The sequence below is a fragment of the Plantibacter cousiniae (nom. nud.) genome, assembly GCF_977070315.1.
The window spans coordinates 115,344-227,106 of sequence record NZ_CDRVEU010000011.1; the positions used below are offsets into that span (position 1 = coordinate 115,344).

Annotated in this window: 121 protein-coding genes (2 of these 121 only partly in view); 60 read left to right on the top strand and 61 right to left on the bottom strand. The window is 59.2% G+C overall.

The window, feature by feature from the left end; genetic code table 11:
• The 8 genes from prmA to ACW55A_RS20310 all read left to right on the top strand — a co-directional run.
• Positions 1-2, top strand: a 2-nt sliver of a protein-coding gene (gene prmA, locus ACW55A_RS20275; protein ID WP_122265466.1) for a 50S ribosomal protein L11 methyltransferase. It extends 877 nt beyond the left edge of the window; a 2-nt sliver of its 879-nt coding sequence is all that appears in the window; its start codon lies beyond the left edge, outside the window; its stop codon straddles the left edge of the window (only 2 of its three bases are visible, at positions 1-2).
• A gap of 24 nt (positions 3-26) precedes the next feature.
• Positions 27-1,337, top strand: a complete 1,311-nt coding sequence (locus ACW55A_RS20280; protein WP_498811533.1) for a DUF3426 domain-containing protein — start codon at positions 27-29, stop codon at positions 1,335-1,337.
• Positions 1,338-1,654: 317 nt separating this feature from the next.
• Complete coding sequence (gene dusB, locus ACW55A_RS20285) at positions 1,655-2,668, top strand: tRNA dihydrouridine synthase DusB (protein WP_003368840.1); 1,014 nt, start codon at positions 1,655-1,657, stop codon at positions 2,666-2,668.
• Positions 2,665-2,985, top strand: a complete 321-nt coding sequence (fis, locus tag ACW55A_RS20290; protein WP_002555375.1) for a DNA-binding transcriptional regulator Fis — start codon at positions 2,665-2,667, stop codon at positions 2,983-2,985. Before dusB ends, fis begins: the two co-directional genes overlap by 4 nt.
• A gap of 80 nt (positions 2,986-3,065) precedes the next feature.
• The gene (gene purH, locus ACW55A_RS20295) at positions 3,066-4,670 is read left to right on the top strand and encodes a bifunctional phosphoribosylaminoimidazolecarboxamide formyltransferase/IMP cyclohydrolase (RefSeq protein ID WP_498811532.1); all 1,605 of its coding nucleotides are present in this window, start codon (positions 3,066-3,068) and stop codon (positions 4,668-4,670) included.
• 118 nt (positions 4,671-4,788) lie between these two features.
• A complete protein-coding gene (purD, locus tag ACW55A_RS20300) occupies positions 4,789-6,084 on the top strand; it encodes a phosphoribosylamine--glycine ligase (RefSeq protein WP_003431732.1) in 1,296 nt (431 codons plus the stop codon).
• Positions 6,085-6,174: 90 nt separating this feature from the next.
• Complete coding sequence (retS, locus tag ACW55A_RS20305; protein ID WP_003431733.1) at positions 6,175-8,964, top strand: hybrid sensor histidine kinase/response regulator RetS; 2,790 nt, start codon at positions 6,175-6,177, stop codon at positions 8,962-8,964.
• Positions 8,965-9,033: 69 nt separating this feature from the next.
• The gene (locus ACW55A_RS20310) at positions 9,034-9,681 is read left to right on the top strand and encodes a MarC family protein (protein WP_498811531.1); all 648 of its coding nucleotides are present in this window, start codon (positions 9,034-9,036) and stop codon (positions 9,679-9,681) included.
• On the opposite strand, the gene ACW55A_RS20315 is transcribed toward ACW55A_RS20310, so the two are convergent.
• From ACW55A_RS20315 to cobG, 8 genes are all read right to left on the bottom strand, one after another.
• A complete protein-coding gene (locus ACW55A_RS20315; protein WP_046718949.1) occupies positions 9,633-10,268 on the bottom strand; it encodes a hypothetical protein in 636 nt (211 codons plus the stop codon). The genes ACW55A_RS20310 and ACW55A_RS20315 overlap by 49 nt on opposite strands.
• Entirely contained in the window at positions 10,249-10,938 is a 690-nt protein-coding gene (locus ACW55A_RS20320; RefSeq protein WP_455809300.1) for a hypothetical protein, read from the bottom strand. Before ACW55A_RS20320 ends, ACW55A_RS20315 begins: the two co-directional genes overlap by 20 nt.
• Positions 10,931-11,629, bottom strand: coding sequence for a hypothetical protein (locus ACW55A_RS20325; protein ID WP_024662968.1), 699 nt, complete (start codon positions 11,627-11,629; stop codon positions 10,931-10,933). The genes ACW55A_RS20320 and ACW55A_RS20325 overlap by 8 nt, the downstream gene beginning before the upstream one ends.
• A 58-nt stretch (positions 11,630-11,687) precedes the next feature.
• On the bottom strand, positions 11,688-12,485 hold the full coding sequence (locus tag ACW55A_RS20330; RefSeq protein ID WP_498811530.1) for a hypothetical protein: 798 nt from the start codon (positions 12,483-12,485) through the stop codon (positions 11,688-11,690).
• 365 nt (positions 12,486-12,850) lie between these two features.
• Positions 12,851-14,554 carry a precorrin-3B C(17)-methyltransferase gene (cobJ, locus tag ACW55A_RS20335; RefSeq protein ID WP_054081941.1) on the bottom strand — a complete coding sequence of 568 codons (1,704 nt, stop codon included), beginning with the start codon at positions 14,552-14,554 and terminating at the stop codon, positions 12,851-12,853.
• Positions 14,554-15,288 carry a precorrin-2 C(20)-methyltransferase gene (locus tag ACW55A_RS20340; protein ID WP_498811529.1) on the bottom strand — a complete coding sequence of 245 codons (735 nt, stop codon included), beginning with the start codon at positions 15,286-15,288 and terminating at the stop codon, positions 14,554-14,556. The genes cobJ and ACW55A_RS20340 overlap by 1 nt, the downstream gene beginning before the upstream one ends.
• Positions 15,285-15,911 carry a precorrin-8X methylmutase gene (locus ACW55A_RS20345; RefSeq protein WP_003368856.1) on the bottom strand — a complete coding sequence of 209 codons (627 nt, stop codon included), beginning with the start codon at positions 15,909-15,911 and terminating at the stop codon, positions 15,285-15,287. Before ACW55A_RS20345 ends, ACW55A_RS20340 begins: the two co-directional genes overlap by 4 nt.
• The gene (gene cobG / locus ACW55A_RS20350) at positions 15,904-17,247 is read right to left on the bottom strand and encodes a precorrin-3B synthase (RefSeq protein WP_074805292.1); all 1,344 of its coding nucleotides are present in this window, start codon (positions 17,245-17,247) and stop codon (positions 15,904-15,906) included. Before cobG ends, ACW55A_RS20345 begins: the two co-directional genes overlap by 8 nt.
• Before the next feature lie 135 nt (positions 17,248-17,382).
• On the opposite strand from cobG, the gene ACW55A_RS20355 reads away from it, so the two are divergent.
• Genes ACW55A_RS20355 through ACW55A_RS20365 form a run of 3 tightly spaced genes read left to right on the top strand, consistent with a single transcriptional unit; the run spans position 17,383 to position 20,413 of the window.
• Positions 17,383-18,585, top strand: a complete 1,203-nt coding sequence (locus ACW55A_RS20355) for a bifunctional cobalt-precorrin-7 (C(5))-methyltransferase/cobalt-precorrin-6B (C(15))-methyltransferase (protein ID WP_003431745.1) — start codon at positions 17,383-17,385, stop codon at positions 18,583-18,585.
• Positions 18,585-19,697, top strand: a complete 1,113-nt coding sequence (locus ACW55A_RS20360; RefSeq protein WP_498811528.1) for a cobalt-precorrin-5B (C(1))-methyltransferase — start codon at positions 18,585-18,587, stop codon at positions 19,695-19,697. The genes ACW55A_RS20355 and ACW55A_RS20360 overlap by 1 nt, the downstream gene beginning before the upstream one ends.
• Positions 19,694-20,413: a cobalt-precorrin-6A reductase gene (locus tag ACW55A_RS20365; protein WP_003368866.1), complete on the top strand. Its 720-nt coding sequence runs from the start codon at positions 19,694-19,696 to the stop codon at positions 20,411-20,413. The genes ACW55A_RS20360 and ACW55A_RS20365 overlap by 4 nt, the downstream gene beginning before the upstream one ends.
• A gap of 1,195 nt (positions 20,414-21,608) precedes the next feature.
• Here ACW55A_RS20365 and ACW55A_RS20370 read toward each other — a convergent pair.
• The gene (locus tag ACW55A_RS20370) at positions 21,609-22,067 is read right to left on the bottom strand and encodes an REP-associated tyrosine transposase (protein ID WP_096104896.1); all 459 of its coding nucleotides are present in this window, start codon (positions 22,065-22,067) and stop codon (positions 21,609-21,611) included.
• A gap of 140 nt (positions 22,068-22,207) precedes the next feature.
• Between ACW55A_RS20370 and ACW55A_RS20375 the strand changes: the two genes are divergently transcribed.
• The 14 genes from ACW55A_RS20375 to ACW55A_RS20440 all read left to right on the top strand — a co-directional run bounded on the left by ACW55A_RS20375 (position 22,208) and on the right by ACW55A_RS20440 (position 38,990).
• Positions 22,208-22,669, top strand: coding sequence for a copper chaperone PCu(A)C (locus tag ACW55A_RS20375; RefSeq protein ID WP_498811527.1), 462 nt, complete (start codon positions 22,208-22,210; stop codon positions 22,667-22,669).
• A gap of 395 nt (positions 22,670-23,064) precedes the next feature.
• Entirely contained in the window at positions 23,065-26,544 is a 3,480-nt protein-coding gene (locus ACW55A_RS20380; protein ID WP_498811526.1) for a hypothetical protein, read from the top strand.
• Between the two features lie 255 nt (positions 26,545-26,799).
• The gene (gene urtA, locus ACW55A_RS20385) at positions 26,800-28,065 is read left to right on the top strand and encodes an urea ABC transporter substrate-binding protein (protein WP_058397068.1); all 1,266 of its coding nucleotides are present in this window, start codon (positions 26,800-26,802) and stop codon (positions 28,063-28,065) included.
• Positions 28,066-28,279: 214 nt separating this feature from the next.
• Positions 28,280-29,869, top strand: coding sequence for an urea ABC transporter permease subunit UrtB (gene urtB, locus ACW55A_RS20390; protein WP_096136641.1), 1,590 nt, complete (start codon positions 28,280-28,282; stop codon positions 29,867-29,869).
• A complete protein-coding gene (gene urtC / locus ACW55A_RS20395; protein ID WP_058416270.1) occupies positions 29,869-30,948 on the top strand; it encodes an urea ABC transporter permease subunit UrtC in 1,080 nt (359 codons plus the stop codon). Before urtB ends, urtC begins: the two co-directional genes overlap by 1 nt.
• Positions 30,945-31,805 (top strand): urea ABC transporter ATP-binding protein UrtD, encoded by an 861-nt coding sequence (urtD, locus tag ACW55A_RS20400; protein ID WP_498811525.1) that lies wholly within the window; start codon positions 30,945-30,947, stop codon positions 31,803-31,805. Before urtC ends, urtD begins: the two co-directional genes overlap by 4 nt.
• 101 nt (positions 31,806-31,906) lie before the next feature.
• Complete coding sequence (gene urtE, locus ACW55A_RS20405; RefSeq protein WP_003368879.1) at positions 31,907-32,605, top strand: urea ABC transporter ATP-binding subunit UrtE; 699 nt, start codon at positions 31,907-31,909, stop codon at positions 32,603-32,605.
• Between the two features lie 48 nt (positions 32,606-32,653).
• Positions 32,654-33,499, top strand: a complete 846-nt coding sequence (locus ACW55A_RS20410) for an urease accessory protein UreD (RefSeq protein ID WP_498811524.1) — start codon at positions 32,654-32,656, stop codon at positions 33,497-33,499.
• 302 nt (positions 33,500-33,801) lie between these two features.
• Positions 33,802-34,104 carry an urease subunit gamma gene (gene ureA / locus ACW55A_RS20415; RefSeq protein WP_003317023.1) on the top strand — a complete coding sequence of 101 codons (303 nt, stop codon included), beginning with the start codon at positions 33,802-33,804 and terminating at the stop codon, positions 34,102-34,104.
• Between the two features lie 10 nt (positions 34,105-34,114).
• Complete coding sequence (locus ACW55A_RS20420) at positions 34,115-34,657, top strand: GNAT family N-acetyltransferase (RefSeq protein WP_065350649.1); 543 nt, start codon at positions 34,115-34,117, stop codon at positions 34,655-34,657.
• A gap of 10 nt (positions 34,658-34,667) precedes the next feature.
• Positions 34,668-35,201, top strand: a complete 534-nt coding sequence (locus ACW55A_RS20425) for a GNAT family N-acetyltransferase (RefSeq protein ID WP_003431756.1) — start codon at positions 34,668-34,670, stop codon at positions 35,199-35,201.
• A complete protein-coding gene (locus ACW55A_RS20430; RefSeq protein WP_002555403.1) occupies positions 35,198-35,506 on the top strand; it encodes an urease subunit beta in 309 nt (102 codons plus the stop codon). Before ACW55A_RS20425 ends, ACW55A_RS20430 begins: the two co-directional genes overlap by 4 nt.
• 331 nt (positions 35,507-35,837) lie before the next feature.
• Entirely contained in the window at positions 35,838-37,538 is a 1,701-nt protein-coding gene (gene ureC, locus ACW55A_RS20435; RefSeq protein WP_003368889.1) for an urease subunit alpha, read from the top strand.
• Between the two features lie 321 nt (positions 37,539-37,859).
• Positions 37,860-38,990, top strand: a complete 1,131-nt coding sequence (locus ACW55A_RS20440; protein ID WP_044310241.1) for a sensor histidine kinase — start codon at positions 37,860-37,862, stop codon at positions 38,988-38,990.
• Between the two features lie 75 nt (positions 38,991-39,065).
• On the opposite strand, the gene cbpA is transcribed toward ACW55A_RS20440, so the two are convergent.
• On the bottom strand, positions 39,066-40,025 hold the full coding sequence (gene cbpA / locus ACW55A_RS20445) for a curved DNA-binding protein (protein WP_499140627.1): 960 nt from the start codon (positions 40,023-40,025) through the stop codon (positions 39,066-39,068).
• 312 nt (positions 40,026-40,337) lie between these two features.
• Between cbpA and ACW55A_RS20450 the strand changes: the two genes are divergently transcribed.
• Positions 40,338-41,603: an Hsp70 family protein gene (locus ACW55A_RS20450; protein WP_044310240.1), complete on the top strand. Its 1,266-nt coding sequence runs from the start codon at positions 40,338-40,340 to the stop codon at positions 41,601-41,603.
• A 311-nt stretch (positions 41,604-41,914) separates the two neighbouring features.
• Here the strand turns inward: ACW55A_RS20450 and ACW55A_RS20455 are convergent, their stop codons facing one another.
• A complete protein-coding gene (locus ACW55A_RS20455) occupies positions 41,915-42,925 on the bottom strand; it encodes an AI-2E family transporter (RefSeq protein ID WP_003368896.1) in 1,011 nt (336 codons plus the stop codon).
• A 188-nt stretch (positions 42,926-43,113) separates the two neighbouring features.
• Positions 43,114-43,404 carry a PsiF family protein gene (locus ACW55A_RS20460; protein WP_003368898.1) on the bottom strand — a complete coding sequence of 97 codons (291 nt, stop codon included), beginning with the start codon at positions 43,402-43,404 and terminating at the stop codon, positions 43,114-43,116.
• Positions 43,405-43,556: 152 nt separating this feature from the next.
• On the opposite strand from ACW55A_RS20460, the gene ACW55A_RS20465 reads away from it, so the two are divergent.
• Positions 43,557-44,438 (top strand): DMT family transporter, encoded by an 882-nt coding sequence (locus tag ACW55A_RS20465; protein ID WP_498811523.1) that lies wholly within the window; start codon positions 43,557-43,559, stop codon positions 44,436-44,438.
• Here ACW55A_RS20465 and ACW55A_RS20470 read toward each other — a convergent pair.
• Positions 44,435-44,668 carry a hypothetical protein gene (locus ACW55A_RS20470; protein ID WP_003368905.1) on the bottom strand — a complete coding sequence of 78 codons (234 nt, stop codon included), beginning with the start codon at positions 44,666-44,668 and terminating at the stop codon, positions 44,435-44,437. The two genes, ACW55A_RS20465 and ACW55A_RS20470, sit on opposite strands and share 4 nt — an antisense overlap.
• Before the next feature lie 311 nt (positions 44,669-44,979).
• Between ACW55A_RS20470 and osmE the strand changes: the two genes are divergently transcribed.
• The 3 genes from osmE (at position 44,980) to ACW55A_RS20485 (ending at position 46,221) form a co-directional block, all read left to right on the top strand.
• On the top strand, positions 44,980-45,318 hold the full coding sequence (osmE, locus tag ACW55A_RS20475) for an osmotically-inducible lipoprotein OsmE (protein ID WP_003431761.1): 339 nt from the start codon (positions 44,980-44,982) through the stop codon (positions 45,316-45,318).
• Positions 45,319-45,351: 33 nt separating this feature from the next.
• Positions 45,352-45,573 carry a hypothetical protein gene (locus ACW55A_RS20480; RefSeq protein WP_176556675.1) on the top strand — a complete coding sequence of 74 codons (222 nt, stop codon included), beginning with the start codon at positions 45,352-45,354 and terminating at the stop codon, positions 45,571-45,573.
• A gap of 105 nt (positions 45,574-45,678) precedes the next feature.
• A complete protein-coding gene (locus ACW55A_RS20485) occupies positions 45,679-46,221 on the top strand; it encodes a ferritin-like domain-containing protein (protein ID WP_003352632.1) in 543 nt (180 codons plus the stop codon).
• A gap of 178 nt (positions 46,222-46,399) precedes the next feature.
• Here the strand turns inward: ACW55A_RS20485 and ACW55A_RS20490 are convergent, their stop codons facing one another.
• On the bottom strand, positions 46,400-48,466 hold the full coding sequence (locus ACW55A_RS20490; RefSeq protein WP_003368911.1) for an AsmA family protein: 2,067 nt from the start codon (positions 48,464-48,466) through the stop codon (positions 46,400-46,402).
• Between the two features lie 223 nt (positions 48,467-48,689).
• Here ACW55A_RS20490 and ACW55A_RS20495 point away from each other — a divergent pair, with 223 nt between their 5' ends.
• The 5 genes from ACW55A_RS20495 to ACW55A_RS20515 all read left to right on the top strand — a co-directional run bounded on the left by ACW55A_RS20495 (position 48,690) and on the right by ACW55A_RS20515 (position 51,966).
• Positions 48,690-49,322 (top strand): TetR family transcriptional regulator, encoded by a 633-nt coding sequence (locus ACW55A_RS20495; protein ID WP_002555418.1) that lies wholly within the window; start codon positions 48,690-48,692, stop codon positions 49,320-49,322.
• 235 nt (positions 49,323-49,557) lie between these two features.
• On the top strand, positions 49,558-50,058 hold the full coding sequence (gene ureE / locus ACW55A_RS20500; protein WP_455809313.1) for an urease accessory protein UreE: 501 nt from the start codon (positions 49,558-49,560) through the stop codon (positions 50,056-50,058).
• Entirely contained in the window at positions 50,055-50,729 is a 675-nt protein-coding gene (locus ACW55A_RS20505) for an urease accessory protein UreF (RefSeq protein ID WP_003431765.1), read from the top strand. Before ureE ends, ACW55A_RS20505 begins: the two co-directional genes overlap by 4 nt.
• A 21-nt stretch (positions 50,730-50,750) precedes the next feature.
• Positions 50,751-51,368 carry an urease accessory protein UreG gene (gene ureG / locus ACW55A_RS20510; RefSeq protein ID WP_003368915.1) on the top strand — a complete coding sequence of 206 codons (618 nt, stop codon included), beginning with the start codon at positions 50,751-50,753 and terminating at the stop codon, positions 51,366-51,368.
• Between the two features lie 25 nt (positions 51,369-51,393).
• Entirely contained in the window at positions 51,394-51,966 is a 573-nt protein-coding gene (locus tag ACW55A_RS20515; protein WP_003368916.1) for a HupE/UreJ family protein, read from the top strand.
• 44 nt (positions 51,967-52,010) lie between these two features.
• On the opposite strand, the gene ACW55A_RS20520 is transcribed toward ACW55A_RS20515, so the two are convergent.
• The 9 genes from ACW55A_RS20520 to nrdR form a co-directional block, all read right to left on the bottom strand.
• The gene (locus ACW55A_RS20520) at positions 52,011-52,430 is read right to left on the bottom strand and encodes a hypothetical protein (protein ID WP_054081934.1); all 420 of its coding nucleotides are present in this window, start codon (positions 52,428-52,430) and stop codon (positions 52,011-52,013) included.
• Positions 52,427-53,044, bottom strand: a complete 618-nt coding sequence (gene ribA / locus ACW55A_RS20525) for a GTP cyclohydrolase II (RefSeq protein WP_003368920.1) — start codon at positions 53,042-53,044, stop codon at positions 52,427-52,429. Before ribA ends, ACW55A_RS20520 begins: the two co-directional genes overlap by 4 nt.
• Before the next feature lie 133 nt (positions 53,045-53,177).
• Complete coding sequence (gene thiL, locus ACW55A_RS20530) at positions 53,178-54,143, bottom strand: thiamine-phosphate kinase (RefSeq protein ID WP_024663238.1); 966 nt, start codon at positions 54,141-54,143, stop codon at positions 53,178-53,180.
• A 16-nt stretch (positions 54,144-54,159) separates the two neighbouring features.
• Positions 54,160-54,657: a transcription antitermination factor NusB gene (nusB, locus tag ACW55A_RS20535; RefSeq protein WP_003368925.1), complete on the bottom strand. Its 498-nt coding sequence runs from the start codon at positions 54,655-54,657 to the stop codon at positions 54,160-54,162.
• Positions 54,654-55,130: a 6,7-dimethyl-8-ribityllumazine synthase gene (ribH, locus tag ACW55A_RS20540; protein ID WP_002555427.1), complete on the bottom strand. Its 477-nt coding sequence runs from the start codon at positions 55,128-55,130 to the stop codon at positions 54,654-54,656. Before ribH ends, nusB begins: the two co-directional genes overlap by 4 nt.
• Positions 55,131-55,260: 130 nt before the next feature.
• Positions 55,261-56,352, bottom strand: a complete 1,092-nt coding sequence (ribBA, locus tag ACW55A_RS20545; RefSeq protein WP_003368927.1) for a bifunctional 3,4-dihydroxy-2-butanone-4-phosphate synthase/GTP cyclohydrolase II — start codon at positions 56,350-56,352, stop codon at positions 55,261-55,263.
• Positions 56,353-56,373: 21 nt separating this feature from the next.
• On the bottom strand, positions 56,374-57,036 hold the full coding sequence (locus ACW55A_RS20550) for a riboflavin synthase (RefSeq protein ID WP_498811522.1): 663 nt from the start codon (positions 57,034-57,036) through the stop codon (positions 56,374-56,376).
• A gap of 47 nt (positions 57,037-57,083) precedes the next feature.
• Entirely contained in the window at positions 57,084-58,220 is a 1,137-nt protein-coding gene (gene ribD, locus ACW55A_RS20555; RefSeq protein WP_058397062.1) for a bifunctional diaminohydroxyphosphoribosylaminopyrimidine deaminase/5-amino-6-(5-phosphoribosylamino)uracil reductase RibD, read from the bottom strand.
• A gap of 5 nt (positions 58,221-58,225) precedes the next feature.
• Complete coding sequence (nrdR, locus tag ACW55A_RS20560) at positions 58,226-58,723, bottom strand: transcriptional regulator NrdR (RefSeq protein ID WP_003419539.1); 498 nt, start codon at positions 58,721-58,723, stop codon at positions 58,226-58,228.
• 143 nt (positions 58,724-58,866) lie between these two features.
• On the opposite strand from nrdR, the gene ACW55A_RS20565 reads away from it, so the two are divergent.
• The 3 genes from ACW55A_RS20565 (at position 58,867) to trxA (ending at position 61,086) form a co-directional block, all read left to right on the top strand.
• Complete coding sequence (locus ACW55A_RS20565; protein ID WP_003368930.1) at positions 58,867-59,316, top strand: hypothetical protein; 450 nt, start codon at positions 58,867-58,869, stop codon at positions 59,314-59,316.
• The gene (locus ACW55A_RS20570; protein WP_003368932.1) at positions 59,313-59,966 is read left to right on the top strand and encodes a class I SAM-dependent methyltransferase; all 654 of its coding nucleotides are present in this window, start codon (positions 59,313-59,315) and stop codon (positions 59,964-59,966) included. Before ACW55A_RS20565 ends, ACW55A_RS20570 begins: the two co-directional genes overlap by 4 nt.
• A gap of 247 nt (positions 59,967-60,213) precedes the next feature.
• Positions 60,214-61,086 (top strand): thioredoxin, encoded by an 873-nt coding sequence (trxA, locus tag ACW55A_RS20575; protein ID WP_046718939.1) that lies wholly within the window; start codon positions 60,214-60,216, stop codon positions 61,084-61,086.
• A 54-nt stretch (positions 61,087-61,140) separates the two neighbouring features.
• Here the strand turns inward: trxA and ACW55A_RS20580 are convergent, their stop codons facing one another.
• Positions 61,141-61,494 carry a hypothetical protein gene (locus tag ACW55A_RS20580; protein ID WP_054081931.1) on the bottom strand — a complete coding sequence of 118 codons (354 nt, stop codon included), beginning with the start codon at positions 61,492-61,494 and terminating at the stop codon, positions 61,141-61,143.
• A gap of 61 nt (positions 61,495-61,555) precedes the next feature.
• Complete coding sequence (locus ACW55A_RS20585; protein ID WP_099266512.1) at positions 61,556-61,978, bottom strand: nuclear transport factor 2 family protein; 423 nt, start codon at positions 61,976-61,978, stop codon at positions 61,556-61,558.
• A gap of 299 nt (positions 61,979-62,277) precedes the next feature.
• On the opposite strand from ACW55A_RS20585, the gene ACW55A_RS20590 reads away from it, so the two are divergent.
• From ACW55A_RS20590 to ACW55A_RS20610, 5 genes are all read left to right on the top strand, one after another.
• Positions 62,278-62,865 carry a DUF2796 domain-containing protein gene (locus tag ACW55A_RS20590; RefSeq protein ID WP_003368941.1) on the top strand — a complete coding sequence of 196 codons (588 nt, stop codon included), beginning with the start codon at positions 62,278-62,280 and terminating at the stop codon, positions 62,863-62,865.
• Between the two features lie 69 nt (positions 62,866-62,934).
• Complete coding sequence (locus tag ACW55A_RS20595) at positions 62,935-63,645, top strand: ABC transporter ATP-binding protein (RefSeq protein WP_003368944.1); 711 nt, start codon at positions 62,935-62,937, stop codon at positions 63,643-63,645.
• A gap of 1 nt (position 63,646) precedes the next feature.
• Positions 63,647-64,912 carry an ABC transporter permease gene (locus ACW55A_RS20600; RefSeq protein ID WP_003368946.1) on the top strand — a complete coding sequence of 422 codons (1,266 nt, stop codon included), beginning with the start codon at positions 63,647-63,649 and terminating at the stop codon, positions 64,910-64,912.
• Between the two features lie 20 nt (positions 64,913-64,932).
• Positions 64,933-65,445 (top strand): DUF3299 domain-containing protein, encoded by a 513-nt coding sequence (locus ACW55A_RS20605; RefSeq protein WP_192872438.1) that lies wholly within the window; start codon positions 64,933-64,935, stop codon positions 65,443-65,445.
• A 103-nt stretch (positions 65,446-65,548) separates the two neighbouring features.
• Positions 65,549-66,235: an OmpW/AlkL family protein gene (locus ACW55A_RS20610; protein WP_003368950.1), complete on the top strand. Its 687-nt coding sequence runs from the start codon at positions 65,549-65,551 to the stop codon at positions 66,233-66,235.
• A 276-nt stretch (positions 66,236-66,511) separates the two neighbouring features.
• On the opposite strand, the gene ACW55A_RS20615 is transcribed toward ACW55A_RS20610, so the two are convergent.
• From ACW55A_RS20615 to ACW55A_RS20630, 4 genes are all read right to left on the bottom strand, one after another.
• Complete coding sequence (locus tag ACW55A_RS20615) at positions 66,512-67,006, bottom strand: hypothetical protein (RefSeq protein WP_455809315.1); 495 nt, start codon at positions 67,004-67,006, stop codon at positions 66,512-66,514.
• A gap of 354 nt (positions 67,007-67,360) precedes the next feature.
• Positions 67,361-68,290 carry an NAD-dependent epimerase/dehydratase family protein gene (locus ACW55A_RS20620; protein WP_455809316.1) on the bottom strand — a complete coding sequence of 310 codons (930 nt, stop codon included), beginning with the start codon at positions 68,288-68,290 and terminating at the stop codon, positions 67,361-67,363.
• Positions 68,283-69,161: a sugar nucleotide-binding protein gene (locus ACW55A_RS20625; RefSeq protein ID WP_499140628.1), complete on the bottom strand. Its 879-nt coding sequence runs from the start codon at positions 69,159-69,161 to the stop codon at positions 68,283-68,285. Before ACW55A_RS20625 ends, ACW55A_RS20620 begins: the two co-directional genes overlap by 8 nt.
• Positions 69,162-69,320: 159 nt before the next feature.
• Positions 69,321-71,639, bottom strand: coding sequence for a mechanosensitive ion channel family protein (locus ACW55A_RS20630; protein ID WP_455809317.1), 2,319 nt, complete (start codon positions 71,637-71,639; stop codon positions 69,321-69,323).
• Positions 71,640-71,930: 291 nt separating this feature from the next.
• Here ACW55A_RS20630 and ACW55A_RS20635 point away from each other — a divergent pair, with 291 nt between their 5' ends.
• Positions 71,931-72,749 (top strand): alpha/beta fold hydrolase, encoded by an 819-nt coding sequence (locus ACW55A_RS20635; RefSeq protein ID WP_065350670.1) that lies wholly within the window; start codon positions 71,931-71,933, stop codon positions 72,747-72,749.
• Positions 72,750-72,794: 45 nt separating this feature from the next.
• Here ACW55A_RS20635 and ACW55A_RS20640 read toward each other — a convergent pair whose 3' ends face one another.
• Positions 72,795-73,643 carry an ureidoglycolate lyase gene (locus ACW55A_RS20640; protein WP_498811521.1) on the bottom strand — a complete coding sequence of 283 codons (849 nt, stop codon included), beginning with the start codon at positions 73,641-73,643 and terminating at the stop codon, positions 72,795-72,797.
• A 320-nt stretch (positions 73,644-73,963) separates the two neighbouring features.
• Here ACW55A_RS20640 and ACW55A_RS20645 point away from each other — a divergent pair, with 320 nt between their 5' ends.
• From ACW55A_RS20645 to ACW55A_RS20675, 7 genes are all read left to right on the top strand, one after another.
• On the top strand, positions 73,964-74,800 hold the full coding sequence (locus ACW55A_RS20645; protein ID WP_226439053.1) for an energy transducer TonB: 837 nt from the start codon (positions 73,964-73,966) through the stop codon (positions 74,798-74,800).
• Between the two features lie 10 nt (positions 74,801-74,810).
• Positions 74,811-75,503 (top strand): MotA/TolQ/ExbB proton channel family protein, encoded by a 693-nt coding sequence (locus ACW55A_RS20650; RefSeq protein ID WP_003431782.1) that lies wholly within the window; start codon positions 74,811-74,813, stop codon positions 75,501-75,503.
• 1 nt (position 75,504) lies between these two features.
• Positions 75,505-75,909: an ExbD/TolR family protein gene (locus ACW55A_RS20655; RefSeq protein WP_498811520.1), complete on the top strand. Its 405-nt coding sequence runs from the start codon at positions 75,505-75,507 to the stop codon at positions 75,907-75,909.
• Positions 75,910-75,981: 72 nt separating this feature from the next.
• Entirely contained in the window at positions 75,982-78,288 is a 2,307-nt protein-coding gene (locus ACW55A_RS20660) for a TonB-dependent receptor (protein ID WP_455809321.1), read from the top strand.
• Between the two features lie 264 nt (positions 78,289-78,552).
• Positions 78,553-78,792: a hypothetical protein gene (locus ACW55A_RS20665; RefSeq protein ID WP_003317071.1), complete on the top strand. Its 240-nt coding sequence runs from the start codon at positions 78,553-78,555 to the stop codon at positions 78,790-78,792.
• Positions 78,793-78,998: 206 nt separating this feature from the next.
• On the top strand, positions 78,999-79,571 hold the full coding sequence (locus ACW55A_RS20670; RefSeq protein WP_183131718.1) for a hypothetical protein: 573 nt from the start codon (positions 78,999-79,001) through the stop codon (positions 79,569-79,571).
• 98 nt (positions 79,572-79,669) lie between these two features.
• Positions 79,670-80,221: a hypothetical protein gene (locus tag ACW55A_RS20675; protein WP_032609190.1), complete on the top strand. Its 552-nt coding sequence runs from the start codon at positions 79,670-79,672 to the stop codon at positions 80,219-80,221.
• 40 nt (positions 80,222-80,261) lie between these two features.
• Here the strand turns inward: ACW55A_RS20675 and ACW55A_RS20680 are convergent, their stop codons facing one another.
• The 4 genes from ACW55A_RS20680 to ACW55A_RS20695 form a co-directional block, all read right to left on the bottom strand.
• Entirely contained in the window at positions 80,262-80,900 is a 639-nt protein-coding gene (locus tag ACW55A_RS20680; protein ID WP_187599035.1) for a hypothetical protein, read from the bottom strand.
• 442 nt (positions 80,901-81,342) lie between these two features.
• On the bottom strand, positions 81,343-83,505 hold the full coding sequence (locus tag ACW55A_RS20685; RefSeq protein WP_499140629.1) for a putative bifunctional diguanylate cyclase/phosphodiesterase: 2,163 nt from the start codon (positions 83,503-83,505) through the stop codon (positions 81,343-81,345).
• A complete protein-coding gene (locus ACW55A_RS20690) occupies positions 83,450-84,253 on the bottom strand; it encodes a hypothetical protein (protein ID WP_498811519.1) in 804 nt (267 codons plus the stop codon). Before ACW55A_RS20690 ends, ACW55A_RS20685 begins: the two co-directional genes overlap by 56 nt.
• A gap of 31 nt (positions 84,254-84,284) precedes the next feature.
• Positions 84,285-85,136, bottom strand: a complete 852-nt coding sequence (locus ACW55A_RS20695; RefSeq protein ID WP_074805328.1) for a phosphate/phosphite/phosphonate ABC transporter substrate-binding protein — start codon at positions 85,134-85,136, stop codon at positions 84,285-84,287.
• A gap of 204 nt (positions 85,137-85,340) precedes the next feature.
• Here ACW55A_RS20695 and ACW55A_RS20700 point away from each other — a divergent pair, with 204 nt between their 5' ends.
• Positions 85,341-85,643, top strand: a complete 303-nt coding sequence (locus tag ACW55A_RS20700) for a hypothetical protein (protein ID WP_498811518.1) — start codon at positions 85,341-85,343, stop codon at positions 85,641-85,643.
• A gap of 149 nt (positions 85,644-85,792) precedes the next feature.
• On the opposite strand, the gene ACW55A_RS20705 is transcribed toward ACW55A_RS20700, so the two are convergent.
• Positions 85,793-86,923, bottom strand: coding sequence for an ROK family transcriptional regulator (locus ACW55A_RS20705; RefSeq protein ID WP_003368980.1), 1,131 nt, complete (start codon positions 86,921-86,923; stop codon positions 85,793-85,795).
• A 165-nt stretch (positions 86,924-87,088) separates the two neighbouring features.
• Between ACW55A_RS20705 and ACW55A_RS20710 the strand changes: the two genes are divergently transcribed.
• From ACW55A_RS20710 to ACW55A_RS20740, 7 genes are all read left to right on the top strand, one after another.
• On the top strand, positions 87,089-88,405 hold the full coding sequence (locus tag ACW55A_RS20710; protein ID WP_498811517.1) for an extracellular solute-binding protein: 1,317 nt from the start codon (positions 87,089-87,091) through the stop codon (positions 88,403-88,405).
• A complete protein-coding gene (locus ACW55A_RS20715; RefSeq protein WP_058416281.1) occupies positions 88,402-89,295 on the top strand; it encodes a carbohydrate ABC transporter permease in 894 nt (297 codons plus the stop codon). Before ACW55A_RS20710 ends, ACW55A_RS20715 begins: the two co-directional genes overlap by 4 nt.
• Positions 89,292-90,185 carry an ABC transporter permease subunit gene (locus ACW55A_RS20720; protein WP_044310365.1) on the top strand — a complete coding sequence of 298 codons (894 nt, stop codon included), beginning with the start codon at positions 89,292-89,294 and terminating at the stop codon, positions 90,183-90,185. The genes ACW55A_RS20715 and ACW55A_RS20720 overlap by 4 nt, the downstream gene beginning before the upstream one ends.
• On the top strand, positions 90,182-91,288 hold the full coding sequence (locus tag ACW55A_RS20725; RefSeq protein WP_072366264.1) for an ABC transporter ATP-binding protein: 1,107 nt from the start codon (positions 90,182-90,184) through the stop codon (positions 91,286-91,288). Before ACW55A_RS20720 ends, ACW55A_RS20725 begins: the two co-directional genes overlap by 4 nt.
• 6 nt (positions 91,289-91,294) lie before the next feature.
• Positions 91,295-92,056, top strand: a complete 762-nt coding sequence (locus ACW55A_RS20730; RefSeq protein WP_003368990.1) for a glycerophosphoryl diester phosphodiesterase — start codon at positions 91,295-91,297, stop codon at positions 92,054-92,056.
• Positions 92,053-92,796 (top strand): inositol monophosphatase family protein, encoded by a 744-nt coding sequence (locus ACW55A_RS20735; protein WP_003317091.1) that lies wholly within the window; start codon positions 92,053-92,055, stop codon positions 92,794-92,796. The genes ACW55A_RS20730 and ACW55A_RS20735 overlap by 4 nt, the downstream gene beginning before the upstream one ends.
• Positions 92,797-92,900: 104 nt before the next feature.
• Entirely contained in the window at positions 92,901-93,908 is a 1,008-nt protein-coding gene (locus ACW55A_RS20740) for an endo-1,4-beta-xylanase (protein WP_498811516.1), read from the top strand.
• Positions 93,909-94,026: 118 nt separating this feature from the next.
• Here ACW55A_RS20740 and ACW55A_RS20745 read toward each other — a convergent pair whose 3' ends face one another.
• Together ACW55A_RS20745 and ACW55A_RS20750 are read right to left on the bottom strand one after the other, a co-directional pair.
• The gene (locus tag ACW55A_RS20745; protein ID WP_002555458.1) at positions 94,027-94,590 is read right to left on the bottom strand and encodes a single-stranded DNA-binding protein; all 564 of its coding nucleotides are present in this window, start codon (positions 94,588-94,590) and stop codon (positions 94,027-94,029) included.
• Positions 94,591-94,599: 9 nt separating this feature from the next.
• Positions 94,600-95,994, bottom strand: coding sequence for an MFS transporter (locus ACW55A_RS20750; RefSeq protein WP_455809328.1), 1,395 nt, complete (start codon positions 95,992-95,994; stop codon positions 94,600-94,602).
• Between the two features lie 129 nt (positions 95,995-96,123).
• Between ACW55A_RS20750 and uvrA the strand changes: the two genes are divergently transcribed.
• Positions 96,124-98,958, top strand: a complete 2,835-nt coding sequence (gene uvrA, locus ACW55A_RS20755; protein ID WP_024663199.1) for an excinuclease ABC subunit UvrA — start codon at positions 96,124-96,126, stop codon at positions 98,956-98,958.
• 94 nt (positions 98,959-99,052) lie between these two features.
• Here uvrA and bfr read toward each other — a convergent pair whose 3' ends face one another.
• The 24 genes from bfr to rplV all read right to left on the bottom strand — a co-directional run.
• Entirely contained in the window at positions 99,053-99,517 is a 465-nt protein-coding gene (bfr, locus tag ACW55A_RS20760) for a bacterioferritin (RefSeq protein ID WP_003317095.1), read from the bottom strand.
• A gap of 154 nt (positions 99,518-99,671) precedes the next feature.
• Positions 99,672-101,117 (bottom strand): catalase, encoded by a 1,446-nt coding sequence (locus tag ACW55A_RS20765; protein ID WP_096104919.1) that lies wholly within the window; start codon positions 101,115-101,117, stop codon positions 99,672-99,674.
• Between the two features lie 167 nt (positions 101,118-101,284).
• A complete protein-coding gene (rplQ, locus tag ACW55A_RS20770) occupies positions 101,285-101,671 on the bottom strand; it encodes a 50S ribosomal protein L17 (RefSeq protein ID WP_002555463.1) in 387 nt (128 codons plus the stop codon).
• Positions 101,672-101,712: 41 nt separating this feature from the next.
• Positions 101,713-102,714: a DNA-directed RNA polymerase subunit alpha gene (locus ACW55A_RS20775; protein WP_002555464.1), complete on the bottom strand. Its 1,002-nt coding sequence runs from the start codon at positions 102,712-102,714 to the stop codon at positions 101,713-101,715.
• A gap of 22 nt (positions 102,715-102,736) precedes the next feature.
• Positions 102,737-103,357 carry a 30S ribosomal protein S4 gene (rpsD, locus tag ACW55A_RS20780; protein ID WP_498811515.1) on the bottom strand — a complete coding sequence of 207 codons (621 nt, stop codon included), beginning with the start codon at positions 103,355-103,357 and terminating at the stop codon, positions 102,737-102,739.
• A gap of 18 nt (positions 103,358-103,375) precedes the next feature.
• Positions 103,376-103,765 (bottom strand): 30S ribosomal protein S11, encoded by a 390-nt coding sequence (gene rpsK, locus ACW55A_RS20785; protein WP_002555466.1) that lies wholly within the window; start codon positions 103,763-103,765, stop codon positions 103,376-103,378.
• Positions 103,766-103,795: 30 nt separating this feature from the next.
• Positions 103,796-104,152, bottom strand: coding sequence for a 30S ribosomal protein S13 (gene rpsM / locus ACW55A_RS20790; protein WP_002555467.1), 357 nt, complete (start codon positions 104,150-104,152; stop codon positions 103,796-103,798).
• Positions 104,153-104,282: 130 nt separating this feature from the next.
• Complete coding sequence (rpmJ, locus tag ACW55A_RS20795; protein WP_002555468.1) at positions 104,283-104,399, bottom strand: 50S ribosomal protein L36; 117 nt, start codon at positions 104,397-104,399, stop codon at positions 104,283-104,285.
• A gap of 28 nt (positions 104,400-104,427) precedes the next feature.
• Positions 104,428-105,720, bottom strand: coding sequence for a preprotein translocase subunit SecY (gene secY, locus ACW55A_RS20800; RefSeq protein WP_499097078.1), 1,293 nt, complete (start codon positions 105,718-105,720; stop codon positions 104,428-104,430).
• A gap of 42 nt (positions 105,721-105,762) precedes the next feature.
• Complete coding sequence (gene rplO, locus ACW55A_RS20805; RefSeq protein WP_002555470.1) at positions 105,763-106,197, bottom strand: 50S ribosomal protein L15; 435 nt, start codon at positions 106,195-106,197, stop codon at positions 105,763-105,765.
• 3 nt (positions 106,198-106,200) lie between these two features.
• On the bottom strand, positions 106,201-106,377 hold the full coding sequence (gene rpmD, locus ACW55A_RS20810; RefSeq protein WP_002555471.1) for a 50S ribosomal protein L30: 177 nt from the start codon (positions 106,375-106,377) through the stop codon (positions 106,201-106,203).
• A 2-nt stretch (positions 106,378-106,379) separates the two neighbouring features.
• Positions 106,380-106,880: a 30S ribosomal protein S5 gene (gene rpsE, locus ACW55A_RS20815; RefSeq protein WP_005614279.1), complete on the bottom strand. Its 501-nt coding sequence runs from the start codon at positions 106,878-106,880 to the stop codon at positions 106,380-106,382.
• A gap of 3 nt (positions 106,881-106,883) precedes the next feature.
• Positions 106,884-107,234 carry a 50S ribosomal protein L18 gene (rplR, locus tag ACW55A_RS20820; protein ID WP_002555473.1) on the bottom strand — a complete coding sequence of 117 codons (351 nt, stop codon included), beginning with the start codon at positions 107,232-107,234 and terminating at the stop codon, positions 106,884-106,886.
• 10 nt (positions 107,235-107,244) lie between these two features.
• A complete protein-coding gene (gene rplF / locus ACW55A_RS20825; RefSeq protein WP_003369019.1) occupies positions 107,245-107,778 on the bottom strand; it encodes a 50S ribosomal protein L6 in 534 nt (177 codons plus the stop codon).
• 13 nt (positions 107,779-107,791) lie between these two features.
• A complete protein-coding gene (gene rpsH / locus ACW55A_RS20830) occupies positions 107,792-108,184 on the bottom strand; it encodes a 30S ribosomal protein S8 (RefSeq protein ID WP_002555475.1) in 393 nt (130 codons plus the stop codon).
• A 214-nt stretch (positions 108,185-108,398) separates the two neighbouring features.
• The gene (gene rpsN / locus ACW55A_RS20835) at positions 108,399-108,704 is read right to left on the bottom strand and encodes a 30S ribosomal protein S14 (protein WP_002555476.1); all 306 of its coding nucleotides are present in this window, start codon (positions 108,702-108,704) and stop codon (positions 108,399-108,401) included.
• A gap of 13 nt (positions 108,705-108,717) precedes the next feature.
• Entirely contained in the window at positions 108,718-109,257 is a 540-nt protein-coding gene (rplE, locus tag ACW55A_RS20840; RefSeq protein WP_002555477.1) for a 50S ribosomal protein L5, read from the bottom strand.
• A gap of 20 nt (positions 109,258-109,277) precedes the next feature.
• The gene (gene rplX / locus ACW55A_RS20845; RefSeq protein ID WP_003317102.1) at positions 109,278-109,592 is read right to left on the bottom strand and encodes a 50S ribosomal protein L24; all 315 of its coding nucleotides are present in this window, start codon (positions 109,590-109,592) and stop codon (positions 109,278-109,280) included.
• Positions 109,593-109,603: 11 nt separating this feature from the next.
• Positions 109,604-109,972 (bottom strand): 50S ribosomal protein L14, encoded by a 369-nt coding sequence (gene rplN / locus ACW55A_RS20850; RefSeq protein ID WP_002555479.1) that lies wholly within the window; start codon positions 109,970-109,972, stop codon positions 109,604-109,606.
• A gap of 23 nt (positions 109,973-109,995) precedes the next feature.
• Complete coding sequence (gene rpsQ, locus ACW55A_RS20855; RefSeq protein WP_002555480.1) at positions 109,996-110,262, bottom strand: 30S ribosomal protein S17; 267 nt, start codon at positions 110,260-110,262, stop codon at positions 109,996-109,998.
• Positions 110,263-110,264: 2 nt separating this feature from the next.
• On the bottom strand, positions 110,265-110,456 hold the full coding sequence (gene rpmC, locus ACW55A_RS20860; RefSeq protein WP_002555481.1) for a 50S ribosomal protein L29: 192 nt from the start codon (positions 110,454-110,456) through the stop codon (positions 110,265-110,267).
• Positions 110,456-110,869, bottom strand: a complete 414-nt coding sequence (gene rplP / locus ACW55A_RS20865) for a 50S ribosomal protein L16 (RefSeq protein WP_002555482.1) — start codon at positions 110,867-110,869, stop codon at positions 110,456-110,458. Before rplP ends, rpmC begins: the two co-directional genes overlap by 1 nt.
• Positions 110,870-110,881: 12 nt before the next feature.
• Positions 110,882-111,568, bottom strand: a complete 687-nt coding sequence (gene rpsC, locus ACW55A_RS20870; protein WP_003176422.1) for a 30S ribosomal protein S3 — start codon at positions 111,566-111,568, stop codon at positions 110,882-110,884.
• A 13-nt stretch (positions 111,569-111,581) separates the two neighbouring features.
• On the bottom strand, positions 111,582-111,763 hold the 3' portion of the coding sequence (rplV, locus tag ACW55A_RS20875) for a 50S ribosomal protein L22 (protein ID WP_002555485.1). Its footprint extends 151 nt past the window's final position; the window shows 182 of its 333 coding nt (coding positions 152-333); the start codon falls outside the window, past its right edge; the stop codon is at positions 111,582-111,584.

A 111,763-nucleotide genomic window follows, 5' to 3' on the forward strand; every position in this document is an offset into this window, starting at 1 on the left:
AATCGCCGCTTCAACCGGACAGCCGCATGACCGACAGTTTCGTCACCCAGTGCCCGCACTGCCAGACCAGTTTCAGAGTCAGTCACGCTCAGCTGAGCGTGGCCCGTGGCGTGGTGCGGTGCGGAGCCTGCCTGCAGGTGTTCAACGCAGCGCGGCAGTTGCTCGAGCAGCGCGCCAGCGATGACGCCGAAAAAGAGACCCTGCCCGCCTCGCCGGTGATCGCGGCCCTGCCCGAACCGGAGGCCCTGCCGACGCCAGTGCCGGAGCCGGAGCCGGAGCCGGAAAAGACGCCCGAAGAGGACGATCCCTGGCAGGTCAGCGAGCTGGATCTGGACAATCTCAATTTGGACGAAGAACTGGCCCGCCTCGAACAACGCGAGATCCGCAGGCCTGACACCTTCGCCCGCCCTGTAAGCGATATCGGCAACGACGATGTGAGCATGACGGCGAAGCGTGACAGTCGGCAGAGCGACGAGGCGGCATGGGTCGATACGCTGCATAACGACGATGTCGAGCAACTGCCCGAGCTGCATGCAGAAGTCATCCCGGACACCGACTCTGTAGACGCTCCAGAGCCGCTGGAGGATGACACGCGTACCGAGCCGTCGCTGTCACTGGACAAGCATCTGGACGATGACGAGCCCCCGATGCCCGTCATCATCCAGCGCAAAGCTCCGCCCGCCGAAAAAGTCGAGCGCTGGTCTGCGGTGGATGACGATGATGAAGACGACGACCATGAGCCGGAGCCAGAACCGCGGGGCAAGCGCAGCCGCAACGAACCGGCAGTGCGCGACCAGACACTTCTTGACCTGACCGACGACCCTTTGCAACTGGACTGGCAACGGCCCAAACCACGCTGGGGGCGACGCCTGGCCTGGGGTCTGTTGATCGTACTGGCGCTGGCAGGTCTTGCAGGACAATACGTCTGGTACCACTTCGATCAGCTGGCACGCCAGGACCAGTATCGCCCGTGGTTTCAACAGATTTGCCCGCAGGTCGGCTGCAAGGTGCCGAGCAAGGTCGACATTTCCCAGCTCAAGAGCAGCAACCTGGTAGTGCGCAGCCACCCGGAGTTTCAGGGGGCTCTGGTGGTGGACGCGATCATCTACAACCGCGCCTCGTTTTCCCAGCCGTTTCCCCTGCTGGAACTGCGTTTTTCCGATACCGGCGGTCAGTTGATTGCCAGTCGTCGGTTCAAGCCCAGTGAATACCTGAGCGGCGAAATGGCCGGCAAGGAAGAGATGCCACCCCAGACGCCGATCCATATCGCGCTGGATATCCTTGATCCAGGTGCCAAGGCCGTGAACTACAGCCTGAACTTCCGCTCGCCGGAATGACTCGTCCGGCGCGACAGCGTCGGCCGAGACTGCTTTTTTACACGCTACTTTCACCAAAGAACGCTGCATGATCGCAGAAATTCAGCAACAAAATACCCTCTGACCGGACTCATCGAACTCAGGCAAGAGCTGTTCAGATTTTATCCAATTCAGCCTTTATCCAGTCATCGAGAGCGGGTATCATGCCAACCCTTTTTCAAACTCTCGGTTCGATCTGACGGTGGTGCATGCGGCTGGCGGGATGAGCCGTTGCAGACCGGGTGAAACGGTTTTTTACACGGCCTGCGGATGATTTGGCCTCCACAACAGGTAAGGCTATGTCGGCAGTACGCATCGGCCCATATACAGTGCAAAACGGCTTGATCCTCGCCCCGATGGCGGGCGTCACCGACCAGCCTTTCCGTCAGCTGTGCCGAAGACTCGGTGCCGGCCTGGTGGTGTCGGAGATGGTCACCAGTGACATGAGCCTGTGGAACAGCCGCAAATCGCGTCTGCGCATGATCCACGAAGGTGATCCCGAGCCGCGCTCGGTACAGATCGCCGGTGGTGATCCGCAGATGCTGGCGGACGCAGCACGTGCCAATGTCGAACTGGGCGCCCAGATCATCGACATCAACATGGGTTGCCCGGCCAAGAAAGTCTGTAACAAGGCGGCTGGCTCGGCGCTGTTGAAGGATGAGCAACTGGTCAACGACATCCTGCAGGCCGTCGTGGCTGCAGTCGATGTACCGGTCACGCTGAAGATCCGCACCGGATGGGATCGCGACAACCGAAATGGCCTGACAGTGGCGAAAATCGCCGAGCAGGCAGGCATTCAGGCACTGGCAGTGCACGGGCGAACCCGTGCCGACCTGTACACCGGCGAGGCCGAGTACGACACCATTGCCCAGATCAAACAGGCCGTGTCGATACCGGTCTTTGCCAATGGCGACATCGATTCACCGGAAAAGGCCCGGCACGTGCTGAAGGCCACCGGAGCAGACGGATTACTGATTGGCAGGGCCGCACAGGGGCGTCCCTGGATTTTTCGCGAGATAGAACACTTCCTGCGGACCGGAGAGACACTCCCGGCGCCGCAGTCGAGTGAAGTGGAACGCATTCTGCTTGAGCATCTGGCAGCGCTCCACGTTTTCTATGGAGACGTGATGGGCGTGCGCATTGCACGCAAACACGTCAGCTGGTATCTCGCAACCCTGCCGGGCGCCAGAGAGTTTCGCGCCCACTTCAATCGTTTGGAAGATACGGAAGCACAGTGCGCCAACGTCCGGGAGTTCTTCAGCCAAGGCTGCAAGGGCCCGGATAACGAGAATGATAAAGAGGTGGCCGCATGACGATGATGACCGAGACTTTAGTGAGTGGAACAACACCCGTGAGCGACAACGTCAATTTGAAACAGCACCTCAACACGCCGAGCGAAGAGGGTCAGACCCTGCGCGGAAGTGTCGAGAAGGCGCTGCACAATTATTTCGCCCACCTCGAAGGCGCATCCGTCACTGACGTCTACAACCTGGTGTTGTCGGAAGTCGAGGCTCCGCTTCTGGAAAGCGTGATGAACTACGTCAAGGGCAACCAGACGAAGGCCTCCGAGCTGCTGGGACTGAATCGCGGCACGCTGCGCAAGAAACTCAAACAGTACGATCTGCTTTAAAGCATTCAAAACAGAAAAGGCGACCTTGCACCGCGGTCGCTTTTTTTTGCTGACTTCTTTTGCTTTTGATGGAAATCGAGATGACCGACCAGACTACCCGCCTGCCGATCCGCCGCGCCCTGATCAGCGTATCCGACAAGACAGGAATCCTTGAGTTTGCCCGCGAGCTTGAAGCGCTGGGCGTCGAGATTCTTTCCACTGGCGGTACGTTCAAGCTGCTCAAGGACAACGGCGTCGCGGCAGTCGAAGTGGCCGACTACACCGGCTTCGCTGAAATGATGGATGGCCGGGTCAAGACCCTGCACCCCATGATCCATGGCGGGATTCTGGGTCGTCGCGGCATAGACGACGCCATCATGACCGAGCACGGCATCAAGCCGATCGATCTGGTTGCGGTCAATCTGTACCCGTTTGAAGCCACTGTCTCCAAGCCAGGCTGCGACCTGCCGACCGCCATCGAAAACATCGACATTGGCGGCCCGACCATGGTCCGTTCCGCAGCGAAGAACCACAAGGACGTCGCCATCGTGGTCAATGCCAGCGATTACGGCCAGGTTCTGGAAAGCCTCAAGGCCGGTGGCCTGACCTACGCCCAGCGCTTCGACCTGATGCTCAAGGCGTTCGAGCACACCGCCGCCTACGACGGCATGATCGCCAACTACCTGGGCGGCGTCGACCAGACTGCCGAAACCCTGAGCACCGAAGGCCGCAGCCAGTTCCCGCGCACCTTCAATACCCAGTTCGTCAAGGCTCAGGAAATGCGCTACGGCGAGAACCCGCACCAGAGTGCGGCGTTCTACGTCGAAGCCAAACCTGCCGAGGTCGGCATCGCCACCGCCACCCAGCTGCAAGGCAAGGAGCTGTCGTTCAACAACGTGGCCGATACCGATGGCGCACTGGAATGCGTCAAGAGCTTCGTCAAACCGGCCTGCGTGATCGTCAAGCACGCCAACCCGTGCGGTGTCGCGGTCTGCCCGGACGATGAAGGCGGCATTCGCCAGGCTTACGAACTGGCCTATGCCACCGACTCCGAGTCGGCATTTGGCGGCATCATCGCCTTCAACCGCGAGCTGGACGCTGCAACCGCCAAGGCCATCGTCGAGCGCCAGTTCGTCGAAGTGATCATCGCCCCGAGCGTCAGCGCCGAAGCCCGCGCCATCGTCGCGAGCAAAGCCAACGTGCGCCTGCTGACCAGCGGCCAGTGGAGCGAGCGCCTGCCTGCCTGGGACTACAAACGCGTCAATGGCGGCCTGCTGGTACAGAGCCGTGACATCGGCATGATCACCGAGGCCGACCTCAAGGTCGTCACCCAGCGTGCGCCTACAGAACAGGAAATGCATGACCTGATCTTCGCCTGGAAAGTCGCCAAGTACGTCAAGTCCAACGCCATCGTCTACGCCCGCAACCGCCAGACCGTCGGCGTCGGCGCTGGCCAGATGAGCCGTGTGAACTCGGCGCGTATCGCGGCCATCAAGGCTGAGCATGCCGGGCTGCAGGTTCAGGGCGCCGTGATGGCCTCCGATGCCTTCTTCCCGTTCCGTGACGGCATCGATAACGCGGCCAAGGTCGGCATCACCGCTGTCATCCAGCCGGGCGGCTCGATGCGTGACAACGAAGTGATCGCTGCAGCAGACGAAGCCGGCATCGCGATGGTGTTCACCGGTATGCGTCACTTCCGGCACTAATCAGAAAAACGGCCGCACTGGCGCAGGCGTCTGCTGCGTCATTGCGGCCTCGTACAGCGGGTTGGGTCGCCCCAGGCACACCGCGTACTCCAGAATCAGCGTCATCGAGGTTTTTGAAATGAATGTTTTGATCATTGGCAGCGGCGGTCGTGAACACGCCCTGGCATGGAAAGTCGCTCAGGACCCACGCGTGCAGAAGGTGTTTGTCGCACCGGGCAATGCGGGCACGGCGATCGAGGCCAAATGCGAAAACGTGGCCATCGACGTTCTGGCACTGGAGCAACTGGCGGATTTCGCTGAAAAGAACGTTGCGCTGACCATCGTCGGCCCGGAAGTACCGTTGGTTGCAGGCGTCGTCGACCTGTTCCGCAGCCGAGGCCTGGACTGCTTCGGCCCGACCGCTGGCGCTGCCCAGCTTGAAGGCTCCAAGGCGTTTACCAAGGACTTCCTGGCGCGTCACAAGATTCCTACTGCCGACTACCAGAACTTTACCGAGATCGAGCCTGCCCTGGCCTATCTGCGTGAAAAAGGCGCGCCGATTGTCATCAAGGCCGACGGCCTGGCCGCGGGCAAGGGCGTGATCGTCGCCATGACCCTGGCAGAAGCCGAAGACGCCGTACGTGACATGCTGGCTGGCAACGCCTTTGGCGACGCCGGTTCGCGCGTTGTCATCGAAGAGTTTCTCGATGGCGAAGAGGCCAGCTTCATTGTCATGGTCGACGGCAAGAATGTACTGCCCATGGCCACCAGCCAGGACCACAAGCGCGTCGGCGACGGCGACAGCGGGCCGAACACCGGCGGGATGGGTGCCTACTCCCCTGCCCCGGTGGTCACCGCCGAGGTTCATCAACGTGTCATGGACCTGGTTATCTGGCCGACCGTCAGGGGTATGGCCGATGAAGGTAACGTTTACACCGGCTTCCTCTATGCTGGTTTGATGATCGATAAAGCAGGCAACCCGAAAGTCATCGAGTTCAACTGCCGCTTCGGCGACCCGGAGACCCAGCCGGTCATGCTGCGTCTGCAATCGAGCCTGGTACTGCTGGTCGAGGCTGCGCTGGCGCAAGCGCTGGACAAGATCGAAGCACAGTGGGACCCACGCCCCAGCCTGGGTATCGTGCTGGCCGCAGGCGGTTATCCTGGCGACTACGCCAAAGGCGCGGTCATCGAGGGTCTGGACGCAGCGGCACAGCTCGAAGGCAAGATATTCCATGCAGGCACGGCCTTGCAGGATGAGCGTGTCGTGACCAGCGGTGGTCGTGTACTGTGTGCCACAGCGCTGGGTGACAGCGTCGGCAACGCGCAGGAAAATGCCTATGCGCTGGCCGCAAAAGTCGACTGGCAAGGGTGTTTCTACCGCAAGGACATTGGCTACCGTGCCATTGCCCGCGAGCGTGGCGAAGACCAGGAATAATCGATCGGACCAGCCTCTTCAAGCAGAGGCTGGCCGGTTGCTCCGGTATTCGCGGTTTTACCAGGCATTCACTCACGAAGGGATTTCATTGTGCGCTGGCTCAGGATTGCCATAGCCTCAACCGTTGGACTGCTGACCCTGCTGTTCATGCTTTCGGCGCAGGCCGAGCATGGTGCAGGCTGGTCGACGCTGCTCGACGAAAAGGCCCATCTGACGCTGGATGAAATCCGCTCGGCGCGCTATCAGAATCAATTCAGCCCCACCGAGCTGGAACGGGTCGCGGCAGCGGATCGCGGCAGCGCTGTATGGCTGCATTACCGCCTGCAACCGACCCAGCACGAGCAATTGCTGCGTATCTTCGCCCCGGACCTTTCCAGCGCCGACATGTATGTCATGGACGGCGATCGACAGATTGATCATCTACGCACGGGCAACGACGTGCCGATTGAAGATCAGCGACTGCCATCCAACGATTTCCTGCTGCCGGTTCCGCAAAGCTCGGCCTCGCTGGATATCTACCTGAGACTGGTCTCTGCGCAGAAAATGCGCCCCAGCATCACCCTTGAACCGGCCATCGAAAGCGCCGCCAACGAAACCCAGCCATTGCTGTTCGGACTGCTGTTTGGCGCGCTGTCCATGCTGATCGTGCAGAATCTGACGCGTTACGGACACACCCGGTCGCGCAGCAATCTGTGGCTGGCCGCCTGCGAATCGTTACTCGGGCTCAGTGCGCTGTTGCTCCTCAACCTGCTCCGCCCGATCGACCCGTGGAATATCGCGCAAACCCCGAGCGCACACCTGGCGCTGCTGCTGGCCGCTGTCGCAGGCCTGATCTACACCTACTGTTTCTTCGTCCATCGCAATGCCCGCAAACTCGATCGTCTGTTGCTGGGCAACGCGGTGCTCATGGGGATCGGCGCCTTGCTGGTGCTGTTCGACGAAAAGCTGCCGATCAACTTCCTGACGTTCGGCCTGGTCTCGCTGACGACACTGAGCATTCTGGCGGTGTCGATGTGGCACTGGCAGAAGGGCTATCGCTCGGCGCGCCTGTTTGTCCTCGGAATGATCACCTTCAATATCGGCTACATGGTGGTCCTGCCCGGCCTGCTGTGGCTGAGCCTGGTGCCACCGCAATGGCTGCTGCTGGCGCTGCTCAGCGTGTTCTGCATCAGCGGCCTGCTGATGAGCCTGGCCCTCAGCGAACGCCATCGCAGTATCACCGAAGACCGCTTCAGCATCAGCCGCGATCAGGCGGCCAGCACCGCCGAAATCAACGCCAAAGCCGAGTTTCTGGCCAAGATCAGCCACGAGATTCGCACCCCGATGAACGGCGTGCTGGGCATGACCGAGCTGCTGCTCGGCACCCCGCTGTCGGTCAAACAGCGCGACTATGTGCAGACCATTCACAGTGCCGGTAACGAACTGCTGACGCTGATCAACGAGATTCTCGACATCACCAAGCTCGAGTCAGGACAGATCGAACTGGACGACGTGCAGTTCGACATCGGCGCGCTGGTCGAGGACTGCCTGAATATCTTCCGCGCCAAGGCCGAACAGCAACAGGTCGAGCTGATCAGCCAGATCCAGCCTCAGGTGCCACGTGTCATCAATGGTGACCCGACCCGCCTGCGCCAGACACTGCTGAGCCTGCTGGAAAATGCCCTGAAGAAGACCGACGAAGGTGAGATTCTGCTGGCAGTCGCCCTTGAGTCCTCGAAAAGCGGGAATACGCGGCTGCGCATTTCGGTTCAGGACAGCGGCGAAACGCTTTCCGACGAAGAACGTGAAGAACTGCTGCACGCCGAACTGCACAGCCGGAACTTCCTAGCCAGCAGCCGGCTCGGCGGTCATCTGGGACTGGTGATCGCTCGTCAGTTGATCGTACTGATGGATGGCGAATTCGGCATTCAGAACAATGGCGCGCAAGGCAATACGCTGTGGCTGAACCTGCCTCTGGACGCCAAGCTGCTCGAACAGCCGACCATTGATCTGGACAGCCCGCTCAAAGATGCCAGGGTGCTGGTGGTCGATGACAACGACACATGCCGCAAAGTGCTGGTTCAGCAATGCAGTGCCTGGGGCCTGAATGTCAGTGCAGTGGCATCCGGCAAGGAGGCACTGGCCTTGCTCAGGACCAAGGCGCACCTGCGCGACTATTTCGATGTGGTCCTGCTCGATCAGAACATGCCGGGCATGACCGGTATGCAACTGGCCGCCAAGATCAAGGAAGACCCGAGCCTGAATCACGACATACTGTTGATCATGCTGACCGGCATCAGCAATGCACCCAGCAAGATCATCGCGCGCAACTGCGGCATCAAGCGCATTCTGGCCAAACCGGTGGCGGGCTATACGCTCAAGACCACGCTGGCAGATGAACTGACCCAGTTGAACAAGGGTGTCGTGTCGAACAAGCCCGGCCCGGTCGTGACGCCGCCGGTCAGCGTCCCCGGCGACTTCCGTATTCTGGTGGCCGAAGACAACAGCATTTCGACCAAGGTCATCCGCGGCATGCTCGGCAAGCTCAACCTCAACCCCGATACCGCGAGCAATGGCGAAGAAGCGCTGCGAGCCATGAAAGCGCAGCGTTATGATCTGGTGCTGATGGACTGCGAGATGCCGATACTCGACGGCTTCTCGGCCACCGAGCAATTGCGCGCCTGGGAAGTCGGCAATCAGCGTGTACGCACCCCGGTCGTTGCACTGACCGCGCATATTCTCACCGAGCATAAAGACCGCGCACGCCAGGCTGGCATGGACGGCCACATGGCCAAGCCCATCGAACTGTCGCAGTTGCGCGAACTGGTCGAGCACTGGGTGGCGCACCGTGACAAGGCCCGTGGGCTGACGTCGGACGGCGAGCACTATCGGCAAAACTGACGGCGACGGGAAAGGCCTGTGGCCTGATAGACTGCCGATGCCATCCACCTGCTGCTGTGAGTCGAAGCCATGCTTCACGTGTTGTTCAGCGTCTATCTGAAAATGCTGGTGCTTTACAGCCCGTTTTTCGTTCTTTCCTGCTTCATCAGCCTGACGCGTGGTCACTCGCGCAAGGAACAGCGGCGCCTGGCCTGGAAGGTGGCACTGGCGACACTGGTTTCCAGCGTCTTGCTGTATCTGTTCGGGCGCGTGATTTTCGATGTATTCGGCATCACGGTCGATGCATTCAGGATTGGGGCTGGCAGCGTGCTGTTCATCTCGGCACTGGGCATGGCCCAGGGCAAGTCGGCGGTGCAGACCGACAATATCCAACAGGACGTCACCATCGTTCCGCTGACCATCCCGCTGACCGTAGGCCCCGGTACGATCGGTGCGCTGCTGGTCATGGGCGTCAGTCAGCCCCACTGGGACGACAAACTCACCGCCATTCTGAGTATTGCGCTGGCCAGTCTGACCGTTGGCGTCGTGCTTTACCTCTCCAACCGTATCGAACGCATCCTCGGCGATCAGGGTTTGCAGATTGTCAGCCGTTTGATGGGACTGTTCGTCTGTGCACTGGCCGCGCAAATCATTTTCACCGGCATCAGGGGCTGCTGCCCTGACAGGACTCAGATACTTGCAGCCCGCACCATGCCTTGCGCCCTGCCGTCCAGATAACGCATCACCGCGTCACGATGAGCGGCATACACCTTGCTGTCAAAGATGTAACTGCCGCCCTTGAAGTGAAACAGCAGTCTTCGCCTTCCTGGCGCATGGTCGTCCACACTCAGGTGCAGACTGCAAAGCAACAGGAGCATCCGGCCAGGTTCATACTTTTCGCAGGGTACGATCTGAAAACTGCCCAGACGTCCCTGGTCGAAGCCGCGCTGAAAGTACGACTCTGCTGCCTGGCCTACCCCCATTGCAGCAACCGCACGCTGCACCATGTCGCCAAGACGCTTACGATCCGCAGGATGACTGACCTTGAACGTGGCCTGCAATAAATCGTCGACACTGCTCACCACCAGCGAGTCCCCAAGGACCACGCCCTTTTGCTGTATGCCGCGCGCCTTGAGGCGGCTGCGGTAGTAATACATCCAGGTCCCCCACTGGGTTTTGAAATCAAACTGCCTGCCCGCGAACAACTGGGCGTCCAGAAGAACGTTCTGAACATCCGTGCGCTCTTCGTTCGAAAGCCCGGGCAAAAACGCGACCATACTGGCGATAGTGCCCAGATAGGCCGCGTTACCTGTGTCTGCATTCATTTGCGTTACTCCCTTCCATGGGCTTATCCAGGTTGCTAAAGACTGTGATTTCGGCTGCAGCACGATCAGCCAGGGCGTCCTGCACCGTCTGGCGAAAAGGCTCGAAACTCTGGCGACTGAAGCGGAACGCAGTACTGACGGCATGCACCTGCATCTCGCCGCCCAATATCTGCCAGAAATAACGCGCGGGCCGCAGCGCCAGGGTGGTCATCTGCAGGCTGCACAGAAGGATCGACACCTCGTCCTTATTGCGCATTGCACAGGGCATGAGCTGAAAGCTTTCTGAGCGCCCGGACGTAAACCAGCTGCTGAAAAAACTCGTCGCATGATCACTGCTCAATAGCCTGTCGAGCGAACTGCGGTAGAGTTGGCGAAGCTCGCCAGCGTTATCGACCACGGATAGCTGCAGTTTTCCAATGTCACTGAAACTGTGGATTTTCAATCGGGCATCGTTGATCCCGGCGCTCCGCGAACCGCCTGTGGCGGCAATCGAGCGCTGGTAAGCATCCAGCCATGCACGCCAGTTCACTCTGGAAGAATGGCGATCATCTGCGACCAGTCGGGCATGGTGCAGACAATCCATTATGTCCTGGCGCAAATCAGGTTCGACATCGCGGGCGAAGGACAGCACGCTGGCACCCGTCAGTAGAGTTTCATCCGGATCAGACATCGGGACTGCCCCCGAGCGGCATGATCAGGCACGCACGCTTGCTCGACAGCGCGGTGTCGATGCCATCGCGAAACTGCGAATAGACCTGTTCAAACAGTTGCATTGCATGGACAGTCACAGCGATGTTGCCGTAGACACTCTTCGACTCGATGACCTCGAAAAGAAACCCGGATGACAACGGCTGACGTGTGGTGAATTGAAGCTGCACCAGCTTGAGCTTCTGTCGGGTGTCGACGAAAGCCAGTTGCAGAACTACGCTGACCTGCAATTTTCCCGAGTGATTCAAACCGCTCTGTACCGTCTGACTGCGCAACAGATGAAGCGCTTCGCTCGCGACGGACTGGCTGCCTGCCCTGCGCATGAACGCCTCCGCACGCAGGAGCGTCTCGGCTGACACCCACGGTACAAGCGCACGCACCATGCAACTCCACACTGTTTCAGCGGAGTCTTCAGGCAAAGGCTGGCTGATATGTTCGCTGGCGCTCGGCAGCCAGCCGAAACGCTGCGCAGCGGTGAGACGGGTTTCATTCCATTTTTCGGGTTCGGCAAACTTCGAGTGTTGTTTCGATGCGGCCAGCTGCACGTACAGCATCGAGTCCAGCACATCATTTTTCAGGGCGACCCGCTGCGGCTCGGGGAAAAACATCAAACAGCCCGCATTGACGACTACGGCATCCAATTCCTGCTTCATGGGAGAATTCCTTTTATCCCGAAAGCGGAGGCAGTCCGCGCCTCCGCCAACACTCCGATCAGATTTCGTACTCTGCAATCGCATTACTGACATTGTCGCCAAGCCGTTGCTCGATCAGCTTGCGATAGCGCGCATACAGGTCCGTGTTGAGCAACAGGTTGTGCTCGCCCTTCCAGGTCTGGACACTGGTGCCCTGCCATTCCCAGAACAGCACATTGGTGACGTCACTGTCGGCCTGAAAGCTGACTGCCGCCATGGCCAGACTGACGATGCTGTCCCCGGATTCGATACAGGAGGCGATACGGAAGCTACCGCCACGGTGTGCCTTGGTCTGGCTCTCGAACAGGCGCAGGGGTTCTTTCCTGGCCTGCAGCGCGGCGACGGCATCTGCAGCCACTTTGAGCATCAGCAGCGATGCAGGCCCGGGTAACGCGGCAGCTGCAATGGCCGAACCGAGGATCTTTAGACCGACTTCGTCCATGGTGAAACGCTGCTGGGTGGCACGGTAGCGCGCATAGTTCCAATGGGTGGAGAGCCAGCCCACCTTGGAAAGCACTTCGTTGAATTTGTCATACCACTGATCGCCCTGGGTTTCAGAGCTGAACGCCTTGTTGGCCACAAGGGTGGCGAACAGAAAGGAATTCATCACGTCCTGCTTGCTCTGCGCCGACATACCGTTGGGAAATGCCAGCACACTGCCTGCAACCACCGCACCTTCATGGCCGGACTGTGCGTCAGTGACGTCACCTGCCTGAGGCAATCCGGGGATTGCGGGGGCCGCGAATGCGCCCAACGAAGCTGGGCATTCAGCCAGCTCGCAGGCGGCAATGTAATCGAGGTTGTCAGTGCTGTTCATGGTTTTGTCCTGTGTCATTTCATTAGTCCTTTAACTCATGCGTCCTTATGGACTGAATCGAGACTAACGAAATAAATCAGGCGGTTTTTTCGGAGCTTTCCGTTGCCCTCTGGTGGCTTTCGGGCACTTGGCTGCCGAACTCGATACGCAGAGCCAGATTCAACCCGCCATCTGCCTCCCGGCGTACCGCAGGTGAGCGAATATTCCGGGGAGGCTTCTGGAATCGGACTACCGACGACGACGGTTGAAGAGAGCCGATTCGCTCAAGCCTGTGGGCCGAAACAACGGCTCACAGGCTTGAAGTGACATCGCCACTTCAGCGCTTTCCCACGATAAATGCCAGCAGGTATGACACGCGTGTGCGCTCAACCTGTAGGCTTGTTGCCGTACCAACGCGGCGTATAGACCCAGTTGCCGCCTGCGTGGCGCGTAAAGGTGCACGTCAGGGAAGAGCCGATCAACACCATAGTGCGCATGTCCACCTGCTCCGGTGTCAATTCGCCCAGCGTGATAACCCTCAATGTCTGCCCGGGACGGCCGATGTCGCGGCCCAGCGTCACGGGGGTTGCAGGGATGCGATGCTGGCGGACAATCTCCAGCGCACGCCCCAGTTGCCAGGGTCGGGAGCGAGATATCGGGTTGTAGAATGCCAGCGCCAGATCGGCCTGACAGGCGAGGTCCAGACGCTTTTCGATGATGTCCCAAGGCTTGAGGTTGTCGGACAGCGACAGCACGCAGAAATCATGTCCCAGCGGCGCACCAGCCTGAGCGGCGGTTGCCAGAGAAGCCGAGACACCCGGCAGAATCTCCAGCTCGACCGCATGCCAGTGAGGATTATCCGACTCATGCAACGCCTCAAGCACCGCTGAAGCCATGGCGAACACTCCCGGATCACCGGACGACACCACAACCACCGAACGGCCTTGAGCAGCCAGCTCGAAGGCATGCCGGGCACGCTGCATTTCTTCGCGATTGTCAGTGCAGTGCAGTACCTGATCGGCACGAAACGGCCCTGCCATGCGCACGTAGGTTTCATAGCCCAGCACATCATTGGCACGTGCCAGTTCGGCCTTGACCGCAGGCACCATCAGGTCTGCTGCGCCAGGGCCCAGACCAATGACTGCAACGCGGCCACGCCCGCGGCCGATGCTCTGCACCTCCAGCGGTTGCGCCGCGACAGCAATCGCGGTGTGGGCGTCGACGCAGAGCGGTGGCAACAGCTGCGGCACAGCCTTCATGGCCATCTCGCTGGCCGCAGCGGCGCTGACGAATCGCACCGCAACGTCCAGCTCGGCGGCAGCCTTGTGCAGGTGCGGATTGGCCATCTGCTCCTCGGCAGCCAACAGGCACGCCAAGGACTGCCCGGCAATACGTACCTCGCGCAGGGCCGAGCGCACGTGCTCAGCCAGTTCGTCACTGAGGTCAGTCACCGCCACCAGCACGTTACGCGGGTATATCAGCAATTCATGGGGTGACGGCTCGCGCAGGGTACTGCCAACATGAATGGCCAGCGCGGCCTGTGGATCTTCGGGCAGTTGCGCCTGGGCCAGCCAAGGGGCTTCGCCCTCGATGCGTACAGGTTCGCCGGACAGCAGGTCGGAAACGAAACGCTTGCCCAGCTCCAGATCGCCCAGCGCATAGCCGCTTGGCGGGTTGAGCAGACAGGTGCCGAAACGCAGCTCGCCGCTGGTGGTGATCGCTGGCGCAACGCCAAGCCCGCTGGCGATGCTGCGCGCCAGGACATTCACCCCGCCAAGGCCGCCAAGCAGCGGCACTACGGCGCTGCCGTCTTCGGCCACGGCGAGCACTGGCGGTTCGGCGCCCTTCTCCAGCAGCACGGCGGCCAGGGTGCGAATAACGATACCGGCTGCGCAAAGGGCGATGATCGGTGTGTTCTGTTGATACAGCTGGCGCAGCGTCGCGCCGAACTCGCTGTAAGTGCGGTCGGCCCCCTGCACGCGCTCGGCCAGGCCATGAATCAGCGCATCGGGGAACAGCTGTTGAATGCGCCGCGCGGTGGCAAGGCTGCCATTGCCGAGAATGACGATGGCCGGGGTCATGGAGGTCATCAGCCTTGCCACCTGTCGCCAGGGACGATAATCAGCGAAAAATACGGCGAAGACATCGGGTCGACCTGGTCCAGCGGGACGATTTTCTGGTTGCTCATCGTGGCGCGCTCAACATACAGCGCACGCCCGGCCATCCCCAGTTCGGTCAGCACCTCGCGAACCTTGTGGAAATTGCGCCCCAGTTTCATGATCACCGCCGCGTCGGCGTCGGCCAGCTTGCGTTTCAGGTCGTCGTGGGACAGCACACCGGACAGCACTGACAGGCTCTGGTTGCGATACACCAGCGGCGCGCCCAGCACCGAAGCGCCACCGAGCATCGAGCACACACCCGGGATCACTTCGGCCTCGTAGCGCTCGGCCAGACGATCGTGCAGGTACATGTAGGAGCCATAGAAAAACGGATCGCCTTCGCAGATCACCGCCACGTCACGTCCGGCGTCCAGGTGCGCGGCAATATGCCGGCTGGATTCGTCGTAGAAGTCGCTGATGAGCTTTTCGTAGGACAGTGTCGGCGGCAATGCCTCAGTGGTCACCGGGTAGACCAGCGGCATCAGGGTCTGAACGTCCTGCAGATGCGCTTCGATGATGCCGAATGCGTTGCCCTTTTTGCCCTTGGCCACGAAATACGCCACCACCGGCGACTCGCGCAGCAGACGCAGGGCTTTGACAGTGATCAGCTCCGGGTCGCCGGGACCTACGCCCAGGCCAATCAATCGACCGCGTGCCTGCATCATTCGATCTCCGTGGCCAGTGCGTTGACTGCGGCCACGGCCATAGCGCTGCCGCCACGGCGGCCCTGCATGATCACGAACGGCACACCGCGGCTATCGGCGGCAAGCATCGCCTTCGACTCGGCGGCGCCGACAAAGCCGACCGGAAAGCCGAGAATCAGTGCAGGCTTCGGCGCACCGGCATCGAGCATTTCCAACAGATAGAACAGCGCGGTCGGCGCGTTGCCGATGACCACCACGCTGCCTTCCAGGTGCGGACGCCACAGCTCAAGCGCCACCGCAGAACGCGTATTGCCCAGCTCCAGGGCCATTTCCCGCACGCCTTCATCATGCAAGGTGCAGATAATCGGATTATTGGCGGGCAGACGGGTGCGAGTGATGCCTTCGGAGACCATGCGCGCATCGCACAGGATCGGCGCTCCGGCGGCCAGAGCGTTGCGCCCGGCAGTACCGGCACCCGGCGAGAAGCGCAGGTCTTCGATGACTTCGACCATCCCACAGGCATGGATCACGCGCACGGCGAGTTTTTCCAAGTCGGCAGGGATCGTGTCAAGACGCGCTTCGGCGCGAATGATCGAGAAAGAGTTGCGATATATCTCCTGACCATCGCGGATGTAATCAATCATGCATATTGCTCCGTGAGCCGGCGTTCAACTGCGCGCCGACTGCTTCAATAGTAAGGTTGCGCGCGCGCAGCACGCCGAAACCGGCATGCGCTGCATCGCGAAAATAAAGATCGTAACGGCCCGGCGCGACAGCCAGCAAGGTTACTGGCGCTACGTGAGCGGCGGCGCAGGAACGCGTGCAGCCGCTCACGTGCACAGCCTGGCCGGTAGCCAGCCCGGCAGCCAGTTGCAGGGCGTCGGACTTGGTATCGGCCAGCCCCTTGGCGCACCCGGCAGAACCGGTACAGGCGAGCATCTGCGCCAGTGGTTGCTCGGCCGCCCCGACGAATCCCGATGCCTGCAACGCGTCCAGCACCGCCGCGGCGCGCTCGACCGGCACGTTCGGCAACAACAGGCTTTGCCAGGGCGTCAGGCGCAGCGTGCCGTCGCCCTGATCCGCCGCCAGTTGCGCCACGCTGGAAAGCATCGCCGCATCGAGACGCCCCAACGGTACTGCAGCGCCCACCGCCACCTGATTCGGCTGGGCCTGTGGATAAACACCAATGTGGCGAATGCCTTGAATGGCCGGACGCTGCCAATCGGTGATCGCCTTATCGGTCCGCACTGTGCAGCCGGACCGGGTCGACAGCTCGCGCAGCATATCGTCGGTCGAAACCTCGGCCAGCAGGTGTCGCATCCGGGTGTGCTCGGGACGGGCAAGGTCGAGAAACAGCTCCAGCAGTGCGACAACCAGCGTCTTCCCCTCGGCCACAGGGACAGCCGCCAGCGGTCGGTCATGGGCCGGGCAGCCGGCCAGCCCGAACGCCAGCAACACTTCGCCATCGACTTTCAGCGCCGACAGCCACACGTCATGCGGGTGTTCGAGCATGACCAGCGTTTCACCAGCGTCCAGCGACAAGGCAAACTTGGGGGACAGCTCATGAAAACGCGGATGATGTTCCAGCGCGTCGAGAATCTGCGCTGCCAGCGGCCGGGCATCGAAGAGCATCTGCGGGTCCAGCCCGGCCGTCGGGCTGAGCATCAGGTTGCGCACATCGTCGCTGGCCGGGTTGGCGGGGCCGAGCCCTGCCGCCATCAAGGCGCCGATCAACCCGTCGTGATTGGCACCAATGCCGCGAATCTGCAAATTGGCGCGGTTGGTGGCTTCGATAACACCCTGTGCATACGTGCTCGCGGCCTCGGCAACGGCCATGGCCTGCGCACGGGTGATCACCCCGCCCGCCAGCTTGATCCGGCAGATCCCGCCGTCCAGTGCCGGGACGATACGCAGCAACCCCGGGCAGGCCGAGGGGCGTAGCGTTGCAGAGGATGTGCGAGCGGACTGCTGCTCGTTCAATGGGTCACCCGATGTGAACTGGCTGGAAACGGACGTTGATTAGAGCACTTGTACCCCGTCGGGCGCGGTATTATGCCTGCTTTGTCCGCAGGCATGAAAAGGCGCTCTGTCGGAAGTTCGGATTGAGGTAGGTACATGTCACCGTGGCTGACAGTCGTGGGAATCGGAGAAGACGGTTACAAAGGGCTCGGCAAGAACGCTAGACACGCTCTGCTGCACGCTGATCAGGTGTTCGGCGGCCCGCGTCAGCTAGCGTTGCTGCCGCCGTGCATTCGCGCCGAACGACGTGCGTGGCCGAGTCCTTTCTCGTTGAACCCGGTGCTCGAGCAGCGGGGTGCCGAGATCTGCGTGCTGGCCAGTGGCGACCCGATGATGTTCGGCGTCGGCGCCAGTCTTGCACGCGTGGTCAGCATTGACGAAATGCGCATTCTGCCCGCGCCCTCCTCTTACTCTCTGGCCGCCGCCCGCCTCGGCTGGCCGCTGCAGGACGTGGTCACCCTGTCGGTGGTTGCCCGGCCAGCGGCCGCGCTGAACGCACATGTCCACCATGGCATGCGTCTGCTGGTGTTGAGTAACGACGGCAGCAGCCCTGCCCTGATTGCCGGTTTGTTGCGCGAACGCGGCTTTGGTCCAAGCCGCATGACCGTCCTGGAGCATCTGGGCGGCGAAGCCGAGCGGCGCGTCGAAGGACTGGCCAGCGAGTGGGGCAACCCCGAGATCGCCGCGCTGAACCTGGTTGCCATCGACTGTCGTGCCGACGCCAGCGCCATCCGTCTGAGCCCCATTTCAGGTTTGCCGGACAGCGCGTTCGAACATGACGGCCAGCTTACCAAGCGCGACGTGCGCGCCATCACCCTCGCCCGCCTTGCACCGCTGCCGGGCGAACTGTTGTGGGATGTCGGCGCGGGTTGCGGCTCCATCGGCATCGAATGGATGCGCGCGCACCCGACCTGCAGGGCGATGGCTATCGAAGCCGATGAAGGCCGCCAGCAACTGATCGAATTCAACCGCGACGCACTCGGCGTGCCCGGCCTGCAATTGGTGCGGGGCAGCGCGCCTCAGGCCCTGAGCGGTCTGGAACGCCCGGATGCGATCTTCATCGGCGGTGGCGTGACGCGTGTCGGCGTGCTGGAAACCTGCTGGGAACAACTGCGTCCGGGCGGCCGACTGGTCGCCAATGCGGTCACCCTGCAAAGCGAAACGGCCTTGATGGCCTGGCGCGAACGGCATGGCGGCGAGCTGACCCGTATCCACGTCGCCCATGCACAACCCCTTGGCGAATTCGACACGTGGCGTCAGGCGTTGCCGATCACCCTGCTGGACGTAGTCAAACCCTGATGCGCGAAGAAACCGCCGAACAGCCTGCGCCACTGCGCAGTGGCCTGACCACTGGCAGTTGTGCGACCGCAACCAGCCTCGCAGCCGCGCGGCTGTTGCTCTGTGGGCAGATCAGCGATGCGGTGGACATCGTTCTGCCCAATGGCAAACAGGTACAGATGCGCCTGGAATTCTGCCGGCTTGTGGATGACTTCGCGGAAGCTGCAACGCTCAAGGATGCAGGCGACGATCCGGATGTCACCCACGGCGCGCTGGTATTTGCCCGCGTCAGGCTACAGGCGGCAGCAGGCGTGCGCTTCGTGGCGGGTGCAGGCGTCGGCACCGTGACCCGCCCCGGGCTGGTGCTGGCAGTCGGTGAGCCGGCCATCAACCCGGTGCCCCGGCGCATGATGACCGAGCATCTGCTTCGGCTGGCCGAAGAACAAGGCTACAGCGGCGGATTCGAAGTCACGATCGGCGTCGAGGGCGGCGAGGCGCTGGCGCTCAAGACCATGAACCCGCGCCTGGGCATTCTCGGCGGACTGTCGATTCTCGGCACCAGCGGGATTGTCCGGCCGTTCTCCTGCGCGGCCTATATCGCCTCGATCCATCAGGGCATCGACGTCGCCACCACCAACGGCTATCGGCATATCGCCGCCTGCACCGGCAATGCCAGCGAAGACACCATGCGCCGCGTCTACAAAATCCCCGATATCGCCCTGATCGAGATGGGCGACTTTGTCGGTGCGGTGCTCAAGCACTTGCGCAAGGTGCCTGTGGATAAGTTGAGCGTGTGCGGAGGCTTCGGCAAGATCAGCAAGCTGGCCGCCGGCCATATGGACCTGCACAGCCGCCATTCCAGCATCGACCTGCCGCAACTGGCGCACTGGGCTGCGCAGGTCGGCGCGGATGCAGGCCTGCAACAACGGATCCTTGAAGCCAACACCAGTCAGCAAGCGCTGGCGATGAGCGCTGCGGCAGGTGTGCCACTGGGTGACGAAGTGTGTCGCCACGCGCTGAGTTTCGCGCGCAGCATCGTGCCTGCGAGCGTTCAGGTGGAGGTTTTCGCCATTGACCGTCAGGGCGGACTGGTGGGTCAGGCTGGCGTTGATTTACAGAGAGAAGCGACATGAAACGCATCCTGCTGCTGGGCGGCATTACCGAGGCCTTGGCGATTGCGCGGAAGCTCGGGCCTGAGCACATCTACAGCCTCGCGGGCGTGGGCCGGGTGCCGTCTGACCTGGCCTGCCAATTGAAGGTCGGCGGTTATGGCGGCGCCGAGGGGATGGCGCAGTACATGGGCGAACAGGGCGTCGACTTGCTGCTGGACGCCACCCACCCGTACGCCGCACAGATCAGCCACAACGCAGCGCGAGCGGCCAGGCTGGCCGGCATTCCCTGCTGGGCCTTGCGCCGCACCGCGTGGCAGGCAGGTCCAGAGGACGACTGGCGCGAAGTGGCTGACTGGTCAGAACTGGCCAATGCCCTGCTCCCGTTCAAGCGCCCGTTGTTCACGCTGGGTCGCGAGCCCTTGCAGCACCTGAACGAAATCCCGCCGCACCAGTTCTGGACACTCCGGGCACTGGACGACTACCCCGGCAACCAACACTGCGAAGTGATCGGCGCACGCGGCCCGTTCATGCTGGAAGACGAGCGCCAGTTGTTCGAACAACGCCGCATCGACGTACTGATCAGCAAAAACAGCGGCAGCAGCTCCACCGAACCCAAGCTCGACATCGCCCGCGAACGCGGCCTGCCCGTCCTGATCCTCAAACGCCCGCAGTTGCCTGACGCTGATAGGCTGTTCTGGGGTGTGGATGCAGTGCTGGAGGCGTTGGGCCTGGATTGATCAGCCGTCTTTAGTCCTCACTGAATGGACCTGTAGGGAGCTTGCTCACGAAGAGGCCGGTGCAGCCGCTGGAAATCTGTGATCCGTTAATACGCCTTCGCGAGCAAGCTCGCTCCCACTAAATCAGCGATGCTGCAGAACACACCTCGGACCCGTGGGAGTGAGCTTGCTCACGAAGAGGTCGGGGCAGCCGCTGGAAATCTGTGATCCGTTACTACGCCTTCGCGAGCAAGCTCGCTCCCACAGGATCAGAGATGCTGCAAAACACACCTCGGCCCCGTGGGAGTGAGCTTGCTCACGAAGAGGCCGGTGCAGCCGCTGAAAATCTGTTGATCTGTTAATACGCCTTCGCGAGCAAGCTTGCTCCCACAGGATCAGCGATGCTGCAGAACACACCTCGGACCCGCGGGAGTGAGCTTGCTCACGAAGAGGCCGGTGCAGCCGCTGAAAATCTATTGATCTGTTAATACGCCTTCGCGAGCAAGCTCGCCCCCACTAGATCAGCGATGCTGCAAAACACACCTAGGTCCCGTGGGAGTGAGCTTGCTCACGAAGAGGTCGGGGCAGCCGCTGAAAATCTGTTGATCTGTTAATACGCCTTCGCGAGCAAGCTCGCTCCCACTAGATCAGCGATGCTGCAGAACACACCCCGGCCCCGTGGGAGTGAGCTTGCTCACGAAGAGGCCGGTGCAGCCGCTGAAAATCTATTGATCTGTTAATACGCCTTCGCGAGCAAGCTCGCCCCCACTAGATCAGCGATGCTGCAAAACACACCTCGGTCCCGTGGGAGTGAGCTTGCTCACGAAGAGGTCGGGGCAGCCGCTGAAAATCTGTTGATCTGTTAATACGCCTTCGCGAGCAAGCTCGCTCCCATTAGATCAGCGATGCTGCAGAACACACCCCGGACCCGTGGGAGTGAGCTTGCTCACGAAGAGGTCGGGGCAGCCGCTGGAAATCTGTGATCCGTTAATACGCCTTCGCGAGCAAGCTCGCTCCCACAGGATCAGCGATGCTGCAGAACACACCTCGGACCCGTGGGAGTGAGCTTGCTCACGAAGAGGCCGGTGCAGCCGCTGAAAATCTGTTGATCTATTAATACGCCTTCGCGAGCAAGCTCGCTCCCACAGGATCAGCGATGCTGCAGAACACACCTCGGCCCCGTGGGAGTGAGCTTGCTCGCGAAGAGGCCGGTTTTTCACAACCAGATTGCGTCCCATAGGGGATAATCGCGCACGCTTTTGACCAGGTTGGCTCGAACCGGATTGGCCACAATATAACGGGCAAAACCCAAAAGGCTTTCTTCAATGCGGATGCTGACGTCGTGGAATCCGCTTTGCCAAAAAGGTCCACTGCAGCCTCTGGCTCTGTTTATGGCGATCGCGCTTTTCGATTTCACGCGCTGCACAACTCTGGATAATGAATGACTATTCAACTGCAGCAGCCAGTGAATGTGGTCGAGCATTACCACCCAGGCTAATGAATCAGCCAGTTGCTGCTCCTGAACGTGTCGAAGTTCATCAACCAGCAGACGGCCCATGCGCCAATCGGAAAAGACAGGATTTCTCTGGAATGTTTTTGCGGTGACCAAATACATTTGGCCTGCACTGGAGAATCGCCCCAAACGCAAACGATGTGACTGTGCCCTTTCATACATCCCGATCCCCTTATGACTGCATGCCGGGGAACGACTTTACGAAACAGGCTCACTCAGCGGCGCTCAAAGGTTTACCCAGGTGTTTCGGATTTCCATTTAAGCTACCTTTCACCCCTTCATCGAATCCTGCGGAGCCCCCCATGCTCAAAAAAGCACTGCTGCTGGCCGCACTGCTGCTGCCAGCCAGCCTCGTCCACGCCCATGAGTACAAGGCAGGGCCGTTGCTGATTGGCCATCCGTGGTCAATGGAGCTACCGCCCAACGCACCGACGGTGGCAGCGTATTTCACTATCGAGAACAAGGGTGACAGCGCCGACCGTTTGATTAGCATCGACACACCCATCGCCGGGCAGGCGCAGTTGCATGAGCATGTACATGTCGACGGGCTGATGAAGATGCAGCACGTTCAGGCGGTCGACATACCGGCTGGCGCGAAGGTGGCTTTCGCCCCCATGGCCTGGCACGTGATGCTGCTGGACATCAAGGACCGCTCGAAGCTGGTGGTCGGCCAACGCTTCCCGATGACCCTGCATTTTGAAAAGGCGGGGGATGTCGAGGTGCAGGTCGTGGTACAAAAACAGGCTTCGGAACACCAGCACTGAGTAACTCCCAACGAGCAGGGCCGGGAGCTGAATGCCTTCATCGATCCTATCGCGGTGGTATCCCTGACACCCAGGACCGATGCTGGTTGTCCGGGCGCTTGATCGAATAGTGCTTTCGCGCTTTGCCAAAACAGCGACAACAGCTTAGATTGCTCTCTGCGGGGCCTGAAACCATTGAGTGGCGTTGTGATGAATTCCTCCTCATACCCGGTTTCAGGCCCCGTCCTTACCTCAATCTCGCGCGTTTCCGAGACTTCCTACCTATCAGAGAGCCGATGCTGCAGTCCTCTCACTGCGCTGGCCGATACCCGCGTGCCTTTAACCCTGACTATATGAAATGAACCGCCCGGCCAACACCTCGAGCGGATCATCCATCACGCAGACGAATCGGCACCATGACCTTACCGCTCACCGCATCAACCCAGGCTCTAAACGCCTCGCTTGCCAGCGATACCTATCCACCCGACTTCAGCAAGACGACCCAAGAACTGGCCCGTACCCTGCTGCATCCCCTCAAACCCGAGCTGGATGTCGAGACGACCTGGCTGACTTACCGTGACAACGAGGTCGGATTCGACCACGGGAGCAACATACACAGGGTTCCACTGATCCCTGGCCTGATCGAATACTTCACCGGCCATTTGCAATGGATCGACAATGATGTAGTCGCTCTCCACCCGCCTCTCGACACGCCTTCTCCAACGCCTGACACACAGCAGCCTGACGTCAAGCCACCTGCCATTCAGCCGCTGGGGCGGGCAGCGACTGTAACGTTCTTCACCCAGGTCAGCGAGCAACTTGAGCAGTGCTACACACGAAGTCTTGCAGACTACTGGAGCACTGCGACGCTTGATGGCGAAACCCGGAGCAGCCAGTTTGTCGCAGAGCAGATCGAGTGCCTGACATCCGAATGTGCGGTGCTGATCGCCCTGGGAAAGATGACGACCGGGCACTACAGCCTGCTTTCGGCCACCCTTGGGCCCTGTGCCACAGATGCGACCGCGGGTCTCGCAGACTTGCAGCCGCACAGTGTTTACAGCCTGTCGGCACAAGACGGCGACGGCCCCTCGCTGTCGCTTTACGGTGCGTTTGCCATTGCCCGGCGTCTTCGTGATGCGCCGGTCCAGCCAGACCTGGAAGAGCAGGAAGAGCTGGAAGATGTACTTCTGTTTACGCCCCATGACGGGCTGGAAGCATTTGCCTCATTGCAACAGTTGAACCACGCGCTTGTTCAGCGAGTGACTGAACCCGAGTACCGAGGACGCTTGGGCGACAGCGTCACCGCCGGGGAGGCAAGCCCCACCAAACCCACCCCTGTCCTGCAATGGCAATACACCCTGATGGACGGCAACTTTCTCAGCCTGCTGCTTGCCCGGCAGGTTGTCGCGCAGCAGTCGGTCTTCGCTCAGGCTGTACAGCTGGCCCGCGCTCAGAAGATGGACGCGGTCTGTTTCGAGCAAACGATAGCGAGTTTGCTGAAACCCAGGATTTACTTCGACAACCACTGGCGACTCGACGGATTCGACAGCGATCTGGTGCAAAGCCGAATGCCCGATTGGTGGAAAACCATGACGCTGACGCAGCGTCATGCATGGCATCGCCAGGCAAAGCGGTTTGGCGAATTGGTGGTGAACATGCGCAAAGCCAGCAAGGAGCACTTCGGCCAGGCGGAAAATGACAGCCGCACCTACCCGACGCGCTATATCGACAAGCAACTGGCTCAACTGCTGAACCGGCTATCCATCACGGCAACAGCGCAACAGATCAATATTTCACTGACCTACAGGACGGGCATCGAAGTGCTCGATATTCCCGGCGCGCCTGTATTGCCAGAAATCAACACCGAGAACGTTTCACTCAGGCAACTGGCACATACCCAAGCCCTGCACACCAAGGCCAAGGATGCCGTGCTTCTACGCGCTGTCGACGCCGAAGGCGTCTACCTTGCGCACTTGGACAAGCAGGCCGTAACAGAGCTGATTGCCACGCTGGAAGATCCCCAATACCTCAGTAATTACCTTGACCTGCACCTGAAAACCTCGGCGTATGCACAGCAGCTCAAGCGGTCAGAAAAAGCCATGTTGCGAGCTCAGATGAAGATGGCGCTGCTGGAGATCGAACAACAGGCTTTTGCACCCACCGGCCGCGAGTGGATCAAGGCTGTGCTGGATTCGCCAGGACTCCAAGGACGTCGAACCATCAACAAGCAAGCCATTGAAGTCCGTTTTTTCAGCGTCAACCAACTCAAGATGACCAACGTGATGCTGATTGCTCCAGCCGGAAAATTCGAGAAGGGGCCACTGGTGCTGTGCACGCTGGATGCTGCCGACGGTGTCGTTTTCCGCTGGTTCAACAGCATGTATCACCTGACCACCAGCTTTCTGGAAGAGGCACCCTTCCAGCAGTATCTGATTCAGCAAATACCGGTTTCCAGGCGTCTTGAGACGCTGCATGCCATGCAGTACGAAAAGGAAGCGAAGCATCGGCGTCCACCCGAAGTATTTACCCAACTGACGCTGCTACCGATCCCGTCAAGGCTGCTGCGCCCCGTCGTGTTTGTCAGCCAGAGCAAAGACATTTACGAGGAAAATCACGAGACCAAAATCAACCTTCTGATCAACGAAGCCAAACGGCAGATGAGTCTGACCACCGGTACAGGGCAATCGGGTCTGGGCTTCGATCTGATCGCGAGCATTGCGATTCTGTTTCTGCCTGGCGCGATCATGATGCCTGTCGCGCTGGGCGCTGGCCTTTACAAAACCTGGAGCGCTTTTTCGAAAATCGATGAAAACGACCTGGAAGGCGCCGCCGAGGAGTTTCTGAGCGCCCTCAGCTATCTTGCCATTGCCTTGGTCGGCCACTTGGCGCTGGCCTTGAAGCCGGCAGGAAGCGCCGCAAAAATGGTGAGACGTCCGCACCTCGTACGCAGAGTCGGTCGTGATGGTCAGGCGCAGATCGGCTACCTCCTTTCGCACTCAAAGGCACCGCGTTTCGCAGGCTCGAAATTGATCACTGCCATGGACCCCAAAAGCTTCGTCGCCATTGAGGTAGAGGGCCAGACCTGCTTCATAAGCCGGCGGGCTAACGTGTTCGGCCACTCGCGCCTTTATCGGGTAAACCCGATGGATGCCACACAACTGGTGCACGGGCAGGAGTTTGCTCTTCGCAGCACGACCGGCGTCTGGAAAATCGTGGGCAAACAGATACCGCGCATGAGTCAATCGGCAATCCGCAGTGCCGAGGCGCGGCTGACCAGCCTGACAACTCTCTGGCCGGCGTCTCTGGAGGAAGCAAGTAGCATCGAACGCCTGAAGTTCGAGACCGACTACCTGACGCTGGCACATACATCCAACGCAGAAAAATTTTCCGAAATAACCACCTACGTGGAAGGCGGTTCAACGGAGATCAACCCGCTGCTGCGAAGCGGCGTGCGCAATGCCACCACGCGCAGGTTTCTGCGTCAGTTCCATAAGCTCAAGGCGTGGGAAGGCACTGCATTTCGCGCCACCTATGTGTCCAGCGACGGGGTGGCATGCCTTGAGCGCGAAGTGGGTGCAGTGTTTACCGACAATGGCGTGCAGTCTGCATCGATGTCGCGAGCCAACGCCTCCAGATGGAGCCAGGACGGGTTCGTGAATCGCAACGCCAATGCCGAAAACCACCCGGTGTTCTTCATCTTTGCACCGGCTGTGCCCAAGAAGAACATGTTCACCGGCTTTCTTGGTGATCACGTGGCCATTGCGCCGGGGACATACGTGCAACTGGGTGCGACCAAGCGGGTCAACGGACAGCTGTTTGCCTGGTTCGATGCGCCCGAACAACTGGTTGATCAGACCTACGATCTCTATACCGGGGAACAGGAACTCTGGGTCTGAAACCCGCACGCGGCTGATCCGGGAAGCCGGTCATTACTCGCCGGCGCTGCTGCAAAGCAGCCTTGCACCATTGCAGAGCCCGGAGCGCACGCGGGACAAAGCCGGGTTCCACCTTGGTGCACATCTTCCCCGAACCGCGACACATTAGTTCCATTTTGCGACGTTTATGCATTGGCCCAGACCTTGCTAAAGCCTGAAAGAGCAAAAAATGCACCGCCGCCAAACCTCAAAACAATGTACTAAGGGAGCCAGTCAATGAAGCGTCGCAGCCTGATCAAAGCCTTTACCCTGTCCGCATCCATCGCCGCCATGGGGCTGACCTGGACCGTTCAGGCAGCCGAGACCATCAAGGTCGGCATTCTGCATTCGTTGTCCGGCACCATGGCCATCTCCGAGACATCGCTCAAGGACATGGCCTTGATGACCATCGACGAGATCAATGCCAAAGGCGGCGTCAACGGCAAGATGCTGGAGCCGGTCGTCGTCGACCCGGCGTCCAACTGGCCGCTGTTCGCGGAAAAAGGCCGTCAGTTGCTGACCCAGGATAAAGTAGCCGTGGTATTCGGCTGCTGGACATCGGTGTCGCGCAAATCGGTGCTGCCGGTCTTCGAAGAACTCAACGGGCTGCTGTTCTACCCGGTGCAGTACGAAGGCGAAGAGATGTCGCCCAATGTTTTCTACACCGGCGCTGCGCCTAACCAGCAGGCCATCCCTGCCGTCGAATATGTCATGAGTGAAGATGGCGGCTCGGCCAAGCGCTTCTTCCTGCTCGGCACCGACTACGTCTACCCGCGCACCACCAACAAGATTCTGCGCGCCTTCCTGCATTCCAAAGGCGTGAAAGATACCGATATCGAAGAGGTCTACACCCCGTTCGGTCACTCCGATTATCAAACCATCGTGGCCAACATCAAGAAGTTCTCCGCCGGTGGCAAGACGGCCGTTATCTCCACCGTCAACGGCGACTCCAACGTGCCGTTCTACAAGGAACTGGCCAACCAGGGCCTGAACGCCACCGACGTGCCGGTTGTGGCCTTCTCGGTAGGCGAAGAAGAACTGCGCGGCATCGACACCAAGCCACTGGTAGGTCATCTGGCCGCCTGGAACTACTTCCAGTCGGTGGAAAACCCGGTCAACAAGAAGTTCGTGGCTGACTGGAAGGCCTACGCCAAAAAGAAAAACCTGCCAGGCGCTGACAAGGCCGTGACCAACGACCCGATGGAAGCCACGTATGTCGGCATTCACATGTGGGCGCAGGCGGTCGAGAAAGCCAAATCCACCGACGTGGACAAGGTCCGTGAAGCCATGGCCGGACAAACGTTCGCCGCGCCGTCGGGCTTTACTCTGACCATGGACAAGACCAACCATCACTTGCACAAGCCAGTGATGATCGGCGAAATCCAGGACGACGGTCAGTTCAACGTTGTGTGGCAGACCAAAGAGCCGATCCGCGCCCAGCCTTGGAGCCCGTACATCCCTGGCAACGACAAGAAGCCGGACGCCCCGGCGAAGAGCAACTGATCCCCTATCAACACAGCCTGATCGTTCCCACGCTCCAGCGTGGGAACGCAGTTCTGGACGCTCCGCGTCCGATCCTGAGCGCGCGGCTCGGTGCATGGTTGACGCAGAGCGTCACGAAAGGCATTCCCACGCAGAGCGTGAGGAACGAGCAGCGTCAGGGCGAACAGCCACGAATGTCTAGTGGAACGCCATAACAGACCAAGGCCATATTGATATGCCTTCTTATTTCTACCGTTTGATCCTCGCCATCAGCCTGCTGCTGCCTTTGGCTGCCCAGGCCGGTGATGCCAGTGACTTTGTCGCAGCCAGTTCTTCGCAACAGGCAGAGCTGCTGGAGGCCTGGGCCGCCAAGCCTGTGCCGGAACGCGTCGAGCTGCTTGAAGCCTTGCGCGATGGCCGAGTAGGTGCTGACAGCAGCAAGCGCGCCTGGATCGAAAACAACGATCAATACGTGGCCGTCGATGCACAGGCTCCTGCCGCCGCCGATGCTCCAACGCCTGACGAACCGCGTAAATTGCGCTTGAACAACCGGCTGCGTGGCCTGGTTGAAACGGCGCTGGCCAGCCATCAGTTGCTGGCAGCCGACACACAACTGCGCATGGCCGCGGCCCTGCAATTGCAAAAAAGCGCGCGCCCTGCACAACTCGAGTTGCTGACCGAACGCGTGGCCAGCGAATCCGACTCAAGCGTCAAAAGCGCGCTGACCCTGGCGCTGGCCAACCTGCAAATGGTCGATTCCAGCCCGACAGTACGTCTGGCTGCCGTGCGGCTGCTGGGCGAAACCGGTGATCCGCTGGCGCGTACCCGTCTTGAATCATTGCTGGCACCCGGCGTGGAAACCGACGCTTCGGTACGCGTGGCGGCTGAAACCAGCCTGGCGCAGGTCAAGCGCAAGCTGATGATCGGTGAAATCCTCGGTCAGGCGTTCAGCGGCATGTCGCTGGGCTCGATCCTGTTGCTGGCGGCGCTGGGTCTGGCGATCACCTTCGGCCTGCTGGGTGTGATCAACATGGCCCATGGCGAGATGCTGATGCTGGGAGCCTACTCCACCTACGTTGTGCAACTGATGCTGCAGCGCTATGCACCGGGGGCCATCGAGTACTACCCGCTGATCGCGCTGCCAGTGGCGTTCTTTGTCACCGCCGCGATCGGCATGGCTCTGGAACGTACGGTCATTCGTCACCTGTATGGCCGCCCGCTGGAAACGCTGCTTGCAACTTGGGGCATCAGTCTGATGCTGATTCAGGCCGTGCGTCTTGCCTTCGGCGCGCAGAACGTTGAAGTCGCCAACCCGCTATGGCTGTCGGGTGGCATCCAGGTGCTGCCTAATCTGGTGCTGCCTTACAACCGCATCGTGATCATCGCCTTCGCGCTGTTCGTGGTGGTACTGACCTGGCTGCTGCTGAACAAGACCCGCCTGGGCCTGAACGTGCGCGCCGTCACCCAGAACCGCAACATGGCCGCCTGCTGTGGCGTACCGACCGGGCGCATCGACATGATGGCCTTCGGTCTGGGCTCAGGTATCGCTGGTCTGGGGGGTGTTGCCCTGAGCCAGATCGGCAACGTGGGCCCTGATCTTGGGCAAAGCTACATCATCGATTCGTTCCTGGTGGTCGTGCTCGGTGGCGTCGGGCAACTGGCCGGCAGCGTGATGGCGGCCTTCGGGCTGGGCATCGCCAACAAGATTCTAGAACCGCAAATCGGCGCTGTATTGGGCAAGATCCTGATTCTGGCGCTGATCATTCTGTTTATCCAGAAACGTCCGCAAGGCCTCTTCGCACTGAAAGGACGGGTGATCGACTAATGAGCCAGCCATTGATAGTAACTGCCGCGCAAAAAGTCGGGCCAAGAGTCACGCTGACTGCAGGCTGCGTAATACTGGCGGTGCTGCTGGCACTGCCGCTGCTGTCGTTGCTGCCTGCCGATAACGGCTTTCAGGTCTCGGCCTACACCCTGACCCTGGTGGGCAAGATCCTCTGCTACGCCATTGTGGCGCTGGCGCTGGATCTGGTCTGGGGCTATGCCGGGCTATTGTCGCTGGGCCACGGCCTGTTCTTCGCGCTGGGCGGTTATGCCATGGGCATGTATCTGATGCGCGAGGCCGCAGGCGACGGTTTGCCTGCGTTCATGACCTTCCTGTCGTGGACCGAGCTGCCGTGGTACTGGGCAGGTACCGACCATTTCCTCTGGGCGATGTGCCTGGTGGTATTGGCACCGGGACTGCTGGCGCTGGTATTCGGCTTCTTCGCCTTCCGCTCGCGGATCAAGGGCGTGTACTTTTCGATCATGACCCAGGCGCTGACCTTCGCCGGCATGCTGCTGTTCTTTCGCAACGAGACCGGCTTTGGCGGCAACAACGGCTTCACCAACTTCCGCAGCATTCTGGGCTTCAGCATCAGTTCACAAGGCACCAGAGCCGCGCTGTTTCTGGCCACGGTCGCATTGCTGGTGGCCAGTCTGTACATCGGCTGGCGCCTGGCGCAGAGCAAGTTCGGCCGCGTGCTGACGGCACTGCGCGATGCGGAAAACCGCCTGATGTTCTGCGGTTACGATCCGCGCGGCTTCAAACTGTTCGTCTGGGTCCTGAGCGCTGTGCTGTGCGGTCTGGCTGGCGCCTTGTATGTGCCGCAGGTCGGCATTATCAACCCCAGCGAAATGTCGCCGACCAATTCCATTGAAGCCGCTGTCTGGGTTGCCCTGGGTGGCCGCGGCACGCTGATCGGCCCGCTGCTGGGCGCAGGTCTGGTGAACGGCATGAAGAGCTGGTTCACCATGGCCTTCCCGGAATACTGGCTGTTCTTTCTTGGCGCGCTGTTCATCATCGTCACGCTGTATCTGCCCAAGGGCGTGATCGGCATGCTGAAGAAAAGGAGCGAGCAATGAAAACCACTCCGACCCCGTCTTTCATGCTTGAACCGATCCTGGCGCCAAACTCCGATGCCGGCACCAGCCGAGACGCAGTGGGGCTCGGCAAAAGCGCCGGCAAAGGCCTCAACACTCGCCACGGTACGATCCTGACGCTGGAAGACATCAGCGTCAGCTTCGACGGCTTCAAGGCCCTGAACGATCTGAATCTGTACATCGGCGTAGGCGAACTGCGCTGCATCATCGGCCCCAACGGCGCGGGCAAGACCACGCTGATGGACGTCATCACCGGCAAGACCCGGCCCAGCCACGGCAAGGCATGGTTCGGTGAAACGCTGGACCTGACGCAGATGACCGAAGTGCAGATTGCCCAGGCCGGCATCGGCCGCAAGTTCCAGAAACCCACAGTATTCGAGGCCTTGAGCGTGTTCGAAAACCTCGAACTGGCGCAGAAGACCGACAAATCGGTGTGGGCCAGTTTGCGTGCGCGGTTGAGCGGCGAACAACAGGACCGGATCGGTGAGGTGCTGGAAACGATCCGCCTGACCAGCTCGATGCAGCGCCCTGCAGGCTTGCTGTCCCACGGCCAGAAGCAGTTTCTGGAGATTGGCATGCTGCTGGTGCAGGACCCGCAATTACTCCTGCTCGACGAGCCGGTGGCGGGCATGACCGATGCCGAAACCGAATTTACCGCCGAGCTGTTCAAGAGCCTCGCCGGCAAGCACTCGCTGATGGTGGTTGAGCACGACATGGGTTTCGTCGGCTCGATTGCCGACCATGTCACCGTGCTGCACCAGGGCAGCGTACTGGCTGAAGGCTCGCTGAACTACGTACAGGCCGATGAACGCGTGATCGAAGTGTATTTGGGACGCTGACGCAACGAACCGATCGTTCCGGCGCGCTGCGCGGGAATACCTGTCCAGACGCCCCGCGTCGCAACACTGCGATTACGCTGCAATAGACGAGAACACCCACCATGCTCCAGGTCGAAAAGCTTCATCAGTATTACGGCGGCAGCCACATTCTTCGCGGTCTGTCGTTCGATGTGAAGGTCGGTGAAGTCACCTGCCTGCTGGGCCGCAACGGCGTGGGCAAGACCACGCTCTTGCGCGTGCTGATGGGCCTGCTGCCATCCAAGGAAGGTTCGGTGCAATGGGAAGGCAAGACCATCACCCAGTTCAAGACGCATCAACGGGTACATGCCGGGATCGCTTACGTACCGCAGGGCCGGGAAATATTCGGTCGGCTGACGGTGGAGGAAAATCTGCTCATGGGCCTGTCCCGTTTTCCGGGCTCCGAGGCCAAGGAAGTGCCTGCCTTCATCTACGAGTTGTTCCCGGTGCTGCTGCAAATGAAGCACCGCCGCGGCGGCGATCTGTCCGGTGGTCAGCAGCAGCAACTGGCCATAGGCCGGGCATTGGCGAGCCGTCCACGCCTGCTGATTCTCGACGAGCCCACCGAAGGTATTCAGCCCTCGGTGATCAAGGAAATCGGCGCCGTCATCAAAAAGCTCGCCGAGCGTGGCGACATGGCGATTCTGCTGGTCGAGCAGTTCTACGACTTCGCCGCGGAGCTGGCCGATCAGTACCTGGTGATGTCGCGGGGCGAGATCGTCCAGCAGGGCCGTGGCGAGAACATGGAGACCGACGGCGTTCGTGGTCTGGTCACTATTTGATGCGCCAATCCGTTATCGTGCAGCATTCGACAAGCCAATGAAGACACCATGAACCTGCCTGCCAACACCGCCCTCTTCACCCCCAGCTGGCACGCCGAGCTGGAATTGGGTTACGGCCGTTTCGATGACAGCACACGCCCGACGCAGCGGCGCCACAAAGGACCGCTGCGGGTGCAAAAGCATCTGTACGCCGAAGGCCCGGAGGTGTGCCAGCACATCATCGTTCATCCACCAGGCGGTATCGCCGGGGGTGACCGGCTGGATATCTCGGCCACCGTGGGGGCCAATGCCTGGGCACAGTTGACCAGCCCCGGCGCGGCCAAATGGTATCGCGCCGCCAGCCCGGCCTTTCAGCAACTGGAACTGCACGTCCAGCCTGGTGCGACGCTGGAATGGCTGCCGCAGGAAACCATCGTCTTCAGCAATGCCCAGGCAGAGCTGAGCACTCGGATAGAGCTGCACGGTGATGCGAAGCTGTGTTACTGGGATGTAGTGGCGCTGGGCCGCCCGGCCAGTGGCGAGCGGTTCGAGCACGGGCATTTTCAGTCGCATCTGGATATACGTCGCGACGGCACATTGCTCTGGCATGAGCGACAACGCATTATCGGTGGCGACGGGCTGCTGGACTCGCCCATCGGCCTGGACGGCAGAACGGTGTTCGCCACCCTGCTGATGACCGGCGAAGTAAGCAGCGAGCTGCTCGAGGCCTGCCGTTCGCTGTCGATGCCCAACCCGGTACGCGGCGACCTGACTCAATTGCCCGGTCTGCTGGTCGCTCGCTTTCTGGCAGACGAAGCATTGCACGCGCGGGCCTGGCTGATACAAATCTGGAAATACCTGCGCCCTGCCCTGCTGGGACGCGAGGCGGTAACGCCAAGAATCTGGAACACCTGATTGATGACTGGACGCTCTGCATTCCAGGCTACACCCTCGGCGCTGATGCACTCAGCGTGGTACATAAGTCCTGAAAAGCCCGAAAATCGGGGCTTTTAGCGCTTCTGCCCGCAGGGCGTGGGAGCGAACTTGTTCGCGAAGACAATGTTTTAGGCGCTGCCTTTTCGGCGACTACACCGGCCCCTTCGCGAACAAGTTCGCTCCCACGGCCTTCGGCCAGAACCCAAAACAGACTTATACATAACAATGAGGGCTCAAGCCTGGGAACGATCAACCACCGAATTTGAACAAACGGAAACCCCATGGACCTGACACCACGCGAAAAAGACAAGCTGCTGATCTTCACCGCCGGACTGGTCGCCGAACGGCGTCTGGCACGCGGTGTGAAGCTCAATTACCCGGAAGCCATGGCCTACATCTCTGCGGCACTGCTCGAAGGTGCGCGTGACGGACAGACCGTCGCTGAGCTCATGCACTACGGCACGACCCTGCTGAGCCGCGATCAGGTCATGGAAGGTATCGCGGAAATGATCCCGGAGATTCAGGTGGAAGCCACCTTTCCGGACGGCACCAAACTCGTCACCGTGCATCAGCCGATTGCCTGAAGGAGTGATCATGCAGGACGTGATTCGCGATGCCCTGCCGGACGATCTGCCGGGCATTCTGGAGATCTACAACGACGCAGTGCTCAATACCACGGCTATCTGGAACGAGCAGCCGGTTGATCTGGCCAACCGCCAAGCCTGGTACGCCGCTCGCCAGAGTCAGGGTTATCCGATTCTGGTGGCCATCGACACCGCAGGCGAAGTGCTCGGCTATTCGTCGTTTGGCGACTGGCGGCCGTTCGAAGGCTTTCGCCATACGGTCGAGCATTCGGTTTACGTGCGCGCCGACCAGCGTGGCAAACGCTTGGGCCCGCGTCTAATGGCCGCCTTGATCGAGCGCGCCCGCGACTGTGACAAGCACATGATGGTCGCGGCGATCGAAAGTGGTAACGCTGCGTCCATCGCCCTGCATGATCGCCTGGGTTTCAAGACCACAGGACAAATGCCTCAGGTCGGCACCAAATTCGGCCGCTGGCTGGACCTGACCTTCATGCAGCTCGACCTGTCGCCCGGTGCTCAGCCACCGGCTTCGCAAGCCCCCTCCGCCCTTTAGAGAGCACGCCATGAATCCAGCACAGCTGCGCCGCGTCACCGCCGAAAGCTTCGCGCATTACCGCCAGGGTCTGGCGCAATTGTTGTTCGATACGGTTCATGATGGCGCGTCGGTCGGTTTCATGGCCGACCTCGACATGGCGCAGGCCTACGGCTGGTGCGACGGGCTCAGAGCCGATGTCGCCGCTGGCTCTCTGCTGCTGTGGGTGGTGGTCGAGAACGAGAACGTCCTGGCCAGTGCGCAACTGTCGCTGTGCCAGAAGCCCAACGGCCTGAACCGCGCCGAAGTACAGAAACTGATGGTGCTGCCTGCGGCGCGCGGGCGTGGCCTGGGCAGGCAATTGATGGAGGCCGTTGAACAGGCGGCCGTGAAACACAAACGTGGGCTGTTGCACCTGGACACCGAAGCAGGCTCGGCGGCTGAAGCCTTCTACAGCGCGCTGGCCTACCACCGTGTCGGTGAGCTGCCGGATTATTGCGCCACACCGGACGGGCGCCTGCATCCCACCGCCATTTATTTCAAAACCTTGGGGCAACCGACATGATCCCTGGTCAATACCAGATCCAGCCCGGCGACATCGAACTCAACGCCGGACGCCGCACCCTCAGCCTGACCGTCGCCAACAGCGGCGACCGGCCGATTCAGGTGGGCTCGCATTTCCACTTTTTCGAAACCAACGACGCACTGACCTTCGACCGCGCCGCCAGCCGGGGCATGCGCCTGAACATTCCGGCCGGCACCGCGGTGCGCTTCGAGCCGGGCCAGTCCCGCGAAGTCGAGCTGGTGGACCTGGCCGGCTTGCGCAAGGTTTACGGGTTTGCCGGTCGGGTGATGGGCGATCTGGATTGAAGGCTTTTTGAATACCGTTCCTACGCTCCGCGTTCATCGTTACACACAAGTCTGCTTTTGATTCTGGCCGAAGGCCGTAGGAGCGAACTTGTTCGCGAAGAGGCCGGTACAGCCTCCAGAAACAGGGCGTTCGGACTAACGTCTTCGTGAGCAATGCGGATCGCCGCACCGGTCACGCAGGCATCCAATCGGGACGTGTGTATGACGATGGGCACTCGGCACGAGGATCAAAAGCTTTGACGACTAACGACTTGCAGCTCGCCGCTGGTCGCTTTGAAAAACTTACAGTTTGCGGCCTGCAGCTTGCCGCTCTGAATCCGAGGTACGAAAGATGAAGATAAGCCGACAAGCCTACGCAGACATGTTCGGCCCCACCGTCGGCGACAAGGTTCGCCTGGCCGACACCGAGCTGTGGATCGAGGTCGAGAAGGACTTCACCACCTACGGCGAAGAAGTGAAGTTCGGCGGTGGCAAGGTCATTCGTGACGGCATGGGCCAAGGCCAGTTGCTGGCCGCTGACGTAGTCGACACGCTGATCACCAATGCCCTGATCATCGATCACTGGGGCATCGTCAAGGCCGACGTCGGCATCAAGAACGGGCGTATCGCGGCCATTGGCAAGGCGGGCAACCCGGACATCCAGCCGGACGTGACCATCGCGGTCGGCGCAGCCACCGAAGTCATTGCCGGCGAAGGCATGATCCTTACCGCGGGTGGCGTCGACACGCACATCCACTTCATCTGCCCGCAGCAGATCGAAGAGGCGCTGATGAGCGGCGTGACGACCATGATCGGCGGCGGCACCGGCCCGGCCACGGGCACCAATGCCACCACTGTCACGCCCGGCCCGTGGCACATGGCGCGCATGCTCCAGGCCTCGGACTCGTTCCCGATGAACATCGGCTTCACCGGCAAGGGCAACGTCAGCCTGCCCGGCCCGCTGATCGAGCAGGTCAAGGCGGGGGCCATCGGTCTGAAGTTGCACGAGGACTGGGGCACCACACCTGCGGCCATCGACAACTGCCTGAGCGTGGCCGACGAATACGACGTGCAGGTCGCGATCCACACCGACACCCTCAACGAGTCAGGTTTTGTCGAGACCACCCTGGCCGCGTTCAAGAACCGCACGATTCACACCTATCACACCGAAGGTGCCGGTGGCGGTCACGCGCCGGACATCATCAAGGCCTGTGGTTCGCCGAACGTGCTGCCGAGCTCGACCAACCCGACGCGTCCGTTCACCCGCAACACCATCGACGAGCACCTGGACATGCTCATGGTCTGCCATCACCTGGACCCGAGCATCGCCGAAGACGTGGCTTTCGCGGAAAGCCGCATCCGCCGCGAGACCATCGCTGCCGAGGATATCCTTCACGACCTGGGCGCCTTTTCGATGCTCAGTTCCGACAGCCAGGCCATGGGTCGAGTTGGCGAAGTGATCATGCGCACTTGGCAAACCGCCGACAAGATGAAGAAACAGCGTGGCCCACTGCCGCAGGATGGTCCGGGCAACGACAACTTCCGCGCCAAGCGTTACATCGCCAAATACACCATCAACCCGGCGATCACCCACGGCATCAGCCATGAAGTGGGCTCGATCGAAGTCGGCAAGTGGGCCGACCTGGTGCTATGGCGACCAGCGTTCTTTGGCGTCAAACCGACCCTGATCCTCAAGGGTGGCGCCATCGCCGCCAGCTTGATGGGCGACGCCAACGCTTCGATCCCGACCCCGCAACCGGTTCATTACCGCCCGATGTTCGCCAGCTACGGCAGCTCATTGCACGCCACCAGCCTGACGTTCATCAGCCAGGCAGCTTTCGATGCCGGTGTACCGGAGTCACTGGGCCTGAAGAAGCAGATCGGTGTCGTCAAAGGCTGCCGCACCGTGCAGAAGAAAGACCTGATCCACAACGATTACCTGCCGGACATCGAAGTCGACCCGCAGACCTATCAGGTCAAGGCCGACGGGGTGTTGCTGTGGTGCGAGCCCGCGGATGTGCTGCCGATGGCGCAGCGGTACTTTCTGTTTTGAACCCAAAAAAGGGCCTCCCCTTCGGACGGCCCTTTGATGTTACCGACTTGGCCTGGTATTCGGTTACCTCGGGTAGAAATTTCGACCAGGACCGGCTTCGTCTTGCTGGCTTCAAGAGCTTCCTGTTGAAAGGTCGCATCTGTAACGGTAATGACGCTCATGTCATGGCCCTCCGTTCGTATAGTCCCCGGAGGAAACATAGGACGAAGCGAATAGGACGTCTACTGACAGAAATGACAGCAAACGCCCTGTTTGTCGTGTCATGCAAAGGAGGTAATATGCGCCCATTCTTTCGTCACGCATCTCCAAAGGTAACCGGCCATGCGCCTTTCCGAATTCATCGTTATTCATGTGGATCGCATCGTCGATGAATGGGAAGACTTCGCCAGAACCCTGAAACCGGCGGCAGAAACGATGAGCAAAGCCGAGCTGCGGGATCATGCCAGGTCGATCCTGCTCGCCGCTGCGCGGGACATGAATACCGCGCAGAGCAAAAGCGAGGAGATTGCCAAGGCCAGAGGCGAAGAGTTGAACAAGACGCCAAGCCTGGACGAAGCAGCCAGCAGCCATGGCGAGTTGCGTCATGAGGTCGGCTTTGATCTGGTGCAGATGACGTCGGAATTTCGCCATCTGCGCGCCAGCGTCATCCGCCTTTGGGTAGAAAGCCTGGCAGCGCCGCAACTGGCCGATTTTCAGGACGTGATTCGTTTCAACGAAGCCATCGACGAGGCGCTTGCCGAATCCACCGCTGCCTATGCTGAACGGGTCGGCCGCTCACGGGATATATTTCTTGCCATTCTGGGTCACGATCTGCGCGCGCCGCTGCAGGCCGTCAGCATGTCGACGGAATTGCTGGCACGCAAGATAGCGCTGGACGAAAAGACCCAGTCCTATGTTTCGCGTATCCAGACCAGCACCCGCCATATGGGCTCGATGGTCAGCGATCTGCTGGAATTCGTGCGCAGTCGCTTGGGCGCCGGGCTACCGGTTGAACGCAAATACATGGATTTGGCCAGTGCTTGCCGTGAAGCCATCGAGGAAGCCTGCGCCGGGCGACCGGACTCTGTTCCGGTGCTGAACATCGAAGGCAACACCAAGGGGCATTGGGACGCCGGGCGGATCAGCCAGATGTTACAGAACCTGATCGGCAACGCCCTGCAACACGGTGCGGCCAGTCACGAGATAACGGTCAGTGTTACGGGTGCCGAGAAAGCGGTGATATTGGTGGTACACAACGAAGGCAAGCCGATTGCCGAAGACGCTATCGGGACGATCTTCGATCCGCTGGTGCGCAGCACCGAGGAAAACAGCGAAACACGCGGTACATCGACCAGCCTGGGTCTTGGCCTGTTCATCGTCAAGGAAGTGGTCAACGCCCACGGTGGCAGCATCACTGTGACCTCGACCATTGGTGAGGGCACGACCTTCAATGTGGTGCTGCCGAAAAACTGATCGAGGCTGATTTCCTGCTGATGCGGGTGGCGCATCAGCCCATTCAGAAAAGACAGAATCGCAAGACCGCTATGCTCAACCCTTCCACTGCGCGCGGGGATCGAACGACGAACTGTCTGCCAGTTTCTGCCAGAGCGCCCGGGTAGCCTCGTCGGTGTGCTTGGGCACGACGACTTTCAACTGCGCGTAAAGATCACCGCGTTCGCCACTCTTGTTCATCAAGCCATTACCCTTGATCCGCAGACGCTGACCGTTCTGACTGTCCGGGCGGATGGTCAGGTTGATCCTGCTGGTCAGCGTCGGCACAGCGACCTTGGTACCCAGCACGGCTTCCCAGGGGGCCAGTGGGACGGTGATGACCAGATCATGGCCCTCGACCTCGAACAGCGGGTGCGGGGCCAGGCGAATAATCAGGTACAGGTCGCCATTGGCACCACCGCCCACGCCCGGCGCGCCCTGCCCCTTCAGGCGAATACGCTCGCCATCGACCACGCCCGCGGGAATCTTCACGTTCAGGGTCTTGGTGATATCGCTCATGCGCTGCCCGTTGGGGCTGTGCTGCGGCACCTTGAAGCTGACCTGCTTGGATTCCCCCGACAGGGTCTCTTCGAGGAATACCGCCAGTTCCATCTGCACGTCCTGCCCGGTACGCCCAGGGTTGCGGGTACGCCCGCCCTGCTGTGGCCGGCCACCGAAAATGGAGCTGAAAAACTCCGAGAAGTCTGCCGTTTCCTCGAACCCGCCTGCCCCGGCGCCGGCACGGCTTTGCCAGCCCGGCGGGGTCTGGAACGGGCGGCCCTGACGACCGTATTTGCGCAGCTCGTCATACTCGGCGCGCTTTTCCGGGCTGCTGAGTACCTCATACGCTTCGGAGGCTTCCTTGAACTTGTCTTCGGCGCCTGCCTCCTTGCTGACGTCCGGGTGATACTTGCGCGCGAGTTTGCGATAGGCGGTCTTGATCGCCTTGTCGTCCGCAGTCGGCTCCACGGCAAGTATCTTGTAGTAGTCTTTGAAATCCATGTAACGATCACCCATCCGAATTATCCGGCAAAGCCAGATACGCTGGCGTCACGTGCCCAGCTCCCTCTGTCACGAGGCATCTGGATTACCTAACGTCGAAAAATATACAGATAGACCAGCTGCCTTTGTCGGCAGGTCGATAGCTCGACAACATAATGTCCGACAACAGGGTCTACCGAGAATCCCTTCAAGATTGGGGGTAACGGGCCTCAGTTCAAGCCTTGGTCGCAAATACAGCCAGGTAAATATAAGCGACGTGTCGCGCTACGCAATTTGCCCGCGCTGGCATAAACTGCGCGGCCGTTTTTTGACTGGAACGTAAAAGACATGAATGACCAATCCCCGGCCCGTGCCTGCGGTATCGATTTCGGCACGTCCAACTCCACTGTCGGCTGGCAACGACCCGGCATGGAATCGTTGATCGCGCTGGAGGACGACAAGATTACCCTGCCTTCGGTGGTGTTCTTCAATATGGAAGAACGCCGCCCGGTGTATGGCCGCCTGGCGCTTCACGAGTATCTGGAGGGCTACGAAGGCCGCCTGATGCGCTCGCTCAAGAGCCTGCTGGGCTCGAAGCTGATCAAGCATGACACCAGCGTGCTGGGCACGGCGATGCCGTTCAAGGATTTGCTGGCACTGTTTATCGGCGAGCTGAAAAAGCGCGCGGAGCAAACGGCTGGCCGCGAATTCGAGCAAGTCGTGCTGGGCCGTCCGGTGCATTTTGTCGATGACGACGCCCAGGCCGATCAGGAAGCCGAAGACACGCTGGCTGAAGTGGCGCGCAAGATCGGTTTCAAGGACGTATCTTTCCAGTTTGAGCCCATCGCTGCGGCCTTCGATTACGAGTCCACCATCCAGGACGAAGAACTGGTGCTGATTGTCGACATCGGCGGCGGTACGTCAGACTTTTCGCTGGTACGTCTGTCGCCCGAGCGACGCCGGCACGATGATCGCCAGCAAGACATCCTTGCCACCGGTGGCGTACACATCGGCGGGACCGACTTCGACAAGCAGTTGAGCCTGCAAGGCGTGATGCCGCTGTTCGGTTATGGCAGCCGCATGAAAAGCGGTGCGTACATGCCGACCAGCCACCACATGAACCTGGCGACCTGGCATACCATCAACGCGGTGTACTCGCAAAAATCGCAACTGGCCCTGGGCAGTATGCGCTACGACATCGAAGACACCGGTGGCATCGATCGCCTGTTCAAGCTGATCGAACAACGCGCCGGGCACTGGCTGGCCATGGAGGTGGAAGAAACCAAGATCCAGCTGACCCACGCCGACAGCCGCCATCTGCCTATGGATCGCGTGGAAGCCGGACTGAGCGTGGACCTGAGCCGGGTGATGTTCGAAGCAGCGATCGACGCCCAGCTCGAGCGGGTGCGCAACAGCGTGACGAACTTGCTGAACGATGCGGGCGTGAGTGTCGAACAGGTCAGCACGGTGTTCTTCACCGGCGGTTCAAGCGGCATCCCTGCCCTGCGCAACAGCGTCTCGGACATGCTGCCCAACGCGCGCCACGTTGAAGGCAACATCTTCGGCAGCATCGGTAGCGGCCTGGCCATCGAAGCGAAGAAGCGTTACGGCTAGTCATGCGCCTATCGTGGGAATGCCCTTCGTGATGCTCCGCGTCACAGATCGCTGATCTTGTGGGAGCGAGCTTGCTCGCGAAGGCGGATTACCTGACCAATGGGCTTCCAGCGGCTGCACGGGCCTGTTCGTGAGCAAGCTCACTCCTGTAGGGCCGGGGTATTTTCAAGCCATGTGAATCACCCCCACGGGCGGGAGTGTTTCGAGCCATGTGGATGTTCTGCGGCACCGCAGACGCAGAGCGGCCAGAACTGCATGCCAACGCGGTGAAGTGACAGGCGTTGTTTCGGACGGCTACATACGCAAGCGCCCTAGACCAACCCTTCCTTCTGCAACTCGCTCTTCAGATACGCATAGTAAATCGGCCCTGCAACCACGCCCGGCAGGCCGAATGCGGCTTCGAACAGCAGCATCGCCAGCAGCAACTCCCACGACTTGGCGTTGATCTGTCCGCCCACGATGCGCGCATTGAGGAAATACTCGACCTTGTGGATCACGATCAGATAGCCCAGCGCAGCCAGCGCGACCCAGATCGAGATGGACATGCCGACGATGAAGATCAACGTGTTGGACATCAGGTTACCCACCACCGGCAACAGGCCGAGCAGGAAGGTCATGATGATCAGGGTCTTGGTCAGCGGCAGGTGAATCCCGCACAGCGGCAATACGATGGCCAGAAACACCGACGTGAACGCCGTGTTGAGCAGGGAAATCTTGATCTGGGCAAAAACAATGTTGCGAAACGCCCGGCTGACCAGGTACAGGCGATCGAACAGAGCAGCCGCCAGCGGCTTGCGCGCATGCACGTCGGAGATACGCTGCAAGGCAATGATCGCGCCCAGTACCATGCCGATCAGCATGGTGACGAACATGTGCGCCGCCCCCTTGCCGATCAACTGCAATTCGCCCACGTGCTTCTGCAGCCATTGCCCGAGAGAAACCTGAAACTCCGCTGCGCTGGCAGGCAGGTAGGCATCGATGAACGGAGGCAGCTGACCACGAGCGCGGTCGACCAGGGTCATGAACTTGTCGAGCGAGGCGCCCGGATTTTCGGCTTCGTGCAGCACAAAACTGATGGCGCCGGCAAAAATCAGCGTCAGCAGGCTGACCACCAGCGTGCCGAGCAACGCTACGGCCAGCCAGCGAGCACGTTCGCCGGAGATCAGCCGCTGCAGTTTGGGGGTCAACATGTTGACCAGCTCGAAAACCAACAGTCCGGCCAACAGACTGGGCAACAACTTGAATGGCAACACCAATAACAGACCGCCAAATACAAGAATCCAGCTGGCTATTAACACCTGACGCGCAGAAAACGTTGGCATAGACCCTCAACGGGCAACACAAGGAAGGTGGGCAGTCTGCCAGCCTTCTCAGTCCAGAACCAGTGATCAGAAAGCCGGAAAAAACACGCCGCAATCATCTGCCCGATGATCGGCTCGAGAACGGCGCGAAAGTGCAGTGTTTACTGCACCCGCGCCTCTTGCCTGCCGCAAAGATGCCGACTGAAAAATTATTTCTTCTTGAGACAATCACTCATGAAACTCTTGCGTGCGTCTCCCTTGAGCGCCTGAGTGCTGGCAGTCGCGTTGCAGGTTTTCATCTTCTCCTGCTGGGTCGCCGCTGGCGGCGGTGCCGCTTTAAGGCAAGTGCTCATGAACGTCTTGCGCTCATCGCCCTTCAGCGACTTCGCGCTGGCGTCGGCATTGCAGGTGGTCATTTTGTTCTGCTGCGCGGTCGCAGCGAAACCCTGGGCAGATAACATCAACCCAACGAGCAATACAGGAATACCGAGCTTGTTCATCGATCCACTCTCCAGATCCACTGCACCGGGCGGCACAGACTGAGATTCAGTGTAGTCAGCGTCTGCGCTCTGTGACGGAGCACCCAACATCGCCGCTGGCATTCTCGACAAACAGGCGGATAATTACGCCTCGCTCTAACGATGATCCACTCATGCAATACGCTTTTCCGCTGATTACCATCCTTATCTGGGCGATCAACACAGCCGTCACCAAGGCGTCTGCCGGGGTGATCTTTCCGGCTGAAATTGGCTTTTATCGCTGGGCGCTGGCTGGCTTGCTGTTCACACCGTTCATGCTCGGGCCTGTGTGGGCGAACCGCGCGGCGATCAAACCGGTACTCGGAAAGATTTTCATTCTGGCCGTGCTCGGCACAGCGCTGTATCAAAGCCTGGCGTATTTCGCGGCCAGCCTGACAACCGCCACCAACATGGGGATCATTCAGTCGATGGTGCCGATGATGGCGCTGGGGCTGTCGATAGCCTGCCTCGGCACTCGTCTGACCTCGGGTGCGCTGCTGGGGGCGGTGCTGTCATTCGCGGGAGTGGTGGTCGTGGTCTCGGCGGGCAATCCGGCCGGTCTGATTGATCAGGGGGTCAATCGGGGCGATGCGATGGTGCTGGTGGCCGCCGCATCGTATGCGGTCTACAGCACGCTGCTGAAGAAGTGGCAGTTGCGTTTGCCGCCCCTGCAGTTGCTTTACGTACAGATCCTGCTGGCGATTATCGTTTTGCTGCCGCCGTTCATGCTGTCGGCGAAAACCGGTCTGAATGCGAACAACATACCGATGGTGCTGTACGCAGCGATTCCAACCTCGATGCTCGCACCCTGGTTGTGGATGACCTCGATCATGCGCCTGGGCCCCAGCCGCACAACACTGTTCTTCAACCTGATGCCCATCGCCACGGCCTTGATTGCCGCGGCGACACTGGGCGAGCAGCTGGCGCTCTATCACCTGTTCGGCGGAGCGCTGACACTCTGCGGCGTCATCCTCGCGGAACGCTGGACGACGCCGCTGCGATCCAGGGCGGACTAGGCAGTCGCGCTGCCTTCGCTGCCCTCCAGGCTGTGAATCGACACATCGGTGATGCCGGCGGCAAGCGGCAGCCCGGCTTCACCCATTGGCAGCTCGTCCAGTTCTACGTGATGCTTGAGCGCCAGTTCGTGCACCACTTCGATGATGGGCACATCCAGATTCTCGATAATGTCTACGTGGTGCTCGCCGAGCAGGGTGTACTCGATCTCATACAGTTCTTTATCGCTCATCGCATCTTCCTGGCCGTCACTGAGGAGCGGCTGATTAACGAACTACGGTCCGACAACCGATGACCGAGCCCAAAGCTGAGCAAAACGCTCAACCATGCTATCAGATTGACCTCGGCCTTTCGGGAACGTGCGAGGAATATTCAAAGCGCTTTTCATGCCCGTTTGTCATGGCGTTCAGGGGGGGTCAGCAACGGCCTCAAGATGGATGCAAGGTACTGCCTCATCGCCATCTTTTTTTCGAACTCTTGAGCCCCTCCTCTGCTCCAAGGCATACCGGGCCAAAACCGGCTCTGACATGTGGAGCAATAACGATGTACAAAAAACTCTTCGCGGCGACCTTTGTATTGGCGACGATGGCTGGCTGCAGCAACACAACCGTGCAGAACCCGGTGGATTACGTCACTTATCGCAACGAGCCGCTGGTCAAGCAGGTCGAGAACGGCATGACGCGCCAGCAGGTCCTGACTATCGGCGGTGAGCCGTCGAGCACTATCGAGCGTAAGGTCAACCCAGGCACTTGCAACAACTACGTCATGAACAAGGACGGCCACAAACAGGTCTACCACGTCAGCTTTAACAGCGACGGCCGTGTGACCAACAAAGGTTTCATGACGTGCGAACAACGCGAGAAGAACGAAAAAGCGATGTAATCAAAACGCAGGCACAAACAAAAAGCCCGAGGCATGAATGCCTCGGGCTTTTTGTTGAATGCGTTTTTAGAAAACCAGCTTGAACAGGGCGATAACCACGACCAGGCCGATCAGAAAGATGATGCCAACGGTGCTTCCCAGGAACTTGAGCATTGTGTATCTCCACGATTTATTTGGGTCTCAAGGTTGGGACCGCGGGGCTCGGCACTCGTTTCTTATATTTTTACATTCAGACACAGCCGTCCGTATCTGTGAAAATCCGATAAAACTTTTTGCCCCCTTCGCTACTCACAATCTTTGCTGATCCTGCCGGGCCACCCACAGAGCGAGACAGCAAAACCTGATGAGTCCTGGAGATAAATGATGAATTCTGCACCGCAATCACAGCTTTCCGATGTAAATACTCTGCGCCAGCGCGCACGCCAGAACGTTGAGGATGGTGCTGTGACTCAAGGCTACAGCGCTGACCGCGAAACGGTCCTGCGCCTGCTCAATGAATCGCTGGCTACCGAGCTGGTTTGTGTGCTGCGCTACAAGCGCCACTACTACATGGCGTCAGGCCTGAAAGCGAGCGTCGCGGCAGCCGAGTTTCTGGAACACGCAGAGCAGGAAGCGCAGCACGCCGACAAACTGGCCGAGCGTATCGTGCAACTGGGCGGCGAGCCGGAGTTCAACCCGGACACCCTGTCGAAGAACTCCCACGCGCAGTACGTGGCGGGTAACACACTGAAGGAAATGGTTTACGAAGATCTGGTTGCCGAGCGCATCGCCGTCGACAGCTATCGCGAAATCATTCAATACCTCGGCGACAGCGACCCGACTACCCGCCGCATCTTCGAAGAGATCCTTGCTCAGGAAGAAGAGCACGCTGATGACATGGCGGATATTCTCGAAGACCTGTAACTCGCGACAGCAAATGAAAAGCCAGGACCTGTGTCCTGGCTTTTTTGTGGGGAAGTATTTTCTCAGGCCAGCGACGTAAACATGGTTCCTCACGCTCCAGCGTGGGAATGCATTTCTGGACGCTCTGGGTCCGGCCAAGTGCGCGCCAACGCGGAGCGCTGGCACGAGAGGTGGAGCGTTACTTCACCGTCTTAGGCGCCTTGCCGGTGCGCATCTGCTCCAGCAGCGGGCCACACTGATTGGGCTCGCTGTCGCCAGTGGCGACCAGCGCCAGCAGACCTGCAGCAGGGCCTACGGTTGCGCCGAGCAGGACCATGCCGGCTCCGCGCAGCAACAGCGGGCCGGACTGTACGCCCGCGTTGGGCTTGGCGAACGGGCCGTTGACATACAACGGCGAGCGCAGCGAGAACACGCGGAAGCCCTTGGACTCAGGGTTGATCTGCAGGTCCAGTTGCTCGGTCTTCAGGTTCGCAGTGCCGTTGATGTAGATGATAGCGTTCTCGGTATCGAAAACAAACAGCCGACTGGTCGCCAGCCCGTCCTTGATGCCGAAGTCCGAGGCCGCGCAATTGATTTTTACGTCCTTGTCGCCGAACAGCTTGCCAACAACGTAGTTGCCCACGTTGAGCCCGGCAATTTCCATCAGGCCACGACTGATCGCACCGTCGTTCACCAGCATCTTCATTTCGCCGTTGGCAGTCCCCAGCAAGGCTGCAACCGAGTTGCCACGGCCACTGATATCGGCATCGCCGTTCAGCTCACCGAAGCTGGTTTTCATCGGTTCGAAGGTCGGGAACAGTTGCTTGAGCTTGAAATTGCGCGCCGACAGCCTGGCCCTGCCCTGCATCGGTTTGTTTTGCCCGTTGAGGCGAATGTCCGCGTCCAGCTTGCCACCTGCCACCCCAAAACGCAGCGGCTCGAGGCTCAACTGACCATCGTTGAGAACCAGATGGGTGTAGAGGTCAGTGAACGGCAGATCCGGGCTCTGCACGATGCGCTTGCCGGTGAACTCCACGTCGGCGTCCATTGCCCGCCAGCGATCAGTCTGAAACTCCTCGACGGGCAGTACCTTGCCCGAAGGCTGCTTGCTCTCGCCACCGCGCTTTTTCTGCGCGGCATTGGAGTCCGCACCGATCAGTGGCGCGAGGTCACTGAACAGCAATTGATTGGAGACCAGCACGCCACTCAGCTTAGGCCGGGGCTGGCTGGCGACGAAGCCCAGGTCGCCGTGGATATCGCTGTTGCCGATCTTGCCGTTGAAGCCTTCGTAACGGAAGTTGGCGCCGGCCGGGTCGTGCAGTTTGGCGATCAGGCGGCCATCGGTGGAGTACGCCGGAGAATCCGGCAGGGTCACACCCGTCAGCGGGTACAGATTGCTCAGGCTCGCGCCGGAAAGCTTGAGGCGCAGGTCCAGCGCGCCCAGGTTCTGTGGATCGGTCAGGGTCCCGGCGATCACCGCATGGGTGTCACCGACCTTCACGTCAGCCTGTACCGGAAACGGTTGATTGGCATCCTTGAGCGCGAGCAGGCCGCCGACCTTGCCGGTGCCGCTCAGCTTCTGACCGTGGTACTGGCCGGTGACCGCCAGACCGAATGCGTAGTCCTGCGGCACTGCGCCCTTGTCCTGGGCCTTTTTCGCTTCCTTGCTGCCGACGATTTCACTGAACGGGATCGGCTTGCCGAGCAGGTCGATCACCACGTCCAGGTTAGCGTTGAGTTTCTGGTCGTTGAAGCTCACCAGTCCCTTGTCGAACTTGATCGCGCCGATGTCCATCACCCACTTGGAGGGTTCGGCGTTCGGGTCGGATTTGGGCAGATCGAACACCCAGTTGGCGCGACCATCGGCCAGACGCTCGAGTTTAGCCTCGGGGCCGGTCAGATCGATACGCGGGATAACCACTTGCTGCGCCAGCAGCGGCAGCAGCGAGAGACGAAATTCGACGTGCTTGAGGGTCACCATCTGCGGGGTCTTCGACCACTCAGGGTTACCCAGACTCAGGTCGTCAGCAACAAAGTGCGGCGACGGCACCCAGGCACGCCAGCCACCGAGTTCGGGCTCACGCGTCCAGCGCACATCCAGATCACCATTGATGGCGAACGGACGATGCAGCGCTTCGCTGACTTTCGCATTGAGGGTGGGTTTGATGCGATTCCAGTCGAAAGTGACAATCACAATGACCAATATAGCCAGCACCACCAACAACGTGGCACCTGTCCAGGCGAAAATCTTGCGGCTGCGCGTCATGCGTCACTCTCCAGAAAACAGCGCCCCGACCCTGGCGCGCTGAATACGACATGAATGTTCGACTGACAAACGCGCCGAGGGTTTGATTTGAATACGAAAATGCATCGAAGGCCAGCACTCATGCACTATTACTGGTCAAGGAGCCTGACTGAAAACCCTTTCGACGCAGGTAAAGCGCATTTGCTAAAGTGCAACCCAGCCTAATCCAAGAATCGTTTGAGCCATGCTGCCCCGCGCCGAACAGAAACAACAGACCCGAAGAGCCCTGCTCGATGCTGCCCACCAATTGATGGAGAGCGGGCGCGGCTTCGGCAGCCTGAGCCTGCGGGAAGTGGCGCGCACGGCAGGCATCGTACCAACCGGGTTCTACCGGCACTTTGAAGACATGGACCAGTTGGGGCTGGCGCTGGTCAGCGAGGTCGGCCAGACCTTTCGCGAGACCATCAGGCTGGTGCGCCACAACGAATTCGCCATGGGCGGGCTGATTCGTGCCTCGGTGAAGATATTCCTCGAACGTGTGGCGGCCAACCGGTCGCAGTTCCTGTTTCTGGCGCGCGAACAGTACGGCGGCTCCTTGAAGGTGCGTCAGGCGCTTGGCGCATTGCGCGAAGGCATCAGCGCCGACCTCACAGCCGACCTGGCAAAGATGCCCAAATGGCAGCACCTGAATGCCGATGCCCTGTCGATTATCGCCGACCTGGTGGTCAAAAGCGTGTTCGCGATGCTGCCGGAGCTGATCGACCCGCCGCCCGCCTCGCTCGCCCCGCACCTGACACCTCAGGCGAAGATCACTCAGCAACTGCGCTTCATCTTCATTGGCGCACGGCACTGGCGTGGTCTGGGCAGTCACGATTGAGCGGCGACACGCTCTGCCTGGGGCTGAGATGTGAACCGTCTCACTATTAACTTCACTTCCAGCAACCCAAACGCACCAAATTAAAGCACTATCATGATTACGCACCAAAATAGATCTTTAATGATCTTGCCGATGCTTGGATCACCTGCCTCTGTCAGCCATTTCCCCGCAAGCTGCACTGTTGGCAAGCCCCTTGCTCTGATTTGAAGCATCGCAATTGGCTGGAAGCTATCTGATGCTGGTGATTCACCACCGAATCGAACCTCAGGCCGAATGGGCCGCCGAGCTGCATTTGAATTTCGAGGCACGCAGCAAAAGTCGACTGCGCTGCTTCAGTGCGGAAAACGAAGACGTTGGCCTCTTTCTGCAACGCGGTCAGTCGCCGCTGCGCGATGGCGAGTTTCTTCAGGCCCAGGACGGCCGCGTGGTGCGTGTCTGCGCACGTCCCGAAAAACTCATGCACGTCACGTGCAGCAGTACTTTCGAACTGACCCGCGCGGCCTATCACCTTGGCAATCGCCACGTGGCCCTGCAAGTCGGCGACGGCTGGCTGCGCCTGCTCGACGATTACGTGCTCAAGGCGATGCTCGACCAACTGGGCGCCACTGTCGAAACCATCGAAGCGCCGTTCCAGCCGGAACATGGCGCCTACGGCGGTGGGCATCATCATTCGCGCGCGGGCGAGGAGGATTTCAACTATCCGCCGCGCATGCACCAGTTCGGCGTGCGCAAGTGAACAGCGCCTGGGCGCTATTGCGCCTGGCCAGTCCGCAGCTGCCTATCGGTGGCTACAGCTATTCGCAAGGGCTGGAAATGGCCGTGGAGCAATCCATTGTGGTGGACCCGCCGACCGCGGGCCGCTGGATCGGCGATCAACTGCTGCTCAATCTCGCGCGCTTCGAGGCCCCGCTGCTGCTGGCTCATTGCGAGGCGGCGGCAGCCGGTGACTGGGGCCAGTTGCTGCAAGTCAGCGAGCAGCATCGCGCCAGCCGCGAGACCCGCGAGCTGCATCTGGAAAGCCGGCAGATGGGCTACTCCCTGCAACAGTTGCTCAATGGCCTGCCTGAACTGGATCGTGAAGCACGCCAGTTTCTGCAGCAGACTGCCGAGCCGCACCTGGCCCTTGGCTGGGCGCTGGCCGCACGCGCCTGGCAGATCAGCCCGCAGGATGCGCTGGCCGCCTGGCTATGGAGCTGGCTTGAAAACCAGCTGGCCGTGCTGATGAAAACCCTGCCGCTGGGCCAGCAAGCCGCCCAGCGCCTGACCAGCGAGCTGTTGCCGTTATTGCAGCAGGCGCAGGTCAGTGCCAGCACACAAGATCCCTGCCATGCCGGCAGCGCAGCCTTTGGCCTGTCCCTGGCGAGCATGGCGCACGAACGTCAATACAGCCGGTTATTCCGGTCCTGATCATTCCTTATGGAGAACTCAATGAACAGCCAACCTCTGCGCGTCGGAATCGGTGGCCCGGTCGGATCCGGCAAGACGGCGCTGACCCTGGCGCTGTGCCTGGCATTGCGCGACCGCTATAACCTGGCCGTGGTGACCAACGATATCTATACCCGCGAAGACGCTGACTTTCTGGTGCGCAACGAGGCACTGGCCCCTGAGCGCATCATCGGCGTTGAAACAGGCGGCTGCCCACACACCGCGATTCGCGAGGACGCTTCGATCAACCTGGAAGCAGTCGACCAGCTCAATCGCCGCTTCGAAGGCCTGGACCTGATCATCGTCGAATCCGGTGGCGATAACCTTTCCGCGACCTTCAGCCCGGAGCTTTCCGACCTGACCATCTACGTGATCGACGTGTCGGCCGGCGACAAGCTGCCGCGCAAGGGCGGTCCGGGCATCTGCAAGTCCGACCTGCTGGTGATCAACAAGATCGACCTCGCCCCTTTGGTAGGCGCGTCACTTGAAATGATGGACAGCGACACGCGCAGGATGCGTGGCGAAAAGCCGTTCGTGTTCAGCAATCAGAAAACCGGCCAAGGTCTGGAACAGATCATTGCCTTCATTGAGCGCCAGGGCCTGCTGACTGCCGCCGCCTGAATTCACAACCAAAAGGAACCCGTCGATGAACTACAAAAAAGCCCTTGGCGCCCTGGCGCTGTTGCTGGTCCCGACTCTGGCGCTGGCTCACCCCGGTCATGGCGATAATGGCCTGATCGCAGGTATCAGCCACCCGATTGGCGGGCTGGATCATTTGCTGGCCATGCTGGCCGTCGGCTTGTGGGCTGCGCAGCAACAAGGTTCGGCACGCTGGGCGCTGCCGTGCACCTTCGTTGGCACCATGCTGATTGGCGGCATGCTGGGCTTTGAAGGTTTGAACCTGCCGGCGCTGGAAAGCGGCATTGCCGCCTCGGTACTGGCTCTGGGCCTGGCCGTGGCATTGGCAGTGCGTCCGCCGCTGGCGCTAGCGGTAGCCGCAACAGCCCTGTTCGCGTTGTTCCACGGCGTAGCGCATGGCCTTGAACTGCCGGAAATGTCCAGCCCATGGGCGTACGCAGCAGGTTTCGTTGCTGCAACTGCGGCCTTGCATGCGCTGGGTTATGCGGTGGTTCGCGTGTTGCCTCAGGCGGCGGCCCCCCTGGTGCGTATCGCCGGTGCAGCCTCTGCGGCAGCGGGTGTCTGGTTACTCGCAGCCTGATGGCGTTTCGCGCTGATCGTGTCCGCTTCAGCCGGGGGGGACGATCAGCGCGAAAGCGCGGGAATTCGGTACAGGTAAAGCAGCACTGCGCTGGCAAACGCCAGCAGGCAGACCGGCAAGGGATGCAGACCGAACAGCACCGCGATGGCCGCGATCCAGGCGGGCAAACCGGCGGCCAGGAACGCCAGGCGGCGGATGGCAGCGAGTTTGAGCCATGCTGCCGGCTCCTCGGGTGTATCGAGTGCAGCCTGGGTGGCCGCCAACGCGCGCTTGTAGGCGCCGAAGGGTTTCAGGCTGACGAACATCGAGCCTATCCCGGCGATGAACAGCGGGATCGCCAACACCGGAATGAGCGGTTCGCTGGCACCAAAAAATACACAGACCACCAGCAATGGCGCCAGGGTCAGACCCAGTTGACGCCACCATTGCATCTCCAGCTTTTGACGAACCTCGCTGCGTGTCACGCGGGGCCGACCTCGCTTTGATGTTCGTTGCCCATCATGTGCCCCAGCTTGCCCGCCTTGGTCGCCAGATAAAGACGGTTATGCGGGTTTTGTCCGGTGTGCAGAGGCACGCGCTCGGCGACCCTGATGCCCATGTCGGTCAAGGCTTTGACCTTGCGCGGGTTGTTGGTCATCAGCCGCAACGATTGCACGCCCAGATGCTGAAGCATCGGCAGGCAGATCGCGTAGTCACGCTGATCGGCAGCAAAGCCCAGGCGCTCGTTGGCCTCAACCGTATCGGCGCCGCCATCCTGCAGCTCGTAGGCGCGGATCTTGTTCATCAGACCGATACCGCGCCCTTCTTGACGCAGGTACAGCAGTACACCACGCCCTTCGGTGGCGATGGCGCGCAGGGCAGCCTCCAGTTGAGAACCGCAATCGCAACGCTGACTGAACAGGGCATCGCCCGTCAGGCATTCGGAATGTACGCGACCCAGAACCGGCTCACCGTCCGCCACATCGCCCAGACTCAGGACGACATGTTCACGGCCGGTTGCCGACTCGATAAAGCCGTGCATGGCAAACTCTGCAAAGGGAGTGGGCAGTTTGGAAGCGGCGACAAAGACGACGGGCACCGTGTGCTCCTGATCAGTGTGAAGACTGGAAATTCGCAAGATTTGCATTGTAACAGCAGGTTCCTGCGGACGCTCAGGGTGAATTCTCGGGCATTTAGATCATAAAGTTCGATAGATAGAAGCGCTCATCCGCTCACTGCTCAGCGCCAAAATGCTGGTAGCCGTGCGTGTCGGGCGTGACGTCTTGCCCTGTGTCGTCGACAAGCACGACGCCTTGACCCTGCTCTACCCGGCCAATGACATGCACCGGCCAGCCTTCTTTCAGCAACGCCGACAGGTGTTCGGAAGGCAGCGTGAAGGCCAGGATGTAATCGTCGCCACCGCTGAGCGCGGCCTGTCGGGCAGAGGGCAGATCGAACAAGGTCAGCAACTGGTCGGACATCGGCAGCCGGTCACGCTCGATCACCAGACGCACAGCCGAAGCGCGGGCGATGTGTCCGCAGTCGGCCAGCAGCCCGTCGGAGATGTCCAGCGCGGACGTCGCCCTGCCCCGCAAGGCCTGCCCCAGCGCCAGTTGCGGTTGAGGCGACCAGTAGCGGGCCAGCAATGCTTCGGCGATCGAGGGCTCGGCGCTGCGCTGCTTCAATACCAGCGGCAATGCACCTGCACCATCACCCAACGTGCCGCCGACACACAGCAGGTCACCCGCCTGGGCACCCGCGCGGGTCAGGGCTGATCCGGCCGGCACGGCACCGAACACCGTCAGCGTCAGGCTCAAGGGACCGCGCGTGGTATCACCACCGATCAGACGCAGCGAACAGCCTTGCGCCATCTGGTTCAAGCCGCGAGCGAAGGTCTGCAGCCAGTCGGCATCGACCTGCGGCAGGGTCAGGGCAAGGGTGAACGCGACAGGCCGGGCACCCATGGCCGCCAAGTCACTGGCAGACACCGCCAGCGCACGCTGACCGAGCACAAAGGGGTCGCAGACATCAGGAAAATGTACCCCGGCAACCAGGGTATCGGTCGAGATCGCCAACTGCTCGCCGGGCGCCAACGCCAGCAGCGCGCAGTCGTCGCCGATCCCCAAGGCAACTTCCTCGCCCGCCTGCGCACAGGGCGCGGCGGCGAAGTAATTGCGGATCAGCTCGAACTCTCCCATGAAGGTCAGGCGCGAATCAGCGCTTGTGGGCCTTCACTTCGACTTCACGCAGGCGCGGCGCCAGCTTGTCCAGCACGCCATTGACGAACTTGTGGCCGTCAGTGGAGCCGTAGACTTTCGCCAGCTCGATGCCCTCGTTGATCACTACGCGATAAGGCACGTCGATACGTTTGAGCAGTTCGAACGTCGACAGACGCAATACCGCCAGTTCAATCGGGTCCAGCTCTTCGATGGTCAGATCAAGACAAGGCGAAAGAGCAGCATCGATCTCGGTCTGGTTGGTCGCTACGCCGTGCAGCAGCTCACGGAAGTAGGGGCCGTCAACGTTGCTGAAGTCGTTATCGACCCGAAACTGTGCTTCGATTTCGTTCAGCGCGTGGCCGGCCATGTGCCGTTGGTACAGGGCCTGAGTCGCCATCTGACGCGCTTCGCGACGCTTGGCGCTTTTACCCTTGGCGGCTTCCGGCGATTTGGCGTCGCGCGGGTTGAACTGGTCTGTATCGTCGGAAATCACTTGGCCTCCAGCTGCGACAGCAGACTGACCATTTCGATGGCGGACAGAGCGGCTTCAGCGCCCTTGTTGCCGGCCTTGGTGCCGGAACGCTCGATGGCCTGTTCGATGGAGTCGACGGTCAATACGCCGAAAGCGACCGGCACGCCGAATTCCATGGACACCTGGGACAAGCCCTTGACGCACTCGCCTGCCACGTATTCGAAGTGTGGAGTACCGCCACGGATCACTGCACCCAGTGCGACGATGGCCGCGAACTCGCTGCGTTGGGCAACTTTCTGCACAACCAGTGGAATCTCGAACGCACCCGGCGCACGGATGATGGTGATGTCGCTTTCGCTCACGCCATGGCGTACCAGCGCATCAACGGCACCGCTAACCAGGCTTTCCACGACGAAGCTGTTGAAACGGCCAACTACCAAGGCATAGCGGCCCTGGGGGGCGATGAAGGTACCTTCGATGGTCTTCAAGGTCATTCGGTGAGTCTCGTATTAAAGAGCAAGCCCGCCTTGGGGCGGACTTTGAGGGATATTAGGCCACGAATCATGCCTGTCAGGCCAAGACCTGCGAAAAAACCATCTTTCACACGCCCCGACCTGCCGGTATTTATTCGGAGGGCACGTATTCTACAACTTCCAGATCGAAACCGGATATCGCATTGAACTTCATCGGCGAACTCATCAGGCGCATTTTGCGCACGCCGAGGTCACGAAGGATCTGCGAACCAGCGCCGACCGTGCTGTAAGTGGTCGGTGTCTTGATGGGTTGCTGACCGGCGGTTTCGCGAATATGAGCCAGCAAGACATCGCCATCCAGCGGGTGACCGAGCAGCAGCACCACACCGCTGCCCGCCTCGTTAACCGCGCGCATGGCGGCGCGCAGGCTCCAGCGGCCGGGCTGGCTGACCATCAGCAGGTCACGCAGCGGGTCCATGTTGTGCACGCGAACCAGCGTGGGCTCTTCGGCGCAGATGGTGCCCAGGGTCAGCGCCAGATGCACGTCGCCCTCGACCGAATCGCGGTAGGTCACCAGGTTGAAACTGCCCAGTTCGCTGTCCATCGGCTGCTCGGCAATCCGCTGAACGGTACGCTCGTGGATCATCCGGTAGTGAATAAGGTCGGCGATGGTGCCGATCTTGATGTCATGTTGCAGGGCAAATGCTTCGAGTTCGGCACGTCGCGACATGGTGCCGTCATCGTTCATGACTTCGCAGATCAGGCCCGTCGGCTCGAAACCGGCCATGCGCGCCAGGTCGCAGGCCGCCTCGGTATGACCGGCACGCGCCAGGGTGCCGCCAGCCTGGGCCATGAGCGGGAAAATATGCCCAGGGCTGACGATGTCTTCAGCTTTCGCGTCCTTGGCAGCGGCAGCCTGCACAGTACGTGCGCGGTCGGCTGCCGAGATGCCGGTGGTCACGCCTTCGGCAGCTTCGATGGAAACGGTGAACTTGGTGCCGAAACCCGAACCGTTGCGCGCTGCCATCAGCGGCAGCTTGAGGGTTTCGCAGCGCTCGCGAGTCATCGGCATGCAGATCAGACCACGGGCGAAACGCGCCATGAAGTTGATGTGCTCGGGCTTCACGCATTCGGCGGCCATGATCAGGTCGCCTTCGTTTTCGCGGTCTTCGTCATCCATGAGGATGACCATCTTGCCCTGGCGAATGTCTTCGACCAGTTCTTCGATACTGTTGAGCGCCACGCGGCACCCCCTTCAATCAATTCAGGATTTGAGGTAGCCGTTCTCGGCCAGGAAGCTTTCGGTGATCGTGCCGTGGCCCGGCTCGGCGGCCTTGTCACCCAGCAGCAGGCGCTCCAGATAACGCGCCAGCAGGTCGACCTCCAGGTTGACCTTACGGCCGGGCTGGTAGTCGGCCATGATCGTTTCGCTCCAGGTATGAGGCACGATGGTCAGTTCGAACTCGGCGCCGTTGACCGAATTGACGGTCAGGCTGGTGCCGTCGACCGTAATCGAGCCTTTGTGGGCGATGTATTTGGCCAGTTCACGTGGCGCACGCACCGTAAACTGAATGGCGCGGGCGTTGTCCGCACGGGCGACGATTTCGCCCACGCCGTCGACATGACCGCTGACCAGATGGCCGCCCAGACGCGTAGTCGGGGTCAGGGCCTTTTCCAGGTTGACCCGGCTGCCGCTCTTGAGGTCGACAAAGGCGGTGACGGTCAGGGTTTCCCGGCTGACATCAGCCCAGAAGCCATCACCGGGCAATTCGACGGCGGTCAGGCATACGCCATTCACGGCAATGCTGTCGCCGAGTTTGACGTCGGTCAGGTCAAGCTTGCCGGTTTCCACATAAACGCGGACGTCGCCGCCTTTCGGAGTCAGGGCGCGGATGCTGCCAAGGGATTCGATAATGCCGGTAAACATGGGTCCTCCGGGAGAACAAGGGCTGCGCGCTAGGCGAAAGCCGGGAATTATACGCCGGGTGTGCGCACAGGGAGAGCGATGACTCGCCAGTCATTACCGACAGCACGCATTTCCACAATGTTCAGCTCAAGTGCCTCGCTCATCTGCGCCAGGGGCAGATCGAGCAGCGGGCGGGCCGATGAGCCGAGAAACTTGCCGGCGATGAAGAGCTGAAATTCGTCGACCAGCCCGAGACGCGCAAAAGCCCCCGCCAGTCGCGGACCGGCCTCGACCAATACTTCATTGACGCCACGCGCGGCGAGTTCGCCCATCAACCTGCGCAGGTCCACATGACCGGCGCTGTCGGCCAGAGCGAGCATTTCGTGGCCCTCTTCCTGATAGCGACCTCGCGCCGACGCAGCAGCACACGTCACGACCAGCGCACTGCCTGCCTGGAAGAACGGTGCATCGAGCGGCACACGCAAACGGCCGTCGATCAACACGCGCAACGGCGGGCGTGCAGCGGCCAGTGAGGTCAGTTCGGCATCGAGCCCCAATTCATCAGGGCGTACGGTGAGACGAGCCTTGTCGGCCAGCACCGTATCGGCGCCGCTCAGCACCACACTCGACTGCGCACGCAGACGCTGCACGGCAGAGCGCGCCTCGGGACCGGTGATCCACTGGCTTTCACCGCTGGCCATCGCCGTGCGGCCATCCAGGCTCATGGCCATCTTGACCCGCACGTACGGCAGGCCGGTTTCCATGCGCTTGAGAAAGCCTTTGTTCAGCGCTCGCGCTTCGCTTTCCAGCACACCACATTGAACGCCGATACCGGCATTCATGAGGCGCAACAGGCCACGGCCGGAGACTTCGGGATTGGGGTCCTGCATCGCAGCGACAACCCGCGCCACTCCGGCTTCGATCAGTGCATCGGCACAGGGCGGTGTGCGCCCCTGGTGACTGCACGGTTCGAGGGTGACGTAAGCGGTCGCGCCTCTGGCCAGCTCGCCAGCCTGGCGCAAGGCATGCACTTCGGCATGCGGCTCACCGGCCCGTACATGCCAGCCTTCGCCAACGATCCGGCCTTCACGCACGATCACGCAGCCGACTCGCGGGTTGGGATGCGTGGAGTACAGCCCCTTGCGCGCCAGCTCGAGTGCTCGCGCCATGTAATGAACGTCGAGAGCCGCCTGTTCAGTCAGCAATGCATTTATTCCTTGCCCGGCTCGCGGGCCAGACGGTCGATTTCTTCACGGAATTCGTTGAGGTCCTGAAAGCGGCGGTACACGGAAGCGAAACGGATGTAGGCCACTTCGTCGAGCTTCTGCAGCTCGGTCATGACCAGCTCACCCACCACCAGCGATTTGACTTCGCGTTCGCCGGTCGCGCGCAGCTTGTGTTTGATGTGAACCAGGGCCGCTTCAAGGCGTTCGACACTCACCGGACGCTTTTCGAGCGCGCGCTGCATACCGGCGCGCAGTTTTTCTTCATCGAAAGGCTGGCGGCTGCCGTCCTGTTTGATCAGACGCGGCAAGACCAGTTCGGCAGTTTCGAACGTAGTGAAGCGCTCGCCGCAGGCCAGGCACTCGCGTCGGCGGCGTACTTGCTCGCCTTCGGCGACGAGGCGGGAGTCGATGACTTTGGTGTCATTGGCACCGCAGAAGGGACAGTGCATGGTGGCTGGCAACGAAAGAATGGGGAGCGCCATGTTAGCGCATCCTGCCGGCAAGACAAGGCTGAGGGTTTACGGTATATAGACGCGCATTAAAGCGGTGTGAAATTGTCCGGGCTCGGTAATACTGCACGCTTGGCGTCACCCAGCCTTTCGAATTTTGCCTTGTGGAGCTCTTGATGACGTTACGCCCCGCTTTTCTACTCTGCTTCATCGGCTTGCTGGCCGCGTGCAGCAGCAATGACGCGCCGAAACCCGTTGCGCCGCCACCGGTCGCACCGTCGATCAAGCTGCCCGCCGGTCCAGGGCCGTTGCAGCCGTACCAGCGAGAAATCAGCGGGCAGTTGCTGGGCGTACCGGCCGGCGCCGAGGTCGAGCTGGCGATGCTGGTCATCGACGAACGCGGACGTCCGCAGAAGCTGCTGACCAACACCCTGCTCAAGGGTAACGGTCAATCATTGCCGTTCCAGCTGCGCTTCAACCCGGAAGCCTTTCCGGTCGGCGGACGCGTCGAGTTGCGTGGCCGTGCCAGCCAGTCCGGGCAGTTGATTCTGCATCTGCCGTCGATGCGCATCGATCAGCCGGTGACTCAGGCCCTGGGGCAGTTGCAGTTCGTCAAGGCGCCATGATCGCTCCGCAACATCTGCAACACGCGCTGAGCGAACTGCTTGGCGACGCCCGGCTGGCAATTACTTCGCTGCCGGGCACAGATCTGAAGCTGTGGCTGATCGACGATGCCAACATGGACCGCGCCTTCAGCCCGGATGAAACGCGGCGCATTCTGGAAGATCCACCGTACTGGTGCTTTTGCTGGGCCAGCGGCCTGGCTCTGGCACGCTTTCTGGCTGAAAACCCGCACTGGGTGGCCGGCAAGCGGGTACTGGATTTCGGTGCGGGCTCGGGTGTGGCGGGCATTGCCGCGCTCAAGGCAGGGGCGCTTGAGGTAGTGGCCTGTGATCTCGACCCACTGGCGCTCGCTGCCTGCCGGGCCAATGCCGAACTCAATCAGGTGCCATTGAGCTACTCGACGGATTTCTTTGCCGAGGCGGACCGCTTCGATCTGATTCTGGTCGCCGACGTGCTCTACGACCGCGCCAACCTGCCGCTGCTGGATCATTTCCTCTCCCGAGGCCGCGAGGCACTGGTGGCCGATTCCCGCGTGCGCGACTTCAGGCACACTGCCTACCAGCGTCTGACGATGCTGCATGCGCACACCCTGCCGGACCTGGCCGAACCGCACGAGTTTCGCGACGTGAGCCTCTATCACGCGGCGCGGTGAGCGCTCAGCCAGACGGTCTCTGCAGGAGCGAACTTGTTCGCGAAGACGGTCGTTCAAACGTTAAATCCCTTGGAACTCTCCACCCCTTTCACGAACAAGCGAGGCGTCGCCCGGCTCGCTCCCGCGGCCTTCGGCCAGCATCAGGAGCAATGAGTGCGGGAACGATCATGTCCAATAGACGACGCCGCTTTCAGCATTGTCCTGCGGGCTTTATAGTTGGCAGCATTCAGATTCTTCGAGACGTGCAATGAGCCAGGAAACTGCTTACATTTTCGACGCAACCGCCGCGAACTTCGATCAACTGGTGATCGACAAGTCCTTCGACCAGCCCGTGCTCGTCGATTTCTGGGCCGAGTGGTGTGCGCCCTGCAAGGTCTTGATGCCCCTGCTGCAGCAAATCACCGAGAGTTATCAGGGCGAGTTGCTGCTGGCCAAGGTCAATTGCGACATCGAGCAGGACATCGTGGCGCGCTTCGGCATTCGCAGCCTGCCTACCGTGGTGCTGTTCAAGGACGGCCAGCCGGTGGATGGCTTTGCCGGTGCACAGCCCGAGTCGGAAATCCGCAAGATCCTCGAACAACACGTAGTCATGCCGCCACCGCCAGCCGCCGACCCGCTCAAGCAGGCACAGATGCTGTTTGCGGAAAGTCGTTTCGCCGAAGCCGAAGCACAGCTCAAGGTGCTGTTGGGCGAAGACAACACCAATGGCGCCGCGCTGATTCTGTATGCGCGCTGCCTGGCCGAACGGGGCGAACTGAGCGAAGCCAAGGCCGTGCTAGATGCGGTCACCGGTGATGCACACAAGGCAGAACTGGCAGGTGCCAAGGCCCAGCTGACGTTCCTCGCGCAAGCCGCGACCCTGCCGGACGCCGCCGAACTGAAAAGCCGTCTTGCACAAAACCCTCAAGACGATGAAGCGGCACTGCAACTGGCGATTCAGCAGTTGTCGCGTCAACAGTACGAAGCTGCGCTCGAGGGCCTGCTCAAGCTGTTCATCCGCAATCGCAATTACGCCGAGGGCCTGCCGCACAAGACGCTGCTGCAAGTATTCGACCTGCTGGGCAACGACCATCCGCTGGTCACGGCGTACCGTCGCAAGCTGTTTGCCGCGCTGTACTAATGTACAAAGCAACAGGCACCGCTCGGGTGCCTGTTGTTGCCGAGCACAGTCAGGTCATGTCGCTTCGACCCAACTGTACAGCGGCGCATCTCCGCCGCTCTCGACTTTCACGTTCGCCGAGTGGCGCAAGCGCACCAGTAGATGCTTGCCCGCTGCGGTGCTGCCCGCCAACCCTTCCAGTTGCCCCAACAGATCCGGCCCACTCATCTGCCCGGCCTTGTACAGCAATTCCTGAGCGACTTGCCAGAGCCTGTCGTCCTGATTGAGCGGCTTGTTCTCGGCCACGGCGGCGGGTACCTCCGGGGCGGCTGCCTTGAGCTGCGCGCCCAGTTGCGCCCAGTCCCCTTCGTCCAGTTCAAGGGTCAAATCCACCGGCCATTGGCCTACGGTTCCACGAATACGCAACATGATGTGCACCTGTTGACAGTCAGGCGTACATGCTCCCACAGGCTGGCGCGCATTCCCATGATCAACCGTAACGCCACGGGTTGAGGACCGGTTCCTTGCCGTTCATGAAATTGCCAAGCGCCCGCACGTCGTAGACGTTTTCCCAGTACTCGATAATTCGGCCATCGCGGAACCGCCACAGGCCGCAAAACGGCATGATGATTTTCCTGCCCCCGCAGTTAGCGCGCATCTCGCCCAGCACCGAGCCGAAGTGATCGTTGGCGACGATGTCGTGGACATCCATGTACAGGGTCTGATGCGTCCGCCTGATCAGATTGATCTGGTGGGAAAGTACTGCCTCCCGGCCGATGGCTATGGACAACCCACCGCCAGCGCCTTGATCCGCCTTGTGCAGCACGATGTCAGCGTCGGCGAATTCGGTGATACGTTCCATATCCTTGTACACAGCACGCAGGACTTCCCTGTTCGAATGGAGCTTGTTCATGAGTATCTTCCCTGATGTCGCACTCGGCCCAGGTCGAGCGCAGGCCCTGGCTGGGATGAAAACCTTCCTGCGCATCCGGAGCAGGTGTAGCGATTTTCATCTTCCAGAGTAGGACTTGATGACGCTAAGTGTGAGACTACTTAGGCATAAGCACCTGACCGGGTATTCCCGATAAGACCGTCAATAGCGCTTTGCTGAAGCCCGGTCTTCTGGCGCCTGGATAAAAACACGTCCACGCAGGTCGCCACTTGTTATAAGATCACATAACAGTTTTTCCGATTATTGTTCTGGAGCCCGCTATGCGCCGTCTGCTACTCGCCCTGCCTTTCGCCCTGTTACCACTCGTTGCTGCGCACGCTGCCGAAGAACACGACCACGATCATGGCGATGAACATGGCAGCCTGGGTGCGCACGAGCACGGCGTAGGACGCCTGGATGTGGTGCTGGAAGGCAAGACGCTGGAGTTCGAATTTGACAGCCCGGCCATGAACATCGTCGGTTTCGAGCACGTTGCGACCTCGGATGAAGACAAGGCCAAAGTCGCCAAGGCCCGTGAGTTGCTGCTCAAGCCCAACGCCTTGTTCAGCATTGCCGATGCCGCCAATTGCTCGGCCACTTCGGTGAAGCTGGAAAGCCCGCTGTTTGGCGACAAGGATGACGATCACGATGAACATGCCAAGGACGGCGAAGCCGATCATCATGAGCACAGCGAAATTCACGGTCACTACAAGTTCGTCTGTGACGCACCGGCCATTCTGAAGAAGCTCGACCTGTCGCAAATCTTCATAACCTTTCCCGACACCAAGAAGCTTCAGGTACAACTGATTTCGCCAGGTGGCCAGTCAGGCGCAGAAGTGATCGCAGCCAACCCGACGCTGAAATTCTGATCGCACCCTGCGGTACAACGACCGGGCCTGGCCCGGTCTTTTAATTTCCAACCGAGCGTGAGTCAGCCCATGACCCAAGCACTGATCGAACTGTCGGACCTGCGCTTCAACTGGCCCGGCCATCCGCAACTGCTGGACATCCCCGAATTCCGTCTGCAAAGCGGCGAAACCCTGTTCCTCAAAGGCCCCAGCGGTAGCGGCAAAACCACATTGCTGGGCCTGCTGGGCGGTGTGCAAAAGCCGGTCAGCGGCAGCATTCGCCTGTTGAACCAGGAACTGTCGGCCCTCTCTTCGGCCGCGCGTGATCGCTTTCGCGTCGATCACACTGGCTACATCTTCCAGCAGTTCAATCTGCTGCCGTTTTTATCGGTGCGGGAAAACATCGAACTGCCCTGCCACTTTTCCAGCGTGCGTGCCGAACGTGCCAGACAACGCCACGGCAGCGTCGAGAAAGCCACCACCACCCTGCTTGCCCACCTGGGTCTGAAAGACCCGGCGATGCTGGCACGCCGCGCCGACTCGCTGTCCATCGGCCAACAGCAGCGTGTCGCTGCCGCCCGAGCGCTGATCGGTCAACCGGAGCTGGTGATTGCCGACGAACCTACGTCTGCGCTGGACGCAGACTCGCGCGAGGCGTTCATTCGCCTGTTGTTCGCCGAGTGCCGCGAGGCCGGGGCCAGCCTGCTGTTCGTCAGTCATGACCAGAGCCTGGCACCGCTGTTTGATCGCAATCTGTCGCTGAGCGACCTGAATCGCGCCGCCGTCGCCGTGGAGATTTGAGATGTATCTGTTTCGTCTGGCCATGGCCAGCCTGGCCAATCGCCGTTTCACCGCGTTCCTCACTGCCTTCGCCATTGCCCTGTCGGTTTGCCTGTTACTGGCCGTCGAGCGGGTACGCACCGAAGCCCGCTCCAGCTTCGCCAGCACCATCAGCGGCACCGACCTGATCGTCGGTGCGCGCTCCGGCTCGATCAACCTGTTGCTGTACTCGGTGTTCCGCATCGGCAATGCCACCAACAACATTCGCTGGGACAGCTTCGAGCACTTCGCCAACAGCAAGCAGGTCAAGTGGGCGATCCCGGTTTCGCTGGGCGACTCCCATCGTGGCTACCGGGTGATGGGCACCAGTGAAGCGTATTTCGAGCATTATCAGTTCGGCCGCCAACAGCACCTGGAGATGGCCGAAGGACGCGAGTTCAAGACCGATCCCTTTGAAGTGGTGCTGGGTTCGGAGGTCGCCAAGGCGCTGCATTACAAGCTGGGCGACAAGCTGGTCCTGGCGCACGGTGTCGCCGCGATCAGTCTGGTCAAGCATGACGACAAACCGTTCACCGTGGTCGGCATCCTCAAGCCGACCGGTACGCCGGTGGACCGCACGCTGCATATCAGTCTGGGCGGCATGGAGGCCATTCATATCGACTGGCACAACGGCGCCCCGGCACGCGGCAACGAGCGCATCTCAGCCGATCAGGCGCGCAATATGGACCTGACGCCGACTGCGATCACTGCCTTCATGCTGGGCTTGAACAGCAAGATTTCCACCTTCAGCCTGCAACGCGAGATCAACGAATACCGTGGTGAGCCGATGCTGGCGATTCTGCCCGGCGTGGCACTGCAGGAGCTGTGGAGCCTGATGGGCACAGCGGAAAAGGCGCTGTTCGTGATTTCGCTGTTCGTGGTACTGACCGGGCTGATCGGCATGCTGACCGCAATTCTTACCAGCCTCAATGAACGGCGTCGGGAAATGGCCATCCTGCGCTCGGTCGGCGCGCGTCCCTGGCATATCGCAAGTCTGCTTATACTCGAAGCCTTCGCCCTCGCGCTGGCGGGTGTCATCAGCGGCCTTGCGCTGCTCTATATCGGCATCTTCGTGGCCCGCGACTACGTGCTCGACAACTACGGTCTGTACCTGTCGTCTATGCCACCTGGCCAATATGAATGGACATTGCTCGGTGCCATTCTCGGCTGCGCGCTGTTGATGGGAACCGTGCCAGCCTGGCGAGCCTACAGGCAGTCACTGGCCGATGGACTGTCGATTCGTTTATGAGGACCTTCATGATGCGGCGCATGCTACTCACTCTGCTGTTCTCGGTTACCACTCAAGTGTGGGCCGCCGAGCCGCGTGAGCTGACCTGGAATGACATGATTCCACCCGATGCACCTGTGGTGAAGCCGGTAACGACTCCGCTTCACGATATGTCCAAGCTGTCCGATGCACTGGCCATGGAGGCAGCGCCTGCGGCCCACCAACTGGCGCCGCATGCGCCGGTGGTCAAGGCACTGGACGGCAAACTGGTGCGTTTACCGGGCTACATCGTGCCGCTCGAGGTCAGTGAGGAAGGCCGGGTGACGGAGTTTTTGCTGGTGCCGTATTTCGGCGCCTGCATCCATGTGCCGCCGCCACCGGCGAACCAGATCGTGCATGTCACGAGCGAGCTGGGTGTGAAGGTCGATGAGCTGTATCAGCCGTACTGGATCGAAGGACCGATGCAGGCCAAGTCGTCTTCCAGCGAACTGGCAGAAGCGGGTTATCAGATGCAGGCAGACAAGATTCTTGTCTACGAGTTGCCGGATTCATAAGGATCACGAGGTTCCCAGCGATTTCATTGAGCTGAGTCAAAGTCGCCGCTCGACAGCGCTTTAACATTACGCCCATAAATTTTGACTGATCTCTGGAGCCTCCATGCACAAGCATCTGCTACGCGCGTCCCTTGTCGCGCTTGCCCTCACCGCCCCGGTCGCGGCACACGCCTACGAGCCTGGCGACTTCATCGTTCGCGCCGGTGTCGCGCACGTTCAGCCCAATGAAGACAGCGGCGAAGTGCGCCTCGACGGCACCAAGGTTTCTGGCACCAAAGCGACTGTCGACGGCGAAAACCAGCTGGGCCTGACCTTCGCCTACATGCTGACTCAGCACGTCGGCATCGAGCTGCTGGCCGCCACACCGTTCAGCCACACTGTGTCGGTCAAAGGCCTCGGGCCTGGCCTGGATGGCAAGCTGGCCGATATCAAACAACTGCCGCCGACGCTGTCGTTGCAATACTACCCGATGGAACCGTCGTCGAAATTCCAGCCGTACGCTGGCGTGGGCATCAACTACACCACGTTCTTCGATACCGACCTGACCGGCAACCGCAAGGATCAGGGCTTCAGCAACCTCAAGCTCAAGGACTCGGTCGGTCTAGCCGCACAGCTGGGCATGGATTACATGATCACCGACAACGTACTGCTCAACGCCTCGGTCTGGTACGTCGACATCGATACCAAAGCAACCGTGGACGGCCCGTCAGCCCTGGCCGTCGGCAAGACCAAGGTCGACGTGGACATCGACCCGTGGGTGTACATGGTGGGTGTGGGTTACAAGTTCTGACCTGAACGTCTTAAGCGCCACAAGCACAAAGGCACCCTTATTGGGTGCCTTTGTTTTTTGCGGGAGCTGCTGACGCTCGTGCCAGTGCACCACGCTTGTCGGTTCTCAACAGTTCGCGGATGAGCAGAGCATCTTTCGATCTGCTCTTCCCCCCAAGTGGTGAAGCTGTATCAAAGAAACTCAAGCCCTGTTCAAGTTGCCTCTTCGCACCTCGAAAAACTGCCTTGAGGAGGTAAAATGGCCAGACTCTTGAACGTATTTTCGGGCCGAAGCTTATTATGCCTGCTCGACAGTATCCTCAATTCTGAATACGCCATCACCGACATAAGTGATCGCCAGCGGCTTATCATCGTCAATTCCCTCTGGCAATTTCAGGTCGTAATTAGCCGTCAGGAACTGCTCCGGAATCATCGGCTCAACTATGCCCGAGGAACGAAGAAAGGTGCTGATGCCGTACACCAGCACACCTACGGAAGCGATAGGACCTGGGTAAAGTTGAAGAAACTGAAGAAACGTTAGCCCGGTCAGATAGTCGATACGAACAGTGCCAGGGCCAAATATGATAAAAGCGCCCCCAACTACAAACAGCAGCAACCCAATAAGACTCAAGAAGAGTGACGTCAAAATGACCGGTGCGCTATCGGTTTCCTTTTCAGTAGAAAGATAAGCCAAATATGCTTCAATAAAGCCCGGTACTGCGATCTCTCCCGGCACTTGGTGCACGTTGACCTCGCCGAGATTTTCTACCTCTAGTTCATCTTCGTCTTGCATGCCATGCGTCCTTCATAAGAATGACGATGGATACTAGAAGCCATTGAAATTGCTGAACACCTTAAAATCATCAATTACAAAAAATGCAGAATGCTCCTACATATTCGGAAGCTAAATCCTGCGCAACCAGCCAATAGATCTCACACCAGCGTTGGGCCGCAGGCAATTGGTAGCTGACACCATTTGCCGAAACAGGCAGTAAAACCCGTGCAGACGGTGCATCAGTGTAATCGAGGCCGCATATTCCAAAGCCTCAGTCCATCGCAGTTGTCATAGCCTCCCATGCTCTGGTGCATAAGCACCTTCTTCAGGGCTGATTGAGGCACGGATAACGACAAGCACTTAGCGCGGGACTCACTGTCCCATCAACAACTCAAGCCCACGCAACAGTGGCGTTGGCTCGTCGATGGTGAAGTGCTCCAGCAAGCGCTGGTTGCTCGCGCGGGAATGTTTGATGTCGCCCGAGCGCGGTGCCTGATAGCTGACTTCCGGCTGTTTGCCGACCACTTGCGAGAGTGCCGACAGCAACTCATTGAGCGACGTGGTCTTGTTCAGGCCGACGTTGATCGCGCCTTCGATGGCGCTGTCTCGTAACAGAGCCTGCAGCAGCAGCTTGAGCAGATCGCCCACGTAGTAGAAATCCCGCGTCTGCTCACCATCGCCAAACACACTGATCGGCAGGCCTTTGCGGATACGCTCGGCAAAGATGCTGATCACGCCGGAGTACGGCGACGATGGGTCCTGGCGTGGCCCGAAAATGTTGAAGAAGCGGAAAATCACCGGTTCCAGGCCATGCTGGCGACGGTAGAAATCCAGGTAGTGCTCGCTGGCCAGCTTGTCCGAGGCGTAAGGGGTCAGCGGTGCCTTGGTGGTGTCCTCGGTGATCGCTTCGCCCTCACCGTTGTTGCCGTACACCGCCGCGCTGGAAGCAAAGATCACCCGTTTGATGCCCGCTTCGCGCATGGCCTCGCAGACATTCAACGTGCCGATGAAGTTGCTCTGGTGGGTGCGCACCGGGTCGTCTACCGACGCCTGCACCGAGGCCACTGCCGCAAGGTGCACGACGGCCTTGCAACCCTGCGCCGCGCGCTTGACCAGGTCGGCATCGGCCACGTCCCCTTCGATCAGTTCGACCCGCGGGTTATCGAGCGGCAAATTGCTGCGCTTGCCTGCCGAGAGGTTGTCGAGGATGCGCACGGCCTGCCCACTGGCAAGCAATGCGTCGGTCAGGTGCGAGCCAATAAAACCCGCACCTCCAGTGATCAGAACAGGAGCGTCAGACATGTCGATAATACCGATCCAGCAGGCTTGGCAGACCGGCCCGCCAGGCGCGGGGCTTGATGCCGAAAGTGTGGAGAATTTTCTTGCAGGCCAAGACCGCGTGCTGCGGTTCTTCGCCTGCATCGGGGCGCGCGGCGTGGGCCTGCGCAGTGGGCGATTCGATGGCCAGCGCGTGCAGCAGACGCGCTTCGGTGAGCACTGCCTGCCCCAGCGCCAGCGGCGTGGTCGCCTCGTGTCCGGCGTAGTGGTAGGTGCCCCACAGCGGCGCTTCGCAATCGAGTTGCTTGATGACCGAAATGATCACCCGCGCCGCATCGTCGACCGGCGTCGGGTTGCCGCGACGATCGTCGGCGAGCAGCAGCTCTCCGGGTTCTTTCGCACGCGAGAGAAAGCGGCCCAGCACACCATCGGTGCTGTCATCCAGCAGCCAGCCGAAACGCACCAGCACATGTTGCGGGCAGGTCGCACGAACACTTTGCTCGATACGCCACAGGGCCTGACCGCGCAGGCCCAGAGGTACAGGCTCGTCTTTTTCGCTGTAGGCCGTCGCGCGGGAACCATCGAACACACGATAGCTGGACGGCTGAACCAGCGTGATGTTGTGGTGCTGACAGAGTTCGGCAAGACGCTCGACAGAGCGCTCCTGATGAGTCAGGCGCGCTTCACTCACGGTCTCCGCCTGAAACCAGTCGAAGTAGTAAGCAAGGTTGATCAGGGCATCGGGACGGGTGTCATCAAGCAGTTGCGTAAGGCTCGCCACGTCCCAGCCGTCTTGCGGTGGACGTGGTGCGAGGAAACCAATGTCTTCCTCGGCACCCAGACGAATCAGCGCCTGCCCGAGGGCATTCCCGCCGCCCAACAGCATAAGGCGCATTCGCATAGAGTCAGCAGGCTCGGTATCAGATAATCAAACGAACAATTGAAAAACGCCTGCAAACATAACACGTTGCCTGCCAACCCCCAACAGTTGCGCATGCTGGCGGGTTAATGACGCCGCGACAAAGCGTTGCAGCGTCCGCGCATGTCGGTTGAGTTACTGAGCGGCCGGGCCCGGCGTGCTGTTGCCCTTGGACAGACTGAGCGGCGCAGGCGCAGGCGCAGAAGGTGTCGCCATGGCAGGGTCCGAGGGCGCGGGTGGCCCTTCGGCTTCGACGCCAGCCTGCGGATTATTGAAGCCCGGCCCCATGACCATCTGTGGATAAGTCTGCGCAAAGCGTACGCTCGGATTCTTGTCCACAAGCCGCTTGAGGCGCTCGTTGAACGCACGTCCCACCGCGTACTGACCGCCCGAAGAGGTACGAAATTGCGCGGTCAGCACCACGCCGTTGAGGTCCATGCGGTCGACGCCGAAGACCTCCAGCGGTCCCTGCAGGTTGTGCTTGAGCAGAATGTCTTCGCTGATCGACTGGCCGGTCTCGCGGATCAGCGCCAGTGCGTCATCGATGTCCGAGTCATAGGTGAACTGCACCGAGAAGAACGCATAAGCGAATTGCCGCGACTGGTTGGTAACGGCCTTGATCTGCCCGAACGGCACCGAGTGCACGAACCCCTTGCCGTCACGCAGGCGCACGGTGCGAATGGTCAGGCTTTCCACCGACCCGGAATGGCCGGTGCTCAGCACCACCCAGTCGCCCACCGAAAAGGTGTCCTCGATGATGATGAACAGGCCGGTGATCACGTCCTGCACCAGTTGCTGCGAACCGAAACCGATGGCCAGACCGACGACCCCGGCACCCGCCAGCAGTGGTGCCACGTTGATGCCCAGGTTGGCCATGGTGGTGATCGCACAGATCACTACCAGAATGATTTTTACCGCATTGCGCAGCAGCGGCAGAATGGTTTTGACCCGAGTGCTTGGCTGGCGACCGCTGCGATGATTGACCGGCGGTTTCAGGGCTTCCTGAATGGCGGTGTCGAGCACCACCCACAATAGCCAGGTGACGACGAAGATCAGACCGATGCTGCTCAGTGAATCACTGATTACCCGGCCAAGGGTGTTGCGCTGGGCAAACTCGAACATCGAGAAGCCCCAGATACGGCCCAGGATCTCGATGAACCCGATGGCCAGCGCGATACGCAGCACCGCATACACCAGGCTCAACAGACGCGCCTTGTACACATGCCCGCCGCGACCCAGGGTCTCGGTCGGTTTGAACAGGTGCTGGAACACGGTGCTGAGGAACACCGTGGCAATCAGCAGAATGGTGGTGAACAACGCACAACGCAGCGCTTGCTGACTGTCCTCACCGGCACCGATGAGGTTGATCGCCGAGACCAGAATCATCAGCAGGATCGGCAGGTGCCACAGTTTGGAGAATATCTTCAACGACTGTTGCAGCGCGGGCCGTTGCAGGCGACTGCTCAATGAGCGGTTACGGATCAGGTGGGCCACCGGGCGACGCACCTTGATGATCAGCATGCAGAACACCACCGAGGCGAACAGCCCGGTAAACACCGCAACACTGGTGGTGACGTTACTGCCCAACTGGCGGGCGATCTGCGGACTGGTCAGCGCGTCACTCAGCGCCGCAAGGAAGCCGACCACGAACAGTGGCCTTGGCGCGTAACGGCGAATCATGCGCACGGCGGCACGCTTGTGGCCGAAATTGAACATCACGATCACGCAGAGCAGCACCGAAGTCGAGACGATGCCGCTGCTGGTTGCATACGCGAAACACAGTGCTAGCGCACGGCCTACCGAAGACGGCATGAAATGGCTGACGTAAAGGGTTAACGGCAGGCAGACGATGGCTGGCAGGGTAAATGGCAACACGTACTTGAGCAGCGCCTGACTGCGTGCGCGCACCCGCATGAACGGTGTGCGGCACAAGCGTACGGCGAGAAAACGACCCAGCGTGGTCAGAACCGCAAACGATGCGATCCATACAAAAGACAGGGCGAGGAAGTCCCCGGCGACGCTCCATGGGGAACGAGTAGTGCGTTTGTTGACCAGCTTTTCCAGCTCGTCGGCGGCACGATCGGCACGCAGTTGCCAGGCGTCGAACAGATTGTCATCCAGGTTGAGCTTTTCCTGGACGTCATCAATGCTGGTACTGATGGCACCGAGTAACCCGCCCTGCACCAGCAACTCGGGAGCCTCGGCCGCAGGCTCTGCACCATCAGCCGGTTTCGCATCGGCCTTGTCCTTGTCCGCCGCCTTGTCATCCGCTTTCGGGGCGGGTTTGTCAGTAGCCTTTGGGTCGGCTTTGGGGTCAGCCTTTTCAGCAGCCTTGTCATCTGCCGGCACCGCCGCGCCCATTGGTAATGCAGGTACATCGGCCGCCTGGAGATTGAAACTGCCTGCGAATAACAGCAGACCCGAAAGGATCAAGATTTTCAGCTGAGACGCCACGCAGTTCTCTCCTTCAATGGGCAAGTCAAACCATGGACAGGGCAAGGCAAGCCTCGCCCCCAATGAACTGATTCCCGTATGCGCGGCAAGTTCGGTTTCGGCAGGGAAATACGATGAGGCAATGTTTCAGAAAACCGCGGTTGGGCAGTACGCTCAGTCTTCTCGACTGAACTATGCAAAACCCTCACTGCCGGAATTATCGGGAGCTGCCGAAGGCGTGCACCCGCCTGCGCACCAAAGCGCTCGCCCGATAACCCCAACATCGAGAACCTGACATCGAGAGGAATCTGCATGAGCACGTTCAACACCAAAGATGGCACCGAGATCTATTACAAGGATTGGGGCACGGGCAAACCGGTCCTGTTCAGCCACGGCTGGCCGCTGGATGCGGACATGTGGGAATACCAGATGGAATACCTGAGCAGCCGGGGCTATCGCACCATCGCCTTCGACCGCCGCGGGTTCGGTCGTTCCGGTCAGCCGTGGACCGGCTATGACTATGACACCTTCGCTGACGACATCGCCGATCTGATCGAACACCTCGATCTGCGCGACGTGACACTGGTGGGTTTCTCCATGGGCGGCGGTGACGTCACGCGCTATATCGCCAAACATGGCAGCAAGCGGGTGGCCAAACTGGCGTTGCTGGGCTCGGTCACACCGTTCTTCCTCAAGACCGCTGACAACCCGGAAGGCGTCGACCAGTCCGTATTCGATAGCATCATGGCAGGCCTGCTCAAGGACCGCGCCCAGTTCATCAGCGACTTCGCCAGCACGTTCTATGGCATAAACCACGGCCAGAAAGTCTCCGAAGGCGTACAGACGCAAACGCTGAACATCGCCCTGCTCGCCTCCCTCAAGGGCACGCTGGATTGCGTGACAGCGTTCTCCGCAACCGACTTCCGCCCGGACATGGCAAAAATCGATGTGCCGACCCTGGTGATTCATGGTGACGATGATCAGGTGGTGCCGTTCGAAGCCTCGGGCAAACGGGCTGCTGCGATGATCAAGGGTGCCGAACTTAAGGTGTATTCAGGAGCACCGCACGGGTTTGCAGTGACCCATGCAGAGACGCTTAACAAAGACCTGCTGGCGTTTGTACAGGGCTGATGACTGGTGTGACAGGGAGCCGACTGACTCCCTGCTGGCAGCGGGTCAGTCGGCCGGAACGGTCAACTGATTCTGCTCGCCCAGCCCCGTGATCCCCAGACGCATGCGTTGCCCTGTACGCAGGAAGACAGGTTGTGGCTTCACGCCCAGTCCCACACCCGGCGGTGTCCCCGTCGAGATGACATCGCCTGGTTGCAGGCTCATGCAACGGCTCAGGTAGGCGATCAGTTGCGGCACACTGAAAATCAACGTGCGCGTATTGCCATTCTGATAACGATGGCCATCCACTTCCAGCCACAGGTCGAGCGAGTGAGGATCGGCAATCTCGTCGCGAGTCACCAGCCACGGACCTAAAGGGCCGAAGGTATCGAAGCCTTTGCCCTTGTCCCAGGTCCCGCCGCGCTCAAGCTGCCATTCGCGCTCGGACACATCATTGATCACGCAATACCCGGCTACATGCTCCATGGCATCGGCTTCGTCGATGTAACGTCCGCCCTTGCCGATGATCACGCCCAGCTCGACCTCCCAGTCGGTCTTGAGCGAACCACGGGGAATCTGGACCTCATCGTTGGGACCGCAAATAGCACTGGTCCAATTGTTGAAGATGATCGGTTCCTTCGGCACGTCCATCTGCGACTCTGCCGCGTGGTCAGCGTAGTTCAAGCCTATGCAGATGAATTTGCCGACCTGCCCGACACACGCCCCGATGCGTGGTTGGCCCGAAACCAGCGGCAGGCTGGCAGGATCGATTGCCGCCAGACTCGCCAGACTGGCCGGGCTCAGTGCCTCGCCCGCGATATCCCTGATGTGCGCAGACAGGTCGCGGATCTGGTTGTTGGCATCCAGCAGCCCGGGTTTCTCCAAGCCTTTTTCACCGTAACGTAGCAATTTCATCGAGTTCTCCCGTTTCTGTCCAAGGTGTGAACCGCGGATCAAGAGGGTGACGCCCTGTTGCCCAGCCTGCGCGGCAATACGTTTTCGTGTCAGTACGAACCTGGCAAGTCAGGACAGATAGCATTGCAGCAAATGCCTTGCCTAATGAAATTTACGAACAATTGCGCGACAGGCCGGGTTCACTTTCAACAGCAGAAAACCGCGATCACACGGCGGCGGTCATAATTAATACACACAACGAGTATTAATATCAGCTCCAGTTGAAACGAGCCTCTCGCCAACACGACGGGCTTGTATTCTTTCACGGGTGAGCTGAATTCATGTCAACGCTGATACTGTCCCGCCGCTTACCGCCGCGTCAGCTACGCCACTGGCCCCATCAGCCTGTGGGTAACTGCAACGTTGCCCCTTCGTCGCTTGTCGTCCAGCAGCACAGCCACAACGCACCACGCACATGGCCGCACGCCGCATTGGCGATTGCACTGGCGATCGGGTTGCATGCCGCGCTGGCAGCGTGGCTGATGGCCGATCACCCGCAAGCGCCCGAGCCGACCCCGCCGATGCCGATCACCGTGCAGTGGGTACCGCCGCCCGTTGCGCTGCCGGTAGCCCAACCGACGCCGCCTGAGCCCACCCCTCAGCCAGCACCGGAGCCGCCTGCGCCGGCGCCAGCTCCCAGGCCGGAGCCAGCCCCCACGCCAGCGCCTCCTGAGCCCAAACCTGCCGAGCTACCCAAGCCCAAGGCGCAGCCCAGAACCGCACCAAGCAAACCTGTCGCCAAACCTGCTGCGCCGGCGCCTTCCATCGCGGCACCCACACCGACGCCTGCTGCAGCGCCAGCGCCAAGACCTGCGCCAGCGGCACCACAGACCACCACCGCGCCCATAGGCCGCGCCGGTTACCTGAACAATCCGCCACCGGTCTACCCGCCCGCCGCCGCCCGCCGCCATCAGGAAGGCACGACGATGCTGCGTGTGCATGTGCTGCCCAACGGACGTACCGACCAGGTGCAGGTGCTGCAAAGCAGCGGCGTCCCTGCGCTGGACGACGCCGCGCAGGCAGCCGTCCGGCAATGGACCTTTATTCCCGCCAAACGCGGCGACACCCCGGTAGAAGGCTGGGTCAACGTCCCCATGGCTTTCAAACTCGCACCCTGAGGCTCACGTCATGAACACTGCTTACTCCGTACTCATTACCCAATCCTCAATGGCCCTGCTGGTGATTTTCTCGCTGGTGACCTGGGCGCTGCTGCTCGGCAAGACCTTTCAGCACTGGCGACTGACCCGGCAGAACCGACGCTACGCCACGCAGTTCTGGGCCGCCCGCGACCTCAAAAATGCGCTGCACCTGCCAAACAGTGAAGGCAGCCTGGCGCGCCTGACCGATGCCGGCGCGCAGGCCCTCGCCGCGCCCCACGACTCGCCGGACCTGGGCCACAGCTGGAACCGCCAGGACTTGCTCGAGCGCAGCCTGCGCCAACAGATCCACAAGGAACGTCGTCGCCTGGAGAGCGGCATGATCCTGCTGGCATCGATCGGCAGCACCGCGCCCTTCATCGGCCTGTTCGGTACGGTGTTCGGGATCATTCATGCACTCACTGCGATCAGCCAGGCCAGGTCGGCGAGCATTGCGGTGGTCGCCGGGCCCATTGGCGAAGCGCTGGTAGCGACCGGCGTCGGCATCGCCGTCGCGGTGCCTGCGGTGCTGGCCTACAACTTCTTCGGGCGGCGTCTGAAGCTGGTGATCGCGGACCTTGAGGAGTTCGCCGTGGATTTCCTCAACCTCTCGCAACGCAACGCCTTCCGGCTGCAACCCGACCATCGCGACAAGACGGCCCCGAGCCTGAAAGGAGTGAGCTGACATGTCCTTCTCCACGTCCAATGATGACGATGCAATCAGCGACATCAACATCACGCCGTTGGTGGATGTGATGCTGATGCTGCTGGTGACCTTCATCGTCACCGCACCGCTGCTCAATAACGCCATACCGCTGGACCTGCCGCAGACCGTCGCCACCACCTCACTGGATCAGGCCGACCCGGTGGTGCTGAGTGTCGACGCCACTGGCGGCGTGTTCATCGACAGCGAAGCTGTAGCGCTGGAGCAACTTCCGGAGGCGCTGCAAGCCCTGCACAGCAAAAACCCGGACGTCGCCGTCAGCCTGCGCGCCGATCAGGCGACGGATTATGGCCGCGTGGCGCAGGTACTGGCCGATGTGCAGAAGGTCGGCATCAGTCGCCTGTCGGTGATTACCGAAAGCCCCTGAAACAAAAACCTGTCGTTAACCACATGACCCGCCGCAAGCGCGGCGCCCTGACGCCCCCAGGAAAATCTTTCCATGAACAATCGATCGATACCGCGTGCCCCTCGATTCCCGGTAACGCGCCTAGCGCTGCTGGTTTCATTGAACTCACTGTGCCTGATCAGCCCGTTCATTCAGGCCGATGACGAGGTGCCCACCTCGGTAACGGCGCCCGCCAGCGACGACACCGCCGCCATGACGCTGGGCACGGTGTCAGTGATCGGTCAGGGCGAGACTCGCCAGGTGCAGCGCGTGACGCAAAAGGATGTGAAGGCTTACTCGGCAGGCACCAGCCCGATGAAGGTTCTGCAACGCCTGCCTGGGGTCAACTTTCAGTCTGGTGACCCGCTGGGCCGTGAGGAAGGCAGCCAGCGCATCAGCCTGCGCGGCTTCGATATGCACCACCTGGGCTACACGCTGGACGGCGTCACCCTCGGCAACATGAGCTTCGGCAACTTCAATGGCCTGAGCATCACCCGCGCGATCATCGCTGAAAACATCGCCTCCAGCGAAGTGGCACCCGGCATCGGCTCACTGGGCACGGCATCGAACAGCGATCTGGGCGGCACCATCCAGTTCACCAGTTCCAATCCCGATAAAGAGTTCGGCGCGCGCCTGTCGCAAACCCTGGGCAGCTACGACACCTCGCGCACTTTCATGCGGGTCGATACTGGCGAATACAACGGACTTTCAGCGTACGTGTCAGGCGAAAAGTACGATGCCGACGCCTGGAAAGGCCACAGCAACCCGCAAAAGTCCGACGCAGTGAACGCCAAGGTCAACTACAACTTCGGCGACAACCGGGTCAGTTTCTTCCACAGCACCTCGTCACATGACGAAGCCAACCTGCCGAACCTGTCGAAGAGCATCATCCAGCGTCTGGGCTACAACTGGAGCTACTACACGCCGGACTGGACCCGCGCGGCCAATGCGGCCAACGGCATTTATACCGGCGGGGTAACCAGCGCAAACGATGCGACCTACAACGCCAGCAGCCTGCGCGACGACGAACTGGACATCCTCAACGGCAATTTCTCGCTGACCGATGATCTGGTCCTGGACGCGACCATCTATCACCACCATGACTCGGGTCGAGGCAACTCGTATTACCCGTTCGTCTACACCAGCGGCTCGACGACAGTGCCGAGCAATTCGATTCGCAGCACAAAATACGGCATCGATCGAACCGGCTTCCAGAGCTCGCTGACCTACTATCTCGGCCAGCATGAAATTCAGGGCGGGTTCTGGATTCAGTCCAACAAGAACGACATTTCGCGTTACCTGTTCGATACCACCAATGCGACGCCGCAGAACCACATCGTCAAAACCGATGGCCTGCCCCTGGCGGCCACCGTTCTGGATCAGAGTTACAACGACCTGACCCGGCAGTTCTACCTGCGCGACACCTACACCCTGCTCGATGACCGCCTCAAACTTGAGTTCGGCGCGAAAAATACTGTGACGACCTCAACAGCCGAAGGCAAAGGCGGCGGTTACGCCAGTGGCTCGCTGCAAGCGCGGGACAGGTTTCTGCCGCAAATAGGCGCAACCTACAAACTCGACGAGGACGACGAAGTCTTCACTTCTTACTCGGAAAACATGGCTGCGTTCCCGAGTGGCGGGTACAGCCCGTTCTTCACGACGCAGAGCGCCGTCGATGCGCAGAACGGCTTCAAGGACCTGAAGCCGGAAACCTCGAAAACCGTCGAATTGGGCGTGCGCCGCAGCACCAAACTGTATTCGGCCTCGGCGGCGATCTACAACACCAAATTCGATAACCGTCTGGTCGCCATCACCAACTGCACCGGCATCGTCATCTGCCAGAACGGCGTCGCCAACGTCGGCTCGGTCACCAGTCGAGGACTGGAACTATCGTTCGGCCTGACGCCCAATGAGAACTGGCGCTGGTCCAACTCCATGTCCTATAACCACAGCACTTACGACGATGACTACGCCAGCGGCGGCAACACCGTTCATGTCAAAGGCAAGACCGTCGTCGATACACCGAAACTGATGTACTCGAGCAACCTGGACTGGACTTGGGAACACTGGAACGCCGGCTTGCAAGGCAGTTACATCAGCAAGCGCTATTACACCTACACCAATGACTCCAGTGTCAGCGGCTACTGGCTGGCAAACGCCAACCTCGGCTATGACTTCGGCAAACTCGGCGCCCTCAAGGACACCACGCTGTCGCTGAACATGGTCAACCTGTTCGACAAACGCTACATCTCCACCCTCAACACCGACGCCAGCGCAGCCACCGACCCGGCGGGCAACCTGCAGATCCTTCAAGTGGGCACACCGCGCAGCGCGTTTGTAACACTGGGCGTGAAGCTCTGATCGTTGCTGACTGAGGACGGGCGAAGGATCGCCCCATCCGCCACTTGCATTGAGTGACGCTGCGCGGTGTGCTCCTGGAGACAGGATCCTGCGGGAACGGGCATGCTCCTGAAGACAGGCATCTGTGGGAGCGAGCTTGCTCGGGAAAGCAATCTGCCAGTCGCTGCATAATACGTGTCTGTTGCCAGCCCCACGGCGACGAACAGCTCACTGTGCTGCATACTCCCCCGCATCTATAGCGCCTGACTTCGATCTGGACACACCATGACACCCAACGCAGAACTCTATAACCCCTCCACCGAATATGCCGACAAACTGATCTCGCGCATCGGCCAAACCCCTTCATGGATCGCCAAGCGCATCGGTGTGACCGACAAACGCATTCGCTACATCCTCGATGGGGAAAGGACCGTCAAAGGCGAGACCACGCCGATTCAGATGACCTATACCGAGCAGTTTGCGCTGGAGTGCCTTGTGGCAGAGGCTATAGCGCTGAGGATGTAAGGCCTGTGTGGCGGCGGGACAACATGAACCGTCGCAATGTGCTGCATCCCGTTCGGAGGGTACGCATCTTCATAACGCACTTATGACTTCTCGGGTCTACACCGCCAGAGGTCGCGACCAGCAGTGATAGACCTCTGACAGACAGTAGGGATCAGTCAGCACAGCCAGAGTCAGCGCTTCTCCGACTCACACTTTGCGCGCAAGTCGTGATCATTGATGCTGACGCAACTGCCGCCTTCCTTCTTGGCAGCGCAATAGGCACGCTGGTCACGATCATTGATGCTGACGCAAGAACTACCTTCCTTTTCTGCCATGCACCGCGCGCGCAAGTCACGATCATTGATGCTGGTGCAACCGCTGCCGCCCTGCTTGGCATTGCAGTAGGCACGCTGGTCAAAATCATTGATGCTGGTGCAAGAACTACCTTCCTTTTCTGCGCTGCACCGCGCGCGCAAGTCATGATCATTGATGCTGGTGCAACTGCTGCCTTCCTGCATGGCAGAGCAATAGGCACGCTGGTCATGGTCATTGATGCTGTTGCAACTGGCAAACGCGTAACCGCTGAACATCAACAACATTGCAAAAATCAGTTTCATTTCACACTTCCTTGGGCTTACCAGAGAAACAGCCTGACGCTGGCTGATTCTTCTTCATTGAACATACGACACTATATCAAATTGACATCACTTTATCGTCTGAGTTATCAATGCCTCCGGTTCCGAGCGGCTTCAGGTCGAAGGCCTGCACCGAAATCAACTGGCAGGTACGCCTCATCATGACCTGCGCGGCGTAAAGGGCAGGCGATCAAGCATTGCCCTTGAACGAGCCTGAGGATCCTGATAATCACGCCCCCAAATAACTCAGACAAGGAAATGCAGTGAAAGGAAATCTACTGTTGGTTGCGGTGCTTGCACTGTTGATACAAGGCTGTGGCGTGACCATGACGCGTTACGAGCCCAGCTTCGATAACGTCCAGAAGCTCAAGCAAACGCCTCCCCTTTTACCGATCCGTCAGACTCAGGTCAGCGCTGCGGCAGGTCAGGATTCACTGCAAGTGCGCGGCAATCCTGTCACATCCCCTAGCGGCAGCATCACGCAACACATCCAGGATGCCCTGACGGGTGAACTGGACCGCGCAGGTCTCATCGACCCGCAATCGCCACGCCAGCTAAATGTGCTGGTTACGCAGAATGAACTGACCGCTGGAATGGGTACAGGCACCGGCACAATCGCCGCGCACTTTACCCTGATCAACGGGGCGAAAGTTGAATATGACGCTACCAAGCAGGTCAGCAGCCAATGGAACAGCAGTTTTTTGGGGGCCGTCGCTATCCCCAATGCGGCAAACGCCTACAATCCGTTGGTGCGTGATTTGCTCAAGGCTTTATATAGCGACCCACTGTTTACCCAAGCGCTGAATCACAAATAAAAAAAGAGCCCAAATGGGCTCTTTTTTTCGGGCGGTCAGTTCATTGCGCCTGCGGAACAGTAACCTTCAGCATTGAGTACTTCAGACTCTGGCTCTCCACCAACTGCTTGAGCAGTGAATTGACTTGGCGCGTAAACGTATCGTTAACAGCCTTCTGCGGTGTATTGGCCATCATCGGCACAAACCAGATACCTATCCAGGTGTTGATTGCATCATGGTTACCGACTGTTCTCAGCACCTTACCCTGGTAATCCTGCGCATCCAGGCTCATGCTGTACTGATCGGTGGCCATCGACGGAATAATAGTCAGAGTCAGACCACTGATAAACGCCATCACCAATTGGCCACCGCTTGGCGGATGGTTATACACCTTGAGGTGCAGGCTGTAGTCGCCTGGCTGTTTCTTGAACTCGTCAAGGGTCACTCGGCCAAACAACCCAGAGTCAGTCAGCGCTTTTTGCAGTTGGGGCTTGAGTGCATCCCGAGCTTGCGGTACTTCTACTGCGCCGGTGGTTCCGGGTGTGCCCTGGTAGAAATCGAACGCAACGAACACGTTGGGTTTATTCGTGTAGCTGGCCATGGAAGGCATGGTGACTGGCGCTACTTCGTCCTTGGTAAAACTGGCGCAGCCGCTCAATACCAGCATTGCCGCAAGGCCCAGTGTCTTCAAGCGTTTCATTTACGATTTTCCTTAGTCAATAACAGAACGTCTGTCCGAATCCATTCAAGAATTGCGGCCTTACCACCGCCTCATACGACAGCGATAGAGGCCACTATTGTGCCATCAACTAAAACTTCGTCAATAATCTTAAGGCTGGCGCAGACCTCCAGGCGAATGATCTGAGAAACCCTTGGCCACAGCCGCAAAGGATTTCATGCTCTGGGTCGTCTCACGATACTTCGTTACAACCGTTCGCCAATGATTGAAATTGGAAGCGGGTTGACCCAACACTCAGCATGCTGTTGGACACGCTTTACGACGGAGGCTTCATTCGAATATAGGATTCTCACGCGACCCACATCGTGCAGATCCCCCCTGAAGCTGTCGGCTAACAGCTAAAAGTGGGCGCTGCGTACAGCGGCGCGCCATGACCGCTCTCGCAGACGCTATCACTACTACGCTACGCCACACCACTTTCAGAAAACCCTATATCCAGACTGCGTGACGATTTGATCATCGCTGCACACTCATCACTGATGACAGGCTTACTGAAAAGATAACCCTGCATTTGATCGCAGCCATACGCCACGAGCAGCTCTAGCTGGTCGACTGTTTCAACGCCTTCTGCAATGACCTTAAGACCCAATTCGTGCGCCAGTACGATTACTGCCCTGGTGATCGCGGCGTCCTCATGATTGCTGGTGATATCCTTTATGAACGCCCTGTCGATTTTCAGGGCATCAAGAGGAAACCGCTTCAGGTAGGCCAAACTGGAATAGCCTGTTCCGAAATCATCGACGGAGAGGCTTATACCATACGATTTTATATCTCGAAGTATCTCAACCGCCGACTCGGGATCGATCATCAGCATCGACTCGGTCAGTTCGAACTCTAAAAGAGCGGGGTTGATACCGGATGCTTCAACGACGTGCTTGACGGTCTCAGCCAGGCCTTTGACTTGAAGCTGCCTGACGGACAGATTGATGGCGATCGGTACCAGCCTTATGTTGTTCTCTTCCCAGCTTTTTAGGGTTTCACAGACTTTCCGTATAACCCAAACGCCGACAGGAATGATCAGGCCAGTGTCCTCAAGAATAGGGATAAAATCGGCCGGAGAAATCATACCTTGCTCCGGGTGATTCCAGCGCAATAAAGCCTCCAGACCACTTATCCTGCCATCGGCGAGGCTGACCTTTGGCTGAAAATGCAGAATAAACTCATCGCGATCAAGCGCACCCCGCAATAGCGTTTCCGTTTGCAAGCGTCTGGTTAAACTTTCGTTCATTCTGGCGTTGTAAAACTTGAAATTGTTACGGCCACTTTTTTTCGCATGGTACATGGCGGTGTCCGCATTCTTCAAGATAACGCCAGTGTCACGCCCGTCAAACGGATAATTAGCGATGCCTACACTCGCTGAAACGAATATATCCTGACCGCCAAGGTTGAACGGTTTGCCCAGCGCATCAACAACGTGGGTCGCCAGCGATTTTATGAGGCTCTCGGAATAGACGTTGTGTGTGACGACAATCGAAAATTCATCGCCTCCCAGCCGCGCAACCACACTGTTCTCATCAATGCAGCCTTTCAAGCGTCGACCCGCCTGGATAAGCAATTGATCGCCTACTGAATGCCCCATGGTGTCATTGACGGCCTTGAACCTGTCCAAATCTATGAATATGACGCTTACTGCATCTGGCGCTGACGTTGTCCGACTGATTATCTCGCGCAGATAATTGCTGAGAAACCAGCGATTAGGCAGATGGGTAAGCGAATCATTTTCGGCCAGGTAGGTGAGCTTTCTCTTTGCGTCATACCTTTCAAGCGCGGCTGCCAAAAGGTTGGCAAGTGTTTGAAGGTAGCTGACATCTTCACGCGTAAAGGTGTAATCCCTGCTGGCATACACACCAAGAACGCCCTTGAAGACCTCCCTGCAAGAGATATCAACCTCCAGGCCACTTCTAATATTGCAAACGTCCACTGTTTCACCAGGAAGCAGCGCGTACCTGCTATCTGGCGCATCAGCATTAATGAAAAACCCGACAGAAGCAGCAGTCCCGCTCAAAAAATCATTGTGATAACCACTGCGGATCTCAACGTCGGTGAAGCCAACCTCCGCGCTGAGGATGACCTCATGATTCACTCGATCAATGACCCGTAAAGCGGCCTTGCTCAAGTTCAATCCTTGCGCCGCAGTCAGTGTTGCCCGTTCACCCAGAACACTGACGTTTTCCTCGGTCAACGCCTGCTGGCCAAACAAGGCGATAAGGTTTTGCCTTCTGGAGTTATCCAGAATCGCCACCTCAAACTCTTTTCGATCGGTGATATCGATATCGATGCAGATATATTTTTCAACGCCGCCCAGGTCATCGAGAATAGGTATGATAGTGCGTCGATGCCATGCAACCTTGCCGCTGCGACCTGAGAGCCTGACCTCACCGTTCCACACCTCATTTTCCGGTGCCCATTGCCACGGTTCAGTGGTTGAAGACATGCCGGTCCAGACCTCATCGATCGTCAACTCTAAAAGCTCGGCTCGCGAGTGCTGTGAGCTTGTTACGAATCGTTCGTTAACGTAGGTGATACGTCCACACTTCGCAAACGATGGACACCTCATCCAGGGCATTTTTATGCTGCACCAAGGTATTCATCAACGATTCGATACGCAGACCAAAGTGATTGCGCATACTTGCGGCAGTGCGGTTTACCGCTTTTATAGCCTCCTGTATTTCCATGGGAGCATCAGCGACCAACATCGCTTCTGCTGCCACTGCACCTGAAGCAATTTCCGCCTCATAAGAGTGAAGTTTGCCCAGGTGAGCAAGCGAACGCTTGATCATGAACCCCATCAACATCAAACTTATCAGCAGAAAAAATACCGCAAACAATGTAGCCTGGATCACAAGACTATAGAGTTCGGCAGCAATTCTCTCGGCATTAAAAGACAAACGCATCACGCCATAATCTTTTCCGCCAATAGTGATCGGGCGATTGACATCGAATAATCTTGCAGCGACTTCAGACTCTATCCACGCAGGCGCTCTTCCAACCGGCGCACTGGCTGCCTCAAGGCGAATCACGCCACCCGACAGGTCAATAAACATGGCCGACTTGAACGGCGAGCGAGCCAGGGTTTTTTCGAGGGTTCTTTTGATAGTGTCGTAATCGCCGATGACGACACTTTCCTCAACCGCTTGCGCCGCAACCTCAATGAGCATGTTAGCGGTGTCTTGTATCTCTTCAATATGCTGAAGCAGCTGGTTTTTATAAAACAGCCCCAGCCCTGTCGTCAAAAAAGTCAGTATCAGAATGGATAACATCGCCAGTATTCGCGACGTCAGTGATTTGGGCAGCAGGCTTTTAAAGAAATTCATTAACAGCCTCTCCAGCTAACGTTGAAATTATTTACTTAAGGTTTGCTGGCAAACTGTTATAAAAATCACGATAGGACGCATAATCCGCTTCCGTCGCAGGAATGAAGGTAATCGGTGCCGGTGCATGGACCAGCTCGGTCGCCTCACGAAGAACCCTGCTACCGTCGGGATCGTTTTGCATATTAAAAAATGCGTTGGCGACCGCATCACGTTCTTTTTTAGAAACCCGAGGGGATGCCATGAGGGCCAAATCATTGAACGAGGCTGAACTCCACAGTACGCGGAACGACTTCCCTTCTCTCTCCGTGTAGCCGCTTACCAGCTGTGAATTGGCTCCCATCGCTTGAGCCTTACCACTGAGGAGTTGGCTGAAAGCACCGTCCATGTTCCCTGCAAACACAGTAGACGTGTTGATCCCTTTCTTGACCAATTCCGAGCTTGTGACTTTATAAGCAATGAACGCTTCCGGTCCCGGGTACACGACTTCCTTGCCCTCCAGCTCCGAAAGGCTATGAATTGGCGAGTCGTCAGGCACCACGATTTGCCCCTCAAGCGCAGGCGCGTCACGGCGACCAAACACCTTCCAGCCCATCTTGTCGCGTTCCGGGCTAAACAGATGATTGGTAAAAGCGAAATCAACTTCTTGGGCGAGCACATAACTCGTTGTATCAGAGGACGTTCGCCCTAACTTCAGCGTGAGATTCACGCCGCTTTTTTCGGACACATACTTTATGATTGGATTCCAAAAGCTGGCTGAAAGATTAAGATTGTACTGATTGACGGGCGAAAAGTTGTACACTTTAAGCTCTTCAGAAATCGCCACATTCGACAAGGCAAACGACAGGGCGATCATTATAGCTTTGCAGCTCAGGCGTAACTTCACTTGTCAACTCCGACTGTACAATAACGGCTTATTCAACGATGATTAGAGCCAACTTAATTTCAGCCATATCGTATAATCGGCCGAGCTTCTTGAATCTTAAGCACCGATTGCATGAATAAATGTTAATGGCCAGCCAACACACCTGCCTGCCCCCGCCGCAGAGAGCTCATTGAACGGCTGACCGATCTGACGTTTGATGATGCAGTGATTCAACGTGCTCTTGCCCCTTTGGGTATCTCGAACGTTCGCTTTGCTAAAGCGCAAGCCGACTTACAAACGATCCCTCTGGGAAGTACCTCGAATGATGACACCGCCTGGGTTTACCACGGCTTGTTGATCGGTCCGATTTCGCAAGCAGCGTTATTTCTGGATCGATTTCTCTGCGCAGACATCCTGTGCGCGGGCTTGCTTGAGGAAATGCAGACCGCACGAACATTAGGCGGCCCGATTCCAGAAAGCCCATGGATCACGCCGTTCTATGGCATCGGCTTGCTGCGCTGCTTTTGATGCGGACGCCACTGAAGGTGCCGTTGAAGCCATCGTCGTTGAGCAACTGATGCAAGCTCTAAGACAGAAGGGCTGAGGGCGTCAAAATGCTTTTGGCGTAGATGTCATCATGCGTTGAATGCCCGCTTCGACTCGATACTGACGACAGATCAAACAAAAAACCGCTCTTTCAACGGCACCAACGCCGCCCCCAGAGCCGCCGCATCGCCATTCGTCTCGCTCAGCAATAACTGCGGCCGAGGCGGTGGGGAGTTGTAGCGATGGGTGCCCCAGAAGGTCGTCGCGGCGATCAGGCGTTTTCCCAATTCGGGCGGTAATTGCCCGCCAAACACCACGGCCTGCGGATCGAACAACCCGGCCAGTGCGTTGACCAGACGATCCAGGGTGGGCTTGACGCGTGTCAGCCAGGTATCCACACCGGGCCAGTCGAGGTCGAAGCGCAAGCGCAGGTCTTCGATCGAGTCGACCTGCACGCCGCTCTGATGCAGGTCTTCGAGCAAGTAACGCAAAGCCGGACGGTTTATCGATTCTTCGTCGTTGTAGAGGGTGATCTCGCCTGCGTTGCCGTGGCTGCCGAAGTACGGCTTGCCGTTAATCACGACGCCCGCGCCGAAGCCGAAGTTGAATGACAGGTAGATGAAGTTGCTGGCCCAGGCGCCCACACCGACCAGGCTTTCGCCGATGGCTGCGGTGGTGGCATTGTTTTCCAGCCAGACCGGCATGCCGAATCGTTCTTCCAGCACCGGTTGCAGGTCCATCAATGACCAGTCGCGCAGCGGTTCAGGCGCATTGATCTGGCGGTTCTCGAGAAAAAAGCCGGCAATCGCGAAGCCCATGCCGACGACCCGTTGCACTTCGATGCCGTTGCGCTGAAGCATGCGTTCGATGGTCTTTTCCAGCGAATCCAGGGTGCTGTTGCGGCTTAACGGCGGCGTGCGCAGGGTGACCTGTTCCAGCACATTGCAGCCCAAATCGGCGACGCAGACCACTGCCGAGTCGGTGTTGATCGATACGCCGATGGCATACACCGCTTCGTTGATCAGTTCGATCCGCGGGCTGGGTTGGCCGCGACCGTTTTTGACGCGCTCACCGCTGCGCAGCAGACCACGGCTGATCAGTTCTTCGATAAGCCGGTGCACAGACTGTTGAGCCAGGTCCATCTCGGTCGAAACCGTGGCACGGGTGATCGCGCCTCGACGACGAAGGATGTCCAGCAGCTTGCGTTCATTGAGGCTCAACGGTTGATGCGAATCAAGTGGTGTGTCGAGGTCGAGAGGCATGGAATCTTCAAATCTTAGGAGGATTAAAACAGTCGGCGCGTGAAGCAGTGTATCGCCCACCATCCATTGCACACTTCAATCATGAAAATTTAATAAAAGTCGCGCAGGTCACAAATACTACACACAACCTGTATTAAATGGCATTGAGTTCTTGTGAGTGTTCTCATGCCTTCCATCCGTAAGCTATTTTCTGTGCTGGCCCTGCTGTCGCTCGCTGCACACACTTTCGCCGCACCGGCCGAGTTCTGGTACAGCCACAGTGGCGCGGCCGGGAGTGCCATCGCGGACTTGTGCAGAAGCTTCAATGCGCAACGCGAGGAAGAGGATCGTCTGCACTGCATTCGCCAGGGCAGCTATGAGCAGACGCTGCAGAAAACCGTCGCCGCTTACCGGGCGGGAATAGGCCCGGCACTGGTGGAGATTTACGACGTTGCTACGCCTGACATGCTCTTGGGCGGTGCCACCCGACCTGTCGAGGCGATCATGGCCGATCATCACAGGGCCTATCCCGACGACACCTTTCTGCCAGCCTTGCGGCGCTACTACGCCGACGATCACGGCACGCTCGCAGCGCAGCCTTTTGCGGCGTCCACAGCCGTGCTCTACACGCACAGAAATGCGCTGGCCGCTGCCGGGATCAATGCGCCACCCGCCACGTGGGAAGCTTTTGCGGATGCCTTGCGAGCCCTTAAGAAAAGCGGCCAGAAATGCCCGGTCGTCAGCGCGTTTGCGCCCTGGATCTGGCTGGAGCAGACCAGCGCAGCGCAAGGCACCGCCGTTGCTGTTCGCTCCGCAGGCAGTGACCGTTATCAATTCGACGAAGGCTCCCATCTGCGTCTCATGAAAGACCTCGCGCAATGGGCCCGTGAAGGTCTGGTGGTCCATGAGGATGCAACCCGCAGCGGACAGCAGGCACTGGCGTTTGCCACCGACGACTGCGCCATGCTGATCGACTCCACCGGGGCGTGGAATGTTGTGCACAGCACGCCCGAATCCGATATTCAGGTCACGGCACTGCCGATTTACGCGGGTACCCAACGACGCGCCAATGTCCCCGGAGGCTCCTCGCTGTGGGTGATGCGCGGGCATTCCGTGAGGGATTACCGACTGGTCTCGGAATTTCTGGCATTCGTGCTGCAACCGGACAATCAGTTGATGTTCAGCGCACGAACGGGCTACCTGCCTGTTACTCAGGCTGCCGCCGCACGCTTGCAATCCGCAGCCAGCGAGCCATCGGCAATGACGGTCGGACTGGCAGCGCTGACCGATATCGACGGTCAGCCCTCCGCGCCTTTGCGCTGCGGTTTTATCACGCTGATGCGCCTGATCTGGTCGCAGGAAATGGAGAACGCGCTCGCGGGTCGCCAGAGCATCGATCTGGCCCTGCGCCAGACGACGCTGCGGGCCAACCAGCTGCTGGGGCTGTTTCAACAGATGCATCAGGCCCAGGCCAGCAACGACTCAAACGAGGCAACGCCATGAAACCGCGTGCGCATTTCCCACAGCCACGTCTGGCGTTACTGTTCGCCCTGCCGCAACTGCTGGCGCTCGGCCTGTTCTTCTATTGGCCTGCGATCCAGGCCATCTGGTGGTCGTTTCATCTGGTGCCACCCTTCGGCGGCAATGAAATCTTTGTTGGTCTGAGCAATTACTGGCGTGTGCTGAAAGACCCCGGCGTGCTGGCGTCGCTGGGCTCGACGCTGGTGTTCAGCTTATCGAGCGTCGTGCTTTCGATCCTCATCGCGCTGGTGCTTGCCCTGTGCCTGGAACTGAAACTGCGCGGCAACGCCGTGTTTCGCAACCTGCTGATCTGGCCCTACGCGGTATCGGGCGCAACCATCGGTATCGTCTTTCATGTGCTGGCCAATCCGGTGATGGGTATTTTCGCCTGGCTCAACGCGATTGCACCCGGCACCTGGGCGCCCTACTCCAGCCCGATACAGAGCATGCTCTTGCTGATCGTGGCGTATGCCTGGTGCCTGGTGCCGTTCAACTTCGTGATGCTGGTCGCCAGCCTGAAATCGGTGCCCGACGACTACCTCGCCGCTGCAGCACTGGATGGCGCAGGTCCGTTGCGGCGCATGCTCGACATACAACTGCCCCTGATCGCGCCCTATCTGTTGTTCGTGTTTGTCATCGACCTGCTGGAAAGCCTGTCGAACAGTTTCGGCCTGGTCGACACCCTCACCCAAGGCGGACCTGGCGACACCACCAATGTGCTGGCCTACAAGATTTACACCGACGGGTTCATGGGGTTGGACCTGGCAGGCTCATCGACCCTGTCAGTGCTCATGCTGCTCGCGGTGGTGGCGCTGAGCGTCGCTCAATTCAAACTCCTGTCGCGCTTCCAGCGCCGCGGGGTGAAAGCATGATCGAGCATAACCGGCTGTTCAACGCAGGTGCTTACCTGCTGTTGACTCTGGGGCTGGTGTTCGCGCTGGGCCCGCTGTACATGGCGGTCTGCTCGGCGACCGTCAGCAACCCACAACTGTTCGCCCACGGTCTGGCGGTGATTCCCGGCGACCAACTGCTGGAGAATCTGCAGCAGGTCACCCGGCGTCTCGATCTGCTGCGCCTGCTGGGCAACAGCCTGCTGGTCGCCACACTGGTGGTGATCGGCAAGCTGACGCTCTCGGCGCTGACAGCCTTTGCCGTGGTGTACTTCCGCAGCCGCTACAGTTCGGTGATTTTCTTCGCCGTGCTGGGGGCGCTATTGCTGCCGCTGGAAGTACGGATCATCCCCACGTATGCAGTGGCCAGCGATCTGTTCGGCCCCGTGCGCAGCCTGTTGCACTGGCTGGGCATTCAATGGCTGCCGCTGCCGACCATCAATTTGCTCGACAGCTACCCCGGCCTCGCCCTGCCGCTGATTGCCTCGGCGACCGGCACCTTCCTGTTCCGACAGTTCTACCAGACGCTGCCTGCTGAGCTGGTCGAAGCCGCACGGATGGACGGTGCCGGGCCCTGGCGGTTCTTCATCGACATCCTGCTGCCATTGTCGAAGACCAACTTTGCAGCGCTCGGCACGCTGGTGTTCATCGGCGCCTGGAAGGATTACCTGTGGCCGCTGGTCGCAACCAATCGCGAGGACATGCGCACGCTGGTGCTGGGCGTCGCCAGTTTCCTGCCGACCGATGCAACTCAGGTCCCCGAGTGGAACCTGCTGATGGCCGCTGCTGTGGTCAGCATGCTGCCGCCCATCCTCGTCATTGCGCTCATGCAGCGATGGTTTGTCAAAGGCCTGATTGGAGTCGGTAAATGAACGCGCTCACCCCTATTACCTGCGCGCCGGATATTGTCCTCAAAGGCCTGCACAAAACCTATGGCACAGACCACATCCTTCACGGGCTCGACCTGGTTTTCAAGGCGGGCGAGCTCAACGTGATCCTTGGCCCGTCCGGGTGTGGCAAGTCCACGCTGCTGCGCATGGTGGCAGGGCTGGAAGAGGTCAGCCAAGGGCAGATTCTCATGGGCGGCCGCGATGTTACGCGCCTGCCGCCCAAGGAACGCGGCTGCGCCATGGTGTTTCAGAACTACGCGCTCTACCCGCACATGAGCGTGGCCGACAACATCGGCTACGCGCTCAAGCTGGCGCGGGTTACACGCAAGGAACGCGAGCAGCGCATCCGCGAGTGCGCCGCCTCACTGGGCCTGGAGGAACTGCTGCAACGCAAGCCTGGAGAACTTTCCGGCGGCCAGCGCCAGCGCGTCGCCATCGGTCGGGCGTTGATCCGCAAACCGCCGGTGCTGCTGTTCGATGAGCCGCTGTGCAATCTGGACAGCGCGCTGCGTCATGAAATGCGTCTGTTGATTCGCAGCCTGCACCGGCAGACCGGCGCGACGATCCTGTATGTCACCCACGATCAGACCGAAGCCATGACCCTCGCCGAGCGCGTGGTGATTCTCGACAAGGGCCGTGTCGAGCAGATCGGCACGCCCGCCGAGATCTACGATCAACCCGCCAGCACATTCGTTGCCAGCTTCATCGGCACGCCGCCCATGAACCTGCTGCCGGTGCATTGCCTCGACGACAGGATTTTGCTCCTCGCCGATGGGCAGCGTTTGCCCATCAGGCTCGGTATTGCCAGCAACCGGACCGGCAAATGGCTGATGGGCCTGCGCCCCGAGACCTTCATGCTCGACCAGGAAGGCGTCACTGCCACAGTCGAGTCATCGGAGAATCTGGGTAGCCACACGCTGCTGTATTGCCAACTGGCTGGAACGCGCTGCGTTGTCAGCCTCGCCGGACGGCAACATCAGATACCCGGCACCCAGGTTCGACTCGCGATCAATTCCACGCCCTTGCTGTTCGATATCGAGACCGGCCAGCGCCAGCTCGTGACCTTCTCCCACACCACCAAGTGACCCGCCATGCTCAAACCTGCTCCCCTCGTCCGCTCGTCCCTGATTGCCCATCGCGGTGCCAAGGCTTACGTGCCGGAAAACACTCTGCTGGCCCTGGAAAAAGCTGCCGAATGCGGCGCCGAGTGGGTCGAGATCGACGTGAAGCTGACCCGTGATGGCCAGCCTGTCGTGATTCATGACGACTTGCTGGACCGCACCACCAACGGCCGTGGCGCCGTCGTGCTGCATGAGCTGCAAGCTATCCGCATGCTGGACGCGGGCAGTTGGTTCGCGCCTGAATTCGCCGGCCTGCAGGTGCCGACCTTCGAAGAGATCGTGGCCTGTGCGCTGCGCCTCAACCTGGGCTTGCAGGTCGAACTCAAGCCGACCATTGGCGACGATGTCGAGACGGCGGAAGTGGTGATGCCGATCCTCAAAAATCTGTGGCCCGCCGACAACGATCGGTTGTTCGTCTCCAGCTTTTCGGTACGTTCGCTAACGGCCGCGCGACGCTTGTGGAACGATGTACCGCTGGCTATCGCCTCCGTGGTGGCGCCTGCCGACCCGGTCGCACTGTTGGCCGAATATGACTGCCGAATACTTCACGTACTTGACGATATGCTCGATGACCATCACCTTGTTCGCCTGAAAAGCAGCGGCGTCGAATTCGCCGTGGCTACCATCAACAGCCCGAAACGTGCGCACTACCTGCTGGAACATGGCGCACAGTCGATTCTCAGTGATTACCCGGACCTGTTGAACCTGCCGAACGGAGGCTGTCTGCAATGAACAACCGACTCAGCGTCGCCATGCAAGCTGTAGAAAAGGCCACTGGCCTGGCCATGGCGTATTTTAACGACCGCCACACCCTCGACATCACCACCAAAAGCGCGCAAGACCTCGTCTCCCGCGCCGACTTTGAAGTGGAACAACTGCTGCGTGCAGAACTGAGCAAACACTTCCCCGACGATACAATCCTGGGCGAAGAAATGGGCGGCGAATTCATCACCGACGGCTGGGTCATCGACCCCATTGACGGCACTGGCAATTACCTGCGCGGCACCCCATTGTGGGGAATCGCGGTGGCGTACATGTCGGCAGGCGAGCCCGAAATCGGCGTCGTCGCCTACCCGGCACTGGGCTACACCCTGGCAGCCCGCACGGGTGATGGCTTGCTGCGCAACGGCGTCCCTTTTGTCCGCCCTCAACCACCCGAGCACCTGCGCATCGCCGGCGTCGGCGAAAACACCCGCTGGGACGCCGAAGAGATGGGCAAACTGCACCTGAGCCTGCGCCGACAGGGCTGGGGCCTTGCTGGTTATCGCTGCGCCACCATCGGCCTGGCGTTCGCTGCTTTGGGGCAGACAGACGGCTACATGGAGAAATTCACCAGCCTCTGGGACATCGCAGCGGGCGCCGTTATCTGCCGGGAGGCCGGATTGTTGTGTACGATTGAAGGCGAACAGAAACAAGGCTCAATGACGGTGATGGTAGGCCGTGAGGAGTTGATGGGGATTTTTGGTGCGTAATGCGCCGGGCTAGTCGACGCAGTTTTCTGACTGCGTTTGTCCGCCTGCTGGCATGCCTGCCCTTCGTCAACAGCAGGCTGCTGGCGGCAGAAACCTTTCCCGCATTGCGCCAGCCTGCCGCCGAGAAAGGTATCCGGTTCGGCTTTGCGGTTGATCCGGCAAAGCTGAATGACGATGCGGCCTATCGGCAGCTGGTCGCACGTCAGGCCAGCATCGTAGTGCCAGAAAACGCCTTGAAGTGGCAGACCGTCCACCCCGAACCAGACCGTTACAACTTCGCGCCCGCCGACGCAATCGCGGCGTTTGCGAAAGCGCATGACCAGCGTATGCGCGGGCACACCTTCTGCTGGCATCGCTCCTTACCCGACTGGGTTCACCACACCGTCACCCCGATGAACGCCGAAGCAGTGCTGACGGCGCACATCAGTACCGTCGCCAGCCATTATCGCGGCCTCATCAGCGCATGGGACGTCGTCAACGAAGCCATCCAGCTGGAGGACGGCCAGCCTGACGGGCTGCGCAATTCATTCTGGTATCAGATGCTCGGGCCTCGCTATCTGGACATAGCCTTCAAGGCTGCGCACAAGGCTGACCCGGACGCCCTGCTCTGCTACAACGATTACGGCCTGGAAAAGGATACCCATTACGGCGAAAGCAAACGCACTGCCGTGCTCGCCCTGCTGCGCGGGCTCAAGCAGCGGGGCATTCCCATACACGGCCTTGGCATTCAGTCCCACCTGCTTACAGGCGACACATTTGGTCCGGGCCTGTCTCGCTTTATTCTGGCAGTGCGTGATATGGGGTTGTCGATCCACATCACGGAACTCGACGTCGACGACAGCCACTTGGCGGGGTCCATCGCAGATCGTGATGGATCAGTTGCAGCGACTTATAAGCGGTATCTCGACGTGGTGCTTGCCACGCGCTCGGTATCTACCGTTGTTACGTGGGGTGTTTGGGACAGCCCGCATATTGCCGGTGCCACGGCCAGCAACGGGCCGTTGGCACAGCGGGCATTGGCGTTTGGCCCACGAGGTGAGGTGAAGCCGGCGAGCTGGGTGATCGCGCATTGTTTAGAAAACGCACAAACACATAGCGATGCGCGGTTTTAGGCGTCAAGGCAGCAGTGCTGCCATAGTGGTTCAGCGCTTTCTGACGCCTGAAAACGACGAAGCCCCCGATAAAAGGGGGCTCCGGCTCTGGACCTGAACAGCAGGTTCCGGCTACATCCTAGAACGGAATATCATCATCGAAGCTGTCGAAGTCAGCAGCTGGCTGCGGCGCTTGTTGTTGCGGCGCTGGGCGCGAGTCGCGTTGTGGCGGCTGCTGGTTGTAGTTCTGCTGAGGTGCGGACTGCTGCGGCGCCGATTGTTGTGGGCGCGACTGCTGTGGACGAGGTGCGGACTGGTTGTAGTTGCCGCCGCCCTGACCTTGTTGGGAGTCGCCCTGAGGACGGCCGCCCAGCAGTTGCATGGTGCCCTGCATGTCGACAACGATTTCAGTGGTGTAGCGCTTGATGCCGTCTTTTTCCCACTCGCGGGTCTGCAGCTTGCCTTCGATGTACACCTGCGAACCCTTGCGCAGGTATTCGCCAGCGATTTCAGCGACTTTGCCGAACATCGATACACGGTGCCATTCGGTCTTTTCGACTTTCTGACCGGACTGCTTGTCAGTCCACTGTTCGCTGGTTGCCAGACTCAGGTTGGTCACGGCGTTACCGTTAGGCAAGTAGCGAACTTCGGGATCCTGGCCGCATGTACCGACCAATATGACTTTGTTAACCCCACGGGCCATAACGTTCTCCTAGGCTTCGCACGCTTCTGACGCTGGATTGACCAGCTTTTCGAGAGAGGTACGATCCAATAATTTTGTGTCGAGTTTTATGTAGATGGCTGCCTCTTCCGCAACCACCACTGCATCTGTCACGCCTGCTACGGACATCAAGCGCTCTGCCAGGCCTGCTTCACGCTGCGCCTGCGGCGACAACGGCAGACGTAGGCTGGTCACGTAAGGCGGTTCTCGCATGGTCACTGCGAAGGCGAGCCAGACGGCGGCCATGGCTGCACCACCCAGGAACACCACATCGAGCCCACCGTGCTGGAACAACCAGCCGCCCAGTATCCCACCTGCGGCCGATCCAAGAAACTGGCTGGTGGAATAAACTCCCATTGCCGTGCCTTTTCCGCCGGCCGGTGAAACCTTGCTGATCAACGACGGCAATGACGCTTCCAGCAGGTTGAACGCAGTGAAGAATACCACTGTCCCGATGACCAGTGCCCGCAACGTGTCCCCGTACGCCCAGAAGAATAGCTCAGCCAGCATCAAAACTGTGACGGCGCCCAGCAGAACGCGCTTCATTTGACGTTTCTTCTCGCCATAGATGATGAACGGGATCATCGCGAAGAAGGAAACCAGCAAGGCGGTCAGGTACACCCACCAGTGTTGTTCCTTGGGCAAACCGGCTTTTTCGACCAGCGCCAGCGGCAAGGCCACGAAGCTGGACATGAGCATCGCATGCAACACGAAGATACCCAAATCCAAGCGCAGCAGGTCCGGATGACGCAACGTCGCCACCAGTGCCTGTTTGGCGACGCCGGATTCGCGGTGCATTAATGGCCCGCTGGCCTTGGGCACCACGTAGGCAACGATGAGAACACCTATCAAGGCCATGCCGCCAGTGGCCAGGAACAACCCGGAAAGACCGAACATGCCGGTGATGACCGGGCCGACGACCATGGCGATGGCGAACGACAGGCCGATGGTCATGCCGATCATGGCCATGGCCTTGGTGCGGTGCTGTTCGCGGGTCAGGTCGGAGAGCAGCGCCATGACCGCCGCGGAAATAGCGCCCGCCCCCTGCAGGATACGTCCGGCAATGATTCCCCAGATCGAATCCGCGTTCGCCGCCACCACGCTGCCGATCGCAAAGATGATCAGGCCGAAATAAATGACCGGTCGCCGGCCGATACGGTCGGAAATGATCCCGAACGGTATCTGCAACACCGCCTGGGTCAGGCCGTAGGCGCCAATCGCCAGACCGATCAGTGCAGGGCTCGCGCCTGCCAGGTCCATGCCGTAGGTTGCCAGAACCGGCAAAACCATGAACATGCCAAGCATGCGGAACGCGAACACCAGGGCCAGACCGCCTGCTGCGCGGGTCTCGCCGCTACTCATACGCTCGCTGTGGGTATCGTGCATGGAATAACCTCGTGTGAACCGGCGGCGATTCTACCAGTCCCATCGTTGTACAGCACATACGCGACGCTTTGCCGCGTAATGGCTCGGAGCCTTATACTCCGTCGTTTATGCCCGCCAAGCGAGGCCGCAGTGGACAAGATCCTGATACGTGGGGCACGAACCCACAACCTGAAAAATATTGACCTGACACTTCCCCGCGACAAACTGATCGTTATCACCGGGCTCTCCGGCTCAGGCAAGTCTTCGCTGGCTTTCGATACGCTGTACGCCGAAGGGCAACGCCGCTATGTCGAATCGCTGTCGGCCTATGCCCGCCAGTTTCTGTCGATGATGGAAAAACCGGACGTCGACACGATCGAAGGTCTGTCGCCGGCGATTTCCATCGAGCAGAAGTCTACATCGCACAATCCGCGCTCGACCGTGGGTACGATCACCGAAATCTACGACTACCTGCGTCTTTTGTATGCGCGCGTCGGCCAGCCTCGCTGCCCCGACCACGATATCCCGCTCGAAGCCCAGACGGTCAGCCAGATGGTCGACCTGGTGCTGACCCAGCCGGAAGGCAGCAAATTGATGCTGCTTGCGCCCGTTATCCGCGAGCGCAAGGGTGAGCATCTTTCGGTTTTTGAAGAGCTGCGCGCGCAGGGCTTTGTCCGGGCGCGAGTCAACGGCAAGCTGTGCGAGCTGGATGAGCTGCCGAAGCTGGACAAGCAAAAGAAGCACTCGATCGACGTGGTCGTTGACCGTTTCAAGGTCCGCGCCGACCTGCAGCAGCGTCTGGCCGAGTCCTTTGAAACAGCCCTGAAGCTGGCCGACGGTATCGCCCTGGTTGCGCCAATGGACGACGAGCCGGGCGAGGAAGTGATCTTCTCCGCCCGCTTCGCCTGCCCTATCTGTGGCCATGCGATCAGCGAACTGGAACCGAAGCTGTTCTCTTTCAACAACCCGGCTGGCGCCTGCCCGACCTGTGACGGCCTGGGCGTGAAACAGTTCTTCGATATCAAGCGGCTGGTGAATGCCGAACTGACGCTTGCCGAAGGCGCGATACGAGGCTGGGACAGGCGTAACGTCTATTACTTCCAGATGCTCGGCTCGCTCTCCAAACACTATGGCTTCAGCCTGGAAATGCCCTTCAAGCAGATCCCGGCCGACATGCAGAAGATTCTGCTCAACGGCAGCGGCTCGCAGAGTGTCGATTTCCGCTACCTGAATGACCGTGGCGATATCGTCAAGCGTGCGCACCCGTTCGAAGGCATCGTGCCGAATCTGGAACGTCGCTATCGGGAAACCGAATCGGCCACAGTCCGCGAAGAGCTCGCCAAATTTCTGGGCACGCAGCCCTGCCCTGACTGCCGAGGCACTCGTCTGCGTCGTGAAGCGCGCCACGTGTGGGTGGGTGAAAAGACTCTGCCTGCAGTCACCAATCTGCCGATTGGCGACGCTACGCATTACTTCGAAACCCTCAAGCTGACCGGACGGCGTGGCGAGATCGCCGACAAGATTCTCAAGGAAATTCGTGAGCGTCTGCAGTTTCTGGTCAACGTGGGCCTGGACTATCTGACCCTGGATCGTAGCGCGGACACCCTGTCCGGCGGCGAAGCACAGCGTATTCGTCTGGCCAGCCAGATCGGCGCGGGCCTGGTCGGGGTGATGTACATCCTCGATGAGCCGTCCATCGGTCTGCACCAGCGCGACAACGATCGTTTGCTGGGCACGCTCAAGCATCTGCGCGACATCGGTAATACGGTGATTGTGGTCGAGCACGATGAAGATGCGATTCGCCTGGCCGACTACGTGGTCGACATCGGTCCGGGGGCCGGCGTGCATGGTGGTCATATCGTTGCCGAAGGTACGCCGGACGAAGTGATGTCGCATCCCGATTCGCTGACCGGCAAATACCTGTCGGGCCGCGTGAAGATTGCCGTTCCTGCCAAGCGCACCCCGCGTAACAAAAAGCTCTCGCTAACCCTCAAGGGCGCGCGTGGCAACAACCTGCAAAACGTCAATCTCGAAATCCCTATCGGTCTGTTGACCTGCGTGACGGGGGTTTCCGGATCGGGCAAGTCGACGCTGATCAACAACACGCTATTCCCGCTTAGTGCTACAGCACTGAACGGCGCCACCACGCTGGAAGCGGCTACGCACGACAGCATCAATGGTCTGCAGCATCTGGACAAGGTGGTGGACATCGACCAGAGCCCTATCGGTCGTACGCCGCGTTCCAACCCGGCGACCTACACCGGGCTGTTCACGCCGATTCGCGAACTGTTCGCCGGGGTTCCGGAATCACGCTCGCGGGGCTACGGTCCGGGGCGGTTCTCGTTCAACGTCAAGGGCGGCCGCTGCGAGGCGTGCCAGGGCGACGGACTGATCAAGGTCGAGATGCACTTTTTGCCGGACATCTACGTGCCCTGCGATGTGTGCAAGAGCAAGCGTTACAACCGTGAAACGCTTGAGATCAAGTACAAGGGCAAGAACGTCCACGAAGTGCTGGAGATGACCATTGAGGAAGCGCGTGAGTTCTTCGATGCCGTTCCGGCACTGGCGCGCAAGCTGCAAACCCTGATGGATGTCGGACTTTCCTATATCAAGCTGGGGCAATCGGCGACGACCTTGTCAGGCGGTGAGGCGCAACGGGTCAAGCTGTCACGTGAGCTGTCCAAGCGCGACACCGGCAAGACGCTGTACATCCTCGACGAGCCGACCACAGGCCTGCACTTCGCGGATATTCAGCAGTTGCTGGATGTATTGCATCGCTTGCGCGACCACGGCAATACCGTGGTGGTGATCGAACACAACCTGGACGTGATCAAGACGGCCGACTGGCTGGTGGATCTGGGTCCGGAAGGTGGTTCGAGAGGTGGGCAGATCATTGCAACGGGCACGCCTGAACAGGTCGCCGAGATGGAACAGTCCTACACTGGCCACTACCTGAAACCTCTGTTGACCAGAGACAAGGCCTGACGCTAGCGATGAAAACGGGGTCGGCGTCAGTCGAACCCGGATACAAAAAAGCTCCTGTCACGCAAGTGCAGGAGCTTTTTCATGAGCGGCTGAATCAGAACTGCGATTGCAGGTAGTTCTGCAGGCCGATGGACTTGATCAGCCCCATCTGCTGTTCGAGCCAGTAGGTATGGTCTTCTTCCGTATCAGCCAACTGTACGCGCAGGATTTCGCGGGTCACGTAGTCGCTGTGCAGCTCACAGAGCTCGATACCCTTGCACAGGGCAGCACGTACCTTGTATTCGAGACGCAGATCGCTGGCGAGCATCTCAGGCACTGTGGTGCCGACGTCGAGGTCGTCAGGGCGCATGCGCGGCGTGCCTTCGAGCATGAGGATACGACGCATCAGCGCATCAGCGTGTTGCGCCTCTTCTTCCATCTCATGATTGATACGCTCGTAGAGCTTCGAAAAGCCCCAGTCTTCGTACATACGTGAGTGAACGAAATATTGGTCACGAGCTGCCAGTTCGCCCGTGAGCAACGTGTTGAGATAATCGATTACTTCCGGGTGGCCTTGCATCGCACCAGACTCCTGCTTCAAAGGCGCTAGTTTGAACCAAGCGTCGCGCGAGGTCACTTAGAAAAACGCAATAAACCGACGAAAAGTGGCGAAATTACGCCGTTAAGAAGCGAAAAACCGCCCAAATGAGGGCGGTTCTGTTTCTCACTTCGACTCAGCCCAGTTTTATGCCCAATGCGTTTGCGATGCCTTCTCCGTAAGCAGGGTCGGCTTTGTGGAAATGCTGCAACTGACGCTGAACCACGTCACTGGAAACGCCTGCCATTGCCCCGGCAATGTTGCCGATCAACAGCGCTTTCTGATCAGCGCTCATCAGGTTGAACAACTTGCCTGCCTGACTGTAGTAATCACCGTCTACCCGATGATCATGGCGATCTGCGGCACCGCTCAGAGACAGCGCAGGCTCTGCGTAGCGCGGATCTTCTTTCGGCGCATCCGAATAGCTGTTCGGTTCATAGTTTGGCGCCGCACCACCATTGGTGCCGAAGGCCATCGCCCCGTCACGTTGATAGCTGTGTACAGGACTCTTGGGGGCATTGATCGGCAACTGCTGGTGATTGGTACCCACGCGGTAGCGATGCGCATCGGCGTAGGCAAATACGCGCCCTTGCAGCATACGGTCTGGCGAAAGGCCAACGCCTGGCACCATATTGCTCGGGCCGAACGCGGCCTGCTCGACTTCGGCAAAGTAGTTGAGAGGGTTACGGTTCAACTCCAGCTCGCCGACCTCGATCAGCGGGTATTCTTTCTGCGACCAGGTCTTGGTCACGTCGAACGGGTTCTCGTGATGATTCGCAGCCTGAGCCTCGGTCATCAACTGAATGCACACCTGCCACTTGGGGAAGTCGCCCTTCTCGATGGCAGTGAACAGATCGCGCTGAGCGTAATCGGGATCAGTACCGGCAATCCGCGCAGCGTCTGCGGGTGCCAGGTTCTTGATCCCTTGGCGGGTCTTGTAATGCCACTTCACCCAATGGCGCTCGCCTGCAGCACTAATGAGGCTATAGGTGTGGCTGCCGAAGCCGTGCATGTGACGGTAGCCGTCCGGAATGCCACGATCAGAGAACAGAATGGTGACCTGGTGCAGCGCCTCAGGCGAGTGCGACCAGAAATCCCACATCATCTGAGGACTTTTCAGATTGGTCTGCGGCAGGCGCTTCTGAGTGTGAATGAAATCAGGGAATTTCAGAGGGTCACGGATAAAGAACACCGGCGTGTTGTTGCCCACGATGTCCCAGTTACCTTCCTCGGTGTAAAACTTGATCGCAAAGCCGCGCGGGTCACGCTCGGTGTCAGCCGAACCACGCTCTCCGCCTACGGTGGAGAAGCGCAGGAAAATCGGTGTCTGCTTGCCCACCGTGTCGAACAGCCTGGCGCTGGTGTACTGGCTGATGTCGCGGGTCACGGTAAATGTGCCATGAGCACCCGATCCCTTGGCATGCACGCGACGCTCCGGGATGTTCTCACGGTTGAAGTGGGCAAGCTTTTCTATCAGATGGAAATCATCAAGCAGTAGAGGACCACGTGGGCCTGCCGAACGGGAGTTCTGATTGTCTGCGACTGGGGCACCGCTGGCGGTCGTAAGGGTCTTCTGGCTCATCTACATCTTCCTCTGGTGTGTATAGCCGGCTGATCGGCTTGAGAGGAAGTATTGCCGAAAGCTATTGAAGCGTCGAATTCATTAAATCATGACTATCGATAGCAATTCTTAATTCCGGAAAACAAAAAACCGGGCACTAGGCCCGGTTTCATGTTCAAACTGATGTCTTATTCAGCAGCTTCTACAGAGCCACCGACAGGACGATCAACCAGCTCGACGTACGCCATTGGCGCGTTGTCGCCAGCGCGGAAACCGCACTTGAGGATGCGCAGGTAGCCGCCCTGACGGGTTGCATAGCGCTTGCCCAGATCGTTGAACAGTTTGCCGACGATTTCTTTCGAACGAGTACGGTCGAAAGCCAGACGACGGTTGGCAACGCTGTCTTCCTTGGCCAGGGTGATCAGCGGCTCGGCAACGCGGCGCAGTTCCTTGGCTTTCGGCAGGGTAGTTTTGATCAGCTCGTGCTCGAACAGCGACACCGCCATGTTTTGGAACATGGCTTTGCGGTGAGAGCTGGTACGGCTCAGGTGACGTCCACTTTTACGATGACGCATGGTTCATTCCTTACCAAACTCGCGTTCGGTGATTACGACGATCAGGCCGTAGCCTTGTCGTCCTTCTTAAGACTTGCCGGCGGCCAGTTGTCGAGGCGCATGCCGAGGGAGAGACCACGAGAAGCCAGAACGTCCTTGATCTCGGTCAAGGATTTCTTGCCCAGGTTCGGAGTCTTCAACAGCTCTACTTCGGTGCGCTGAATCAGATCACCGATGTAGTAGATGTTCTCCGCCTTAAGGCAGTTGGCCGAACGCACGGTCAGTTCCAAATCGTCAACCGGACGAAGCAGGATCGGATCGATCTCGTCTTCCTGTTCGATTACCACTGGTTCGCTGTCGCCTTTGAGGTCCACGAACGCAGCCAACTGCTGTTGCAGGATGGTTGCAGCGCGACGGATAGCCTCTTCAGGGTCCAGAGTACCGTTGGTTTCCAGATCAATAACCAGCTTGTCCAGGTTAGTACGCTGCTCGACACGGGCGTTTTCCACCACGTATGCGATACGGCGAACCGGGCTGAACGAAGAGTCAAGCTGCAAGCGACCAATGCTGCGGCTTTCGTCTTCATCGCTTTGACGCGAGTCTGCCGGCTCATAACCACGACCACGAGCTACGGTGAGCTTCATGTTCAAGACGCCGTTAGACGCCAGGTTAGCGATTACGTGATCGGGGTTAACGATCTCGACATCATGATCCAGCTGAATATCGGCAGCGGTAACCACCCCCGAACCCTTCTTCGACAAGGTCAGCGTAACTTCGTCTCGACCGTGCAGCTTGATAGCCAGACCTTTAAGGTTCAACAGGATTTCAATGACGTCTTCCTGTACACCTTCGATGGCGCTGTACTCATGGAGTACACCGTCAATCTCGGCCTCGACTACTGCACAGCCGGGCATGGAGGACAACAAAATGCGGCGAAGCGCGTTGCCCAGGGTATGGCCGAAACCACGCTCGAGAGGCTCGAGAGTGATTTTGGCGCGGGTTGGACTGACAACCTGCACATCAATGTGGCGGGGTGTCAGGAACTCATTTACCGAAATCTGCATGGATGCACCTATTTTCTAGCCCTTACTTGGAGTAGAGCTCGACAATCAGGCTTTCGTTGATGTCGGCGGATAGATCACTGCGAGCTGGAACGTTCTTGAAAACGCCCGATTTCTTCTCAGTGTCTACTTCTACCCATTCTACGCGGCCACGTTGGGCACACAGATCGAGAGCCTGGACAATACGCAGCTGATTCTTAGCTTTTTCGCGGATAGCAACAACGTCGCCAGCACGAACCTGATAAGAAGGAACGTTAACGGTTTTGCCGTTTACGCTGACCGACTTGTGCGAAACCAATTGACGGGATTCGGCACGCGTCGAGCCGAAGCCCATGCGGTATACAACGTTGTCCAGACGGCATTCGAGCAGTTGCAGCAGGTTCTCGCCTGTTGCACCTTTCTTGCCGGCGGCTTCTTTGTAGTAGCCGCTGAACTGACGCTCGAGAACGCCGTAGATACGACGGACTTTTTGCTTTTCACGCAGCTGAGTACCGTAATCGGACTGGCGACCACGACGCTGGCCGTGGATACCTGGAGCTGCTTCGATGTTGCACTTGGATTCGATAGCGCGAACGCCGCTCTTCAGAAAGAGATCGGCGCCTTCACGACGAGCAAGTTTGCATTTTGGACCAATGTAACGAGCCATTTCTTACAGTCTCCTGGATTACACGCGGCGCTTCTTCGGCGGACGGCACCCGTTGTGCGGGATTGGCGTCACGTCGGTGATGCTGGCGATCTTATAGCCACAGCCGTTCAATGCACGGACAGCGGATTCACGACCTGGGCCTGGACCCTTGACATTGACGTCGAGGTTCTTCAGACCGTACTCCAGCGCAGCTTGACCAGCACGTTCAGCAGCTACTTGAGCAGCAAACGGGGTGGACTTGCGCGAACCACGGAAACCCGAACCGCCGGAGGTAGCCCACGAAAGAGCGTTACCTTGACGATCGGTAATGGTGACGATTGTGTTGTTAAACGACGCGTGGATGTGGGCGATGCCATCAACCACTGTCTTTTTAACTTTTTTACGAGGACGAGCAGCAGGTTTTGCCATGACTAAATTCCTGTCGTTGCGCTGGTGCGATTACTTGCGGATCGGCTTACGCGGACCTTTGCGAGTACGCGCGTTGGTCTTGGTACGCTGACCGCGCACTGGAAGACCACGACGATGACGCAGACCGCGGTAGCAGCCCAGGTCCATCAAGCGCTTGATTTTCATGTTGATTTCGCGACGCAGGTCACCTTCAGTGGTGAACTTCGCCACTTCGCCACGCAGCTGTTCAATCTGCTCGTCGCTCAGATCTTTGATTTTCACCGCCGGATTTACGCCGGTGGTTGCACAAATTTTCTGTGCGGTGGTGCGACCAACACCATAGATGTAGGTCAACGAGATAACAGTATGCTTGTTATCTGGAATGTTAACGCCTGCAATACGGGCCATTCAGTGGGACTCCAATTGACAGCTACCTACGCCCCGGAAGCCAAGAAATAGGGCGCGAGATAATATCGCTGTAGTAACAAATAATCAACCCAGCAGCGCACTAGCTGCTGGGCTTAAGCACAAATCACAATCAGCCTTGGCGCTGCTTATGACGTGGTTCCGCGCTGCAAATTACTCGAACCACACCTTCGCGGCGGATAATCTTGCAGTTACGGCACAGCTTTTTCACCGATGCACGAACTTTCATCACCAACTCCTCGAACCTTAGGGGTGCTTCAGCGCAGCATACCGCCGCTGCCACCGTAGCCCTTCAGGTTGGCTTTCTTCATCAGGGATTCATACTGGTGCGAAACGAGGTGAGATTGCACTTGCGACATAAAGTCCATCACAACCACGACCACGATCAGCAACGAGGTCCCGCCAAGGTAGAACGGTACGTTTGCCGCGACCACCAGGAACTGGGGAAGCAGACACACGGCCGTCATATATAGAGCACCGAACATGGTCAAGCGAGTCAAAACGCCATCAATATAGCGTGCCGACTGCTCGCCTGGACGAATACCCGGAATAAAGGCACCGGACTTCTTCAGGTTTTCCGCTACGTCTTTCGGATTGAACATCAACGCCGTATAGAAGAAGCAGAAGAAAATAATCCCTGCACTAAACAGCAGAATATTCAACGGCTGACCAGGAGCGATCGACTGCGAGATGTCCTGCAACCAGCCCAGACCTTCAGACTGACCGAACCAGGACCCCAACGAAGCCGGGAACAGCAAAATGCTGCTCGCGAAAATGGCCGGTATTACACCAGCCATGTTCACTTTCAGCGGCAAGTGGCTGGTCTGCGCAGCGAAGACCTTGCGGCCCTGCTGACGCTTGGCGTAGTGAACAGCGATACGACGCTGACCACGCTCAATGAACACCACAAAACCGATGATCGCTACCGCCAGCAAACCGATTGCAACCAGAGCGAAGATATTGATATCACCCTGACGTGCAGACTCGAAAGACTGCCCTATTGCTCTCGGAAGACCGGCGACGATACCTGCGAAAATCAACATCGAGATACCGTTGCCGACACCGCGCTCGGTGATCTGCTCGCCCAGCCACATCATGAACATCGCACCTGCCACGAAGGTAGTTACGGCCACAAAGTGGAAACCCAGGTCCCCAGAAAACGCGACGCCCTGACTCGCCAGACCAACGGACATGCCGATAGCTTGGACCAGAGCCAGGACAACGGTGCCATAGCGGGTGTACTGGCTTATCTTGCGACGGCCAGCTTCACCTTCCTTCTTCAACTGCTCCAGCTGCGGGCTCACGGCGGTCATCAGCTGCATGATGATCGATGCCGAAATGTACGGCATGATCCCCAGTGCAAAGATGCTCATCCGTTCCAGCGCGCCGCCGGAAAACATGTTGAACAAGCTAAGAATGGTCCCCTCATTCTGTCGAAACAGTTCTGCGAGTCGGTCCGGGTTGATACCTGGAACCGGGATGTGTGCGCCTATTCGGTAGACGATAATCGCCAGGAACAGAAAACGCAGACGAGCCCAGAGTTCAGACATACCGCCTTTGCCGAGCGCTGAGAGAGCACCTTGCTTAGCCATTTATTCCTCGAACTTGCCGCCAGCTGCTTCGATAGCCGCACGCGCACCTTTGGTGGCGGCGATACCCTTGATAGTGACAGCGCGAGTAACTTCGCCCGACAGCATGATTTTCACACGCTGAACGTTCTGGTTAATCACGTTGGCATCTTTCAGGGACTGCACAGTTACGATGTCGCCTTCCACTTTAGCCAGCTCGGACAGACGCACTTCTGCGCGGTCCATTGCCTTCAGGGAAACGAAACCGAATTTTGGCAGGCGACGATGCAGCGGCTGTTGGCCGCCCTCAAAGCCCGGAGCAATAGTGCCACCGGAGCGGGAGCTTTGACCTTTGTGGCCACGGCCACCGGTCTTGCCCAAACCACTACCGATACCACGGCCCGGACGATGCTTTTCGCGACGGGAACCCGGCGCTGGACTCAGATCATTGAGTTTCATCGATTAACCCTCGACTCGCAGCATGTAGTAAGCCTTGTTGATCATCCCGCGATTTTCGGGAGTATCCAGGACTTCTACAGTGTGACCGATGCGACGCAGACCCAAACCCTTAATGCACAATCTGTGATTAGGGATGCGGCCGGTCATGCTTTTGATCAGCGTTACTTTAACGGTAGCCATGATCAGATGATCTCCTCAACACGCTTGCCACGTTTGGCAGCGATCGACTCAGGAGACTGCATGCCCTTCAAACCCTTGAACGTAGCGTGAACCACGTTTACCGGGTTAGTCGAACCGTAGCACTTGGCCAATACGTTCTGGACACCAGCAACTTCCAACACTGCGCGCATTGCGCCGCCAGCGATGATACCGGTACCTTCAGAAGCAGGCTGCATGTACACCTTGGAGGCGCCATGAGCAGACTTCATCGCGTACTGCAGGGTAGCGCCGTTCAGATCAACCTGAATCATGTTGCGACGAGCAGCTTCCATCGCTTTCTGGATTGCAGCAGGCACTTCACGTGACTTGCCACGGCCGAAGCCAACGCGCCCTTTACCATCACCCACTACGGTCAACGCAGTAAAAGTGAAGATACGGCCGCCTTTTACGGTTTTGGCCACGCGGTTAACTTGAACCAGCTTCTCGATGTAGCCTTCGTCGCGTTTTTGGTCGTGATTTGACATAACTTAGAACTCCAGCCCGCCTTCACGAGCAGCATCAGCCAGCGCTTTGACACGGCCGTGGTACTTGAAGCCAGAACGGTCGAAAGCGACTTGCGATACACCCGCGGCTTTCGCGCGCTCGGCGACCAGCTTGCCAACCTTAGTGGCCGCGTCGATGTTGCCAGTGGCGCCATCACGCAGTTCTTTGTCCAAAGTCGAGGCGCTTGCCAGGACTTTGCTGCCGTCGGCCGAGATGACCTGGGCATAAATGTGCTGCGAAGAGCGGTGCACGCAGAGACGCACGACTTCCAGCTCGTGCATTTTCAGGCGTGCTTTGCGAGCGCGACGCAGTCGGGTAACTTTTTTGACGGTCATTTGCTATGCCCTACTTCTTCTTGGCTTCTTTACGGCGGACGACTTCGTCCGCGTAACGCACACCTTTGCCTTTGTAAGGCTCAGGACGGCGGAAGTCGCGGATCTCAGCGGCCACTTGACCAACCAACTGCTTATCGATACCACGAATCAGGATATCGGTCTGGCTGGGGGTCTCAGCGGTGATGCCATTCGGCAATTCATAGTCCACCGGGTGCGAGAAGCCAAGTGCAAGGTTCAGGACCGTGCCTTTTGCTTGCGCCTTGTAACCAACACCGACCAGCTGGAGCTTACGCTCGAAGCCTTGGCTTACGCCCTGGACCATGTTGTTAACCAGTGCACGAGTGGTGCCTGCCATTGCGCGGGTTTGTTGATCGCCATTGCGAGCAGCGAAACGCAGCTCACCAGCTTCTTCAACAATCTCAACGGACGAATGGATGTTCAGTTCCAGAGTGCCCTTGGCACCCTTCACCGAAAGCTGCTGGCCGACGAGTTTGACTTCGACGCCGGATGGCAACTTAACGGGGTTCTTAGCTACGCGTGACATGCTTATCCCCCCCTTAGAACACAGTGCAAAGCACTTCGCCACCGACACCGGCAGCGCGCGCAGCACGATCCGTCATCACACCTTTACTGGTGGAGACGATAGACACACCAAGACCGCCACGAACTTTCGGCAGATCATCGGAGGACTTGTACTGACGCAAGCCTGGGCGGCTGACGCGCTTAACCTCTTCAATGACCGGACGGCCTTCGAAGTACTTAAGCTCGATGGACAGCGAGGATTTAACTTCGCTGCTGATCTGATAACCCGCAATGTAGCCTTCGTCCTTCAGGACTTTTGCTACAGCAACCTTCAACGTGGAAGATGGCATGCTTACGACGGGCTTTTCAGCCATCTGGGCATTACGGATACGAGTTAGCATGTCCGCTAACGGGTCCTGCATACTCATGGGCTAGACGCTCCTAAAACAAAATAATTAGCCTTGCGGCTACAGCTTGATCGCCGAGAACTTCCGGGCAAGTAAAAACACGGGCTCAGGCGAGCCGGCAATTCTAGTCCTACGCCGGAAATGAATCAAGCCCCAATAGGGGCTTGATTCAAATTCAGGCTTCATGCCGACCGGTGACTTGCGCAACCGGCTGGCACGAAGCGAGAGGTGCGCCTTACCAGCTGGCTTTGACCAGACCTGGTACGTCGCCACGCATGGCTGCTTCACGCAGTTTGTTACGGCCGAGGCCGAACTTGCGGTAAACGCCATGTGGACGACCAGTGATGCGGCAACGGTTACGCATGCGCGCAGCGCTTGCGTCACGTGGTTGCTTCTGCAGGGCTACGGTAGCTTCCCAACGCGCTTCTGGACTTGCGTTCAGATCAACGATGATTGCTTTCAGCTCTGCACGCTTCTTGGCGTACTTGGCAACGGTGAGCTGACGCTTCAACTCACGGTTTTTCATGCTCTTCTTGGCCATTTTCCTACTCCAATCAGTTGCGGAACGGGAATTTGAAAGCACGCAGCAATGCGCGACCTTCATCATCGTTCTTGGCAGTGGTGGTCAGGGTAATGTCCAGACCGCGGAGAGCATCGATCTTGTCGTAGTCGATTTCCGGGAAGATGATCTGCTCTTTTACGCCCATGCTGTAGTTACCACGACCATCGAAGGACTTGGCATTCAGGCCGCGGAAGTCGCGAACCCGAGGCAGGGAGATCGACAGCAGACGATCTAGGAATTCGTACATACGATCGCGGCGCAGAGTCACTTTGACACCGATCGGCCAACCTTCACGGACTTTAAAGCCAGCGATGGATTTCCGAGCGTAAGTCACAACGACTTTTTGACCGGTGATCTTTTCCAGGTCAGCAACAGCGTGCTCGATGACTTTTTTGTCGCCGATCGCTTCGCCCAGACCCATGTTCAGGGTGATTTTGGTAACGCGCGGAACTTCCATCACGTTCGAAAGCTTAAGTTCTTCCTTAAGTTTCGGAGCGATTTCCTTCCGGTAAATCTCTTTTAGTCGTGCCATGGTCTTCTACCTAGCAGTGTTCAAGCATCAACCGCTTTTTGGGTCGACTTGAAGACACGAATTTTCTTGCCGTCTTCAACTTTGAAACCAACGCGGTCAGCCTTGTTGGTTGCGCCGTTGAAAATGGCGACGTTGGAAGCGTGCATTGGCGCTTCTTTCTCGACGATACCGCCCTGTACGCCCGACATCGGGTTTGGCTTGGTATGACGCTTCACCAGGTTGATCCCACCAACGACCAAACGGTCGTCAGCGAGAACCTTGAGCACCTTACCGCGCTTACCTTTGTCTTTGCCGGCGATCACGATGATCTCGTCGTCACGACGAATCTTTTGCATGTCGGATCTCCTTAGAGCACTTCTGGGGCGAGCGAGACGATCTTCATGAACTTCTCAGTACGAAGTTCACGGGTCACTGGCCCAAAGATACGGGTACCGATCGGCTCTTGCTTGTTGTTCAACAGAACAGCAGCGTTGCCATCGAAGCGGATGATGGAGCCGTCTGCACGACGAACACCGTGGCGAGTGCGGACTACAACTGCAGTCATCACTTGGCCTTTTTTCACCTTGCCGCGAGGAATTGCTTCCTTGACGGTTACTTTGATGATGTCACCGATACCAGCGTAACGACGATGGGAGCCACCCAGCACCTTGATGCACATAACGCGGCGTGCGCCGCTGTTATCGGCCACATCGAGCATGGATTGAGTCTGAATCATATAATTTCTCCGACCCCTAGCCCTTAGACTTCCACAGCGCGTTCGAGGATATCAACCAATGCCCAAGACTTGGTCTTGGCTACCGGACGAGTTTCACGAATAGTGACCTTGTCGCCGATATGGCATTGATTGGTTTCGTCGTGCGCGTGCAGCTTAGTCGAACGCTTAACGTATTTACCGTAGATCGGGTGCTTTACGCGACGCTCGATCAGAACGGTGATGGTCTTGTCCATCTTGTCGCTGACAACACGGCCAGTCAGCGTACGGACAGTTTTTTCGGCTTCAGCCATGATTACTTACCTGCCTGCTGGTTGAGCACAGTTTTCACGCGAGCGATGTCACGCTTAACTTGCGAGAGCAGATGAGACTGCCCCAACTGGCCAGTTGCTTTCTGCATACGCAGATTGAACTGGTCGCGCAGCAGGCCGAGCAGTTGCTCGTTCAGCTGCTGTGCTGATTTTTCACGAAGTTCATTCGCTTTCATCACATCACCGTCCGCTTAACAAAGGAGGTGGCGAGCGGCAGCTTTGCAGCAGCCAGGGCGAAAGCCTCACGCGCCAGCTCTTCAGTAACACCCTCGATTTCATACAGGACTTTGCCTGGCTGAATCTGGGCAACCCAGTACTCCACGTTACCCTTACCTTTACCCATCCGAACTTCGAGTGGCTTTTTGGTTACAGGCTTGTCCGGGAACACACGGATCCAGATCTTGCCGCCACGTTTAACGTGACGGGTCAGAGCACGACGCGCTGACTCGATCTGACGAGCGGTGAGACGACCACGAGCAACAGACTTCAGCGCGAACTCGCCGAAGCTGACTTTGCTACCGCGCAGTGCCAGACCACGGTTGTGGCCGGTCATCTGCTTGCGGAACTTCGTACGCTTTGGTTGCAACATTTGGCGTACCCCTTACTTAGCAGCTTTTTTACGAGGCGCTGGTGCTTGTGGTTTCAGTTCTTCTTGGCGACCACCAATTACTTCGCCTTTGAAGATCCAAACCTTTACACCGATCACACCGTAAGTGGTGTGAGCTTCGTAGTTGGCATAGTCGATGTCGGCACGCAGGGTGTGCAGTGGCACACGACCTTCGCGATACCATTCAGTACGTGCGATTTCAGCACCGCCGAGACGACCGCTCACTTGGATTTTGATGCCTTTGGCACCAATGCGCATGGCGTTCTGAACAGCGCGCTTCATAGCGCGACGGAACATTACGCGACGCTCCAGCTGCTGAGCTACGCTCTGCGCAACCAGCATACCGTCGAGCTCCGGCTTACGGATCTCTTCGATATTGATGTGCACAGGCACACCCATTTGCTTGGTCAGGTCCTGACGCAGTTTCTCAACATCTTCACCTTTCTTCCCGATAACGATACCTGGACGAGCGGTGTGGATGGTGATACGTGCTGTCTGAGCCGGACGATGGATATCGATACGGCTGACGGACGCGCTTTTTAATTTGTCTTGGAGGTACTCACGCACTTTCAGATCAGCGAACAAATAGTCCGCATAAGTCCGACCGTCTGCGTACCAGACGGAGGTGTGCTCCTTGACGATTCCCAGGCGAATGCCAATGGGATGTACTTTCTGACCCATCTCTTCGACTCCGTTACTTGTCAGCAACCTTGACAGTGATATGGCAAGACCGCTTGACGATGCGATCAGCACGGCCTTTAGCACGTGGCATGATGCGCTTCAGCGAACGCCCTTCGTTGACGAAAACGGTGGAGACCTTGAGGTCATCAACGTCTGCGCCTTCGTTATGCTCGGCGTTGGCTACAGCCGACTCCA

Excerpts from the sequence above, each read along its gene's own strand:
- thiL (WP_024663238.1), bottom strand. The coding sequence starts at position 54,143 with ATGGGAGAGTTCGAGCTGATCCGCAATTACTTCGCCGCCGCGCCCTGT.
- fis (WP_002555375.1), top strand. The coding sequence starts at position 2,665 with ATGACGATGATGACCGAGACTTTAGTGAGTGGAACAACACCCGTGAGC.
- ribH (WP_002555427.1), bottom strand. The coding sequence starts at position 55,130 with ATGACCTTGAAGACCATCGAAGGTACCTTCATCGCCCCCCAGGGCCGC.
- ACW55A_RS20570 (WP_003368932.1), top strand. The coding sequence starts at position 59,313 with ATGATCGCTCCGCAACATCTGCAACACGCGCTGAGCGAACTGCTTGGC.
- rpsK (WP_002555466.1), bottom strand. The coding sequence starts at position 103,765 with ATGGCAAAACCTGCTGCTCGTCCTCGTAAAAAAGTTAAAAAGACAGTG.
- rplE (WP_002555477.1), bottom strand. The coding sequence starts at position 109,257 with ATGGCACGACTAAAAGAGATTTACCGGAAGGAAATCGCTCCGAAACTT.
- rpsM (WP_002555467.1), bottom strand. The coding sequence starts at position 104,152 with ATGGCCCGTATTGCAGGCGTTAACATTCCAGATAACAAGCATACTGTT.
- rplX (WP_003317102.1), bottom strand. The coding sequence starts at position 109,592 with ATGCAAAAGATTCGTCGTGACGACGAGATCATCGTGATCGCCGGCAAA.
- ACW55A_RS20455 (WP_003368896.1), bottom strand. The coding sequence starts at position 42,925 with ATGCCAACGTTTTCTGCGCGTCAGGTGTTAATAGCCAGCTGGATTCTT.
- ACW55A_RS20425 (WP_003431756.1), top strand. The coding sequence starts at position 34,668 with ATGAATCCAGCACAGCTGCGCCGCGTCACCGCCGAAAGCTTCGCGCAT.
- ACW55A_RS20635 (WP_065350670.1), top strand. The coding sequence starts at position 71,931 with ATGAGCACGTTCAACACCAAAGATGGCACCGAGATCTATTACAAGGAT.
- ACW55A_RS20750 (WP_455809328.1), bottom strand. The coding sequence starts at position 95,994 with ATGCACGATACCCACAGCGAGCGTATGAGTAGCGGCGAGACCCGCGCA.
- urtA (WP_058397068.1), top strand. The coding sequence starts at position 26,800 with ATGAAGCGTCGCAGCCTGATCAAAGCCTTTACCCTGTCCGCATCCATC.
- ACW55A_RS20360 (WP_498811528.1), top strand. The coding sequence starts at position 18,585 with ATGCGCGAAGAAACCGCCGAACAGCCTGCGCCACTGCGCAGTGGCCTG.
- ACW55A_RS20485 (WP_003352632.1), top strand. The coding sequence starts at position 45,679 with ATGATGAATTCTGCACCGCAATCACAGCTTTCCGATGTAAATACTCTG.
- ACW55A_RS20650 (WP_003431782.1), top strand. The coding sequence starts at position 74,811 with ATGAACACTGCTTACTCCGTACTCATTACCCAATCCTCAATGGCCCTG.
- osmE (WP_003431761.1), top strand. The coding sequence starts at position 44,980 with ATGTACAAAAAACTCTTCGCGGCGACCTTTGTATTGGCGACGATGGCT.
- ACW55A_RS20615 (WP_455809315.1), bottom strand. The coding sequence starts at position 67,006 with ATGCAAGACGAAGATGAACTAGAGGTAGAAAATCTCGGCGAGGTCAAC.
- ACW55A_RS20370 (WP_096104896.1), bottom strand. The coding sequence starts at position 22,067 with ATGTATGAAAGGGCACAGTCACATCGTTTGCGTTTGGGGCGATTCTCC.
- rpsD (WP_498811515.1), bottom strand. The coding sequence starts at position 103,357 with ATGGCTCGTTACATTGGTCCAAAATGCAAACTTGCTCGTCGTGAAGGC.
- ACW55A_RS20450 (WP_044310240.1), top strand. The coding sequence starts at position 40,338 with ATGAATGACCAATCCCCGGCCCGTGCCTGCGGTATCGATTTCGGCACG.
- ACW55A_RS20610 (WP_003368950.1), top strand. The coding sequence starts at position 65,549 with ATGCACAAGCATCTGCTACGCGCGTCCCTTGTCGCGCTTGCCCTCACC.
- cbpA (WP_499140627.1), bottom strand. The coding sequence starts at position 40,025 with ATGGGTGATCGTTACATGGATTTCAAAGACTACTACAAGATACTTGCC.
- rplN (WP_002555479.1), bottom strand. The coding sequence starts at position 109,972 with ATGATTCAGACTCAATCCATGCTCGATGTGGCCGATAACAGCGGCGCA.
- ACW55A_RS20715 (WP_058416281.1), top strand. The coding sequence starts at position 88,402 with ATGAAACCGCGTGCGCATTTCCCACAGCCACGTCTGGCGTTACTGTTC.
- ACW55A_RS20365 (WP_003368866.1), top strand. The coding sequence starts at position 19,694 with ATGAAACGCATCCTGCTGCTGGGCGGCATTACCGAGGCCTTGGCGATT.
- ACW55A_RS20665 (WP_003317071.1), top strand. The coding sequence starts at position 78,553 with ATGACACCCAACGCAGAACTCTATAACCCCTCCACCGAATATGCCGAC.
- ACW55A_RS20600 (WP_003368946.1), top strand. The coding sequence starts at position 63,647 with ATGTATCTGTTTCGTCTGGCCATGGCCAGCCTGGCCAATCGCCGTTTC.
- rplF (WP_003369019.1), bottom strand. The coding sequence starts at position 107,778 with ATGTCACGCGTAGCTAAGAACCCCGTTAAGTTGCCATCCGGCGTCGAA.
- ACW55A_RS20590 (WP_003368941.1), top strand. The coding sequence starts at position 62,278 with ATGCGCCGTCTGCTACTCGCCCTGCCTTTCGCCCTGTTACCACTCGTT.
- ACW55A_RS20725 (WP_072366264.1), top strand. The coding sequence starts at position 90,182 with ATGAACGCGCTCACCCCTATTACCTGCGCGCCGGATATTGTCCTCAAA.
- rpsN (WP_002555476.1), bottom strand. The coding sequence starts at position 108,704 with ATGGCCAAGAAGAGCATGAAAAACCGTGAGTTGAAGCGTCAGCTCACC.
- ACW55A_RS20470 (WP_003368905.1), bottom strand. The coding sequence starts at position 44,668 with ATGAGCGATAAAGAACTGTATGAGATCGAGTACACCCTGCTCGGCGAG.
- ACW55A_RS20460 (WP_003368898.1), bottom strand. The coding sequence starts at position 43,404 with ATGAACAAGCTCGGTATTCCTGTATTGCTCGTTGGGTTGATGTTATCT.
- ACW55A_RS20685 (WP_499140629.1), bottom strand. The coding sequence starts at position 83,505 with ATGCCCTGGATGAGGTGTCCATCGTTTGCGAAGTGTGGACGTATCACC.
- nrdR (WP_003419539.1), bottom strand. The coding sequence starts at position 58,723 with ATGGCGCTCCCCATTCTTTCGTTGCCAGCCACCATGCACTGTCCCTTC.
- bfr (WP_003317095.1), bottom strand. The coding sequence starts at position 99,517 with ATGCAAGGCCACCCGGAAGTAATCGATTATCTCAACACGTTGCTCACG.
- ACW55A_RS20550 (WP_498811522.1), bottom strand. The coding sequence starts at position 57,036 with ATGTTTACCGGCATTATCGAATCCCTTGGCAGCATCCGCGCCCTGACT.
- ACW55A_RS20705 (WP_003368980.1), bottom strand. The coding sequence starts at position 86,923 with ATGCCTCTCGACCTCGACACACCACTTGATTCGCATCAACCGTTGAGC.
- rpmC (WP_002555481.1), bottom strand. The coding sequence starts at position 110,456 with ATGAAAGCGAATGAACTTCGTGAAAAATCAGCACAGCAGCTGAACGAG.
- rpmJ (WP_002555468.1), bottom strand. The coding sequence starts at position 104,399 with ATGAAAGTTCGTGCATCGGTGAAAAAGCTGTGCCGTAACTGCAAGATT.
- ACW55A_RS20380 (WP_498811526.1), top strand. The coding sequence starts at position 23,065 with ATGACCTTACCGCTCACCGCATCAACCCAGGCTCTAAACGCCTCGCTT.
- ACW55A_RS20315 (WP_046718949.1), bottom strand. The coding sequence starts at position 10,268 with ATGAATGCAGACACAGGTAACGCGGCCTATCTGGGCACTATCGCCAGT.
- ACW55A_RS20345 (WP_003368856.1), bottom strand. The coding sequence starts at position 15,911 with ATGATTGATTACATCCGCGATGGTCAGGAGATATATCGCAACTCTTTC.
- ACW55A_RS20330 (WP_498811530.1), bottom strand. The coding sequence starts at position 12,485 with ATGAACAGCACTGACAACCTCGATTACATTGCCGCCTGCGAGCTGGCT.
- ACW55A_RS20620 (WP_455809316.1), bottom strand. The coding sequence starts at position 68,290 with ATGTCTGACGCTCCTGTTCTGATCACTGGAGGTGCGGGTTTTATTGGC.
- ACW55A_RS20745 (WP_002555458.1), bottom strand. The coding sequence starts at position 94,590 with ATGGCCCGTGGGGTTAACAAAGTCATATTGGTCGGTACATGCGGCCAG.
- ACW55A_RS20585 (WP_099266512.1), bottom strand. The coding sequence starts at position 61,978 with ATGAACAAGCTCCATTCGAACAGGGAAGTCCTGCGTGCTGTGTACAAG.
- cobJ (WP_054081941.1), bottom strand. The coding sequence starts at position 14,554 with ATGACCTCCATGACCCCGGCCATCGTCATTCTCGGCAATGGCAGCCTT.
- ACW55A_RS20565 (WP_003368930.1), top strand. The coding sequence starts at position 58,867 with ATGACGTTACGCCCCGCTTTTCTACTCTGCTTCATCGGCTTGCTGGCC.
- rpmD (WP_002555471.1), bottom strand. The coding sequence starts at position 106,377 with ATGGCTACCGTTAAAGTAACGCTGATCAAAAGCATGACCGGCCGCATC.
- rplQ (WP_002555463.1), bottom strand. The coding sequence starts at position 101,671 with ATGCGTCATCGTAAAAGTGGACGTCACCTGAGCCGTACCAGCTCTCAC.
- urtD (WP_498811525.1), top strand. The coding sequence starts at position 30,945 with ATGAAAACCACTCCGACCCCGTCTTTCATGCTTGAACCGATCCTGGCG.
- rplO (WP_002555470.1), bottom strand. The coding sequence starts at position 106,197 with ATGAAACTCAATGATCTGAGTCCAGCGCCGGGTTCCCGTCGCGAAAAG.
- rpsQ (WP_002555480.1), bottom strand. The coding sequence starts at position 110,262 with ATGGCTGAAGCCGAAAAAACTGTCCGTACGCTGACTGGCCGTGTTGTC.
- ACW55A_RS20355 (WP_003431745.1), top strand. The coding sequence starts at position 17,383 with ATGTCACCGTGGCTGACAGTCGTGGGAATCGGAGAAGACGGTTACAAA.
- ACW55A_RS20515 (WP_003368916.1), top strand. The coding sequence starts at position 51,394 with ATGAACTACAAAAAAGCCCTTGGCGCCCTGGCGCTGTTGCTGGTCCCG.
- ACW55A_RS20640 (WP_498811521.1), bottom strand. The coding sequence starts at position 73,643 with ATGAAATTGCTACGTTACGGTGAAAAAGGCTTGGAGAAACCCGGGCTG.
- urtB (WP_096136641.1), top strand. The coding sequence starts at position 28,280 with ATGCCTTCTTATTTCTACCGTTTGATCCTCGCCATCAGCCTGCTGCTG.
- ACW55A_RS20410 (WP_498811524.1), top strand. The coding sequence starts at position 32,654 with ATGAACCTGCCTGCCAACACCGCCCTCTTCACCCCCAGCTGGCACGCC.
- rpsE (WP_005614279.1), bottom strand. The coding sequence starts at position 106,880 with ATGTCAAATCACGACCAAAAACGCGACGAAGGCTACATCGAGAAGCTG.
- ACW55A_RS20465 (WP_498811523.1), top strand. The coding sequence starts at position 43,557 with ATGCAATACGCTTTTCCGCTGATTACCATCCTTATCTGGGCGATCAAC.
- ACW55A_RS20605 (WP_192872438.1), top strand. The coding sequence starts at position 64,933 with ATGCTACTCACTCTGCTGTTCTCGGTTACCACTCAAGTGTGGGCCGCC.
- ACW55A_RS20430 (WP_002555403.1), top strand. The coding sequence starts at position 35,198 with ATGATCCCTGGTCAATACCAGATCCAGCCCGGCGACATCGAACTCAAC.
- ACW55A_RS20730 (WP_003368990.1), top strand. The coding sequence starts at position 91,295 with ATGCTCAAACCTGCTCCCCTCGTCCGCTCGTCCCTGATTGCCCATCGC.
- ureG (WP_003368915.1), top strand. The coding sequence starts at position 50,751 with ATGAACAGCCAACCTCTGCGCGTCGGAATCGGTGGCCCGGTCGGATCC.
- ACW55A_RS20645 (WP_226439053.1), top strand. The coding sequence starts at position 73,964 with ATGTCAACGCTGATACTGTCCCGCCGCTTACCGCCGCGTCAGCTACGC.
- rpsC (WP_003176422.1), bottom strand. The coding sequence starts at position 111,568 with ATGGGTCAGAAAGTACATCCCATTGGCATTCGCCTGGGAATCGTCAAG.
- purD (WP_003431732.1), top strand. The coding sequence starts at position 4,789 with ATGAATGTTTTGATCATTGGCAGCGGCGGTCGTGAACACGCCCTGGCA.
- rplR (WP_002555473.1), bottom strand. The coding sequence starts at position 107,234 with ATGACCGTCAAAAAAGTTACCCGACTGCGTCGCGCTCGCAAAGCACGC.
- purH (WP_498811532.1), top strand. The coding sequence starts at position 3,066 with ATGACCGACCAGACTACCCGCCTGCCGATCCGCCGCGCCCTGATCAGC.
- ACW55A_RS20660 (WP_455809321.1), top strand. The coding sequence starts at position 75,982 with ATGAACAATCGATCGATACCGCGTGCCCCTCGATTCCCGGTAACGCGC.
- ACW55A_RS20310 (WP_498811531.1), top strand. The coding sequence starts at position 9,034 with ATGCTTCACGTGTTGTTCAGCGTCTATCTGAAAATGCTGGTGCTTTAC.
- secY (WP_499097078.1), bottom strand. The coding sequence starts at position 105,720 with ATGTCTGAACTCTGGGCTCGTCTGCGTTTTCTGTTCCTGGCGATTATC.
- ACW55A_RS20625 (WP_499140628.1), bottom strand. The coding sequence starts at position 69,161 with ATGCGCCTTATGCTGTTGGGCGGCGGGAATGCCCTCGGGCAGGCGCTG.
- ACW55A_RS20580 (WP_054081931.1), bottom strand. The coding sequence starts at position 61,494 with ATGTTGCGTATTCGTGGAACCGTAGGCCAATGGCCGGTGGATTTGACC.
- ACW55A_RS20655 (WP_498811520.1), top strand. The coding sequence starts at position 75,505 with ATGTCCTTCTCCACGTCCAATGATGACGATGCAATCAGCGACATCAAC.
- dusB (WP_003368840.1), top strand. The coding sequence starts at position 1,655 with ATGTCGGCAGTACGCATCGGCCCATATACAGTGCAAAACGGCTTGATC.
- ureC (WP_003368889.1), top strand. The coding sequence starts at position 35,838 with ATGAAGATAAGCCGACAAGCCTACGCAGACATGTTCGGCCCCACCGTC.
- ACW55A_RS20480 (WP_176556675.1), top strand. The coding sequence starts at position 45,352 with ATGAATGCCTCGGGCTTTTTGTTGAATGCGTTTTTAGAAAACCAGCTT.
- ACW55A_RS20375 (WP_498811527.1), top strand. The coding sequence starts at position 22,208 with ATGCTCAAAAAAGCACTGCTGCTGGCCGCACTGCTGCTGCCAGCCAGC.
- ACW55A_RS20680 (WP_187599035.1), bottom strand. The coding sequence starts at position 80,900 with ATGAAACGCTTGAAGACACTGGGCCTTGCGGCAATGCTGGTATTGAGC.
- ACW55A_RS20325 (WP_024662968.1), bottom strand. The coding sequence starts at position 11,629 with ATGAAGCAGGAATTGGATGCCGTAGTCGTCAATGCGGGCTGTTTGATG.
- ACW55A_RS20710 (WP_498811517.1), top strand. The coding sequence starts at position 87,089 with ATGCCTTCCATCCGTAAGCTATTTTCTGTGCTGGCCCTGCTGTCGCTC.
- ureA (WP_003317023.1), top strand. The coding sequence starts at position 33,802 with ATGGACCTGACACCACGCGAAAAAGACAAGCTGCTGATCTTCACCGCC.
- ACW55A_RS20735 (WP_003317091.1), top strand. The coding sequence starts at position 92,053 with ATGAACAACCGACTCAGCGTCGCCATGCAAGCTGTAGAAAAGGCCACT.
- ACW55A_RS20495 (WP_002555418.1), top strand. The coding sequence starts at position 48,690 with ATGCTGCCCCGCGCCGAACAGAAACAACAGACCCGAAGAGCCCTGCTC.
- ACW55A_RS20775 (WP_002555464.1), bottom strand. The coding sequence starts at position 102,714 with ATGCAGATTTCGGTAAATGAGTTCCTGACACCCCGCCACATTGATGTG.
- ACW55A_RS20340 (WP_498811529.1), bottom strand. The coding sequence starts at position 15,288 with ATGATGCAGGCACGCGGTCGATTGATTGGCCTGGGCGTAGGTCCCGGC.
- ACW55A_RS20690 (WP_498811519.1), bottom strand. The coding sequence starts at position 84,253 with ATGAATTTCTTTAAAAGCCTGCTGCCCAAATCACTGACGTCGCGAATA.
- urtC (WP_058416270.1), top strand. The coding sequence starts at position 29,869 with ATGAGCCAGCCATTGATAGTAACTGCCGCGCAAAAAGTCGGGCCAAGA.
- ACW55A_RS20320 (WP_455809300.1), bottom strand. The coding sequence starts at position 10,938 with ATGTCTGATCCGGATGAAACTCTACTGACGGGTGCCAGCGTGCTGTCC.
- ureE (WP_455809313.1), top strand. The coding sequence starts at position 49,558 with ATGCTGGTGATTCACCACCGAATCGAACCTCAGGCCGAATGGGCCGCC.
- ACW55A_RS20420 (WP_065350649.1), top strand. The coding sequence starts at position 34,115 with ATGCAGGACGTGATTCGCGATGCCCTGCCGGACGATCTGCCGGGCATT.
- ACW55A_RS20720 (WP_044310365.1), top strand. The coding sequence starts at position 89,292 with ATGATCGAGCATAACCGGCTGTTCAACGCAGGTGCTTACCTGCTGTTG.
- rplP (WP_002555482.1), bottom strand. The coding sequence starts at position 110,869 with ATGTTGCAACCAAAGCGTACGAAGTTCCGCAAGCAGATGACCGGCCAC.
- ACW55A_RS20595 (WP_003368944.1), top strand. The coding sequence starts at position 62,935 with ATGACCCAAGCACTGATCGAACTGTCGGACCTGCGCTTCAACTGGCCC.
- ACW55A_RS20765 (WP_096104919.1), bottom strand. The coding sequence starts at position 101,117 with ATGAGCCAGAAGACCCTTACGACCGCCAGCGGTGCCCCAGTCGCAGAC.
- urtE (WP_003368879.1), top strand. The coding sequence starts at position 31,907 with ATGCTCCAGGTCGAAAAGCTTCATCAGTATTACGGCGGCAGCCACATT.
- ACW55A_RS20490 (WP_003368911.1), bottom strand. The coding sequence starts at position 48,466 with ATGACGCGCAGCCGCAAGATTTTCGCCTGGACAGGTGCCACGTTGTTG.
- ACW55A_RS20280 (WP_498811533.1), top strand. The coding sequence starts at position 27 with ATGACCGACAGTTTCGTCACCCAGTGCCCGCACTGCCAGACCAGTTTC.
- rpsH (WP_002555475.1), bottom strand. The coding sequence starts at position 108,184 with ATGAGTATGCAGGACCCGTTAGCGGACATGCTAACTCGTATCCGTAAT.
- ACW55A_RS20440 (WP_044310241.1), top strand. The coding sequence starts at position 37,860 with ATGCGCCTTTCCGAATTCATCGTTATTCATGTGGATCGCATCGTCGAT.
- trxA (WP_046718939.1), top strand. The coding sequence starts at position 60,214 with ATGAGCCAGGAAACTGCTTACATTTTCGACGCAACCGCCGCGAACTTC.